Here is a 113,185-nt window from a genome sequence, read left to right on the forward strand (position 1 = left end):
GGCGATGGGCACGCCGATCGGGGCGGTGACGAGGTCGGCGGTACGGACCCACAGTGCGGTCAGGGCGCTGACCGGCAGGAACAGCAGCCCGTAGACGACGGGAGAGCCGTCGAGGAGCAGCCGGTCGAGGAAGCCGAGCACCAGCATGACGGCGGAGGCGAAGAGCCCGGCGCCGAGGCCGGTGAGCCGGGGCGAGGGAAGCCGCCGGAGGGCGAGGACGACCGGAGGCACGGGCCGGCCGGCCGTCCGTCCGGCGGCCGGCCCCGTCGCCCCGGCGCGCTCGACGCGGGCACCGCCGGGACCCCGCCGGGCCCTGCCGGTCACGCGGTACACGGTCGCACCCTCCACGGGCGTGACGGGCGGCGCGACGGGCGGTGCGGCGGGCGGCGCGACGGGGGTTTGCGGCCGTCGGCGGCCTTGCGGCTGACTTGTCCTGTGCTGCTCCACCCCACCAACGTAGGTCGGGAGGGGGCGGGAACCGGGTCCGGGACACGCCCTTTGGGTGACCTTGCCCCCGAGAACGACCGAAGGTCGGCGTCACTGGCCGGTTCGGCCCGCCCGTAAACTGGGAGATCGGCCCCCCGTCCACACTTCAGGAAGTCGCCACCGTGTCGCTCACGATCGGAATCGTCGGTCTGCCGAATGTCGGCAAGTCGACCCTGTTCAACGCCCTGACCAAGAACGACGTGCTGGCGGCCAACTACCCGTTCGCCACGATCGAGCCCAACGTCGGCGTCGTCGGCGTCCCCGACGCCCGCCTCACCAAGCTCGCGGAGATCTTCAACTCCCAGCGCGTCCTCCCGGCGACGGTCGACTTCGTCGACATCGCGGGCATCGTGCGCGGCGCGAGCGAGGGAGAGGGCCTCGGCAACAAGTTCCTCGCGAACATCCGCGAGTCGGACGCGATCTGCCAGGTCATCCGCGCCTTCAAGGACGAGAACGTCGTCCACGTCGACGGCAAGGTCTCGCCGAAGGACGACATCGAGACGATCAACACGGAGCTGATCCTCGCGGACCTCCAGACGATCGAGAAGGTCCTGCCGCGCCTCCAGAAGGAGATGCGGATCAAGAAGGACACGGCGCCCAAGGTCGCGGCGGTCGAGGCCGCCCAGGCGATCCTGGAGAAGGGCGACACGCTCTTCTCGCAGGGCATCGTGCAGGGCTCGGAGAAGGCGGAGCTGCTCCACGACCTGCACCTGCTCACCACGAAGCCGTTCCTCTACGTGTTCAACGTGGACGAGGACGAGCTGACGGACGACGCCTTCAAGGCGGAGCAGAGCGCGCTGGTCGCCCCGGCGGAGGCGATCTTCCTCAACGCGAAGCTGGAGCAGGACCTCGCCGAGCTGGACGAGGAGGACGCCATGGAGCTCCTCCAGTCCGTCGGCGCCGACGAGCCCGGCCTGGCCACCCTCGCCCGCGTCGGCTTCGCCACCCTCGGCCTCCAGACCTACCTGACGGCCGGCCCCAAGGAATCCCGCGCCTGGACGATCAAGCAGGGCGCGACGGCCCCCGAGGCGGCCGGTGTCATCCACACCGACTTCCAGAAGGGCTTCATCAAGGCCGAGGTCATCTCCTTCGCCGACCTCGTGGAAACGGGCTCGGTGGCCGACGCCCGCGCGGCCGGCAAGGCCCGCATGGAGGGCAAGGAGTACGTCATGCAGGACGGCGACGTGGTGGAGTTCCGCTTCAACGTGTAGCGGGTGACGTGCAACCGCCTGGCTGACCTGGCGGACATCCAGGTCGGAAAGGGTCCGACTCCTCCGGGTCGGGCCCTTGTTTTTCGTCCCGGACCGGGGCGCGTCATCGTGGTCGGGCCACGGTCAGGCACGAGGCGACGAAATCCTCGACAACGGGGTTGTCGTCGGCGGCCGGGGGGCGGGCCACGGCGACGGTGCAGGGGGCGACGCCCGTGACGGGGCGCTGGGTGATGCCGGGGCGGGGGTAGTAACGGGCGGCCGACGATGGGGCGAGTGCGATGCCGTAGCCGTTGGCGATGGCGTTCAGCCAGTCGTCCGGGTGGCGCGCTTCGGCGCCGATGCGGGGCGGGTGGCCCTCGCGCGCGTCGGTCGCCAGCCACCAGTCGCGCCATTCGCCGGCCTCCGGCGGGGCGGCGACGAACGGCTCGTCCCAGAGCTCCCGGAAGGCGATCGACGCCCGGTCCGTCAGCCGGTGACCGGACGGCAGCAGCACGCAGCGAGGCTCGGTGAACAGCTCGGACACCCGCCAGCGTTCCTGGCCGGGGAAGGGCAGGTACAGCAGCGCGGCATCGACGTCGCCGTCGGCCAGCCCCGCCGTCGGCTCGGACCACACGCCCTGCCGCAGCTCCACCCGCCAGCCCGGTCGGCGGTCGCCGAAGGCCGCGATGATCCCGGGGGTCGCCTCGTTGGCCCCGCTGCCCATGATGCCGACCCGCAGAACCCGCTCCGCCCGGCTCGCGGCGTCCCTGGTCTCCCGTACCGCCTCGTGGAGTGCGCCGAGCAGGGCCGGCACACGATCGGCCAGTGCCCGACCCGGCCCGGTGAGGGTCATGCCGGCCCGGGAGCGGACGAAGAGCCGCACGCCCAGTTTCGTCTCCAGCTGCTTGATCTGCTTGGTCAGGGACGGTTGTGCCACGAACAGGCGTTCCGCGGCACGGGTGAGGTTGCCCTCGTCGGCCACGGTGGCGAAGTAGCGCAGCAGCCGGGTGTCCACATCCATGCCGTCAGGCTATGGATGCGGGTATTGGACCGCCACTGCGGGGGCCCGCGAGGGTGGAGGCGAGCCGGAAAGGACCCCCCCCCATGTACCCCGCGTATCTCATCCTGACCCTGCTGACCGCCACCGCGACGGGAGTCGGCGCCTACATGGACTTCACCCGACACCCCATGATCGTCGCCATCGCGGAGCGGCTCCAGGTGCCGGTGTCCTGGATGTACGCACTCGGCGCCTGTCTGGGCGCGGCCTCGCTGGGCCTGCTGGCCGGCCTGGTCGTACGGCCCTTCGGAGTCGCGGCGGCGGCCGGCCTGGTCCTGTACTTCGTCGGCGCGGTGATCACCCACCTGCGGGTGCGCGACCACCGGCTGGGCAGCGCCCTGCTGTTCCTGGTCCTGTCCGCGGCCACGCTCGCCACGGCCGTGACCGCGTCATGAGCATGCGGAGGGGCGGCACCGCCGGGCTTCCGGGAGAGGCGCGTGGCGTTCGGCGGGACGGGTGGGCGGCGGGCATAATTCCAGCCGAATCTTCGTGGTGGAGGGGTGAGGTCGTGAAGCTTGCCGAGGCGCTGGTGTTGCGGGCGGATGCCGCTCGGCGGGTGGAGCAGTTGCGGTCGCGGGTGGTCGGTAGTGCCCGGTACCAGGAGGGGGAGGAGCCGGCCGAGGACGCGGGTGCCCTGCTGGCCGAGGCCGGGGAGGTGCTCGGGGAGCTGGAGGGGCTGATCCGGCGGATCAACAGGACCAACGCCCGGGCCGTCGTCGAGGGCGGCGGGACGCTCACCGACGCGCTGGCCCGGCGGGACGTGCTGCGCCTGCGGCACTCCGTCGTCTCGGCGGCGGCCGACGCGGCCGCCGGACGGGACCAGTACGGGACGGTGCGGCAGCTGCGGTCCGAGCTGAAGATGCTGTCGGCGCTGCCGGTGGCGCGGCTCCGGGCCCAGGCCGACGTACTGGCCCGGGAGCTCCGTGAGGTCGACGTGCTGATCCAGCGGTCGAACTGGGAGGTCGATCTGCTGGACTGAGCCGGTTGCCCGGCGTGGAGCAGGTAGTCGTCCCGGAGGCGTGCACAAGCCGTGGACCGGCGGTCAATCCGGTCCTTCCTGGCGCGTGGAGAGCAGCGCGGGGGTTCGATTCCCCTTTTACACAGCCGCTCAGCACAGCGCACAGGTGACCGTGCACAGCGCACAGTTCATCACCATGTGCAGATTCGGACGACGAGGGCGGGATCGGGGATCTCCACGCACGGTCGACCCCTCCACCCCACGTATCCTCGACTGCTGGGGAAACGGGGGAGTGGGATCGCGGAGGTGTAATCAGGTGGAGTTCCGGCTGCTCGGCTCCGTCGCGCTGGTGACGGAGGACGGAGACGTAGCCCTGGGGCCCGCCAAGCGGTCCAGTCTCCTGGCCATGCTCCTGTTGCGACCCAACAGCGCGGTCAACGTCGGCCAGTTGATCGACGCCCTCTGGGAGGAGGAGCCGCCCACCCACGCCAAGACCGTGCTCCAGGGGCACGTCTCGCGGCTGCGGGCGCTGCTCGCCGAGCACGGGGCGGACGCGTACGGCGTCGAGCTGGCCACCCATGGTTCGGCGTACGTGCTGCGGATGCCCGAGTCGCTGGTGGACGTCCACCGCTTCGAGGAGCTCGTGGGGCTCGCCCAGGTGCAGCGGCAGCCCGCCGACGCGGTGCGGATGCTGCGGGAAGCGCTCTCGTACTGGCAGGGGCCCGCCCTCACCGGAACCGTGCACAGCCGTCCCCTCGAGGCGGCGGCCGGCGGCCTCGAAGAGCTGAGGCTCGCCTCGGTGGAGGCGCTTGCGGAGGCGTACGGGGAACTCGGCGAGCACGGCCGGGCCGCGGCCGTGCTCAGGACCGAGGCCGTCGCGCACCCGCTGCGGGAGTCCCTCGCGGCCGCGCTGATGCTGGCGCTCGGCCGTTCGGGGCGCCAGTCGGACGCGATCGACTGGTACCACAGGACCCGGCGGCTGCTCGCCGAGGAGCTGGGCGTCGATCCCGGCGAGACGCTCGGCGAGGCGTACGCGACGCTGCTCCGCTCCGCCGGGCCCGTCGTGCCCGTACCCCGCCCCGTCGCCCCGACCGAGGCCCCGGCGCCGGAGGTCCCCACGCCCGAGGGGCTGCCGCGGGCGCCGCGCGGGTTCACCGGCCGCGGCACCGAACTCGCCGCGCTCGACCGGGCCGTCGCCGACGGGGAGGGGCCCGTCTGTCTCGTCACCGGTCCGGCCGGCGTCGGCAAGACGGCCTTCGCCGTGCACTGGGCGTACGAGCGGCGCGCCGACTTCCCCGACGGGCGGCTCTTCGCCGACCTGCGCGGTTTCAGCGACACCCCGGCGCCCGAGACCGCCGCCGTCCTGCGCGAGTTCCTCCTTGCGCTCGGCGTGCCGCCGCAGCGGATCCCGGAGGCCGTGGAGGCGCGCGGCGCGCTGTTCCGTTCGCTGACCGGCGGCCGCCGACTGCTCGTCGTCCTCGACAACGCCCGCTCCTCCGAGCAGGTCCGGCCGCTGCTGCCCGGCGGCGACCACTGCACGACGCTCGTCACCAGCCGCGACCGGCTCGGCGGCCTCATCGCCTCTGACGCGGCCCGGCCGGTGCCGCTCGGACACCTTCCCCCTGCCGATTCGGCGGCCCTGCTCACCACCGTCCTCGGCGAGTCGCGGGTCGCCGCCGAGCCGGGTGCCGTGGCCCGGCTCGCCGGGCTCTGCGACGGCCTGCCGCTGGCGCTGCGCGTCACGGCGGCCCGGCTCGCCGAACGGCCGGGGTGGACGCTCGGCGCGATGGTCGGTGAACTCGCCGACGAGCAGGGCAGGCTGATGCTGCTCGACATCGAGGACCGGGGCGTCTCCGCCGCTCTGCGGCTCACCGTGCAGCAGCTGCCCGAGTCGGCGGCCCGGCTGTTCCGCGCGATCGGCCTGCACACCGGATCCGACCTCGACCGGTTCGCTGCGGGCGCGCTCGCCGGGACGTCTCCCGTACAGGCCTCCGCCGACCTGGACCGGCTCGCCGCCGCGCATCTGCTCACCGAGGCCGTCCCCGGCCGCTGGACACCGCACGACCTGGTACGGCTCTACGCCCGCCATCTCGCCCCGGAGGCCGACCCCGAGGGCCTGCCGCGCCTCCTCGACCACTACCTCTACACGGGCCTCGCGGCCGATGCCGCCGCCGAACCGGGCTCCCAGCCCTGCTACTCGCTGCCCGCCGACGCCCGGCGGCCCGCCGCGACGCGGGAGTTCGAGGACCGGACGGCGGCCCTCGACTGGTACGTGGCGGAACGCCCGGCCCTGGAGGGCGCGGTGGCCGCCGCGGCGGCCCTCGGCCTGCACGACCGGGCCTGGCGGCTCGCCCTGGTGCAGTGGCCGCTGATGCTCATGCGGATCGGGGACGGCTGGACGCCGCTCCTGGAGGCGGGGCTCGCCTCGGCCGAGTACGTGGGCGATCTCGACGCGCAGTCGCGGGCGCGGGCGCTGCTCGGCTGGATCCTGCACGAGGAGGGCCGGGACGCCGAGGCGCTCGTCCACCTGGAGAAGGCACCCGGCCTGGCCGCGCGGGCGGGCGACACGATCAGCGAGGCCATCGCCTACGTCAACTACGCCGCCGTCCTGGACGCCACCGGGGAACACGAGCGGGCCGGACTGCTCATGGTCCACGCGGTCTCGCTCGCCGACCGCACGGGCCACCCCTCCACGCAGGCGCTGACCCTCCAGCACCTGGCGGGGCACTGTCTGAAGGCGGAGGACTACGAGGCGGCGCTCGCCCACACCCTTCGCGCCGGGGAACTCGTCGCCCCCGACGCGGTGGTCGTCCGGGCGCAGCTGCAGATCGTCAGGGGCGAGGCGCTGGCCGGCTCCGGCCGCCTTGAGGAGGCGGCTGACCAGCTGGAACGCGCGATCGTCGCGTCCGAAGCGGCCGGTTTCCCGGAGGGTTCGGCGCGGGCGGCGGCCCGGCTCTCGCGCCTGTCAGCGGATCGTTAGCGGTACGCAAGCGGGACGGCAGCGCGGGGCGGGAGTCTGGTGTGAGCACGGAGTACGTGCATCGACCAACCGCGTTCCAGCGTTTCACGGGGGAGTACCACCATGCGTATCCAGAAGACCACCGTCCTGACCGTCGCCGCCGTCGCCGCCCTCTCACTGGGGCTGACCGCCTGCGGCGGCGCCGACGGCACCGGTGCGAAGGACGCGGGGAGCGCGAGCTCCTCGCAGCCGGCCGGCGGGACCGCGACCGGCGGAGCCACCGACAGCGCCGCCGCCGACGGCTCCGCGGAGGGGACCGCGGCCAAGGGCGGCTCGGGATCCACCGGCGGTTCGACCGGCGGCTCCACCACGGGTTCGGCGTCCGGCGGCAGCGGCACGGGCGGGTCCACGGGCGGGTCCACCGGGTCGGCGGACGGGGCGACGGCCGGCGGCGCCACCGGCGGCGGCGGGTCCTCCGCCGAGGCGCCCGCCTGTGCCTACGGCGACATCAAGGTCACGGCGGCGAAGGCCGACGAGGTCCCGACCGAGCACATCGTCCTCACCGCCACCAACGTCTCCGGCCGGTCCTGCACCCTGCTGAAGTACCCGCTGATCGCCTTCGGCCCGATCCAGACCGCCAAGGACGTCCCGGCCGTCGCGAAGAGCGAGCCGGCCGCCCCGATCGTCGTGAAGCCGGGCGCGCCCGCGTACGCCAACGTGCGGGTCTCGCTCGGCGGCGTCCACGAGGACAACAAGGTCGTGAAGGAGTTCCAGGTGAACCTCTTCGCCGCCGACGGCCCGGCCGAGGGCAGCATCGTCGTCAAGGCCCCGGCGGGCGGCCTGGCGGTCGACGAGGCCGTCGCGAAGACGGGCTACTGGACGTACGAGCTCCGCAACGGGGCCGACGAGTTCTGATCCGTACACGGGGTGCGGGGGCGGGGGCTCCGTACAGAGGGCGTGAGGGCGCGGGGCGGACTTCGGTGGCCGAGTCCCCATCCTTCACTGCCGCCTGATTGACTGTCAGGGCGGCAGACCGATGACGAGACGGAGTTCCCCATGTCCTACCCCGAGCCCCGCTACCACGGCGAGACGGGCGAGATCAGCGCCTCCTTCCGGCCTGCCGGAGCACCCGCCGACCTCACCGCGGAGAACGGCACCGAGACGCACTACCTGGCCACCACCGCCTCCACGGGCGGCGAGTTCGGGCTCTACCGCGTCGACATGACCCCGAAGGCGGGCGGGCCCGCCACCCACTTCCACCGGGGGATCTCGGAGACGTTCTTCGTCCTCGACGGGACCCTCCGGCTCTACGACGGGGACCGCTGGGTCGACGCGACCAAGGGCGACTTCCTGTACGTGCCCACCGGCGGCCTGCACGCCTTCCGCAACGACTCCGACGAGCCGACCTCGTTCCTGATCCTCTTCGCACCGGGGGCGCCCCGCGAGGAGTACTTCGAGAAGGTGTCGACCGTCGCGACGATGACGGACGAGGAGCGCACCGCCTTCTTCGTGAAGCACGACACCTACTGGACGGACTGAGGGCCGTGCGGTGCGGGGGCCAGGCCCGTCTTCGCCCCCGCGCCGCACAGCGGCACCACGGTGAGGCCGGGGCGCGGCGGCGCCTCCTGGACCGCCGCCCAGCAGGCCACGCCGGTGGACTCGACGAAGAGGCCGCGGCGGGCCAGGTCCCGCTGGGCCGCGCGGATCCGGTCCTCGGTCACCGTCAGGAACGTGCCGCCGGTCGCGCGTACCGCCCGCAGGATCTGGCGGGCGCGGGGCGGCGCCGGGATCGCGATGCCCTCGGCGAGGGTGGGCCGGGCGGGGACCGGCGCGCCGAGTTCCTCCGCGCCCGCGTGGAAGGCCGCGGCCAGCGGGGACACGGCCTCCGCCTGGACGGCGACGAGCGCGGGCCGGGTGCCGGTGAGCCCGTGGCGGTGGAGTTCGTCGAGGGCGAGGGCGGCGCCGAGGAGCAGGGTGCCGTTGCCGACGGGGACGACGATTGTGTCGGGGAGCCGGCCGCCGAGCTCCTCCCAGAGCTCGTACACGTAGGTCTTGGTGCCGTGCAGGAAGTACGGGTTGTACACGTGCGAGGCGTAGAAGGTGCCGGGCTCGTCGGCGGCCGCCCGTGCCGCGCGGGCCGTCGCCTCGCGGTCGCCCGGCACCTCGACGACCCGGGCCCCGTGCGCCCGGATCTGCTCCAGTTTCTTCGGTGACGTGCCCAGGGGTGCGTACACGAGGCAGTCGAGTCCGGCCCGCGCGCCGTACGCGGCGACGGCGGTGCCCGCGTTCCCGCTGCTGTCGGCGACGACCCGGTCGAGGCGGCCGGTCCGCGCGAGGCGGAGGGCGTGGGCGGCGAGCATCACCGCGCCACGGTCCTTGAAGGAGAGCGTCGGCATGAGGAAGTCGAGCTTGGCCGAAACCGATGCCGGACCTGGTGCCGGATCCGGTCCGGTGAGGGGTACGAGCGGCGTGCGGCCCTCCCCCAGCGTCACCTCCGGCGCGCACGGCATCGGCGGCAGTGCCTCCTCGTAACGCCACAATGAATTTCCACGTGACGCGAGTGACGGGAGGGAAACCGGCGCACTCGCGAACTTCAGGTCCCAGGGGCCGCGGCACCGCGGACAACACCAGGTGAGCGCGTCCGTGGGCGACTGGATCCGGCACCGGGGGCACACGTAGGCGGTCATGATCTCCAGCATGTCAGCCGTGTGGCGCGGTTGTTGCGGGGGCGGCACGACTCTTGTGGGATTCCTATGGATCCGCCAATCTTTCGCTCGGCAGCCGGATGTTCGAGACGGCGCGGAGCCTCGCGTCGCCTTGTCATGCTCCTGTCATACCCCCACAGCAGCGCACCACCAATGAGGAGGACCCCTCACATGTCAGTGATGCGTGACTCACGTCGCCGAGTCGCCACCGCCGCGGCCATAGCCGTCGCCGCCCTCGCCCTCGGCTCCCTCTCCACCCTCCCGGCCGTCGCCTCACCGGCCGCCCCGGAGGGCGTCATCGAGAACGCCGGAGCCGAAGGCACCATCGCGGGAAGCTACATCGTCACCCTCGAGGAGTCGGCGCCGGCCGAGACCGCGGAGGGCCGGGCGGTCGCCGCCGAGTACGGCGCGAAGATCAAGAAGACGTACACCTCGGCGCTCAACGGCTACAGCGTCGAACTCTCCGAGGCGCAGGCGAAGAAGCTCGCCGCCGACCCCGCGGTGAAGTCCGTCGCGCAGAACCGCGTCTTCAAGATCAACGGCACCCAGCCCTCCCCGCCGTCCTGGGGCCTGGACCGGATCGACCAGCGGGGCCTCCCGCTGAACCAGAGCTACACCTACCCGGACACCGCCGGCACGGGCGTCACGGCGTACATCATCGACACCGGTGTGCGGATCTCCCACAGCGACTTCGGCGGCCGCGCCTTCAACGGCTTCGACGCCGTCGACAACGACAACGTCGCGCAGGACGGCAACGGCCACGGCACCCACGTCGCCGGCACCGTCGCGGGCACCGCCCACGGTGTCGCCAAGAAGGCCAAGATCGTCGGCGTCCGCGTGCTCGACAACAACGGCTCCGGCACCACCGCCGGCGTCGTCGCGGGCATCGACTGGGTGACCAGGAACGCCGTCAAGCCGGCCGTCGCCAACATGAGCCTCGGCGGAGGCGTCGACTCCACCCTCGACACGGCCGTCCGCAACTCCATCGCGTCCGGCGTCACCTACGCCGTCGCCGCCGGCAACAGCAACGCCAACGCGTCGAACTACTCCCCGGCCCGCGTGGCCGAGGCGATCACGGTCGGCTCCACGACCAACACCGACGCCCGCTCCAGCTTCTCGAACTACGGCAGCGTCGTGGACATCTTCGCCCCGGGCTCGTCCATCACCTCGGCGTGGAACACCGGCGACACCGCCACCAACTCGATCTCCGGCACGTCGATGGCGTCCCCGCACGTCGCCGGCGCGGCCGCGCTGTACCTCGGGAACAACCCGACGGCCACCCCGGCCCAGGTGGGCACCGCCCTGGTGAACGCCGCCACGCCGAACGTGGTGACCAACCCGGGCACCGGCTCCCCGAACCGCCTGCTGTACGTCGGTGACGGCGGCACCACCCCGCCGCCCACCGGCAAGAAGTTCGAGAACACCGCCGACTACGCCATCGCCGACAACGCGACCGTCGAGTCCCCGGTGACCGTCAGCGGCATCACGGGCAACGCTCCCGCCACCCTCCAGGTGCCGGTCGGCATCGTCCACACCTACATCGGTGACCTCCAGGTCCAGCTGATCGCCCCCGACGGCTCGGCGTACACCCTGAAGGCCTTCGGCACCGGTGGCAGCGCGGACAACATCAACACCACGTACACCGTGAACGCCTCCTCGGAGGTCGCCAACGGCACGTGGAAGCTGCGGGTCACGGACAACGCGAACTACGACACCGGCAAGATCGACACCTGGGCCCTGCAGTTCTGAGGCACTCGGAACGCTGAACCCGGCGGAACGTACTGACGTACCGCGGAACGTGTCGAGGGGCGGTCGCCTGCGGGCGGCCGCCCCTTCGTCCGTCGGCCCGCGCGCCGCCCCTTCCGTCCGTCGGCCCCGCCCGTCCGCCCCCGGGCCCCTCCACGTACGATGCGCGACCGATCGTTTGTTCGTGTCGCCCGCCCCGAACAGGAGCACCGTACCCGTGGAGCCGACCCAGCCGACCCCGCCGCTCTCGCCTCAAGGGGGCCCGCAGCAGGGGGGATGGCCCGCCCCGGGGCCGTACACCTCCCCGGGGATGCCGTACGCGGCCGGCCCCTACGCCGGCGCTCCGGGCGTTCCCGGCGCAGGGCCGTACGGCGGCCCGCCCCGGCGTACCACCAACGGTCTCGCCGTCGCCTCCCTCGTCTCCGGCATCGTCTGCTGCCTCCCGCCCCTCGGCCTTGTCCTCGGACTCGTCGCACTCCCGCAGATCAGGAAGAAGGACCAGGCGGGCAAGGGGCTCGCGGTCACCGGCATCGTGCTCTCCGTCGTCAGCTGCCTGCTGCTCGTGGTCGGCCTCGTCACCGGCGGCTTCAGCTCGGCCTGGAGCGGCTTCAAGGAGGGCGTGGACGAGGCGTCCCGCACGAAGTCGCCGTTCTCCCTGCGGACCGGACAGTGCTTCAGCGACCCCGGCAAGCTGGAGGAGTACGCGACGGACGTCACGATCGTCGACTGCGACCGCCCGCACGACGGCGAGGTCACCGGCGGCTTCAAGGTCACCGGCATCGACAAGTGGCCCGGTGAGGACGCGATCGACGAGATCGCGGAGAAGCGCTGCGAGACGGTCAACGCCGCGTACGCGATGGACACCTGGGCCGTGCCGCAGGACGTCTGGATCTACTACTACCTGCCGAGCAGCCAGAGCTGGCGCCTCGGCGACCGTACGGTGACCTGCGCGTTCGCCACCGAGAAGGAGCCGTACAGCGGCTCGGTGCGCTCCGACGAGACCACCCTCACCTACGACCAGGAGCACTTCCTGAGGTCCGTCAACCCGATCGAGACGGTCATGTACCACGAGCCGGAGGACGATCCGGACGAGGACTTCGAGGCCAACAAGGCGTGGTCGAAGGAGATGCTCGCGGCGATCGACACGGCACGCGCGGACCTCGGGAACCGCTCCTGGTCCGGCCTCCCCAAGGCTCCGGTCGAGGAGCTCCGCACGGGGCTCGGCGCGGCCTCGAAGCAGTGGCGCAAGCTGACGGCGGCGGCCGACGCGGACGCCTACTGGGAGGCGTACGACGCGGCCTGGGACGCCCTGCCCGACAGCGCGGACGCGCGGACCGCCCTCGGCCTGACGGGCACGCCGCCGGAGGAGAGGGCGGGGGACACCTCGGCCTGAGCCGTTGCCGTACCCGAAGACGTACGGGAACGGGGCCGGGCCTCCCGAGGAGGCCCGGCCCCGCCGGGTGCGGACCGGGGCGGTGGCCGGGGGAGCGGCGGCCCGTGACCGACCGCCGCTCCCGGCGACGCACCGCGAGCGGCGGGGCCGGTCCGCGGTTCCGGGGCCCCGGCCGCCGCGCGGGCGGCCGGGGCGGGGGTGTCAGCGCCGGGTCAGGCCCCGGTCGATGGCGGTGATCAGCTCACCGTCCGGTGTGTCCCCGTCGAGCGACCAGACCATCGCGCCGCCGAGTCCGTGCTGCCGGACGTAGGACGCCTTGGCGCGCAGCACGGTCGGGTCGTCGTACGTCCACAGGGTGGTGCCGTCGAAGAGCCAGGCGTGGCCGTCGCGGTGTCCCCGGTACAGCTTGTACGTCCCCGATCCGGCCAGCTTCTTCAGGTGCTTGTAGTCCTCCGAGCCGGCCGCCCAGGTCGCGGGGGCGGGCCCGGCCGCCGGCTGCCCGAGGCCGTCGCCGCCGCCGGTGACGCCGGTCCAGCCCTGGCCGTAGAACGGCATGCCCACCACGAGCTTGTGGGCGGGCGCTCCGCGCCGCAGCCAGGCCTTGACGGTCTGGTCGACGCTGAAGTCGTTCTTGGCGAAGAGCGCGGACTGCTGGGCGGTCGTCTTCTCGCCGGAGACGTGGAAGTCGTAGCCCTGGAGGTTCACGAAGTCGAAGTCCCGCATGATCCTGGCGACTTCGAAGCCCGCGTCGATCTTGGCGGGCGCGGTGGGCACGTACGCGCTGAGCTCGTAGTGCTTGCGCTTCGGCAGCGAGCGCCCGTAGGCGTCCAGCTGGGTGCGGAACTCCCGGACGAGCTTGGTGAAGTTGGGCTTGTCCTCGGGACGGACGACGTTCCCGGGGGCGCCGTCCGAACCCGGCCACTCCCAGTCCAGGTCGACGCCGTCGAAGACCCCGGCGGCGGCTCCGGCGCCGCCGCGGGCGCCGTCGACGGGCAGGTCGCCCTTGATGTACGTGTCGATGCAGGAGGCGACGAGCGCCTTGCGGCCGGCGTCGGTGCGCACCGCGTCGGAGAAGTGCGCGGAGCCGCTCCAGCCGCCCAGCGAGATCATGACCTTGAGGCCGGGGTTCTTCGCCTTGAGTTCGCGCAGCTCGTTGAAGTTTCCGGCCAGTCGCTGGTCGGCGGTGTCGCCGACCCCGTCCACCGAGGTGGCGGCGTCGACGGGGCGGACGTAGTCGGCCCAGGGGTCGGAGCCGGGGGCGTTGCCCATGAGGCACTTGCCGTCCGGACCGATCACGCCGAAGGCGTAGTTGACGTGGCTGAGCTTGGCCGCGGTGCCGCTCGTCTCCAGGTCCTTCACCTGGAAGTCGCGTCCGTAGACGCCCCATTGGGTGAAGTACCCGATGCGCTTCAGTTCGGGGCTGTGTCCGGCGGGCTGGTGCGCTCCGGCGGTGGGGGTCAGGGTGGCGAGGAGGCCGAGAGCGGCCGCGGCGGCCGCGCCGAAGGTCAGTCTGGTCATGGCTCTGGGACGCATGGGCTCGTTCCTGTGCGAGGCGGGATGGCGCGTGCGAGGTGGAGCGTGCGGGGTGGAACGTGCGGGTGGAGCGTGCGGGGCGTACGAAGGCGTGCACGCAGGAACGTATTGGTCTGGACCAATGCGGGTCAAGGGGTTCGACGTCACCTACTCGGGGTGACCGTGGGTAGCAAGGTTTGCCGACGAGTCGTCATCACTTCGAGTGAAACTTTGGCCCATGCTTGCGGATGGCGACCCTCGGTTGTCAGTCTGTAGCTGACAGTCAACCTGAGGGGAGTGTCCAGTGACGTTCGGTGAGCAGCCCGCCTATCTGCGCGTGGCGAGCGATCTGCGGGAGAAGATCGCCAACGGCTCGCTTCCGCCGCATACCCGTCTTCCCTCGCAGGCACGCATCCGCGAGGAGTACGGGGTGTCGGACACCGTCGCGCTGGAGGCCCGCAAGGTACTCATGGCCGAGGGGCTCGTGGAGGGGCGCTCGGGCTCGGGCACCTATGTGCGGGAGCGCCCGGTGCCGCGCCGGATCGCCCGCTCCGGCTACCGGCCGGCGGCCGGAGCCAGCCCCTTCCGGCAGGAGCAGGCGGCCGAAGACGCCCGTGGTACCTGGGAGTCGGGGAGCGAGCAGGAGCCGGCGGGCGCCGAGGTGGCCGAGCGGCTCGGGATCGAGCCGGGGGAGCGGGTGATGCGCACGCGGTACGTGTACCGGGACGGAGGCGAGCCCATGATGGTCGCCACCTCCTGGGAGCCGCTCGCGGTCACCGGCCGGACGCCGGTCATGCTGCCCGAGGAGGGGCCGCTGGGCGGCTGCGGTGTCGTCGAGCGGATGGCGGCCATCGACGTGGTCGTGGACAACGTGGTGGAGCAGGTGGGGGCCCGGCCGGGCCTCGCCGAGGAACTCCTGACGCTCGGCGGGGTGCCGGGCCATGTGGTGATGGTCGTGGAGCGCACGTACTACGCCTCGGGGCGGGCCGTCGAGACCGCGGACGTCGTGATCCCGGCCGACCGCTACCGCCTCTCGTACCACCTGCCGGTGCGATGAGCCTTTGGCGGTGAGGGGAAGGACCGACCGGGAGGCGGGGCTCGCTCCCGCCCTGTCCCGCGTGCCTCCCGTGGCCGTTTCCCACGCTCGCTCCCGCCCCCCGACCGTTCAGCGGGGCATGCCGTCCGGGTGGTGTGACGACGAGTTAACAGGGCGTCAGTTCGCGTAACCGCGCGGCAACCGCGTACGGCAGTCCGCCGTCACGACAGGCTCCTACCTTCCTCGTCCGTACCCGCGAACCGGTCGGACGACAGGAACCTCATGACGGACACGGTCACCATCCCCACCCCGGAGCCGGATGGGGGCACCTCCCGGGCCACCGGGACACCGGGGGAGGCCGCGCCGCCCCCCGGCCCCCGCCGCAGCTACGCCAAGCTGGCCGCCGACGAGAGCCGCGAGGACTACTCGCTGCGCTACGCCCCCCACTCCTTCCGGCGCTGGTCGCCCGCTACCGTCGCCGGGACCGCCCTCGGCGGCATCGCCTACCTCGCCGACTTCGCGATCGGCGCCTCGATCGTCTTCACCTACGGCTTCGGCAGCGGACTCGCCTCGATCCTCACCGCCGCCACCCTCATCTTCCTCACCGGTATCCCCATCGCCCGGGCCTGTGCGAAGTACGGCCTGGACATGGACCTGATCACGCGCGGCGCCGGCTTCGGCTACTTCGGCTCCACCCTCACCTCGCTCATCTACGCCTCCTTCACCTTCATCTTCTTCGCGCTCGAAGGCTCGATCATGGCCCAGGCCATGCACCAGGCCGTCGGTCTGCCGGTCGAGATCGGCTATCTGGTCACGACCCTGATCGTCATCCCGATCGTCTTCCGCGGCATGGGCGCCCTGGCCAAGGTCCAGGCCTGGACCCAGCCGATCTGGATCATCGGCATGGTGCTGCCCTTCGTCGTCCTGGCCTTCGAGGCCCCCGACGCCTGGGGCGCCTTCGCCTCCTTCGGTGGTACGGAGGGCGCCGGTGCGGGGTTCTCGTGGATCGGCTTCGGCCTCGGCACGGGCGTCGCGCTCTCCCTGATCGCCCAGATCGGCGAACAGGCCGACTACCTGCGCTTCATGCCCGCGAAGACGGCGACGAACAAGCGGCGGTGGAACCTGGCCGTGCTCGCCGCCGGACCCGGCTGGGTGGTCATCGGGGCCGCCAAGCAGCTCGGCGGCGCCTTCCTCGCCTTCGTCGCCCTGGAGGCCGTCGGCAAGACCCACGCCCTGGAGCCGATCGCCCCGCAGATAGAGGCGCTCAAGCCCTGGCTCGGGACGCTCGCCCTGCCCGCCGCCGCGCTCTTCGTGATCGTCTCCCAGGTCAAGATCAACGTCACCAACGCCTACAGCGGCTCGCTGTCCTGGTCCAACTTCTTCTCCCGCGTCACCCACCGACACCCCGGGCGCGTCTGGTACATCTTCCTCAACCTCGCCATCGCGCTGACGCTGATGGAGATGAACATGTTCGCGGCCCTGAACAAGCTGCTCGGCTTCTACTCCAACGTCGGCATCGCCTGGATCGCGGCGGTCGCCGCCGACCTCGTCATCAACAAGCGGGCCGGCTGGAGCCCCCCGTACATCGAGTTCAAGCGGGCCTATCTGTACGCGGTGAACCCGGCGGGCTTCGGTGCCATGGTCATCGCCTCCGTCGTCTCGATCCTCGCCTTCTTCGGTGTCTTCGGCACGTACGCCCAGGCCTTCTCCACCTTCATCGCCGCCGGACTCGCCGTCGTCCTCTGCCCGCTGATCGCCTGGGCGACCAAGGGCCGCTACTACCTGGCCCGGCCGAACACGGTGAACGGTCCGGCCGCCGCCGTCGCCGACGAGCGGGCCACCCACCTCTGCGCGGAGTGCGAGACGGCCTACGAGCTGCCCGACATCGCCGACTGCCCGGTGCGGTCCGGTCCCGTCTGCTCCCTCTGCTGCTCGCTCGACGCCGCGTGCGGGGACGCCTGCCGCAAGGAACCCGGAGCGGCGGGCGGGCCCGTCCTGATGCCGGTGCCGACCGTGCCCGGGGCGGCTCCCGGAGTGTGACCTTCGGCCTCCCGCCGTCGGTTCCCGGCCGATCCGTATCTCTTTGTGCAATTCCGTATCCGCTGTGTGAAGGTCAGGCGTAAGCTCCGGCATATGCGGATTGCGGTTTCCCGGAGATCCTTTACGACGTCCGGACCGGCGGAGGGAGAAGCCTGATGACCGAGAGCGGCCCCGTTCTCGCCTGGCTCGTCATTCGGCAGGACGACAACGGCAACCGCTACCGGGTGGGGCGGTACGCGACCAAGGACGAAGCGCAGAAGATCGCGGACAGCCTCGACGACCGCGGCCACAAGCAGCTCTACTGGGTCGAGCGCATCGGCAGCCCCGTCCTCTGAGCGCGACGGGTGCCGACCGGGCCGGGCTACGCTCACGCCCATGACGGAACGCACCATCGACCCCGCCGCGCCCCCTGTGGTCGTCGTCGCGGGCGCCCTGTACGACCAGGGACGTCTGCTCGCCGCGCGCCGCAGCGCCCCCGCCGAGCTCGCCGGCCGCTGGGAGCTGCCCGGCGGCAAGCTCGAACCGGGCGAGAGCCCCGAAGAGGCCCTGGTCCGCGAACTCCGCGAGGAACTCGGCATCGAGGTCGAGCCGGACGAGCGCATCCCGGGCGAGTGGCCGCTGAAGCCCGGATACGTCCTCCGGGTGTGGGCCGTCCGGCTGCTCTCCGGCGAACCGCGCCCGCTGGAGGACCATGACGCGCTGCGCTGGCTCTCCCTGTCCGAACTCGACTCGGTCGACTGGCTCGACCAGGACCGCCCCGCGGTCGCCGAGGCCGCGCTGAGGCTCCCGGCGGTGCCGGGCGCCGGAGCGCGAGGCTGACTCCCTACGCCGTTCGTGCCACCGTGCGCCCGCTGCTGCGCCCAGCGCGATATCACACCCCAAATATCGGGTATGTCCTGATTGACCCGCTGGAAGAGGACGTGGGCCTTCCTGCTGACGCACGGCTGGGGAAGTGATCGGGTGTGATCGACACCGACGGCGACCGCGCCGAGTGGAACTTCCCGGCGGAGGCCAACGCCGTGCGCACGGCCCGCCACGCCGTACGCGAGACCCTGCGGGCCTGGGAGCTCGACACGGCCGTCGGTGATGTGACCGTCCTGCTGGTCAGCGAGCTGGTGACCAACTCCCTGCGGTACGCCTCCGGCCCGATCGGGGTCCGTCTGGTCCGCCCCCGCCCCGACGGCACCGACCCCGCCCACCCGCCCGCGCTGCTCGTGGAGGTTTCCGATCCGCTTCCGGATCCGCCGACCGAGCGGGCCCCCGGACCCGAGGACGAGGGGGGTCGCGGCCTCGGTCTCGTGGCCTGTTCCGCACGCCGCTGGGGAACCCGTAAGGGAAGGACCGGCAAAACCGTATGGTTCGAGCTGGCTCTCCCTGGTGAGTAAACAGGGTGGGACAACGATCACCTGTACTCGGCGCGAGGCGAACGAGACCACCCTGTGATCGTGAACGTCGTGCCGTCGGGGCCTGCCGTATTGAATACTGCGGGCATGGCCGGTACGGTGCGGTGAGCTGGAGGGGACGGTCGCGTGAGCGAGATACCTGAGCAGGCGAGCGGCGGCGTCGTGTGGCAGAGCAGCCCGCCCGGATCCATCTATGACTACATCCGGGTGGCCTCCTTCTCGATCGGGCCCGACGGCCTCGTCGAGCAGTGGAGCCGACGCGCCGTGGACCTCTTCGGAGTAACCGCCGAGGAAGCCATGGGCAAGGACCCCGTCGAGGCCTTCATGCCCTCCGACCTGCGCGAGCGAGGTCACCGGAAGGTCAGGGAGATCCTCGACGGCAAGGAGTGGACGGGCCTCGTCCCCTTCCGGATTCCCGGCGAGGACCAGCCCCACGGCATCGCCGAGATGTACGTCATGCCGAGCGAGACCCAGTCCGGGGAACGGGCCGCGCTCTGCATCGTCGTCGACGTCCGCGCCCTGCGCCGCATCGAGACCGACCTTGCCGCCTCCCAGGCGATATTCGGCCAATCCCCCTTCGGGTTTCTCCTCTTCGGCACCGACCTCACCGTGAAGCGGGCCAACCGGCGCTTCGCCACCGTCTTCGGCGGCTCCGCCGACGACCACCGAGGCCGGACCGTCCACGACTACCTCAACCGGGCCGAGGCCGACCGGATGACCACCGCCCTCCGCGGCGTCCTGGAGACCGGCGAGTCCGTCACCGACTTCGAGATCGTCGGCGCCGCACCCGGCGCGAGGGACCGCCGCCACTGGTCCATCAACCTCTACCGGGTGCACAGCGGCTCCGGCCGCCCGATCGGCGTCGCGGGCCTCGGCATCGACGTCACCCGCCGCCACAACGCCGCCAGGGAAGCGGCCAGCGCCCGCCGCAACCTGGCACTCCTCAACGAGGCCGGCGCCCGCATCGGCAACTCCCTCGACCTGGAGGCCACCGCCAGGGAACTCCTCGACGTCGCCGTCCCCGGCTTCTGCGACCTGGCGTCCGTCGACCTCTACCAGGGCCTCCTGACCGGCGACGAGGCACCGCCCGGCCGGTGGGGAAGCTCCCACGACGTCGGCTACGGCGGCAGCGCCGAACTCCGCAGGGTCGCCGTCGCCAGCGCCGTCTCCGACACCCCCCTCAGAACCGACGCGGGACACGGAGCGGGCAGCGGCTGTTGCGGACCCGAACCGATCGAGCTCGGGGCCGTCCACCGCTACCCCTTCAACTCGCCCTGCGCGGGTGCCCTGCGCACCGGCCGCCTCCGGACCGTACCGGGCGCCGACGGCGACCTCGTCCAGACCACCCTCGTCGTCCCGATGGTCGCCCACGACACCGTCGTCGGCCTCGTCCAGTTCTCCCGCGCCAAGGGCAGCGAGTCCTTCGGAGAACGCGACCGCGCCCTCGCCGTCGAACTCGCCGCCCGCGCCGCCGTCTGCATCGACAACGCACGCCTCTACCGCCGCGAGCACGAGCGGGCCCTGATCCTCCAGCGCAGCCTGCTCCCGCCCGGCGACCCCGAGGCGGCCGGACTCGACATCGCCTGCCGCTACCTCCCCGGCACCGCCGCCACCGAGGTCGGCGGCGACTGGTTCGACGTCATCGAACTCCCCGGCCACCGCACCGCCCTCGTCATCGGGGACGTCATGGGCCGGGGCCTGCGCGCCGCCGTCGCCATGGGCGAACTGCGCACCGCCGTCCGCACCCTCGCCCAGCTCGACCTCGAACCCGCCGAGGTGCTCTCCCACCTCGACGAGATCGCCCGCGGCCTCGGCGCCCCCATCGGCGCCCAGCAGTCCCGCGGCCACAAGTCCCGGGGCCCCGAACTCTCCGAGGTCTACCTCGCCACCTGCGTCTACGCCGTCTACGATCCGGTCACCCGCCGCTGCACCTTCGCCAACGCCGGGCACCTGCCGCCGGTGCTCGTCGCACCGGGCGAGGGAGCCCAGCTGCTCGACGTACCCCCCGGGATGCCACTCGGAGTCGGCGGCGAACCCTTCGAGGAGGTCGAGGTCGAACTGCCGGAAGGCGCCCTCCTCGCCCTCTACACCGACGGACTCGTCGAGTCCCGCGACCACCCCCTCGACGAGGGCCTGAGCGCCTTCCAGCGCGCCCTCACCGACCCGGCCCGCCCCCTGGAGGACGTCTGCGACCGCGTCCTGAACAGCCTGGAGACCGGACACGGCGAGGACGACATCGCCCTGCTCATGGCCAGGATCCAGGGACTGCCCGGCGAGGCCGTCGGCGACTGGCGGCTGCCCAGGGAACCCCGCTCGGTCGGCCGGGCACGGGAACTCGCCCGCGCCCAGCTCAAGGCCTGGGACCTCGAACCGCTCGTCGACACCGTCGAACTCCTCGTCAGCGAGCTCGTCACCAACGCCCTGCGCTACGGCGAGGGGGAGATCCGGCTGCGGCTGCTCCGCGACCGGACCCTCGTCTGCGAGGTCTGGGACGCCGGCCTGGTCCAGCCACGCCGCCGCCGGGCCAAGGACACCGACGAGGGTGGCCGGGGCCTCCAGCTGGTCGGGCTGCTCAGCTCCTCCTGGGGCTCGCGGCGCACCCCGCGAGGCAAGACCGTCTGGTTCGAACTGGCCCTGCCGGACGGCGAGGGGGCGGCCGAACCCACGGTGGAACAGCTCCTCAGCATGTTCTGACCGTCGCCGGCCCCCGCCGAGCGCCCCCGCGGCCCGCCGCCACCCGCCGGCCGCACGGCGGAGCCACGTACCGATCAGTCCTTGAGCGCGGGTCAGCCCTTGAGCATGGATCAGCCCTTGAGCGCGGCGAGCCGGGCCTCGATCTCCGCGCTGTCGCCCAGCGCGTCCAGCTGCTCGAACTGGGCGTCCAGGGAGGAGGCGGCGAGCTCCTGCTCGCCCATCGCCCGCGCCTCCTCCCGGCGCACCTTTTCCTCGAAGCGGCTCAGCTCGCTCGTCGGATCGAGCACGTCGATGTTCTTCACGGCGTCCATCATCCGGTTCTGCGCCCGCGCCGACGTGGCACGGGCCACCAGCTCGTCGCGCTTCGCCTGCAGCTCGCCCAGCTTGGCCTTCATCTGGTCCAGGCCCGTCCTGAGCTTCGCCACCACCTCGGTCTGCGCGGCGATCGTCGGCTCCGCCGTCCTCGCCTCCTTCTCCGACTGGAGCTGGCGGCCCAGCGCCACCTTCGCCAGGTTGTCGAAGCGGTCCGCCTCCGCCGTCTGCCCGCCGCTCCGCAGCTCGTCGCCCTTCCGGCTGGCGGCGAGCGCCTTGCCGCCCCACTCCTTCGCCGCCGCCAGATCCTCCTGGTGGTCCTGCTCCATCAGCCGGAGGTTGCCGATGGTCGCGGCCACCGCCTCCTCCGCCTCCGCGATGTTGTTCGAGTAGTCGCGGATCAGCTGGTCCAGCATCTTCTGCGGATCCTCCGCCTGGTCCAGCAGCGCGTTGATGTTCGCCTTCGCCAGCTGGGTGACCCGGCCGAGAACGGTCTGCTTGGTCATCGCTCTTCTCCTTGAGAGGGTCCTTGTGATCAGAAGCGGCCGCCGCCCCCCAGCCGGCCGCGCGTGCCGCTGCCGCCGAAGCTGCCGGGCCCGCCGCCGAAGCCTCCGCCCCCGAACCCCCCGCCCGAACCTCCACCGAACCCCCCATGTCCGCCTCCCCTTCCACCGCCGAACAGTCCGCCGAGGATGATGCCGCCGAGCACGGCCCCGCCGAGCCCGCCGCCACCGCTTCCTCCCACTCCTGTTACACCGCCCAGGCCGTTCGGGTTCCCATAGGTCCGCACGTCCTGCTCGGCGAGGTCCTGGGCCCGCCGGGCCAGGGCGTCCGCCTGCTGTGCCTCCACGAGGGCGGTCTGCGGGTCGTCGGCGTCGGCCAGCGCACGCGCTTTCTCCCAGCGGCGCCGGGCCTCGGCCAGGCGGGTGCGGGCCTCGCTGCCCACCGCGCCCCGATGGGTGGTGACGTAGTCCGAGGCCGCTCCGATCGCCGCGCGGGCCGTCAGCATCGCCTGATCGAGGAGCGCGCGGGCGCGCCGCGTACCCGATTCGCGCTCCCGTGCGCCCTCAAGGGCCTCGTCGAGCGCCGCGTCGGCCTCCTCGACCCGGCGCAGGGCGTCGAGCGGGTCGTACCGCCCGGTGTCCACGAGGCGCCGCACCTCCGCGACCACCGATCGGGCCCGGGCGATCCGGCCCTGGAGATCGGCCGTGGACACCCCTGCGGCGGTCCCCTCCAGCAGCCCCTGGGCGTCGGCCAGGTCCGCGTCCGTCTCCGACAGCGCGCCCGGCAGCCTGCCGACCGCCTCGGCCAGCTCCTGCGCCCGCCGGTCCACGGCCTCGATCAGCCGGGCCGCCTGGTCCACGGCGCCCTCGGCGGCCCGGATGTGCACGGCGGCCCCGCCGTTGTCCCCCGCGTCGATCTGCTGACGAGCCCGGTTGACGTGGGCCGTCGCGAACACGAGCCGGTCCTTGGCCTGTTCCGCATGGCCCGCGACGGGCGCGGCGGCCGTCTCGGCGTACCGCTCGCGCATCGCGGCGAGCGCCGCCTCGGCCATGCCCGTCCTGCCGGCCTGCTCCCGGAAGGCGGCCTCGACCGAGTCGAGTGCCTGGGGCGCGGTCCGCTCCAGGGCGCGGAGCCGGTCGAAGTCCTCGCTCTCGGCGTCGAGGCGCGCGTTCGCCTCCGCGCAGCGGCGCAGGATCTCGTCCAGCATGGCCCGGCGGGTCGAGTCGTCCTCGGGGAAGGCGTCGTCGAGTTTCTGCCGCAGCCGGAACGAGGCCGTCAGCTGCTCCTCGGCGAAGGCGACCGCCTCGGTGAAGGGCCGCACCGCCTCCTCGCCGAACTGGGCGGTCGCGAAGCCGAGTTCCTCCTGACTGGTGCGGACGGCGTCGTCCGTGTCGACGAGCGTCCTGCGGGCCTGCCCGTCGAGCTCGTCGAGGGACGGCGGCGCGGGCTCCTTCGGGGCGCCCCAGCCCTGGCCGCCCTGTGGCGTGGTGCGGGTCTCGGTCCGCCGGCGCCGTCTGGCGTACGCGTACGCCCCCACGGCCCCGGCGCCGCCGACGAGGACCAGCGGCAGGAGCAGATCGGTCCCCGAAGTCCCGCCGTCGGCGCCGCCGCCGGGGTCGGCGGGCCCGGGAGTGACGGCCGGTGCGGGGACGGGCTGCCCGGCGAGTACGGCGGCGTATCCGTCGGCGGCGCCGATCGCGGCGCCCGCCCAGTCGTTCTGCCGCAGCGCGGGTTCGATCGCCGTCTGCGCCACCTCGTCGAGCTGGTCCTGGGTGAAGCGCGAGTCCGGGTCGGCCGAGTAGCCGTACCGGCGGTCGTGGGTGGCGACGGCGAGCAGGACGTCGTCGAGGCCGAGGCCGTTGCGCTCCGCCGTGGCGTCGGCCCAGCTCTGGCCGGAACGGCCGGAGAAGTCCCGCACGTAGACGACGAAGAGCTGGATCCGCCGCTCGTCGTAGAGCCGGTCGAGGGCCTGGGCCACGGCCGTGCGGCGGTCGCCGAGGGCGCCCACCCGGTCGGTGATCTGGCCGTCCCGGGACAGGACGACGGGGTCGTCGGCGTGGGCACCGTGAACGGCGGGCACGAGGAGCCACCACGCCGCCACCAGTACCGCGAGAAGGGTTCGGGTGGCTATTCGCGTCACAGAAGGGAGGCTATGTCCGCGTATGTCGCTTCGCGAGCGGACCAGGGCCGGACGGAAACCATTCTGCACAGCGCTGCGCCGCCGGACGGAAACCGTTCTGCACAGCCCTGCGTCACTGTCGGTAGCCGCCGCTACGGTGTGAAGCGGTGGTACGGACGACACGACGGCTCTGGGGGACTCGGGTGACTGGACGGCTGAGGAGTATGTGGCGACGGGGGCGCTGGTTCGCGCTCGGCCTGGCCCTGGTCCTCGTGGTGCCCCCGCTGTTCAGCGCGCTGGCCCTGCGCGTCAGCTACACGGGCGACCTCAGGGAGGACGCGCGGACCCGCGGCAAGGACGCCATCTGGCTCGGACACGCCTGGGTCGACGGACGGAAGAAGGACGCCGACCTCGCCGCGTTCGCCGAGCGGATCAAGGGCACGGGCATACGCGACCTGTACGTCCACGCCGGCCCCCTGGAGCACGACGGCACCCTGCCCGCCGCCAGGTACCCCCGCGCGAAGTGGTTCATCGACGCCGTGCACCGCACGATGCCCGGGATACGGGTGCAGGCCTGGCTCGGCGACGTCCTGGCCACCGAGGGGCCCGACGGACTGCACCTGGAGAAGGCCGGTTCGCGGGCCGCCGTGGTCACCTCGGCCCGTCAGATCCTGGACACCGGCTTCGACGGGGTCCACTTCGACCTGGAACCGCTGCTCTCCGACGACGCCCACTACCTCTCCCTCCTCGACGACCTCGGGAAGCTGACCCGGGCGCGGAAGGCCCCGCTCTCGGTCGCCGCCCACCAGATCGACCCTCTGCCCGGCCTGCACTCGGTGAACGGCGTGGTCAGCGGCAGCGAGAAGTGGTGGTCGCAGGAGTTCTTCGGAGAGGTCGCCCGGCGCGTCGACCAGATCGCCGTCATGTCGTACGACACCTGGATGCCGCTGGAGGGCCTCTACGGCGGGTACGTCGCCCAGCAGACCAGCCTCGCCCTCGAAGTGACCCCCGAGTCGACCGACCTGCTGATGGGGCTCCCCTTCTTCCACGAGGACGACCTCGGGCACCACGAGAACGCGGAGACCGTCGAGGCGGCCGTCCGGGGCACCAGACTCGGCCTCGGGCGCACCGACCCCGACCGCGAGCGGTTCGGCGTCGCGCTGTACGTCGACTTCGCCGCGGAGGAGGGCGACTGGGCGGCCTACCGCGCCGGCTGGCACTGAGCGCGCGACGAGCGACGAGCGACGAGCGACCTCGCGACGGGCGACCCCGCGCGCCCCGGGGAATCCGGGCGGAGGAGGATGGTCGTGCCGACGCGACCGCGTCGCCGCGCAGAGGTTGTCGCGCAGAGGGGGAGTACGCCGTGACCAGTCGTCTCTTGATGCCCTTCCGGCCCGCCGGGGCGGGGCCCGCCCGCTCGGCGGAGCCCACCGGCTCGACCCGGCCCACACCGATCCTGGACCTGGCGCACCCCCGGGTCACCGCGCTCGTGGCGCGGGTGCGGCGGGCGGCGGACGAGCGGGACGCGGTGACGGACCGGGACCGGCTCAAGGCCGCCCACGGGATCATCGCCGCCACCGTGCGGCCGGTGTACTCCGTGGAGGACCTGCGCCGGGTGTCGCGGACGCTCCGGCTCGGCCGCGGTTCCTGCAGTCAGCGCATGGCGGTCCTGGAGGCGGTGGCCCGGTCGCTCGGCGTGCCCACCCGGGTGCGGGGCCTGCTGGTCGACGGCGCGTTCTGGTACCCGCGCTTCCCGAGGCTGCGCCCCTTCGTGCCCGAGGAGGTACTGCTCGCCTGGCCGGAGTTCCTGCTCGACGGCGCCTGGGTACCGGTCGCGGAACTCTTCGCCGACCAGCAGGCCCCGACGGCCGAGGCTCCGGAGGGGCCGGGCGGGTTCACCAACTCCGGCCCCGAGACCCTCTTCGAGGCCGTCGCCCGGACCACCGTCGACTGGGACGCCCCGGCGGCCTGTGCCGGTTCGGCCCCCTGCGACCTGTCCGCCCACCTCCGGACGGACCTCGGCCGCTTCGCCTCGCGCGACGAGCTGTTCGCCCGGCACGGCCAGACCCTCTGCCTCCCGGCCCGCACCCTCGCCGAGCCGGTCCTCGGCCGCTGGGGCGCAGGTGCGGGAGCGGGCACCGGCGCGGACACGGGACCTACGGCGTCCTCCGCCGCCTGATGGTGTCGCCGAGCCACACGAGCGGGTCGAACTTCCGGTCCACGACCCGCTCCTTCAGCGGAATCAGGGCGTTGTCGGTGATGCGGATGGACTCCGGACACACCTCCGTACAGCACTTGGTGATGTTGCAGTAGCCGAGCCCGTGTTCTTCCTGCGCCGTCCGCCGCCGGTCGGTCCCGGCCTCCTCCGCCGCGTCCAGCGGGTGCATGTCGAGCTCCGCGATCCGCATGAGGAAGCGGGGCCCGGCGAAGGCCTCCTTGTTCTCCTCGTGGTCGCGCACCACGTGGCAGGTGTCCTGGCACAGGAAGCACTCGATGCACTTCCTGAACTCCTGCGAGCGTTCCACGTCCTCCTGCCGCATCCGGTACTCGCCGGGGCCCACCCCGGAGGGCGGGACGAACGCCGGGATCTCCCTGGCCTTCGCGTAGTTGAAGGACACGTCCGTGACCAGGTCGCGCACGACGGGGAAGGCGCGCATCGGGGTCACGGTGATCACCTCGTCCCGCGCGAACACCGACATCCGCGTCATGCAGAGCAGCCGCGGCCTGCCGTTGATCTCGGCCGAGCACGAACCGCACTTGCCGGCCTTGCAGTTCCAGCGCACCGCGAGGTCCGGCGTCTGGGTGGCCTGCAGGCGGTGGACGACGTCGAGGACGACCTCGCCGTCGTGCACCTCCACCGTGTAGTCGGTCAGCCCGCCGCCGCCGGCGTCGCCCCGCCAGATCCGGAACCTCGCGTCGTACGTCGTCATGACCCCAGCTCCTCCTCGGCGAGGTACTTGGCCAGCTCCTCCGACTCGAAGAGGGCGAGCAGGTCGGGGCGGATCGGCTCGGTGCGGACCCGTTCGAGCCCGATGCCGTCCCCCTCGATGTGGCACAGCAGGTTCACCTGCCGCCAGGCGCGGTCCATCGCCGGGTAGTCCTCCCGGGTGTGCCCGCCCCGGGACTCGGTGCGTTCCAGGGCGGCGCGGGCCACGCACTCGCCGACGAGCAGCATGTTCCGCAGGTCGAGGGCGAGGTGCCAGCCGGGGTTGAACTGCCGGTGGCCCTCGACCGAGATCCGCCGGGCCCGCGCCCGCAGGGCGGCGATCCGCTCCAGGGCCTCGGTCATCTCGCCCTCCCGCCGGATGATCCCGACGAGGTCGTTCATCGTCTGCTGGAGCTCCTGGTGGAGCGTGTACGGGTTCTCGGGAGCGTGTCCGTCGGGCCCGGCGAACGGAGCCAGTGCCTCCGCCGCCGCGGCCTCGACGTCCGCCGGCACGACCCCGCCGGAGGCGCCCGACAGCGCGTACTGCGCCGCGTACAGACCGGCCCGCCGTCCGAAGACGAGCAGGTCGGAGAGGGAGTTGCCGCCGAGCCGGTTGGAGCCGTGCATGCCGCCCGCGACCTCCCCTGCCGCGAAGAGCCCCGGCACCCCGGCCGTCGCGGCCGTCTCCGAGTCGACGGCGACCCCGCCCATCACGTAGTGGCAGGTCGGCCCGACCTCCATGGCCTCCGCCGTGATGTCGACGTCGGCCAGCTCCTTGAACTGGTGGTACATCGAGGGCAGCCGGCGGCGGATCGCCTCGGCCGTCATCCGGGTCGACACGTCGAGGAACACCCCGCCGTGCGGGGAGCCGCGCCCGGCCTTCACCTCGGAGTTGATGGCCCGGGCCACCTCGTCGCGCGGCAGCAGCTCGGGCGGGCGCCGGTTGCGGTCGGGGTCCTCGTACCAGCGGTCGCCCTCCTCCTCCGTCTCGGCGTACTTCTCCTTGAAGACGTCGGGGACGTAGTCGAACATGAAGCGCCGGCCTTCGGAGTTCCGGAGCACCCCGCCGTCACCGCGTACGGACTCGGTGACGAGGATGCCCTTCACCGACGGCGGCCAGACCATGCCGGTCGGATGGAACTGCACGAACTCCATGTTCACCAGGGGCGCCCCGGCGAGCAGCGCGAGCGCGTGCCCGTCGCCCGTGTACTCCCACGAGTTCGACGTCACCTTGAAGGACTTGCCGATGCCGCCGGTGGCGAGGACGACCGAGGGCGCCTCCAGGACGAGGAAGCGCCCGCTCTCCCGCTCGTAACAGAAGACCCCGGCGACCCTCCCGCCTTCGTCCTTGAGGACGCGGGTGACGGTGAACTCCTGGAAGACCTTCAGGCGCGCCTCGTGGTCGCCGGTCTCGCGGTGGTCCTCCTGCTGGAGCGCCACGGTCTTCTGCTGGAGGGTGCGGAGCAGTTCCAGGCCGGTCCGGTCGCCGACGTGCGCGAGCCTCGGGTACTCGTGGCCGCCGAAGTTGCGCTGCGAGATCCGGCCGTCCGGTGTGCGGTCGAAGAGCGCGCCCCAGGTCTCCAGCTCCCAGACCCGCTCGGGGGCCTCCTGGGCGTGCAGTTCGGCCATCCGCCACTGGTTGAGGAACTTCCCGCCGCGCATGGTGTCGCGGAAGTGCGTCTTCCAGTCGTCCTGCGGGTGGACGTTCGCCATGGATGCGGCGATGCCGCCCTCGGCCATCACGGTGTGCGCCTTGCCGAAGAGGGATTTGCAGATCACCGCCGTGCGGGCGCCCGCACGGCGTGCCTCGATCGCGGCCCGCAGCCCCGCGCCGCCCGCGCCGACCACGACCACGTCCCACTGCTCTCGCTCGACGTGCGTCATCTCAGAAGAACCTCGGGTCGTCGAAGGTGCCGGTGGCGAGCAGGTACACGTACAGGTCGCAGAGGGCGACGCTGAGCAGGGAGGACCAGGCGAGCAGCATGTGGCGGGCGTTGAGCCGGCCGACCCAGGTCCAGAGCCGGTAACGGACGGGATGCTTCGAGAAGTGCCGCAGCCGGCCGCCGACGATGTGCCGGCAGGAGTGGCAGGAGAGGGTGTACGCCCAGATGAGGGCGATGTTGACGAGGAAGAGGACGGTCCCGAGCCCGGCGTGGCCCCAGGCGTAGTCGGCGTTCCGGAAGGTCAGCACGGTGTCGTACGTGAGGATTCCGGCCACCGGCAGCGCCGCGTAGAAGAAGTACCGGTGGAGGTTCTGGAGGAGCAGCGGGAAGCGGGTCTCACCGGTGTACGCGCGGTGGGGTTCGGCCACCGCACAGGCCGGGGGAGCCGCCCAGAAGCCCCGGTAGTAGGCCTTCCGGTAGTAGTAGCAGGTCAGCCGGAAGCCGAGCGGGAAGACCAGGATCAGCAGGGCGGGGGAGAGCCCCCACCAGCTGCCGAAGACCTCCCAGTTCGGCCCGCCCTTCATGGGGACGCAGTTCTCCGCCAGACACGGCGAGTAGAACGGCGAGACGTAGGGGGCGGCGTAGTAGTCGGCGTTGGCGAAGGCCCGCCAGGTCGAGTACACGACGAAGGCGAGGAGTCCGGCGGCGGTGGCCGCGGGGGAGAGCCACCACCGGTCGGTGCGCAGATGGCGGGCGGCGATGGCGGCGCGGCCGGGGGAGCGCACCCCCGTCGCCGCGCCGGGGGGTTCCGTACCTGTGGCCAACAGGCCCTCCTACGGTCGGTTGCCGGTACGTCCTGGGCGCCGGTCCTGCGCGGCGCCCGTGCGTCCTGGGGCGCCGCTACGTCCTACGGCGCGTGGCGGTCACGTGCTCCGAGCCCCTCGTCGTCCGTGTCCGTCCACAGCCCGCTGTCGTACGGGGCGTCGGGGATGGTCACCCGGCCTTCGGCGCGTCCGGAAGCCGGGGCCGGGGACGCGCCCTGATCCGCCGCCATGACGGAGCGCTCCAGCTGTCCGACCGTGCGGACCAGGTCTTCGAGGCAGCGCCTGACGGCCGCCAGATCGTCCTGAACGGACATGGTTCGCCCTCACTTCCGCGAGCGGCTTCGGCAGGAGTGTCGCGCGTCACATCCCGCATGGGAAGCCATGTGCACCGGATTCCACTCGTCCGGAGCGTCCGGTCCTCGGGGGATTGGGCCGCACGGGTGGCGTTTTCCGGACTGCCGTCGTGTCGCCGTGGCCGGATCTACTCCGTCCTTTTCAGTGTATGAGCAATAGGTGTGATCATCTCCAAATGGAATGAATCTGGACGAAGGGGTACAAGTCATGTCCCAGATCGGCGCCCCTCGCGGGAGGACATGCTCCAGGAGCCCCCGCTCCCGCACGCTCCGCTCCGTCGCCACCCTGACCAGCGCCGTCCTCGCCGTCACCGTGCTCGCCGGATGCAGCTCCGACGACGGGAACGACGGCGCCCCGGTCGCGGCCCAGGACAACGCGCCCGCGGCACGCGACGAGGTCGCCGACGGAGGCACGCTGCGCTGGGCCGTCGACGCGCTGCCCGCCACGTTCAACACCTTCCAGGCCGACGCCGACGGCACCACCTCCCGTATCGCGGGGGCCGTGCTCCCCTCCCTCTACACGCTCGACGAGCGGGGCAGGCCGCAGCGGAACGCCGACTACCTGGAGTCCGCGGAGGTCGCCGAGACGGAGCCCAAGCAGGTCGTCCTCTACAAGCTCAACCAGCAGGCGGTGTGGAGCGACGGACGCGAGATCGGGGCGCCCGACTTCGTGGCCCAGTGGCGGGCGCTGAGCGGCCGCGACACCGCGTACTGGACCGCCCGCAACGCCGGCTACGAGCGGATCGAGAAGATCGAGCGGGGCAAGAGCGACCTGGAGGTACGGGTCACCTTCTCCAAGCCCTACGCCGACTGGCAGTCCCTCTTCACCCCGCTGTACCCGAAGGAGGTGATGGGCTCTCCCGACTCCTTCAACGACGGGGCCCGCACCACCCTCAAGGCCACTGCAGGACCGTTCCTGCTGAAGGCGACCGACCGCAAGAACGGCGATGTCACCCTCACCCGCAACCCCCGCTGGTGGGGCCGGCCCGCCAAGCTCGACAGCATCGTCCTCAGGGCCGTCCCCCGCGCCGAGCGCGCCGCCGCCCTCGCCGCCGGCACCCTCGACCTGGCCGAGATCGACCGGTCCACCGCCGAGCGGATCGCCCTCGCGCTCCGCGACGCCCGCGCCGGACGCGGCGGCGCGCAGGCGGCGCTCGCCCACGGCCCCGGGTCCTCGATCACCCCCTCCAAGGCCCTGGAGTCCTGGGCGCTCGCCCACGGGTCCGACGAGGAGAAGGCGGCGGAGGTCCGGGCCGCCCGTGAGCAGAACCAGCAGGCCGTCGCCCGGTACGCGAGTACGCAGGACACCCTGGCGAAGTACGTGGTCCGCAAGTCCCTGGAGCCCGCCTACACCCAGCTCTCGCTGAACGGCGAGTCCGGCCCGCTCGCCGACGAGCGGGTACGGCGTGCGGTGGCCCGTGCCATCAACCGCCAGGAGCTGGCCGAATCCGTACTGAAGCCGCTCGGCCTCCCGGCGCATCCTCCCGGCAGTCACCTGGCCCTCGCCGGGCAGGCGGCGTACGCCGACAGCAGCGACGCGCTCGGCGAGCAGGACACCGAGGAGGCGCGGGCGCTCCTCGCCGACGCGGGCTGGGTCCCGGGCGGCGCGGCCAGGAAGCCGGCGGACGCGGGCACCAAGGCGGGCAGCGAGGCCGAGAAGAAGGCAGGGGAGAAGGAAGAGAAGAAGGCCGGCGAGAAGGCCTCCCCGAAGGCAGCGGCGGACAAGAAGGCGGCGGCGGACGAGAAGGGCAGCGACACCGCCTCCGACGAGGGCCTCTACATCGTCGGCGACGACAAGCCGGGCGAGCGCCGAGCCGCCCCCGCCGCCGTCCCGGCCCCCGCCGTCGTCCCCGCTCCCGCCGTCCCCGCCGTCGTCCCCGCCCCGGCCGTCCCCGCCGCCGGCCCCGAGAACGGCACCCGCGTCCTCGCCCCGGCCCCCGCCGCCGCCCGCCAGAGCGCCGCGCTCCTCGCCCGGGCCGAGGCCCTCGACACCGGCACGGCCGCCGCCCGTGCCGCCCACCCGGCCGACAAGGGCGTCGCCGGGGCCTACGCCCCGCGCGGCACCGCCGCCCCCGCGGCCGTGCCCGAGGCCGCCAAGGCCCTCGGCAAGGACGGCAAGGCGCTCAGCCTCCGCTTCGTCCTGCCCTCAGGCCCCGGCTCCGAGTCGCTGCGCGCGGTCGGCGACCGGATCGTCCGGATGCTCGACGCGGTCGGCATCCGCACCGAGGTCACCAAGGTCTCCGACGACAGCTTCTTCAAGGACCACGTGGCCTCGGGCGACTACGACCTGGCCCTCTACTCCTGGCCGGCCTCCGCCTTCCCGGCGACCGACGCCCGGCCGATCTTCGCCAAGCCCGAGCCCGCGTCGGATGGCTCGCTCCTGGTCGAGCAGAACTACTCGCGGGTCGGCACCGATCGTATCGACCAGTTGTTCGACCAAGCGGCGGGGACGCTCGACGAGGAGGAGGCCCGGGAGCTCGTGCGCCAGGCCGACGCCCGTATCTGGGCCGCCGCCGGCTCCATCCCCCTCTACCAGCGGCCCCAGCTCGTCGCCGCCAAGGCCGATCTGGTGAACGCCGGGGCCTGGGGTTTCGCCGCTCCCCGCTACCAGGACATCGGCTACAAGAAGGCCGAATCCTCCAAGGGCGCGGAACGAAACCGCTGAAAGCTCTGAAAGTGCAGGTCACAACCTCAGAAGCAGCTCAATTTCCTTGCCCGCCGGTGATCCCGGCGGGCAGGATCGCGTCGGCCGCTTGACCCGGCCCGTCCACTGTCACTTCGCAGGCCCCCCTCGCACGTGCACCGCCGTCGTACCTCTGTCGTACCTCCGTCGCGCCGCACCCCGGGCGCGGCGGCGAACCCCCCAGTAGACCCTCTCGGATCCGGGCGGGGAAGCCCCTTGCGCGGCAGCCCCGTACCATAGGAGGTAGCCGTGGCGCGTCCGCCCGGCGGGCGTACGAGGAACTGACGCCGCATCCCACGATCCGAGAGAAGCGCAAGCACCCATGCCCACGCGCCACGACATCCGTAACGTCGCCATCGTCGCCCACGTCGACCACGGCAAGACGACCATCGTCGACGCCATGCTCAAGCAGGCCGGTGCCTTCGCCGCCCACCAGCAGCTCGACGACCGCATGATGGACTCGAACGACCTGGAGCGTGAGAAGGGCATCACGATCCTCGCCAAGAACACGGCGGTGAAGTATCACCCCAAGGACGGCGGGGCCCCGATCACGATCAACATCATCGACACCCCCGGCCACGCCGACTTCGGTGGCGAGGTCGAGCGCGGTCTCTCGATGGTGGACGCGGTCGTCCTCCTCGTGGACGCCTCCGAGGGTCCGCTCCCGCAGACCCGCTTCGTGCTGCGCAAGGCCCTCCAGCAGCGCAAGCCCGTCATCCTCTGCATCAACAAGACGGACCGCCCGGACTCCCGGATCGACGAGGTCGTCAACGAGACCTACGACCTCTTCCTGGACCTGGACGCGGACGAGGACCAGATCGAGTTCCCGATCGTCTACGCCTGCGGCCGTGACGGCATCGCCTCGCTGACCAAGCCGGAGAACGGCACGGTCCCGCAGGACTCCGACAGCCTGGAGCCGTTCTTCTCCACCATCCTGGAGCACGTCCCGGCCCCGGTGTACGACGAGGAGGCCCCGCTCCAGGCCCACGTCACCAACCTCGACGCCGACAACTTCCTCGGCCGCATCGCGCTGCTCCGCGTCGAGCAGGGCGAGCTGCGCAAGGGCCAGACGGTCGCGTGGATCAAGCGGGACGGCACGATCTCCAACGTCCGCATCACCGAGCTGATGATGACCGAGGCGCTCACCCGCAAGCCGGCGGAGGTCGCCGGCCCCGGTGACATCTGCGCCGTCGCCGGTATCCCGGACATCATGATCGGCGAGACGCTGGCCGACCCGGAGAACCCGATCGCGCTGCCGCTGATCACGGTCGACCAGCCGGCCATCTCCATGACCATCGGTACGAACACCTCGCCGCTCGTCGGCCGCGGTGGCACGGGCAAGGGCGCGGACGCCAAGTCCGCGGTCAAGCAGCGCAAGGTCACCGCCCGCCAGGTCAAGGACCGCCTGGACCGCGAGCTCATCGGCAACGTCTCGCTCCGCGTCCTCGACACCGAGCGTCCCGACGCCTGGGAGGTCCAGGGCCGTGGTGAGCTCGCGCTCGCCATCCTGGTCGAGCAGATGCGCCGCGAGGGCTTCGAGCTGACCATCGGCAAGCCGCAGGTCGTCACGAAGCTCGTCGACGGCAAGGTGCACGAGCCCGTCGAGCGCCTCACGGTCGACGTGCCCGAGGAGCACATGGGCGCGGTCACGCAGCTCATGGGTGTCCGCAAGGGCCGCATGGACAACATGTCGAACCACGGCTCCGGCTGGGTCCGCATGGAGTTCGTCGTTCCGTCCCGTGGCCTCATCGGCTTCCGTACGGAGTTCCTCACCAACACCCGCGGTACGGGCATCGCCCACTCGATCCACGAGGGCCACGAGCCGTGGTTCGGCACGCTGACGACCCGTAACAACGGTTCGCTGGTCGCCGACCGCGCCGGCGCCGTCACCGCCTTCGCGATGACGAACCTCCAGGAGCGCGGCGTCCTGTTCACCGACCCCGGCACCGAGGTGTACGAGGGCATGATCGTCGGCGAGAACTCGCGCTCCGACGACATGGACGTGAACATCACCAAGGAGAAGAAGCTCACCAACATGCGCTCCTCCTCGGCCGACTCCTTCGAGGCGATCGTGCCGCCGCGCAAGCTCTCCCTGGAGCAGTCCCTGGAGTTCTGCCGCGACGACGAGTGCGTCGAGGTGACCCCGGAGGCCGTGCGCATCCGCAAGGTGATCCTCGACCAGAACGCGCGCGGTCGTGCGACTTCCCGCGCCAAGAACAGCTGAGTAAGGTCGCATACGGCCGAGCGCGGCTGGGTAGGTCGTCGACCTGTGATCTTCGCCGCTCTCCGCTGACATGACGTCAGCACCGGAGCCCGGACCCCCACAGACACCTGTGGGGGTCCGGGCTTTTCGTCAAGTTCGGTCAACTCCATTTCGGAGGCCGGGTGTCCGCATATCGACCATCGCTCTCCGGTACGTGTGTTAACAGTCCGTTTCGCGGGTGTCTGTCTGTGCTCAGTTTGTCCGGATTTCGGTATCTGGGTGCCTGGTGATGTTGTCAAAACGAGACCACTTAAGTGTGGTTTACAGCCCGGACGTACTTAATAGTTGGCTCCATTGAGCTCGGGTCAATGGGTCACGCACTGTGGGGAGTGCCGACTCACGAGCACACTCGGGGTACTTGGGTGCAACGCCGTCAGGGGTGTCGGCGAACTCGGAGTGCCCCTCTTGTAGTGACAAAAGTGGACTCATGAGGAGGAACCCATGCGCGGTGCCAAGAGCGCCAAGTGGGTAACGGGCGCGATCATCGTTGCCCTTGCTGCGACCGCCTGTGGCGGGGGTAAGAGCGACGGCGGCGACGCCAAGGGCGCTGTTGACCCGAACGGGATTTTCTCCGTGGAGCTGGGCGAGCCTGAGAAGCCCCTGCTCACCGGTGACACGATGGAGTCCAACGGCTCCGCCGTGATGGCCGGCCTGTTCTCGACCCTGGTCGACTACAAGGCCGACGGCTCCCTGGAGATGATCAACGCCGAGTCGGTCACCACGACGGACTCGAAGACCTGGACCGTCAAGCTCAAGCCGGGCTGGACCTTCCACGACGGCACCCCGGTGACCTCGAAGTCCTACGTGGACGCGTGGAACTGGAACGCCAGCCTGAAGAACGCCCAGGGCCTCGCGTCCTGGTTCGCGGACATCAAGGGCTTCGAGAAGGTCCACCCCGACGCCGAGGGTGCGAAGCAGACCGCCGAGAAGCTCGATGGTCTGACCGTCGTCGACGAGACCACCTTCAAGATCGAGCTCTCGAAGGCCGTCCCGTACTTCGGTCACAAGCTCGCCTACATCGTCTTCGCCCCGCTCCCCGAGTCCTTCTACAAGGACCCGGCCGCGGGTGGCCAGAAGCCGGTCGGCAACGGTCCCTACAAGTTCAAGAGCTGGGACCACAAGAAGAAGATCGAGATCGTCCGCTACGACGACTACAAGGGCCCGAACAAGGCGAAGAACGGCGGTGTGGTCTTCAAGAACTACACCACCCTCGAGGCCGCGTACGAGGACCTGAAGTCCGGCAACGTCGACGTCCTGCGTCAGATCGCGCCGAAGGACCTCCCGGTCTACCGCCAGGACCTCGGCGACCGCGCCGTGGACCAGCCGTACTCCGCGATCCAGACGATGGCCATCGCCTTCTACGCCGACCAGTGGAAGAAGCCGAAGCAGGTCGACCCGAAGGTCATCCAGGGTCTGTCCATGGCGATCGACCGTGCCACCATCACCAAGACGGTGCTGCAGGGTACGCGTGAGCCCGCGACCGGCTGGGTCGCCAAGGGCGTCCTGGGCTTCCAGGAGGACGGTGGCGCCGGCGTCACCAAGTTCGACCCGGCGAAGGCCAAGGAGCTCATCAAGGCCGGCGGCGGCGTCCCCGGCAACAAGATCTCCATCCAGTTCAACGCCGACGGTGGCCACAAGGAGTGGGTGGACGCTGTCTGCAACTCCATCACCCAGGCCACGTCCGTCCAGTGTGTCGGCGACGGCAAGCCGGACTTCCAGGCCGACCTGAACGCCCGTAAGACCAAGCAGGTCAAGTCGATCTACCGCTCCGGCTGGGTGCTCGACTACCCGGTGAACGCCAACTTCATCTCGGACCTGTTCCGCACGGGTGCGGCGGGCAACCAGGGCGACTTCTCGAACAAGGCGCTGGACGCGAAGATCGCCAAGGCCGACTCGGCTCCGACGCTCGACGAGTCTGTGAAGCAGTTCCAGGCGATCGAGAAGGAGCTGGTCAACTACATGCCGTCGATCCCGCTCTGGTACTACAAGGTCAACGCGGGCTACTCCGAGAAGGTTTCGGGCGTGGCTTACGGTCAGGACGGCGACCCGATCCTGACCGGCGTCGAGGTCACGAAGTAATCACCCAAGCGTAGTCCGCACGCCGTCTCGGGACTGACGGATCGTCAGTCCCGTCTCGGTGCCTTACGCAGCGGCTGGGGGGCCCTTCCACGACATCGCCATGCCCGTAAGCAGGGCAGGGCTGTCGGGGGAGGGCCCTCGGCTGCGGCCGTCACATCTCAACGGAGGCATGATGGGGCGCTATGTCGCACGACGACTGCTCCAGATGATCCCGGTGTTTTTCGGGACAACCCTGCTGATCTTCCTCATGGTCTACAGCCTGCCCGGCGACCCCGTGGCCGGACTGTTCGGTGACAAGGGCGCGTCCCCCACCACCATCGCGGAGATCAGACACAAGCTCGGTCTCGACCAGCACATCCTGAAGCAGTACTGGGATTACATCACCGGGATCCTCTTCCACTTCGACTTCGGGACGCAGCTCCGCAACGACCGTCCCGTCACCGAGGTGCTGGGCGACGCGTTCCCCGTCACGCTGCAGCTCGCAGCGCTCGCCTTCGCCGTCGAGCTCATCTTCGGCATCGGCCTCGGCGTCATCGCCGGTCTCCGCGCCGGCCGCCTGGCCGACAACGCCATCCTGATCTTCACGCTGCTGATCATCTCGATCCCGGTCTTCGTGCTCGGCTTCATCATCAAGATGGTGTTCGCCTTCGAGCTCGGATGGATCGCACCGAACGTCAGCAACGACCAGTTGCTCTCCGAGATGATCGCTCCGGCCATCGTCCTCGGCGGTCTCTCCCTTGCCTATGTGGCACGGCTCACCCGCACCTCCATGGCGGAGAACCTCCGCGCGGACTACATGCGCACGGCCGTCGCCAAGGGCCTGCCGAAGAGCCGCGTCATCGGCGTCCACCTGATGCGCAACTCGCTGATCCCGGTCGTCACCTTCCTCGGTACCGACATCGGCGCCCTCATGGGCGGCGCGGTCGTCACCGAAGGCATCTTCAACGTCAAGGGTGTCGGTGGTCTGATCTACGAGTCGATCACCCGGCGCGAGGGCACCACCCTCGTCGGCCTCGTCACGATCCTGGTCGTCGTCTACCTCATCACCAGCCTGCTCATCGACCTGCTGTACGCGGTCCTGGACCCGAGGATCCGGTATGCCTGACGTGACCAAGACCGCGACCGCGGCCGCCACCGGGGACGCCGTCACCACCCCCTCGGTGGACGTGGCCGACATCAAGGGCGAGAAGGCGCGCAGCCTCTGGGGCGACGCCTGGAGCGACCTGCGCCGCAACCCGTACTTCATCGTGTCGTCGGTGCTGATCTTCTTCCTGCTGCTGATCTCCGCCTTCCCGAGCCTGTTCACCAGCGCCTCGCCCACCACGGGTGACCTCGTCCGGCACTACGTGGGCAAGCCCGATCTCGGCAACATCGGCTCGGAGGGCTGGCTCGGCTACGACATCCAGGGCCGCTCCGTCTACGCCCGACTGATCTACGGCACCCGTGCCTCGATCATCGTCGGCATCTGCGTCACCGCGATCGTCACCGTCGTCGGCGGCATCACGGGCATGATCGCCGGCTACTTCGGCGGCTGGATCGACGCGCTCATGTCCCGGATCACCGACATCTTCTTCGGCATCCCGTTCCTGCTCGGCGCCATGGTCGTCCTGCAGGCGTTCGTCGACCGCACCGTCTGGGTCGTCGTCTTCGCCCTCGCCTTCCTCGGCTGGACGCAGATGGCCCGCGTCATGCGCGGTGCCGTGATCACGGTCAAGCACGCCGACTACGTCCACGCGGCGAAGGCCCTCGGCGCCGGCACGACCCGGATCCTCTTCCGGCACATCCTGCCCAACGCCATGGCCCCCGTGATCGTCGTCGCGACCATCGCGCTCGGCGGCTACATCTCGGCCGAGGCCACCCTGTCCTACCTGGGCCTGGGCCTTGCCTCCCCGACCGTCTCGTGGGGTGTCGACATCTCCGCGGGTGTTCAGGCGATCCGTACGTCGCAGCACATCCTGCTGTACCCGTCGATCATGCTGAGCCTCACCGTTCTGGCGTTCATCATGCTCGGCGAAGCCGTCCGCAACGCCCTCGACCCCAAGCTGCGCTGAGGAGGGCGTAAAAGATGAGCATCATCGACAAGACCGCGGCCGTCCCGGCGCCGCGCGACGGCGCCGACCACAACGGTCCGCTGCTCGAAGTCCGCGACCTGCACGTCGAGTTCCACACCCGTGACGGTGTGGCCAAGGCGGTCAACGGTGTCAACTACTCGGTGAACGCCGGCGAGACCCTCGCCGTCCTCGGCGAGTCCGGCTCCGGCAAGTCCGTCACCGCGCAGGCCATCATGGGCATCCTCGACATGCCGCCCGGCAAGATCCCGCAGGGCGAGATCCTGTTCCGCGGCCAGGACATGCTGAAGATGTCCGAGGAGGAGCGCCGGAAGATCCGCGGCCGGAAGATCGCGATGATCTTCCAGGACGCGCTGTCCTCCCTCAACCCGGTCCTCAGCGTCGGCTACCAGCTCGGCGAGATGTTCCGGGTGCACCAGGGCCTGTCCAAGAAGGACGCCAAGGTCAAGGCCATCGAGCTGATGGACAAGGTCAAGATCCCCGCCGCCGCGGCGCGGGTCTCCGACTACCCCCACCAGTTCTCCGGCGGCATGCGCCAGCGCATCATGATCGCCATGGCGCTCGCGCTGGAGCCGGACCTGATCATCGCCGACGAGCCCACCACGGCTCTCGACGTGACCGTCCAGGCCCAGGTCATGGACCTCCTCGCGGAGCTCCAGCGGGAATACAACATGGGCCTGATCCTGATCACCCACGACCTCGGCGTCGTCGCCGACGTCGCGGACAAGATCGCCGTGATGTACGCCGGCCGGATCGTCGAGCAGGCGCCGGTGCACGAGCTGTACGGCCGCCCCGCGCACCCGTACACCCGGGGCCTCCTGGACTCGATCCCGCGCCTGGACCAGAAGGGCCAGGAGCTGTACGCGATCAAGGGCCTGCCGCCCAACCTGCTCCGCGTGCCCTCCGGTTGCGCCTTCAACCCGCGCTGCCCCAAGGCCGACGACATCTGCCGTACGGAGATCCCGGCCCTGACGCCGGTCACCGAGCAGGACGGCGCGGATCTCCCGGGCCGTAAGAGCGCCTGCCACTTCTGGAAGGAGACGATCCATGGCTGACCTCAGCAAGAACGACGAGGCCGTGGCCGCATCCGAGGCGGAGGCCGTAGCCGCCATCGAGGCGCCCGTGGGCCGCGGTGAGCCGATCCTCCAGGTGCGTGGCCTGAAGAAGCACTTCCCGCTGACGCAGGGCATCCTCTTCAAGAAGCAGGTCGGCGCGGTCAAGGCCGTGGACGGGGTCTCCTTCGACCTCTACCAGGGCGAGACCCTCGGCATCGTGGGCGAGTCCGGCTGTGGCAAGTCCACGGTCGCCAAGCTCCTGATGAACCTGGAGCGGGCCACCGCCGGCGAGGTCTTCTACAAGGGCCAGGACATCACCAAGCTGTCCGGGCGCGCGCTGAAGGCCGTCCGCCGCAACATCCAGATGGTGTTCCAGGACCCGTACACCTCGCTCAACCCGCGCATGACGGTCGGCGACATCATCGGGGAGCCCTTCGACATCCACCCCGAGGTGGCCCCGAAGGGCGACCGGCGCCGCAAGGTGCAGGAGCTCCTCGACGTCGTCGGTCTCAACCCCGAGTACATCAACCGGTACCCGCACCAGTTCTCCGGCGGTCAGCGCCAGCGCATCGGCATCGCCCGCGGCCTCGCGCTCAACCCGGAGATCATCATCTGCGACGAGCCGGTGTCGGCCCTGGACGTCTCCGTCCAGGCGCAGGTCATCAACCTGATGGAGAAGCTCCAGGACGAGTTCAACCTCTCCTACCTCTTCATCGCGCACGACCTGTCGATCGTCCGGCACATCTCGGACCGCGTCGGCGTCATGTACCTCGGCAAGATGGCCGAGATCGGTACGGACGAGCAGATCTACGAGCACCCGACGCACCCGTACACGCAGGCGCTGCTCTCCGCGGTGCCGGTGCCGGACCCGGAGGCCCGCGCGCACCGCGAGCGGATCATCCTCACCGGTGACGTCCCCTCGCCGGCGAACCCGCCGTCGGGCTGCAGCTTCCGCACCCGCTGCTGGAAGGCGCAGGAGAAGTGCGCGCAGGAGACGCCGCTCCTCGCGGTCCCGCAGCGCTTCCAGGGCCAGGACACCCCGGCCGCGCACTTCTCGGCGTGCCACTTCGCCGAGGAGAAGCAGGTCGTCCCGGTGCACTGACGCACCGAAGTCCTGACGCGCTGGTTCACCGAGCGCGTCAGGACGAAGGGCGCCCCGATCCGTACGTACGGATCGGGGCGCCCTTCGTCGTGTCACGGAGAGCGGGGCGTCCATCCGGTCGTCGTAAAAGTGCACCCCCGTCAATATCGGGTGATATTGGGGCCTAAGTCACGCTTAGGACATTCGGGAGGCACTCCATGCGCGGAGCCACGCACGCCAAGTGGGCCGCTCTGGCCACCGCCGTCGCCCTCGCGGCGACCGCCTGCGGTGGCGGCGACAGCGGCGGTGGCGGCGGGGGTGCCGACGGCATCGTGAGTTCTTCGTGGGGCGACCCGCAGAACCCGCTGGAGCCCGCCAACACCAACGAGGTCCAGGGCGGCAAGGTCCTCTCCATGATCTTCCGCGGACTCAAGCAGTACGACCCGAAGACCGGCGAGGCCAAGGACATGCTCGCCGAGAAGATCGAGACCACCGACTCGACCAACTTCACCATCACGGTCAAGGACGGCTGGACCTTCTCCAACGGTGAGAAGGTCACCGCCCAGTCCTTCGTCGACGCCTGGAACTACGGCGCCCATCTGAAGAACAACCAGAAGAACGCCTACTTCTTCGGCCAGATCGAGGGCTACGACCAGGTCCACCCCGAGAAGGGCGAGCCGACCGCCGAGACCATGTCCGGCCTCAAGGTCACCGGCCCCCAGACCTTCACGGTCAAGCTCACCCAGAAGTTCTCCACCTGGCCCGTCACCCTGGGCTACGTCGCCTTCGCGCCGCTCCCCAAGGCCTTCTTCGACGACCACGCGGCCTGGCTCTCGAAGCCCGTCGGAAACGGCCCGTACACCGTCGACTCGTACTCCAAGGGCTCCCAGATGGCCCTGAAGCGCTGGGACGGCTACCCCGGGACCGACAAGGCGCAGAACGGCGGCGTGACCCTCAAGGTCTACACCGACAACAACACCGCCTACACCGACCTGACGGCCGGCAACCTCGACCTCGTCGACGACGTCCCCGCCTCCCAGCTCAAGAACGTCCAGGCCGACCTCGGAGACCGGTACATCAACGTCCCCGCCGGCATCATCCAGACCCTGTCCTTCCCGTTCTACGACCCGAACTGGAACAAGCCAGGACAGGAGAAGCTCCGCCAGGGCCTCTCCATGGCCATCGACCGCGCCCAGATCACCGAGACGATCTTCCAGAAGACCCGCACCCCCGCCGTCGACTGGACCTCCCCGGTCCTCGGCGAGGAGGGTGGCTACAAGGACATCTGCGGCGACTTCTGCAAGTACGACGCGGCCGAGGCGAAGAAGCTCGTCGCGGAGGGCGGCGGCATCCCCGGCGGCACCATGAAGATCTCGTACAACGCCGACACCGGCTCCCACAAGGAATGGGTCGACGCGGTCTGCAACTCCATCAACCGCGCCCTCGGCAACGACCGCGCCTGCGTCGGCAACCCCGTCGGCACCTTCGCCGACTACCGCAACCAGGTCACCACGCAGAAGCTCACCGGCCCCTTCCGCGCCGGCTGGCAGATGGACTACCCGCTCATCCAGAACTTCCTGCAGCCGCTCTACTACACCAACGCCTCGTCCAACGACGGCAAGTACACCGACCCCGAGTTCGACAAGCTCGTCAACCAGGCCAACGCCGAGGCGGACACCGCCAAGGCCGTCGGACTCTTCCAGCAGGCCGAGGAAGTCCTCCGCGACGACATGGGCGCCGTCCCGCTCTGGTACCAGAACGGCAGCGCCGGCTACTCGGACCGGGTCACCAACGTCTCCCTGAACCCCTTCAGCGTCCCGGTCTACGACCAGATCAAGGTCAACTGACGCCGTAGCAGGTCGGAGGCGTACGGCCCGGCCCGCGGACCCCCGCGCCGGGCCGTACGCCTTCCCGGTACCCCCCACCCGGAGCCAACCCCCGGAGCCCCCCATGGGTCGTTATGTGATCCGGCGACTGCTGCAGATGATCCCGGTCTTCTTCGGCGCCACGCTGCTGATCTTCCTGATGGTGAACGTGATGGGCGATCCCATCGCCGGACTGTGCGGCGACCGCCAGTGCGACCCGGCGACCGCGGCCCAGCTCGAGAAGGAGTTCGGCCTCGACAAGCCCGTCTGGCAGCAATACCTGACCTACATGGGCAACGTCTTCACCGGCGACTTCGGCACGGCCTTCAACGGCCAGGAGGTCACCGAGCTGATGGCGAACGCCTTCCCGGTCACCATCCGCCTCACCATCGTCGCCATCCTCTTCGAGATCGTCATCGGCATCAGCCTCGGCGTCCTCACCGGCCTCAAGCGCGGGCGTCCCGTCGACACCACCGTGCTGCTGCTGACCCTGGTCGTCATCTCCGTGCCGACCTTCGTCACCGGCCTGCTGCTCCAGCTCCTCCTCGGCGTGAAGTGGGGCTGGATCAAACCGGCCGTCTCCAGCGAGGCCACGTTCGGCGAGCTGATCGTCCCCGGACTCGTCCTCGCCTCGGTCTCCCTCGCGTACGTCACCCGGCTCACCCGGACCTCCATCGCCGAGAACAAACGAGCCGACTACGTCCGCACCGCCGTCGCCAAGGGTCTGCCCCGCCGCCGGGTCATCACCCGTCACCTGCTGCGCAACAGCCTCATCCCGGTGGTGACCTTCATCGGAACGGACATCGGCGCGCTCATGGGCGGAGCCATCGTCACCGAACGGATCTTCAACATCCACGGCGTCGGCTACCAGCTCTACCAGGGCATCCTGCGCCAGAACACCCAGACCGTGGTCGGCTTCGTGACCGTCCTCGTCCTGGTCTTCCTGGTGGCGAACCTGCTCGTCGACCTCCTGTACGCCGTCCTTGACCCGAGGATCCGCTATGCCTGAGCAGCCTCAGCCGTTCGACGACGGCCGCGCGATCAACCACACCGGAGCCGGAGGCGGGACCGACCTCGCGATGGACGAGGGCGAGACGCTGGAGAAGACCCCGGGCGGCCCCCAGGGCACCGGTGCCGACAAGAAGCCCCGCTCCCTCTGGTCCGACGCCTGGCACGACCTTCGCCGGAACCCGGTCTTCATCATCTCCGGGCTGATCATCGTCTTCCTGGTGGTCATCGCCATCTGGCCGCAGCTCATCGCCAGCGGCAACCCCCTGGACTGCGACCTCTCCAAGGCGCAGGAGGGCTCCCAGCCCGGTCACCCCTTCGGCTTCAACGGCCAGGGCTGCGACGTCTACACCCGTACGGTCTACGGAGCCAGGGCCTCCGTCCAGGTCGGCCTCTTCGCCACCCTCGGCGTGACCCTCCTCGGCTCCGTCCTCGGCGGCCTCGCCGGCTTCTACGGCGGCGCCTGGGACGGCTTCCTCTCCCGCATCACCGACGTCTTCTTCGCGATCCCCGTCATCCTCGGCGGCCTCGTCCTGCTCTCCGTCGTCAGCAACAACAGCGTCTGGCCCGTCATCGGCTTCATGGTGCTCCTCGGCTGGCCGCAGCTCTCCCGCATCGCCCGCGGCTCCGTCATCACCGTCAAGCAGAACGACTACGTGCAGGCCGCCCGCGCGCTCGGCGCCTCCAACTCGCGGATGATGCTCCGGCACATCACGCCCAACGCGCTCGCGCCCGTCATCGTCGTCGCGACCATCGCCCTCGGCACGTACATCTCGCTGGAAGCCACGCTCTCCTTCCTCGGCGTCGGCCTCAAGCCCCCCACCGTCTCCTGGGGCATCGACATCTCCTCGGCCGCCGCCTACGTGCGCAACGCCCCGCACATGCTGCTCTGGCCCTCCGGCGCGCTCGCCATCACCGTGCTCGCCTTCATCATGCTCGGCGACGCCGTCCGCGACGCCCTCGACCCCAAGCTGAGGTAGGGACCCATGCTGCTCGAAGTGCGCGACCTGCACGTGGAGTTCCACACCCGCGAGGGCGTCGCCAAGGCGGTCAACGGCGTCGACTACTCCGTCGACGCCGGCGAGACCCTCGCCGTCCTCGGCGAGTCCGGCTCCGGCAAGTCCGTCACCGCCCAGGCCGTCATGGGCATCCTCGACATCCCCCCGGGCAGGATCACCAAAGGCGAGATCCTCTTCCAGGGCCAGGACCTCCTGAAGCTCAAGGAGGAGGACCGGCGCAAGGTCCGCGGCGCCAAGATGGCGATGATCTTCCAGGACGCCCTGTCCTCCCTCAACCCCGTCATCAGCGTCGGCGACCAGCTCGGCGAGATGTTCCAGGTCCACCAGGGCATGTCCCGGAAGGACTCCAAGGCCAAGGCCGTCGAACTGATGGACCGGGTCCGCATCCCCGCCGCCAAGGAACGCGTCGGCCAGTACCCGCACCAGTTCTCCGGCGGCATGCGCCAGCGCATCATGATCGCGATGGCACTCGCCCTCGAACCCGAGCTGATCATCGCCGACGAGCCCACCACCGCCCTCGACGTCACCGTCCAGGCCCAGGTCATGGACCTGCTCGCCGAGCTCCAGCGCGAACTCCACATGGGCCTCATCCTCATCACCCACGACCTCGGGGTCGTCGCCGACGTCGCCGACAAGATCGCCGTCATGTACGCCGGCCGGATCGTCGAACGCGCCCCCGTCCACGAGATCTACAAGGCCCCCGCCCACCCCTACACCAAGGGCCTCCTCGAATCGATCCCGCGCCTGGACCAGAAGGGCCAGGAGCTGTACGCGATCAAGGGACTGCCGCCCAACCTGCTGAACATCCCGCCCGGCTGCGCCTTCAACCCCCGCTGCCCGCTGGCCAGGGACCGCTGCCGGACCGACGTACCCCCGCTGTACGAGGTGACCGAGTCCCCGGTACCGCGCACCAGCGCCTGCCACTTCTGGAAGGAGTGCCTCCATGGCTGAGACCGCTGAGGGGGCCGGGACGACCGGGGCGTCCGAGACGACCAGGACGCCCGAAGCGATCCTCGAAGTCCGGGGCCTCCACAAGCACTACCCGCTCACCCGGGGCGTCCTCTTCAAGAAGCAGGTCGGCGCCGTCAAGGCGGTCGACGGCGTCGACTTCGACCTCGCCGCAGGAGAGACCCTCGGCATCGTCGGCGAGTCCGGCTGCGGCAAGTCGACCGTGGCGAAGATGCTGGTCAACCTGGAACGGCCGACGTCCGGCTCGATCCGCTACAAGGGCGAGGACATCAGCACACTCTCCCCGCGCGCCCTCAAGGCCGTCCGCCGCAACATCCAGATGGTGTTCCAGGACCCGTACACCTCGCTCAACCCGCGCATGACGGTCGGCGACATCATCGGCGAGCCGTACGAGATCCACCCCGAGGTCGCCCCCAAGGGCTCCCGCCGGCAGAAGGTCCAGGACCTCCTCGACGTCGTCGGCCTCAACCCCGAGTACATCAACCGCTACCCGCACCAGTTCTCCGGCGGTCAGCGCCAGCGCATCGGCATCGCCCGCGGCCTCGCCCTCCAGCCCGAGATCATCGTCGCCGACGAACCGGTCTCCGCCCTCGACGTCTCCGTCCAGGCCCAGGTCGTCAACCTCCTGGACAACCTCCAGACCGAGTTCTCCCTGTCGTACGTCTTCATCGCCCACGACCTGTCGATCGTCCGGCACATCTCCGACCGCGTCGGCGTCATGTACCTCGGCCGGATCGTCGAGATCGGCACCGAGAACCAGATCTACGACCACCCCACCCACCCCTACACCCAGGCGCTGCTCTCCGCCGTCCCGGTCCCCGACCCCGAGGCGCGGGCCCACCGCGAACGCATCATCCTCACCGGCGACGTGCCCTCCCCGGCCAACATCCCCTCCGGCTGCCGCTTCCGCACCCGCTGCTGGAAGGCCCAGGAACGCTGCGCCCAGGAAGTCCCGCTCCTCGCCGTCCCCGCGGTCTTCCGCCTCACCGACAGCCCGGCGAGACACGACTCGGCCTGCCACTTCGCCGAGGAGAAGCAGGTCGTCCCGCCGGAGCACGACGCGAACGGACCCGAATCCCCTCCGGGTGACCGCTTCCGCAAGCCCGAAGCGCCTTAACGCGCGGGCAACGCGCCGGAAGCGGCTCCGATATACGGACACGACACACTCGACAACGTACGGCCGTGCGGGTGCCGTGAGCCGGCCGGGGGCGTCGACGACGCCCCCGGCCGGTGCCCCCTTTTTTGGCTCGGTTCGCCTCCGGGGCGCTCAAGCCGGGCTCACACGCCCGACCGTGCTCGCCCCCTCGTTCCTCGGAGGCTCCGCGCGCTCGGGCGTGTTCCCCCGGCCGCGCCCCTTCGGCTCACTCGCCGGTTCTCAGGAGCATCCCGGCCTGATGCGCGCGGGTTCCGCGGAACCGCTTGTTTCGGCGGGTGGCGACCGTGAGTATCGGGACCGTGACTGTGACACGACCGGCACGACTCACGGGCGCCGCGCTCTGCGCCGCGCTCGCCCTCATCGCCGCCGTGTGGATCCTCAAGGACCTCGCCGCGCTCGGCTCGCCCGCAGACCTCGCGTGGTACTGGGCGGGGGACCACCACTTCCTCATCCGGGGGCGGTCCGCCACCTCCCTCGTCGACCCGGTGCTCCTCGCCGCCTCCGTCGCCACCGTCGTCGCCGCCCTCCGCTCCCGCCACGCGGCCTCCGCGCTCGCCGCGACCGGCGCCGCCACCCTCGCCCTGCGGCTGCCCGGCCTCTGGGCGTCCGACAGCGGGGCCCTCGTCACCGCCTTCCTCGAACTGGCCCTCGCCACCGGTCTCGTCATCACCGCCGCCGTCGGCCGCCGCCCCGTCACCGCCGCGTACGAACAGCCCGCCACCCGTCCCCGCACCGGCCCCGCGGTCGCCGCCGGGATCCTGCTCGCCGTCGCCGCGCTCGTCGCGGTCCTGTGGGAGCTGTACTGGGCCACCGAACTGCCCCTGGAGATCACCGTCGACCGGTTCGTCGGCGGCCGGTCCGTCATCAAGGCGGCCCTCGCGCCCCCGCCCGGCTGGCTCTCCGTCGTCCTCGTCGCCCTGTACGGCACGGCCGCCGTCTCCGCCTTCGTACGGGCCCGCCACAGCCGGTCCTACGGGCTGCTCGCCGGCGTCTTCCTCACGGCCTACGGCATCGCCGAGGTCGCGCGGACCGCCCGGTACGAACTCGTCGGCCGCTTCGCGGACATCGCGACAGCCGACCGGATGGACGTCCTCAGCGCGTTCTTCGGACTGCTCGCCGGCGTCGCGGTGCTCGTCCTCCTCGCCGGACGCGGCGCCCCCGCCGCCGCGCCCGGCCCCTACCCGCCGGTCCGGATGCCGCCCCCGGCGCCGCCGTACCCGCCGCCGCCCGGCTGGTGACCCGGCGCCGGTGACTCGGGGCTGGTGTCGGGGATGGTGACTCAGCTCTCCTCCACGTCCTCCACGAGCCCCAAGGACCGCTTCAGGAAGTCCACCTGGAGCAGCAGCAGGTTCTCCGCGACCTGCTCCTGCGGCGTCATGTGGGTGACCCCGGTCAGCGGCAGCACCTCGTGCGGCCGGCCCGCCGCGAGCAGCGCGGAGGACAGCCGCAGCGCGTGCGCGACCACCACGTTGTCGTCCGCGAGACCGTGCACGATCATCATCGGCCGCACCGGGACCTCCGGCGACGAGAGGCCGTCGTCGGTGAGCAGCGACTGCGCCGCGTACACCTCCGGATCGTCCTGCGGAGTGCCGAGGTACCGCTCCGTGTAGTGGGTGTCGTACAGCCTCCAGTCCGCCACCGGCGCACCCGCGACGGCCGCGTGGAACACGTCCGGCCGCTGGAGCACCGCCCGTGCCGCCAGGTAACCGCCGTACGACCAGCCACGGATCGCGACCCGCTCCAGATCGAGCGGGAAGCGCCCGGCGAGCGCCCTGAGCGCCTCCACCTGGTCGTCGAGGGTCGGCGAGAAGTCCCGCGCGATCGCCTTCTCCCAGGCGGGGGAGCGGCCCGGCGTGCCCCGTCCGTCCGCCACGACCACCGCGAAGCCCTGGTCGGCGAACCACTGGGACGTCAGATGCGGGTTGTGGGCGGCGACCACCCGGGGCCCGTGCGGACCGCCGTACGGATCCATCAGGACCGGCAGTGGCCCGTCACCCTCCTCGTACCCGGAGGGCAGCAGCACCGCGCACGGGATCCGCCGCGCGCCCGCCTCCGTGAGCCGCACCCGGGCGGTGATCACCGGCTCCTTGGCGTACGAGCCCACCACCGCGACCTGTTCGCCGTCCCGGAGCACCCGCGCCACGCTCCCCGGCGCCTCGGGCCGCGCCGACACGAGGACGGTCACCGCCCCGGAGCGCACGGCGCCGTGCACCCCGACGCCCCCGGACAGCCGCTCGGCGCCCGCGCCGGTCACCCGGTACACATGGACCTCACCGGTCTCGGGGACGGCCGCGTCCGCGCCCGCCGACGCCGACACGAGGACGTCGCCGTCCCCGATGTCGAGCACGGCCCGGACGTGCAGCGAGGCCCCGGTGAGCGCCTTGTCCCCCACGGCCAGGGCCCGGGCGCCGCTCTCGTCCGTGACGCGCACGAGCCGCCCGTCCGGAGCCCACGCCGGCACCCCCGGCAGCAGCTCCAGCCACACCGGATCCGTCTCCTCCCGTACGGCCGTCGTCGCCCCGGACTCCGGGTCCACCGCCAGGAACAGCTGTCCGCGCTGGTCCCGCGCCTGGACGAGGAGCAGCGGAGCCCCGGCCGCCGACCAGTGGACCCGCGCCAGGTACGGGTACCGCTCCCGGTCCCACCGCACCTCCGTACGCCCCCCGTCGAGGCCCACGACGAACAGCCGGACCTCCGCGTTGTCCGTACCGGCCGCCGGATACGCCATCGACTGCGGCTCCCGGTCCGGATGCGCCGGGTCGGCGATCCACCAGCGCCGCACCGCCCGGTCGTCCGCCCGCGCGACGAGCAGCCGGTCCGAGCCGGGGGACCACCAGAAACCCCGCTCCCTGCCCATCTCCTCGGAGGCGATGAATTCGGCCAATCCGTAGGAGACGTGCCCGTCCTCCGGAACGGCCAGCTCCCGGTCCCCGGAGCCGTCCGCGCCCACCACCCGCAGCGCGCCCCCCGTCACGTACGCCACGAACCGCCCGTCCGGCGAGGGCCGGGGGTCGATCACCGGCCCCGGCACCGGCAGTTCCCGCGCCGTCCCCGCCCGCAGCTCCGCCGTGAACAGCCGCCCCGACAGGGTGAACGCCGCCAACTCCACCGCCCCGTCCACCGCGTAGGACACCACCCCGGCCGAGCCCTCCCGGCTCCGCTCCCGGCGCGCCCGCTCCTGCGGCGAGAGCTCCTCCTCCGCCCCCGCGAGCAGCACCTCGGGATCGGCCGCCACCCGTTCCCCGGGCGCGCCGCCGTCGCGGGGCAGGTCGAGGACCCAGAGCCGGTGCGAACGGTCGGTCCCCGACGCGGACCTGACGAACACCACGCGCTCCCCGTCCGGGGAGATCGAGAAGGCACGCGGGACCCCCAGGGTGAACCGCTGGGTCCTGGCGTGCTGGCGGGGGAAGGAGAGCCCGGCCGAGGGTGTGGCCGACTGCTGTCGAGACAAGGTCATGCGGCTGAAACTAGCGCCGTGCGCCCCCCTCGTGCCTCCGTCCGCCGATCGATGCGGCCGCACGGATAGTTATGATCCGTAGCGCTAGGTGGGTATGCATCCGATCGGCATGTCCCCTGGCACATGCTGATCGACCGAACCGCTCGAATATCCGACCGAAGAAGTGTGGAGGTGAACCGCCGTGGCACTCTCGATCTCCGTGGTGGTGCTGCTGGCGATCGTCGTCTTCCTTCTGATCCGGAAATCCGGATTGAAGGCGGGACATGCGGCGGTCTGCGCGCTCCTGGGCTTCTATCTGGCGAGCTCGTCCATCGCTCCGTCCATCAGCACCCTCACCACGAACGTGGCGAACATGGTCGGCGGCCTCAAGTTCTGACCCTCGCGTTCCGCGTACCCGCACGTACCGACCTGACACCCGGTCCGACCTCGTAGGGTGGGGAGCATGTCCGATCTCCCCGCCCGCCGTCTGCTGCTCGTGCACGCGCACCCGGACGACGAGTCGATCAACAACGGCGCCACCATGGCCAGGTACGCGGCCGAGGGCGCCCTCGTCACCCTGGTCACCTGCACGCTGGGCGAGGAGGGCGAGGTCATCCCGCCCGAGCTCGCCCACCTGGCCCCCGACCGGGAGGACCGGCTCGGCCCCCACCGCGTCGGCGAACTCGCCGCCGCGATGACCGAGCTGGGCGTCACCGACCACCGCTTCCTCGGTGGCCCCGGGCGCTTCCGCGACTCCGGAATGATGGGCGCCGAACAGAACAAGCGTGAGAACGCCTTCTGGAACACCGACGTCGACACCGCCGCCCCCCACCTCGTCGAGGTGATCAGGGAGACCCGCCCCCAGGTCCTCGTCACCTACGACCCCGACGGCGGATACGGCCACCCCGACCACATCCAGGCCCACCGGGTCGCCATGCGCGCCGCCGAACTGGCCGCGGACCCGGCCTACCGGCCCGACCTCGGCCTTGCCCACCCGATCGCCAAGATCTACTGGAACCGCGTCCCGCGCCCCGTCGCCGAGGCCGCCTTCGCCCGGCTCCACGCCGAGGGCTCCGCCTTCCCGGCCGTCGCCGCGATCGACGACGTCCCCGGCGTCGTCGACGAGGACCGGATCACCACCGAGATCGACGCGGGCCCGGAGCACGCCGCCCGCAAGAGCGCGGCGATGGCCGCGCACGCCACCCAAGTCGCCGTCGACGGTCCCTTCTTCGCGCTCTCCAACGACCTGGGCCAGCCGATCTTCACCACCGAGTACTACGAGCTGGTCCAGGGCGTCCCCGGCGCCCCCGCCGGGGAGCGCGAGACGGACCTCTTCGCGGGGGTGACCGCGTGAGCGCCCCCACTCCCGGCACGCCGCCCGCCTCCCGTAACGCCCGGTTCGTCTGGTACGCGGTGCTTGTCGTCCTCGGTGCCCTCGTCGGCACCGCCGGCTCCCTCGTCCAGGCCGCCTGGCTCCCCGGCGGCCTGTTCCTCGCACTCCTCGCGACCGCCGCCCTCTGCTACGGAGGACTGCGCGCCACCGGCACCCAGACCGGTGCCGTCACCGGTGCGGCCGGCTGGCTCCTCGCCGTCATCCTGCTCAGCCTCGGACGCCCCGAGGGCGACGGGGTGTTCGCCGGAGGCGTCGGCGAGCTGCTCTTCCTCTTCGGAGGCATGGCGGTCGCTGTGATGTGCGCCACGCTGTCCCGGTCGCCGCGACCGACCCCTTGAACAGGACGACTTGAGTCCGGGGACGTCCTGACTTCGGCCGGATTGCCCGTCGTCCGTCACCCGGGGGTCGGGTATATGACGGCGGCGGCCAGTATGGTGGTGCGCGCCGCCGAACCGCCCGGGTTACACGAGCATCAGCAAGAGCGGGCGGTGGAGCCAACCGGGAGATCCTGCTTTGAGTCGTGAAACTGGTCGAGAGACTGACAGTTCGTCCTCCGGCGCCCAGGGGCGCGGTGGAGCCGCGTACCCCTCGGGTACACCGCCGTACGGATCCCGCCAGTATCCGTCGCTCCACCCCTCGCAGGACGCGCCGGAGGAGACCGCCGCGCCCGCTCCGCCGGAGGAGCCCAAGACCGAGACGACGCTGACGACCCGGATCCGGATCAACATCCCGGGTTCGCGGCCGATCCCGCCGGTCGTCGTCCGCAAGACGGTCAACGAGACCTCCGCGCCGGAACCCGCGCCCGCGCCCGCCGTGGAGCCGGCCCCCGAGCCGGCACCGGCCCCCGAGCCGCCGCAGGCCGAGCAGGCGCCCAAGGCGAAGGAGACGAGCGACTGGTTCGCGCCCCGCAAGGCGGCGCCCCAGAGCCCGGCCCCCGCGCCCGCGCTGCCCCCGGCACCCGCCCCGACCCCGAAGCCGGCCCCCGCCGGGCCGGACGCCCCGGGCACGGGCTTCGCGGGCTCCGCGACCTCCGGCGTCCCGACGGTCGGCAACACCCCGTCGAGCCGCCCGGTCACGGCACAGCCGGCCAACGGCAATCCGCTGTACGACAGCGGCACACCGGCGGGCGGAACGCCGATGTACACGGGTACGCCGGCGGGCGGCACCCCCATGTACACGGGGACGCCGGCGGGCGGAACGCCGATGTACGACGGGACGCCCGCCTCGGGCACCCCCGGACACGACGGAACCCCGGCCGCGGGCACGCCGATGTACGACGGGACCCCGGGCTACGACGGCACTCCGGGCGCCGGAACCCCGATGTACGAGGGGACCCCCGCCGCCGGAACCCCCATGTACACGGGGACGCCGGCCGCCGGCACGCCCGCGTACCGGGGCCCGGCCGCGCCGACCGGCCCCACCACGGGCCCGGTCACCGGCACCGCCTCCCTGGGCGGCCCCGGCCAGGGCCAGCGGCCGGGTCAGGGCCAGGGCCCCGGCATGCGGCCCGGTCAGAGCCAGGGTCAGGGGCAAGGCCCCGGTACGCGTCCCGGTCAGGGCCAGGGCGCGGGCTCCCCGTTCCCTCCCGGCGGCGCCCCCCGCATGTCCGACGACACCGCGATCCTCACCCCGCAGGCACCCGCCCCCACCCCCGGACCCGGGACGGGCGCCGGCAACGGCCACGTCTCCGGGGACACGCTCACCAGCGGCATCCCCGTCGTCCCGCCGAACGCCGCCCGCCCGAACCTCACCCCCCGCGTCGAGGAGCAGGCGTCCCCCGCCCCGGCACCCGCACCGCGCCAGGCAACCGCCCCCAACCGCGCCCCCGCGAAGAAGGGCCGCTCCAAGTCGGTCCTCGCCGCCGTCGCGGTCCTCGGCCTCGCCGGCGTCGCCTACGGCGCCGGACTGCTCCTCAACCACTCCGACGTCCCCAAGGGCACCACGGTGCTCGGCGTGGACATCGGCGGCGGTACGAAGGAGGAGGCCGTCAACAAGCTGGAGGCGGCCCTCGGCAAGCGCGCCGCCACCCCGCTCCAGCTCGGCCTGGGCGGCCAGAAGGTCCAGCTGCCCCCCGAGAAGGCGGGCCTGGCGCTCGACAGCCAGGAGACCGTCCGCGCCGCCGCCGGCAGCGACTACAACCCGGTCTCGGTCATCGGCTCCCTCTTCGGCGGCGAGCGGATCGCCAAGCCCGTCTTCCCGGTCGACGAGGAGAAGCTCGCCGTCGCCCTGCGCGACCTCGCCGGCTCCTCCGCCTCGGTCACCGAGGGCACCATCCTGTTCGCCCCGAACAAGGTGACCCCCGTCGAGGGCAAGCCCGGCAAGGCCGTCGACCTCCAGCGCTCGATGATCTCCGTCAGGGACGCCTTCCGCGCCCAGGTGGAGACCGGTCAGAGCCGGCTGGTCGAGCTGCCGGTCACCACCCGCAGGCCGAGCGTCACCAAGGCGGAGCTGGACCGGGCGATGAAGGAGTTCGCGACGCCCGCCATGTCCGACCGCATCACCATCAGGGCGGGCGGCAAGGAGATCCAGTTCGGCCCGGCACGTTCGCTGCCGCAGATCCTCTCCATGAAGGCCGTCGACGGCCGCCTGGTGGAGGTCTACGACAAGAAGGCGATCGACCGGCTCCTCGACGGCGCCTTCGACGGCATCATGATCACCAAGGGCGACGGCACCAAGCACGAGGTCTCCGCCGACGACGTGGCCTTCGTGATGGGCGACGCCCTGCGCGGCAAGACCAAGGAAGAGCGCACGAAGACCATCGACCTCAACGGCGAGGGCTGACCGCCCCCGCCCCGGACTCCGAGCCCCCGTCCCCTTCCGGGACGGGGGCTCGTCCGCATCGCGGGCACGTACACGGCGGATACCGCAGCGCCGACCCGACCGGCACGACGCCGGGACGCGGGCGGTGGACACGGCGGGGCGACCAGGTACGGCCGCCGTCACGGGAGACGCGCAGGGAGATCACCACTCGCCCCCGTACTTCTGCTTCTTCGCCCGCAGCCAGGCCTGCATCTCCCGCGTCTCGGCGGACGTGGCCGCGCGCAGGTCGTCGGCCCGGATCGTCGCCACGAAGTGCGTGAACCGCACCCGCCGTTGATCGCCGTCCACGCCGATGACCTTGCCGGGCCCGTAGACGTCGGTACCGGTGTGGGCGACGAAGCTGCCCGTGTCGTGAGGGGTTCCCATCGCGAGCCTTTCGCTCTGTGTGTTGTTCCGGTCACACAGTGGCGTGACGGACGTTAGCCTCGACAGGGGGACACGCGTGACAACGCGATCAGCACGTCGAGGGCATGTGGGGAGGTCGCCGGTGGCGATCGAGGACAACCCGGAAACCCGCCGCAAGTACGGCGAGGAGCTGAAACGCCGCCGGGAGGCGACCGGCCTGACGCAGGAGCAGCTGAGCGAGCGTGCCGTCATCTCGCGCACGCACCTGGCCCACATCGAGGCGGGCAGACGCCGCCCGGCCCTGGACGACGCGAGACGCCTGGACCGGGAACTGGGAAGGGACGGCTTCTTCGAGAACTTCCTGCCGACGCTGGACGGGAAGGCGGTGGCGGAGCACTTCGCGGAGGCGCTGGAGTTCGAGGGGCAGGCGGTGATGATCCGGGAATACGCCCCGAAGCTGGTGCCGGGAATCCTGCAGACGCCTGCGTACGCGAGCGTGGTCCTCAGCTCCGGCTCGTCGCCGAAGAGCGACGGGGAGCGTGACAGGTTGCTCGGCACACGGCTGGAGCGGGCGCGGATCCTGGAGGACTTCGACTCGCCGGTCGTATGGATCATGCTCGACGAGGCCGTCCTGAGACGGCCTGTCGGCGGACCGGCGGTGATGTGCGAGCAACTGAGGCACATCGTCGAGCTCGGGGAGAGCCGCCGGATCCGGGTGCACGTCGTGCCGTTCGCGGTCGGCTACCACGCTCTGGTGGAGGGCGAGGTCAAGCTGATGTGGTTCGAGGACCAGCCGCCGATCGCGTACGTGGAAGGGCTCAAGTCCGGCCGGGTCTGGGAGGATCCGTCCGTGGTCCGGGAATGCCAGGTGGCCTACGATCATGCTCTGGGCGACGCGCTTTCGCACCGAGAGTCGCTGGCACTGATCAGGTCCGTAGCGGAGGAATACGCGCATGCAGCACGGAACGACGAGCATCCCTGACGCCTCGATCCTCCCGGCCTGGCGGAAGTCCTCGTACAGCGGCGGCAACAGCGGCGACTGCCTCGAAGTGAACGACGCCTGCACCGGTCACGTCCCCGTGCGTGACTCCAAGACCCCGAACGGCCCCGCCCTGGTCTTCGGCGCCGTCGCCTGGGAGCAGTTCGTCGACGGCCTGAAGTAGGCACCGTCCGCCCTCCGAGAGCCGCACCTCAGGGAAAGTCAGGGCCCGCCACCGGAGCCAACCGTGCTTCGGCAGCGGCCCGTACCTCAGGTGTCTCCATCGGGTCGTCGCGGAGCGCTCTGATCCGCTCCAGGGCTTGCGGCTGGTGGGGTGCCGAGGCGATGCCCAGCAACCGTGCGCGTTCCTCGCAGTCCCCGAGCGACTCGGTGTACGCATCCCCCAAGCCGGACGGGTCGATCGCGGCAAGCGCGCGCAGGTAGTCGGCCCGTTCGTACGAGTGGGGGGTGTGCAGCCAGTAGCGCCACAGGACGGGTGCGGCGTCGACGGCATCGGGACCGAAGCCGGCCAGTCTCTTCGCCGTCGTGTCGGGGCCGCACCAGGCGCGCGCCTCCCACTGTTCGGCGAGTTCGGCCACGAGCCCCGCCAGCGCCTCGGGCCCGGGGTGGTCGGCCAGGACGTCCGCTCCCAGCCGGGCCAGCCACTCCCGCTCGCCCACGGCCCACCCGCGTGCCGCCGGTACGGCGAGGGCTCCGAGGCGCTCGACCGCCCTCCGGAGCAGGGGCAGGGGCCTGCGGCCGTCCGGGGTTCCGAGTGTGGGGACGAGCGGGATCAGCCACTCGGCCGGCTCGCGGCCGGCGAGCGCACGCAGTGCGTCGACCTTCGTGTGGTGTTCCGTCCCGGCTGCTGCCAGCAGGGCGAGCAGCTCCTCGTCACTCAGCCCGCCAAGGGAAGGCCGTGGAGGGAATCGGCTGCCCGACACCTCGATCCCGAACCGGTTCCACGGCTCGGAAGCCCACGGAAGGTCCTCTTCCCCGCCGATCCGGGCGCGCGCGACATCGCCCAGGTCCTCCCACCATGGGGCAGGCCGGCAATTCGCGACCGACTCCCGTACGAGCACCCAGTGCTCGCCCTCCCGGATATACGCCCGGAGTCCCTCACGGGCCTCGTCCGAACCGGCGAGGGCGAGCGGTTCCAGCACGCCGACGGCCCGTGCACACTCCTCCTCGTCCCCCGGCAGCTGGTCGACGACCGGCGCCAGCGGCAGCTTCAGGTCCCGGAGCAGCCGCGCCTGGTAGAGGCGGCGGGTGTCGCTCTGGTAGTCCCACTTCCAGTCCCGGCGGATGCCGTCGTACGCGAACGGCGCGGCGGCCCTCGGGTCGCGCCGTGCACGCTCCGCGCCCAGCCCCCGGCCGCGCTGCAACAGCCCTTCCAGCGTGTCGTGGCGGGCGTAGGACATGGTGCGGGACGTCTCGTCGTGATAGCTCATCCCGCCGCACCCTGCCTGTCAGGAGGCGCGGTTGCCAGGCGTTATCGACCCGAGCCACCAGGCGCAGCCGGGCTCGGCTCGGCGGCTGCCGGCCGTCCGTCGGCGGGGACTCGGGCCCCGCTGGTCATTCCCGGTGGGCGGCCGGGCCTCAGTGGGAGACGAGGACGGCCGAGAGGGCGAGCGCGCCGGGCAGGGCCTGGGCGAAGAGGATGCGGCGGTTGGCGGTGGCGGCGCCGTAGATCCCGGCGATGACGACGCAGGACAGGAAGAAGACGCGGACGCGGAAGCCGGTGGGGTCGTCGGCGATGAGGCCCCAGACCAGGCCGGCGGCGAGGAAGCCGTTGTAGAGACCTTGGTTGGCGGCCATGGCGGCGGTGTCGCGGGCCATCCTGGCGTCGAAGCCGGAGAAGCGACGGCCGGTCGTCTTCTCCCAGAGGAACATCTCCATCACCAGGATGTAGGCGTGCAGCAGGGCGACGAGGGCGACGAGGATGTCGGCGGTCAGGGGCATGCCCGCATTCTGCCGCCGGGCGGGGCGGGAAGACGCGCGACGCGTGGGTGTCGCCGCTCGGCAGCCCAGGAGGACCTCACGCCGGCCAACCCGCCAGGCCGGCACGTTGCGGCCGCACCAGAAGCCCGCTCGAAACGCTCACCCGGTGCTCCGCTTCAATCGGGCCATGACTCACTCACTCGGCTCCCTCTCCGCGCCCTCCGGCGTTCTGGTCCTCGCCACGGCCGGGGCCGTCGACTGCTGGGCCGACACCGAGCGCCCGCTGTCCGTGCGGGGCCTCGACGCCGCCAGGGCCGGCGGTGGCCACCTGCACCTTCCCGACGACGACGCCCCCGACGCCTGGTACGGCGAGGCGGTCGCCGTTCCCGCCGCCACCGACCTGCCCCTTCCCGTGCGTGCCGAGACGGCCCCGTCCCCGTTCGACGGCGCGCCGACCGTCTCCGTCCTCGAGGTCGACCTCGGGCTTCCGTGGCCCGACGAGTGCGGCCCCGGCCCCGTACACCTCGGTGATCTGCCCGTGGACCGGTGCGGCATGGTCCTCGGTGACGCGCGGGCCCTCGACGGGTTCGTCGGTCTGGCAGGGGACTCCGTCGACGGGCTCGCGGACGTGACGTACTGGGGCCTGTACCAGGACGAGGCCCACGCCGAGTTCGGCGGCGAGCCCGTCGCCCACGGCGCGTACGGGCACCTCGACCTCCCCCTCGCCGAGGCCGAGGCGCTCGCCGCCCGTCTCTCCGCCTGGGTCGAACAGGGGCCCGGCAAGGGCCTGATGGTCTCCCTGGACCCGCACAGCCACTACCACCTGCTCCACCGCGCCGGCTGGGACCGCCCCCTCCTCGACTCCGTCCTGGACATCGCCGGCTGCCCCGTCCTCAGCCTCGACTGGGACCCGGGCGACCACTCCGTACGCCACGACGGCGAGCGCTCCTGGGGCAAGGTCTATCCGGTCTCCCTCGAGCCCCGGGACGGCGCCACGGTCCTCCGCTGGACCATCCCGCCCTACGAGGACGAGGAGTCGGCATGAGACGACGCCGGGAGAAGAGGCGGCGGCCACCGCCGCCCGCGAAGTGGGGGATCTCGTCCGGCGGTTCCACGGGGTCGAGGTCGACGTCGTGTGGGAGCCGCCCCACCGCGACCGGTCCTGGACCGCGCAGGTGCGGGTCCTGGAGCAGATCGAAAAGGACTCGCCGTCCTGACCGGCCTCCACGTAGAGTTTTCCGCAAGGGCGGGGTCGTAGCACAGAGGTAATGCGCCGCGATGACATCTCGGAGGACGCCGGTTCGAATCCGGTCGCCCCGCCCCCTTCTCTCCCTCTCGCTTCCGCTCAGGCGCGCGGCATCGCCTTCACCGCCGCCTCCGCGATGCTCTTGGCCTCCCCTTCGCACGTCTCGGCCGGATGGCGCTTGCCTCCCAGGGACGTGACCACGACGAGGTTTCCCTTGCGCACGTACAGCGTGCACGTCGTGCGCTCGTCGCTCGGGCCGCTCCAGAAGGCCTCGTCCGCGAACGCGATGCCGGTCTCCGGGCGTTCGCCCTCCGCGCTGTCCGCGAACTCGCTCTTCTGGCGCTCCGTCGCGTTCTCGCGCGTGCCCGCGCTGCGGCGCAGGTCCCAGCGGACCGTGGCGTGGGCGTAGTAGTTCCAGCCGTCCGACTGCGGTTCGTCCTTGTCGTTCCACGAGCAGCTGGTCTCGGCTCTGCCCGAGTACTCGGTGTACACGTCCTGGTCCGGGCGCCGCTCCGGGAGCGGCAGTTTCGGGGCAGCCTCCGCGCAGACCGGCATCGTGAGGTAGAGGTCCGGCGGCCCGGCGGCGCCCCCGTCCCGTACGTACCACCAGGCTCCGGCGCCGAGGACGCACAGGGCGACGGCGGCGGCGATGAGCGCTCCCCGGACCCGCCCCCGCCGTCGGGCAGGCGCGGTGGCCAGCTGCGTGGCCACGGCCGTCGGCGCGGCGGAGCTGCCTCCGGGCGGTACGACCACCGTGCGTTCGGGGTCGCCGCCGCCCCGGGCGAGGAGGTGGTCGACGGCCCGCTGCTGGTCGGTGACCATCGCGTGGACGGCGGGCGGCCACTGGCGGGCCACCGGGGCCGCCGGGCCGAGGGCGGCGAGCAGCTGGGCGGGGGTCGGCCGGGCCGCCGGGTCCTTGGCCAGGCACCACGTCAGGAGGCCGCGCAGTTCCTGGGGCACGGCGGAGAGTTCGGCTTCGGTGTGGACGACGTTGTAGAGCGACTGGAGCGTCGAGGCGGCGGCGAACGGGCTCGTGCCGGTCGCCGCGAGCGCCAGGACCGAGCCGAGCGAGAACACGTCGCTCGCGGGGGTGAGTTCCCTCCCCTCGGCCTGCTCGGGCGACATGAACGCCGGTGACCCGACGACCAGGCCCGTCCCCGTGAGTTCGGTGACGTTCCCCCCCTCGGCCGCCCGCGCGATGCCGAAGTCGATGACGCGGGCCCCGTCCTCCGACAGCAGGACGTTCTCGGGTTTCAGGTCGCGGTGGATGAGCCCCGCCCGGTGGATCTCCTCCAGGGCCGTCGCCAGCTGTACGGCGAGCCGCCGTACCGTCTCGACGGGCAGCGTGCCGCACCGCTCCACCGCCGAGCCGAGCGAGGGCCCGGCGACGAACACGGAGGCGAGCCACGGTGTGGGGGCGTCCGTGTCGGCGGCCATCACGGCCGCCGTGCAGGCGCCGGACACCCTCCGGGAGGCCTCGACCTCGCGCCGGAACCGGGCGCGGAAGTCCTCGTCGGCGGCGAACCTGGCGTGCACCTGCTTCACGGCGGCGAGCCGGCCGTCGGGTGCGGCGCCGAGGAAGACGCGGCCCATGCCGCCGCGCCCGAGCTCGGCGAGGAGCCGGTACGGGCCGGCCCCACGCGGGTCGGCGGGGCCGAGGGGCCGCGTCATCGGGCCCCCTTCGTCCTCATCGCCCCGACGGCCGCCATGGCCTGTCTCCCGAGGTCCTCGGTCAGGGGTTCACACGTCCCCAGGGGGTAGTGAGGGCCCTTCACCAGGACGAACAGCTCCATGTTCACGTCCCGGCCGTACAGCACGCAGTACCCGTCGGGCTTGTACCAGAGGGACTCCTCCACGAAGTCGAGCGTGGTGCCACGGCGGGTCTTGCCCCGCATGTACATGCCCTCGTAGTGCGACTTCGACAGCTCGGCGCCGGTGGGGCCGCCGGTCCGGCTCCGGTAATGGGTCCAGATGATGACGATCTCGTCACCGGAGCGGGTGTTCCAGGTGCACTGGTTGCTCTGCCCGTCGTCCGTGGTGTGCGGAGGGCCCCCGTCCTTGGACGGCCATGACCTGAACCCGGTGGGCAGCTTCACCGCGGTGTCCGCCTTCGCGCAGGACGGCAGCGTGCCCGTGTACGCGTCGGCCACCTGGCTCAGCGGCACGTTCCCCGGCGTCGGTACGGGCTCGTCGACGATCGTGTAGTACACGTCGCCGGCCCAGCCCGTCGCCGTGAACACCGCCCCGGTGACCGCGAGGACCCCGGCGGTGACGGCGGCGACCGTCCAGCGCCGGCGGCCCCGGTTCCGTATCCGGGGGAGGGGAGCGGGGGCCGCCGGGGGCTCGGGCACCGCGCTCACCAGCCGGTCGATCTCCGCCCGCTGTTCCGCGATCCGCCGGTGCACGCCGTCCGGCCACGGCCTCGCCGACGGCGTCACCGGCCCGATCAGGGCGAGCAGTTCCTGCGGGGAGGGGCGGAGGGCCGGATCCTTGGCGAGGCAGGCCGTCAGGAGGTCGCGCAGGCCGGGCGGTACGGCGTCGAGGTCGGGTTCCTCGTGGGCGATGCTGTACATCAGGCCGGGGGCGGAGGTGCCGGCGAACGGCGTCCTCCCCGTACAGGCCACGGCCAGGGTGGCGCCGAGCGCGAAGACGTCGGCGGCGGGGCCCGGGGCCTCGCCGCGGATCTGCTCGGGTGCCATGAAGGCGGGGGAGCCGATGAGCGCCCCGGTGTGCGTCAGCTTCGTCAGGTGGTCGGCGGCCCGGGCGATACCGAAGTCGATCACGCGGACGCCGTCGTCGGTGAGCATCACGTTCGACGGCTTCAGGTCCCGGTGCACGAGACCCACCCGGTGGATGTCGGCCAGTGCCTGGGCGAGGCCGGCGGCCACCTGCCGTACCGGCTCCTCGGGCAGGACGCCCGCCGCGAGCACCTCGCTCAGCGTGAGCCCGGGGAGGAAGAGGGAGGCGAGCCACGGTGCCGCCGCGTCCGGGTCGGCGTCGACGACGGGCGCCGTGTAGGCGCCGGAGACCCGGCGCGAGACGTCGACCTCGCGCCGGAAGCGGGACCGGAAGCCCTCGTCGTCGGCGAGGTCGGCGTGCACCTGTTTGACGGCGACCAGCCGTCCGTCGGCGGCCACGCCGAGCAGGACCCGGCCCATTCCGCCCTGCCCCAGCACCGCGACCGTACGGAACGGCCCCACCTGTGACGGATCGTTCGGCCCTGCTGTCCGCATGTCGTCGTCCTCCCCCGGAAACGCTGAAGGATCCTATGAGACGGCGCGTCGATGCTGCGGGTCCCGTGACGTGATCCACAAGACATTCACCGGAGGCCGCTCAGTTCAGCCGCGCCCGCGCCGCCTGGGCCCGCCGCCGGATCGTCGTCGCCGATTCCGGGTCGACCGCGTCCATCACGAGCGCGTACGCCTCCATCTCCTCCGCTCCGGTCAGGAAATCGGCCCGCTGGACGAGCAGCTCGGCGCGCTCGTAGCGGAGCCGGGCCGGGTGCGAGGGGAGCAACAGGGAGAGTTCCACCGCCCACAGGGCCACGTCGGAGCGTTCCGGCCGGGGCGCCGCCCAGGCGCGGATGTTGTTGAGGATGCGGAGCACGATCGCACCGGGCTCGGCGGGCCGGAGCATCGAGCGGTCGAGGGCCTCGCCCGTCGCGCTCGCCACCAGGAGTTCGGCGTCCGTGCCGGTCATGGGGCGTCCGCCGGCGAAGGGGTCGGCGAGGTTCAGGTCGGCGGGGTCGCCGAAGCCCACGACGAAGTGGCCGGGCAGCCCGAGCCCGTACACGGGGGCACCGGCCCGGCGGGCGACCTCCATCCAGACGACGGAGAGCAGGATGGGCAGGCCGCGGCGGCGCCGGAGCACCTCGTGCAGGAGTGAGGACTCCAGGCGCTGGTAGTCGGCGGGGACGCCCTCGAAGCCCTCGTGACGGCCGAGGAGCGCGGCGAGCTCGCCGGCCCAGTCGCCGGTGATCCGGGTCGCGTACGGGACGAGTCCGGCGAGGCGGTCGAGTTCGATCTCGGCCTCGTCGAGGACGTGCCGGGTGACGGTGGGGTCGGCCACCGCGCCGATGAGGAGGCAGAGCCGGGCGAGGTCGGGCCGTTCCGACCGGGCCTCCTCCGCGAACTCGCGCCGCCAGTCGACCGGCCCCGAGCCCTCGGAAGCACCCCCGGACGTGTCCCCGGCCCCGTCCCCGATCCCGCCCTCGGCTCCGTTCCCGGCTCCGTCCGGTGGTGGTGGTACGTCCTCCGTCACGCCTCGACCCATCGGTAGTGGTGGTAGTGGTGGTGGGGCGCGAAGCCCATGCCGTCGTACAGCGCCCGCGCGCCGTCGTTGTCGGCCTCCACCTGGAGCCAGGCCGCCGAGGCCCCCTCGTCGAGCGCCTGCCGGGCGAGTGCCGTCATGACGGTCGTCGCCAGGCCGCGGCGCCGGTGGGCCGGGTCGACCTCGACGGCCATGAAGCCGGCCCAGCGTCCGTCGACGACGCACCGCCCGATCGCCGCCGGTACCTCTCCCGTGCCCGCCACGGACGCGAACCACACACTCGGACCCGAGGTGAGGACCTTCTCCACTTCCGGGCCCGGTGTGCCGAAGCGCTGGTAGCGGCGCAGCCACGGCTCGTCGACGGTGCGGGAGAGGCGTACGGCGGAGACGTCGGAGTCCAGGTCGCCGATCGGGGCGAGCGCCGCGATCCGCACCTCGGCGGACACCTCGCGGTGCCAGCCGTGCCGTTCGAGCGCGGCGCACAGGAGCTCCTGGGTGCCTTCGGCGCCGGTGGCGGCCTGCACGTACGCGGGCAGCTCCCGGGCCGCGTACCACGCGCGTACGTGCGCCAGGGCGTCGGCGATCGGCAGCCCCGGATCACCGAGCGGGAGGACGGAGTTGGCCCGGCGGGTGAAGCCCACCCGTCGCCCGACCACCACCCCTCCAGGACCCCCTTCGGGCGGCGCCTCATGGAACGCGGCCCGCAGGGTCCACTCGCCGAGGGCCTCGCTCTCGACCGGCTGCCACGCGCGCGCGGTGGCCCGTGCCAGTTCGGGGAAGGTGGCCGAGGGACCGCGTCGGCGGGCGGGGGCGGCCGGGACGACCTTGCCCGCGACCAGCGAGGAGTCCGGGATCCGGACGCTCTCGCCGCTCTTTCGTGTGATCAGCAGCACAGAGTCGTCCCATGATGTGAGAACCCCTACCGCGTCGGTGAATCTGCCACCCGCCGCCGGTGTCTCCGTCACGTACCGAACGGAGACACGTTTTCCCACGTCAGCGCTGGTGATTCGGACCTCAAGGCGCCCTCCGCCGGTGAATTCCACAGCTTCTCCGCCCCTCCTGTTCGGATCGCCCTCAAGAACGGAGATACTAGGTGCGGGCATCGACGACGCCGCGCTCCCGCGCAGACCAGCCCTATCGAGGAGGAACGACAGCGTGACCTACGTCATCGCGCAGCCTTGTGTCGACGTGAAGGACAAGGCGTGCATCGAGGAGTGCCCCGTCGACTGCATCTACGAGGGCAAGCGGTCCTTGTACATCCACCCGGACGAATGCGTCGACTGCGGGGCCTGTGAGCCGGTCTGCCCGGTTGAGGCGATCTTCTACGAGGACGACACCCCGGAGGAGTGGAAGGACTACTACAAGGCGAACGTCGAGTTCTTCGACGAGCTCGGTTCGCCCGGTGGTGCCTCCAAGCTCGGCGAGATCGAGCGCGACCACCCCTTCATCGCCGCCCTGCCGCCGCAGAACGGCTGATCGAACCGATCGCATCCGGTCCCGTACGGCGTGGCCGCCGTGCGGGACCGAGGCGTTTCCCGACGCCTCTCCTGTGTACGTACGAGGAAGTGAGAGCCACCCGTGAGCGCAGTCTCTTCGCGCCTTCCCGTCTTCCCCTGGGACAAGCTGGAGCCGTACAAGAGGACGGCCCTCGCGCACCCCGACGGAATCGTGGACCTCTCGGTCGGCACGCCCGTCGACCCGGTCCCCGCGCTGATCCAGGAGGCCCTGGTCGCGGCGGCGGACTCGCCGGGCTATCCCACGGTCTGGGGGACGAAGGAGCTGCGGGACGCGCTCACCGGCTGGTGCGGGCGGCGCCTGGGCGCGGTGGACTTCGCGCACGAGAACGTGCTGCCGGTCGTGGGCTCCAAGGAGCTGGTGGCCTGGCTGCCGACGCAGCTGGGTCTCGGCGCCGGTGACGTGGTCGCCTACCCGCGGCTCGCGTACCCGACGTACGAGGTGGGGGCGCGGCTCTGCGGTGCGACCCCCGTCGTCTACGACGACCCGACCGAGCTGGACCCGGCGGGCCTGAAGCTGCTCTGGCTGAACTCCCCGTCCAACCCGACGGGCAAGGTCCTCGCCAAGGACGAGCTGACCCGGATCGTGGCCTGGGCGCGCGAGCACGGCGTGCTCGTCTTCTCCGACGAGTGCTACCTGGAGCTGGGCTGGGAGGCCGATCCGGTCTCGGTCCTGCACCCGGACGTCTGCGGCGGTTCGTACGAGGGGATCGTCGCCGTCCACTCGCTGTCCAAGCGTTCCAACCTGGCCGGCTACCGGGCCGCGTTCATCGCGGGCGACGCGGCGGTGCTCGGCGAGCTGCTCCAGATCCGCAAGCACGGCGGCATGATGACCGCCGCGCCGGTGCAGGCGGCGACGGTCGCGGCGCTCGGCGACGACGCGCACGTGGCCGAGCAGCGGGAGCGGTACGCGGCCCGGCGGGCGGCCCTGCGGGGGGCCCTGGAGGCACACGGCTTCCGGATCGAGCACAGCGAGGCGAGCCTGTACCTGTGGGCGACCCGGGACGAGCCGTGCTGGGAGACCGTGGCGTACCTCGCGGAGAAGGGCGTCCTGGTGGCGCCGGGCGACTTCTACGGCGAGGCGGGGGAGCGGTTCGTGCGGGTGGCGTTCACGGCGACGGACGAGCGCGTCGAGGCGGCGGTCAAGCGCCTCGGCTGACCGCCCGCCTCAGGCATGGGCGAGGGCCCGGGGAGCAGGTGCTCCCCGGGCCCTCCGTCGTTCCCGTGCGGGTCGGCCGTTCCCGTGCGGGGTCAGCCGATCGGCAGGCCGCCCAGCGTCTGGCCGGTGGGCAGGTTGCCGAGGCCGCCGCCCAGGGCGCCGCCGGTCGGGCCCTCGGCGCTCTCGGCCGCGGAGCCCGCGGTCTTGCCGACGACCTCGCCCGCGCTGTCGGCGGTGTCACCGGCGACCTTCTGGGCGACCGGGGTGGCGGTCTTGCCGGCCGAGCCGACGGTCTTGCCCGCGGCGGGGACGGCGGTGCCGACGGCCTGGCTGCCGGCGGAGCCGACGACGCCGGTGGCGGTCTGCGAGGCGCTGTCGACGGCGGTGCCCGCACCGGCGGCGTCCAGGGCGGTGACGCCGCCGAGGGCGCCGGTCGGCGCGAGGTTGTGGTCCAGGGCGCTCGCGGAGCCGGCCGCACCGACCACGGGGGCTGCTCCGGCCGCGATGAGGAGGGCGGCGCGGGCGATCCGACGGGTCAGGGGGAGGGACATGGTGCTCCTTCGACGAGGTGCGAGGTGTGGTTCGGACGCAGTGACAACCGGCTCCGGGGAGGGAGAGGTTGCGGCGGTCGAAGGTAAAGAGTTGGTAATGCGTCGTATTGTCGGGTGGGGAGGAAAACGGACGAACACGTCATTGCGTAGAGCTTTGCCGAACCGTCACTTCCCTTGCCCCGCAAGGGGAAGAGGGGCATGGGGCGCGCTACGGAAAAGACGGCTCGGAAAGGTGGTGAATTTCTCCGCCCGGAACCGGCGCCGCGCCACGACCGAGTGAAGGATCGTACGCGTGCTCGGCTACCGGGCGAGCCGTATGAGGACGGTCCGCCCGTCCCCGGCGGGCGTGCCCGAGGACGCCGTCCAGCCGCCGAGGGCCTCGCCGGCCCGCCAGACCCGGCCCCCGTACGTGACCTCCGTGATGCGCAGCGCCTCCGCGCGCGCCACCGCCCACTGCGCCAGCTCCCAGCCGCGCCGCTCGTCCGCGCCGGCCCCCCGCGCCGTCCCGGCCGCCGCCCGTACCGGCACCACGAGCACCGGCGGCTCCGCCGCCGACCGGCCCGCGCTCGGTCCGCCCGTCACCGCCCGCGGCGCCGCCTTCTCGCCGAAGGCCCGTACCAGCTCGTCACGCACCCGCTTCGGATCGCCCGGCCGGCCCGCCACCTCGTTCGACGTGCAGGAGAGCGCCGCCGGCGTCCGGCCCGTCAGCGCCGCCGAGAGCAGCGTGGCGTCCGGCTCGTGCTTCGCGTACGCCTGCGGGAACCCGCTCTTCTGCACCTTCTGCGCCGCCACCGTCAGCGGCAGCCGCGAATACCCCCGGACCTTCTCCAGGCCCTCGTAGAACTTCCCCGCCGAGTACACCGGGTCCATGATCTGCTCCGGCGTCCCCCACCCCATCGACGGCCGCTGCTGGAACAGGCCGAGCGAGTCCCGGTCGCCGTGCTCGATGTTCCGCAGCGCCGACTCCTGGAGCGCGGTCGCGAGCGCGATCGTCACCGCGCGCTCCGGCAGCCCCCGGGTGGTGCCCACGGCCGAGATCGTCGCCGCGTTCGACGCCTGCTCCGGGGTGAACTCGTACCGGTTCTCGCCACTGCCCACACTGCACCGTGGCGTGCCCTTGCTCCCTGTCGTCTGGTGCACGGCCACGTACGAGGCGAGGCCGAGGAGCACGGCGAAGGCGACCGCGGAGCGGGCGAGGCGGCCGCGACGGGCGGGGCGGGTGGGCTCGGACACGGGGCCCACCGTACTGGAGGCCGCGTTAGGGTCGGCACATGGCTGACATCACCCCGTTCGACGCGCCCCTCGACCTGTCCCAGGACGGGGCCGCGCTCACCGCCGCCCTCGTCGACTTCCCGTCCGTCAGCGGGACCGAGCAGCCGCTCGCGGACGCCATCGAGCAGGCACTTCGTGGCCTGCCGCACCTCACCGTCGACCGCTACGGCAACAACGTCGTCGCCCGCACCCACCTCGGTCGGGGCGAGCGGGTCGTCCTCGCCGGACACATCGACACCGTGCCGATCGCCGACAACGTGCCCTCCCGGCTCGACGAGGACGGCATCCTGTGGGGCTGCGGCACCTCCGACATGAAGTCCGGGGTCGCCGTCCAGCTGCGGATCGCCGCCACCGTTCCCGAGCCCAACCGCGACCTCACCTTCGTCTTCTACGACAACGAGGAGGTCGCCGCCGACCTCAACGGCCTCGGGAAGATCGCCGCCGCGCACCCGGACTGGCTGGAAGGCGACTTCGCCGTCCTCCTCGAACCCTCCGACGCCCAGGTCGAGGGCGGCTGCCAGGGCACCCTGCGCGTCATCCTGCACACGGCCGGCGAGCGCGCCCACTCCGCGCGCTCCTGGATGGGTTCCAACGCCATCCACACCGCCGCCCCGATCCTCGCCCGCCTCGCCGCCTACGAGCCGCGCAAGCCGGTCATCGACGGCCTGGAGTACCACGAGGGCCTCAACGCCGTCGCGATCCAGGGCGGCGTCGCCACCAACGTCATCCCCGACGCCTGCACGGTCACCGTGAACTACCGGTACGCCCCCGACCGCTCCCCGGCCGAGGCCCTGGCCCACGTCCGCGAGGTCTTCGCCGACTGCGACATCGCCGAGCTCGTCGTCGACGACGAGAGCCCCGGCGCGCTGCCCGGCCTCTCCCACCCGGCCGCGGAGGCCTTCATGAAGGCCGTCGGCGGCAGCGCCCAGCCCAAGTTCGGCTGGACCGACGTCTCCCGTTTCAGCGCTCTCGGCGTGCCCGCCGTCAACTACGGACCCGGCGACCCGATCTACGCCCACAAGCGCGACGAGCACGTCCCCGTCGAGCGGATCCACCACTGCGAGGCACGCCTCCGCGACTGGCTGACTGCCTGACTTCCGTAATTTCGCGTTTCGTCACCTCTGTGGTCCTACGCTGACCGGACCAGAAGATCAGTTGGCGGTCGAAGAGGACCGCCGATCGGCGGAGGGAGCAGGCCATGGGCATTCCCGAGGGAATGGCGAAGCCCGAGGAACAGCGACTCGGTCCGGTGCTCAGGCGGCGGGACCAGATCCAGCCGGGCACCACGGACCAGCGGCTGCTCGACACCGAGGGCGACTCGGAGTGGGTGCACACCGACCCCTGGCGGGTCATGCGCATCCAGTCCGAGTTCGTCGAGGGCTTCGGCGCCCTCGCCGAACTGCCGAGCGCGATCAGTGTCTTCGGTTCGGCCCGCACGAAGCCGGACTCGCCCGAGTACGAGGCGGGCGTACGGATCGGCCGGGCGCTCGTCGAGGCCGGCTTCGCGGTCATCACGGGCGGCGGCCCCGGCGCCATGGAGGCGGCCAACAAGGGGGCCAGGGAGGCCAAGGGCGTCTCGGTGGGCCTCGGCATCGAGCTCCCCTTCGAGCAGGGGCTCAACCCGCACGTCGACATCGGCGTGAACTTCCGCTACTTCTTCGTCCGCAAGACGATGTTCGTGAAGTACGCGCAGGGCTTCGTCGTTCTGCCCGGCGGCCTCGGCACCCTCGACGAGCTCTTCGAGGCGCTGACCCTGGTCCAGACCCGCAAGGTCACCCGCTTCCCGATCGTCCTCTTCGGCACGGAGTACTGGAAGGGCCTCGTCGACTGGCTCCGCGACTCGGTCGTCGCGGGCGGCAAGGCCTCGGAGCGCGACCTGCTGCTCTTCCACGTCACGGACGACGTGGAGGAGGCGGTCGCGCTGGTGACGAAGGAGACCGGCAAGTAGGTCCCCGGGGGCGCCTGCCACGGCGCCCCCTTCCGTCATCCACCGCTCTACGCAAGCCCCCGCCGGGCCACCGCCGGAGGCCGGTGCCCGGCGATGGACGCCACCATGTCCAGGACCTGGCGCGTCTCCGCCACCTCGTGCACCCGGTACACCTGGGCCCCGAGCCACGCCGACACCGCCGTCGTCGCCAGAGTCCCCAGCACCCGCTCCTTGACCGGCCGGTCGAGCGTCTCCCCGACGAAGTCCTTGTTCGACAGGGACACCAGCACCGGCCACCCCGTCTCCGCCATCTCCCCGAGCCGCCGCGTCGCCTCCAGGCTGTGCCGGGTGTTCTTCCCGAAGTCGTGCCCCGGGTCGATCATGATCGCGTCCCGGCGCACCCCGAGGGCCACCGCCCGCTCCGCGAGCCCCACCGTCACCCGCAGGATGTCGGCCATCACGTCCTCGTACGCGGTCCGGTGCGGCCGGGTCCGCGGCTCGGCGCCACCCGCGTGCGTGCACACGAGCCCCGCGCCGTACTTCGCGGCCACCACGGCGAGTCCCGGATCGACCCCGCCCCACGCGTCGTTGAGGACGTCCGCCCCCGCCTCGCAGACCGCCGCGCCGACGTCCGCCCGCCAGGTGTCCACGCTGATGACCACGTCGGGATGGCGCCTGCGGACCTCCGAGACGAAACCGACCGTGCGCCGTGCCTCCTCCTCGGCCGTCACCTCCTCGCCGGGGCCCGCCTTCACCCCGCCGATGTCGATGATCGCCGCCCCCTCGGCCACGGCCTGCTCGACCCGGGCGAGCGCCGGCTCGTCGCGGAAGGTCGCGCCCTGGTCGTAGAAGGAGTCCGGGGTCCGGTTCACGATCGCCATGATCACCGGCTCGTGCGGCCCGAATTCACGCCGTCCCAAGCGCAGCATCCCTTTTGTCCTCCCTCGCGTACGTTCGCCTGCGACCCTAACTGTCGGTGGCACATGGCACGATCGGCACGGGACGATTTCCACTCCGGGAAGAGGCGCGCAGGTGTTCTGGTTTCTGCTCATCACGATGGTCGTGGTCGTGGCCGCGGTGACCCTGGCCGTGGTCGGCGGCGGCGACGGCGAGGTGCTGCCCGAGGTGGCGCCCGAGCAGCTCGTCGACCCGCTCCCGGCCGAGCGTCCGGTCGACCGCGCCGACGTCGAGGCGCTCCGCCTCCCCGTCGCGGTCCGCGGCTACCGGATGGAGGACGTCGACGACGTCCTCGTCCGTCTCGGCGCCGAACTCGCCGAGCGGGACGCCCGGATCGCCGACCTCGAGGACGCGCTCGCGGCAGCGGCCGCCGAGGGCCACGGAGAGGACGACCGGGCATGACGGCCGGAGGAGCGGTCCCGGGGCCGGACGGCCGCCCGCGCTGCCCCTGGGGCCTGTCGGCCGAGGACTACGTGGCGTACCACGACGAGGAGTGGGGCCGCCCGGTCCACGGCGACGACGCGCTCTTCGAGCGGCTCTGCCTGGAGGCCTTCCAGTCGGGCCTGTCCTGGATCACGATCCTGCGCCGCCGCGAGGGCTTCCGCCGGGCCTTCGCCGGATTCGAGATCGCCTCCGTCGCGGAGTTCGGCGAGGCGGACCGCGAACGGCTCCTCGCCGACGAGGGCATCATCCGCAACCGCGCCAAGATCGACGCGACCCTCGCCAACGCGAAGCTGCTCGCCACCTGGTCCCCCGGCGAACTCGACACGCTGATCTGGTCGTACGCCCCCGCCCCGGCCGGCCGCCCCGCCCCGCGTACGGTCTCCGACGTCCCGGCGGTCACGGACGAGTCCACGGCCCTCTCGAAGGCCCTCAAGAAGCGCGGCCTCCGCTTCATCGGCCCCACCACGGCGTACGCCCTGATGCAGGCGTGCGGCCTGGTCGACGACCACGTGGCGGACTGCGTGGCCCGGGGCGGACGGTAGGCCGACCGCCCCGCGACCGACCCGCGGCCGCTCAGCGGCCCAGGTACTTCGGCTTCTCCTTGGCGATGAAGGCGCGGACCGCGATCGTGTGGTCCTCCGAGGAGCCTGCCAGGGACTGCAGCTCCTCCTCCTTGTCCAGGGCCTCGGCGAGCGAGTGGTCGGCGCCGTACGCGAGGGACTCCTTGAGGGCCGCGTACGCCACCGTCGGGCCCTCGGCGAGGGCACGGGCCACCTTCTCGGCCTCGGCGGCCAGGTCGGCGGCCGGGACCAGACGGTTCACGATGCCGAGCTCGTACGCCTCCTGGGCGCTGATCGAACGTGGGAAGAGCAGCAGGTCGGACGCCCGGCTCGCGCCGATCAGCCGGGGCAGCGTCCAGGACACGCCGGAGTCGGCGGTGAGCGCGACGCCCGCGAACGAGGTGTTGAACGAGGCCGTGTCGGCGACCACCCGGTAGTCCGCCGCGAGCGCGAAGCCGAAGCCGGCCCCCGCCGCGACGCCGTTCACGCCCGCCACCACCGGCTTGCGCATCCCCGCGAGCGCCTTGGTGATCGGGTTGTAGTGGTCGCGGACCGTGTTCATGGTCGCGCGCGTGCCGTTCTCCTGGTCCGCCATCAGCAGACCGACGTGCTCCTTCAGGTCCTGGCCGACGCAGAACGCCCGCTCGCCGGCCGCCGTGAGCAGTACGGCCCGCACGGCGGGGTCCGCCGCGGCCGTCTCCGCCGCGTCCCTGAGGGCCACCTTCGCCGCCACGTTCATGGCGTTCATGGCCTCGGGCCGGTTGAGCGTGATGGTGGCGAGTCTGTCGCTCACCTCGTACAGGACCGTGTCGGCCATCGGGTTCCCTTCGCCTCTTCGCGTGGTGGACGAGCCCAGCATGGCGGACATCACCCGCACCGCACATGTGAGCTGCGTCAAAGACCCAGGGGTTCCAGGAGGACGCCGAGCGGCGAAGTATCGCAGCCCGATCGCCGAAATGTGGGGTTTTGAGAGAGCGCGTTGCGCAAGCGATGCCAATCGATGTTGGTCATCGGGTCCTGCCATGCGGGATAATGACCTGGAAGCAATGTGTTCGAAGCCGGTGACGCGTGCTCCACATCATGGAGCTGCCCGGCTGACAAAGAGCTGGTTTCAGGAAGGGGAACAAGCATGGCGGCCATGAAGCCGCGGACGGGTGACGGCCCGCTCGAGGTGACCAAGGAGGGGCGGGGCATCGTCATGCGCGTTCCGCTCGAAGGCGGCGGTCGGCTTGTCGTCGAGCTGACCCCGGACGAGGCCCAGGCACTGGGCGACGCTCTGAAGCAGGTCGTCGGCTGACCCTCTTCTCCACGATTTCCCACCGCTGCCCCGGTACGGCCCGCCCGTACCGGGGCAGCGGTGCGTCGGGGGTCGTACGGGGCGGGGGCGTACGGGCGGCGGTGTGAGGCCGGGGTGGGAGACGTACGGGCGGCGGCGGGGCCGTCAGCCCCGGCGTACCGCGCAGAGCAGGCCGTCGCCCACCGGCAGCAGGGAGGGGACGAGCTCCTGGCTCTCCCGGACCGCGCGCAGCAGCTCACGGACCCGCTGGACCTCCGCGGGCTGCGCACCCGAGTCGACCGTACGGCCGTCCGCGAAGACGCCTTCGAAGCAGACGAGGCCCCCGGGCCGCAGCAGGCGCAACGATTCAGCGAGGTAGTCCAGGTACTCGAGCCGGTCCCCGTCGCAGAACACGAGGTCGTACCCGCCGTCCGCGAGGCGCGGCAGGACGTCGAGGGCACGGCCCGGGATGAACCGGGCCCGGTTGCCCGCGAAGCCGGCTGCGCGGAACGCCGTCTTCGCCAGCTGCTGGCGCTCCGGCTGGAGGTCCACCGTGGTCAGGACGCCGTCCGGCCGCATCCCGAGCAGCAGATAGATGCCCGACACGCCCGTGCCGGTTCCGATTTCCGCCACCGCCTTGGCGTCCGCCGTCGCGGCGAGCAGGCGCAGCGCGCCACCGGTCCCCGGCGACACCGAGGGCTGCCCTGCCTCCCTGGCCCGCTCCCGGGCCCAGCGCAGAGCGTCGTCCTCGGCGACAAAGGCGTCGGCGAACGACCAGCTCGTCTGCCGGTTGGCGGTAATGGCCCTCTCCTGTCCCCGTAGTTGACGCAACGGTGACTGTATCCGCTGTCAGCGGGAACCCGCTGATGGGACCGTGCGTTCACCAGGGGTGGGAAGCGACAGGGGACAGCCGGGCGACCGGACCCCAAATTCGCGTAAAGATTCTTATCCGGAGCTAACGGGCGGGGTGGCTATGGTAGGGGCTCCACTGGACACCACCAGAGCCGACAGGGGAGGTGCGGCTGCGCCTGTGGATCGGGGAGGAGTGCTTCGGCGTCTTCTCAGGTCGGCGGGTGAGCCGAAATCCGTGACCGACACCGCTGAGCGTTTCCGCACCACCGACTCCGCTCCCACCACCGCGACCTTCGCATCGGATGCGGAATCGCAGGCGTGGACTCCGCCCACCTGGGAGGAGATCGTCAGCACGCACAGTGGCCGGGTCTACCGCCTCGCCTACCGCCTCACGGGCAACCAGCACGACGCCGAGGACCTCACGCAGGAGGTCTTCGTCCGTGTCTTCCGCTCGCTGTCGACGTACACGCCGGGCACCTTCGAGGGCTGGCTCCACCGCATCACCACCAACCTCTTCCTCGACATGGTCCGCCGCAAGCAGCGCATCCGCTTCGACGCGCTCGCCGACGACGCCGCCGAGCGACTGCCCAGCCGCGAGCCCTCGCCGCAGCAGGTCTTCAACGACACGCACTTCGACGCCGACGTGCAGCAGGCCCTCGACACCCTCGCGCCCGAGTTCCGCGCCGCGGTCGTCCTCTGCGACATCGAAGGACTGTCGTACGAGGAGATCGCCGCGACCCTCGGCGTGAAGCTCGGCACCGTCCGCAGCCGGATCCACCGCGGGCGCTCCCACCTCCGCAAGGCGCTCAAGCACCGCTCGCCCGAGGCACGGGCGGAGCGTGCCCTGGCCTCCGTCGGATGGGAGGCAGGGACAGCGTGAGCGGCACACGTCCCTCGTCACCGACCCCCGCGGAACAGCACCTCGGGGACCGGCTGGCCGCGCTCGTCGACGGCGAACTCGGCCATGACGCCCGCGAGCGGGTCCTCGCCCACCTCGCGACCTGCGCCCGCTGCAAGGCCGAGGCCGACGCCCAGCGCACCCTCAAGAGCGTCTTCGCCTCCGCCGCACCCCCACCGCCGTCGGAGGGCTTCCTCGCCCGGCTGCAGGGCCTCCCGGGAGGCCCTGGCGACCCGGGCGCCCCAGGAGGGCCCAGAGGCCCTCTGGAACAGCTGCTCGGCCCGGGCGGAGTGAAGTCCGACGGCTTCGCCACGGCGGCGGTCGTCACCCCGCACCCCCCGCACACCGGATTCCGCATCCACGCGGTCGGTGACCGCGCCTCGGGAACCTCCGGGCGCGGCAGGCGCTTCGCCTTCGCGGCGGCCAGCGCGGTCTCCTTCGCGGCGATCGCCCTCGGCGGCACCCTGCCCCTCGAAGCCTCGGTGAACGCGAGCGGGCGCGGCGGTCAGGGCACGGGCAGCGCGGTCACCCCGCTGCGCACCGCCTCCACGGGTCCCGGCGGCGGCTCGGCCGTGGCCAGGGGCACGCGCTCCGGGGAGCGCGGCGCCCAGGCCGTCGACGAGGGCAGGGCCGTTCCGGCCGCTCCGCTGTCCTCGGCGGCTCCGGCGGCGGTGCCGCACGGGCCGGTGGTCCCGCACGGGCCGGTGGCGGCGGGCCACCAGGGCACGGTCCCGGCCGGCGCGGTCCCGCCGGACGCGGTGCGCTCCGTGGCGGCTCCGCTGTCGGCGGTGGCGCTCCAGAGGCCCGCCCCGCAGTCGCTCCTCGCCCTGTCGCCGTTCGTACGGCCGACGGGTCCGGCCCTCCGACTGGCCTTCGCCCCCGGCCCCAGTCCGGCGCCGAGTCCGACGACCGCACCGCTCGGCTCCCACCGCTGACCCGCGACCTGGTTCAATCCAGGGACACGGGCGCCCGAACCAGGGGCGCGGACGGGTCTGCGGGGTGCGGGGAGAGCATGAACAACGGGAAGCCGAACTGGTGGAGCCGTCCTTCGAGCACACCGGAGGTGGCGCGGATATCCTCGCCGCCTCCGACCGGGGACGTGGCTGATGTGGTCGACGTGACCGACGACGGCGACTTTCCCCTGCCCGCGCCCCAGCCGCCGGCCGGGGGCACGGCCGCGGCGCCGGACGCCCCCGCCGTCGCGGATGTGACGGACATCGCCGCGGAGACGGGCGGGACGGATACGGCGGATGCGGTGGGCACGGCGGATGCGACGGCGGCCCCCGAGGCCGCGCCCGTCGTTCTCCTGACCAAGAGCGAGCCGCCCGCCCCGGCCGTCGACGCCCCCGTCGACCTCCCTCCGGTGGACCTCCCGGCGGCCGAGGCCCAGGTCCCCGCGCCCGACGCCCCGGTGGCACCCGCGCAGCCCGCGCCGCAGCCCCTGCACGCGCCCGACGAGTACCGGACGCCGCCGTACGGGGAGCCGGGCCCCTGGGCCCCCGCACCGCCCGTACAGCGCCCTCCGGCACCCGTACCGCCGCAGGCGCACCCCCACCTCCAGCCGCATCCCCAGCCGCACCCGCAGGCCGGCGCGCCCTGGGTGCAGTACGACCCCTGGACGGCCGGTGGCGCCGGGCTCCCGCCCGCGCCCGCGAAGAAGTCCCGCAAGGGGCTCGCCGTGGCGGGAGCGCTGGTCTTCGCGCTCGTCACCGGTGTCATCGGCGGCGGGATCGGCGCGTACGTCGAGCGGAACGGCGGCCTCACCACCGTCGAACTGCCCCAGGCGGACGCCGGGGACACCGGCCGCGCCCCCGACAGCGTGGCCGGGATCGCGGCCAGCGCCCTGCCCGGCGTCGTCACCCTGCACGTCAGGGGCGGCGGTTCGTCCGGCACCGGCACCGGCTTCGTCCTCGACACCAAGGGCCACATCCTCACCAACAACCACGTCGTCGACGCGGCACGGTCCTCCGAGGACATCTCGGTGACCTTCTCCAGCGGCGAGACCGCCCGCGCCAAGATCGTCGGCAAGGACACCGGCTACGACCTGGCCGTCGTCCAGGTCACCGGCGTCTCCGGTCTCAAGCCGCTGCCGCTCGGCAACTCCGACAACGTCCGCGTCGGCGACCCCGTCGTCGCCATCGGCGCCCCCTTCGACCTCTCCAACACGGTCACCTCCGGGATCATCAGCGCCAAGGAGCGCCCGATCACCGCGGGCGGAGAGAAGGGCGACGGCAGCGACATCAGCTACGTCGACGCGCTCCAGACCGACGCCCCCATCAACCCCGGCAACTCCGGCGGCCCGCTCCTCGACTCCAAGGCCCGGGTCATCGGCATCAACAGCGCGATCCGCGCCGCCGGGGGCGGCTCCGGCGAGGGCGACGGCGACAGTGCCTCCCAGCCCGGCTCCATCGGCCTGGGCTTCGCCATACCGATCAACCAGGGCAAGCGTGTCGCCGAGGAGCTCATCAACACCGGCAAGGCCACCCACCCCGTCATCGGTGTGAGCCTCGACATGCAGTTCAACGGCGACGGCGCCCGGGTCGGAGAGAAGGGCAAGGACGGCTCCGCGTCCGTCACGCCCGGCGGCCCGGCGGCCACGGCGGGGCTCCGTCCCGGCGACGTCATCATCAAGGTCGACGGCCAGCGGGTGCACAACGGCGAGGAGCTGATCGTGAAGATCCGCGCCCACCGCCCCGGCGACCGGCTGGAGCTCACCCTGACCCGCGACGGCAAAGAGCTGACAAAGACACTGACGCTCGGTTCCTCCCAGGGCACCTGAGTGCCATGTGGCGGCCACCGGGAGGTACCCGTCCGGCGGTTTCGGCGGGTACCTTGGATCCGGTCCTTGACCGGCATGAAGGAGCTACTACGTGTTCAGCGACATAGGCGCACTCGAGCTGGTGGCGCTCGTGGTCCTCGCCGTACTCGTCTTCGGGCCGGAGAAGCTCCCGAAGGTCATCCAGGACGTCTCGCGCTTCATCCGGAAGGTCCGTGAGTTCTCGGACAGCGCGAAGGAGGACATCCGCAGCGAGCTGGGCCCGGACTTCAAGGACTTCGAGTTCGAGGACCTCAACCCCAAGACGTTCCTGCGCAAGCAGATGGAGCAGAACGAGGACCTCAGGGAGCTGAAGGAGCTGCGCGGCACCTTCGACCTCAAGAAGGAGATCAACGAGGTCGCCGACGCGGTCCACAGCCGTGAGCCGCAGCCCTCGGCCGCTGTCAACGGCTCCCCGGCCATCGCCTCCCCGGCCGACGGACCCGCCGCAGGCACCCCGGACCTGCTCAAGAAGCAGGACAAGCCGGACACCGGCGAGCGCCCGCCGTACGACTCCGACGCGACCTGACGACGGGCTGTCACCGCCCCGGCGCGTTCCGGTGGCTATCCTCGCCTCTGTTGACGGAACGAGGAGGCGGCCGAGATGGAGACCACGAGTCGGGTGGAGGGCGTACCCACGGCCCGGCGGACCGCCGAGGGCTATCTGCGCGCGCCCTTCGCCTGGTACGGCCTCGACGAGGCGTTCACCGGGCCCCGCTGGCTGATGCAGGTCGGTACGGCGGCGGACGGCACCGTGCAGCACGGGTCGACCGGGCACGGTGACACGCCGTCCATAAAGTCGGACGCGAGCGCCACGGAGAAGGAACGGTTCGCGGTCGTCGTGACGGTCGCGGCGAGCCCGGTGCGGCGGACCGGCGACGGGACCGGCGTCCTCGACGCCACCACCGTCTCCTCGGCCGCCTGGCTGGCCGGTTCGGGACTGCTCGTGCACACCTGGCCCGGCTCGCTCGACCACGCGACGCGGGACAACTGGCTGGACCAGCAGACCGAGACGGCGTTCGAGCTCGCCGACGACCTCGACGGTCCGGAGTGGTCGACGCTGTCGCTGCCGGTGGACGGCGTACCGGTGCCGTTCCACTACCGGGAGTCGGAGTTCGGCTGGGTCCTCGCGGGCTCCGCGGCGGACGTCCACATCGGGGCGTACGGGCGGGGGATGAGCGCGTACGGGCTCGGGTTCTCGCAGATCAAGGACCTCGACGCGTACGCGTAGAACGCTCACGCGCGGCACGGGAAAGGGGCACCCCGCACGGGGTGCCCCTTCACGCTGTGCGGCCACCGCGGGCCGGCGACGAGGTGTGCCCACCCGTTCCGCCCCGCGGAACGATTGCCCACACCGAGGCCGCTAGAACTTGTTGCGCGGCGTGATGCCCAGGCTCATGCCCGAGAGGCCGCGTGCGCGGCCGCCCAGCTTGCCGGCGATGGCGCGGAGCGCCGCGCCCGCCGGGGAGTCCGGGTCGGACAGGACGACCGGCTTGCCCTCGTCGCCGCCCTCGCGGAGCCGTACGTCGATCGGGATCGAGCCGAGGACCGGGACGGTCGCGCCCGTGGTCCGCGTCAGACCGTCCGCGACCCGCTGGCCGCCGCCCGTGCCGAACACGTCGACCATCTCGTCGCAGTGCGGGCACGGCAGGCCCGCCATGTTCTCGACGACGCCGACGATCTTCTGGTGGGTCTGGACGGCGATCGAACCGGCCCGCTCGGCGACCTCGGCCGCCGCCTGCTGCGGGGTCGTGACGACCAGGATCTCCGCGTTGGGGACGAGCTGCGCGACCGAGATCGCGATGTCGCCGGTGCCCGGGGGCAGGTCGAGCAGGAGGACGTCGAGGTCGCCCCAGTACACGTCCGCGAGGAACTGCTGGAGCGCGCGGTGCAGCATCGGGCCGCGCCACACCACCGGGGCGTTGCCCGGGGTGAACATGCCGATGGAGATGACCTTCACGCCGTGCGCCGACGGCGGCATGATCATGTTCTCGACCTGGGTCGGACGTCCGTCCGCGCCCAGCATCCGCGGCACGCTGTGACCGTAGATGTCGGCGTCGACGACACCGACCTTCAGCCCGTCGGCGGCCATCGCCGCGGCCAGGTTCACGGTCACGGAGGACTTGCCGACACCGCCCTTGCCGGAGGCCACCGCGTACACCCGGGTCAGCGAGCCGGGCTTCGCGAACGGCACCTCGCGCTCGGCGCCCGTGCCGCGCAGCGCCGCCGCCAACTCCTTGCGCTGCTCGTCGCTCATCACGTCCAGCGAGACGTCGACGCCGGTGACGCCCTCGACCCGGGAGACGGCCTCGGTCACGCGCTGCGTGATGGTGTCCCGCATGGGGCACCCGGAGACGGTCAGGTAGACCGTGACGGCGACCCTGCCGTCCGGTTCGATCTCCACCGACTTGACCATGCCGAGCTCAGTGATCGGTTTGTTGATCTCGGGGTCGTTCACCGTCGCCAGTGCTTCGAGCACCGCGTCTTCCATAGCCATACCGACGATGGTACGGCGCCGACCACCTGCCCATGAAAGGCCTGTCAACGGTCGGGTACGTCACTTCCCCGGGTGTCGCCGGACGGGAATAGATCCCGGCGCTCCTCCAGCTCCCTGACGAGGTCCTGGAGCTCCGAGCGGATCCAGTCGCGGGTGGCGACCTCGCCGAGGCCCATCCGGAGCGCCGCGATCTCCCGGGTCAGGTACTCGGTGTCGGCGATCGACCGCTCGTTCTGCTTCCTGTCCTGCTCGAGATTGACCCGGTCCCGGTCGTCCTGCCGGTTCTGGGCGAGCAGGATCAGCGGCGCCGCGTACGAGGCCTGGAGGGACAGCGCGAGGGTCAGGAAGATGAACGGGTACTCGTCGAACTTGAGCGACCCGGGCGCGAAGATGTTCCACGCGACCCAGACGATGATCGTCAGGGTCATCCAGACGAGGAACCTGCCGGTCCCCAGGAACCGGGCGATCCGCTCCGAGAGGCGACCGAAGGCCTCCGGGTCGTACTCGGGAAGGAGCCTGGCCCGTCGCTCGCGCGGCAGGTCGAGCCGGATGCGGGGACCCGACCGTTCGCGCTCCCGGTCCCGGTCCCGCTCGCGCTCCCGGTCCTGTGTGCGCTCAGCCGGCATGCCCGACCTCCTCCTCGTGGAACTCGGTCTCCCGCCAGTCCTCCGGCAGCAGATGGTCGAGCACGTCGTCGACGGTGACCGCGCCGAGCAGCGAACCGCTCTCGTCCACCACGGGCGCCGCGACCATGTTGTACGCGGCGAGGTAGCTGGTGACGGCGGACAGCGGGGTGTCCGGGCCGAGCGGCGGCAGATCGCTGTCCACGAGCGAGCTGACAAGGGTGAACGGCGGATCGCGAAGCAGCCGCTGGAAGTGCACCATCCCCAGGTACTTGCCCGTGGGCGTCTCGTCCGGCGGCCGGCACACGTACACCTGCGCGGCGAGCGCCGGGGACAGGTCCTGCTGCCGGACCCGGGCGAGCGCGTCCGCGACCGTGGCGTCCGGCCGCAGCACGATCGGCTCGGTCGTCATCAGACCGCCCGCCGTGCGCTCCTCGTACGCCAGGAGCCGGCGCACGTCGGCCGCGTCGTCCGGTTGCATCAGGGTGAGGAGCCGCTCCTTGTCCTCCTCGGGCAGCTCGGACAGCAGGTCGGCCGCGTCGTCCGGGTCCATCGCCTCCAGGACGTCGGCCGCGCGCTCCTCCTTCAGCTTGCCGAGGATCTCGATCTGGTCGTCCTCCGGCAGCTCTTCGAGGACGTCGGCGAGCCGGTCGTCGTCGAGCGCGGCGGCCACCTCGGCGCGCCGCTTGGGGGAGAGGTGGTGCAGCGCGTTGGCGAGGTCGGCGGGGCGCAGCTTCTCGAAGGTGGCGAGCAGGCTCTCGGCGCCCTGGCCGTGCTCCTCCAGGGAGAAGCCGGTGACGGCCGACCACTCGACGGTCAGCGTCTCGCCCTTGCGGCTCAGCACTCCGCCCTTCCCCTTGCGGACGAAGACCTTGTCGATCTCCCAGTCGCGCCGGGCGGGCAGTTGCCGGATGGAGACGTCGAGGACGGTGACCTCCTCGCCCTCCTCCCCGCCGGGACCCACGAGCCGGACCCGCCGGTCGAGGAGTTCGCCGAGGACGAGCCGCTCGGTGGGGCGCCGTTCGAAGCGGCGCATGTTGACGACGCCGGTGGTGATGACCTGGCCGGACTCGACGCCGGTGATCCGGGTCATCGGCACGAACACCCGGCGGCGGCTGAGGACCTCCACGACCATGCCGAGCAGCCGCGGCGGCCTGCGGCCGACCCGGAGCATGGCCACCAGGTCGCTGACCCGGCCGACCTGGTCGCCCACGGGGTCGAAGACGGGGACCCCCGCGAGGTGGGAGACGAAGATCCGGGGGGCGCCTGCCGCCATGCCACGCGCCTCCTCGGTGCCGGACGATTCGATTCCACGCAGATCGACGCGGAGAGCTCTGCCGGGTTCAGGCTAGCCCGTACCGTTCCGCCCCGCCCCGGCAGCGCCTCCGTACGGCTGCCGCCGGGTCCGTCACCCGGTCCGGGTACGCTGCGGTCTGCCGTTCCCCCACCTATCGGCTCCGAGACCGGACCCGGCGCTTCCGCCGGTCCGGGAGCGCGGTAGTCTCCCCGGCCCGGCAGTCCGCACGGACCACGGCCCTTCGCCCCCCATGAACACGAGAGGCAGCGCAGATGACCGTTCGCACCCCGTCATCGCGTATCCGCAGGGCGGTCGCGCCCCTGGTGCTCTGCGCCGGACTGACGGTGGGACTCACGGCCTGCGCCGCCGACCCGGACGAGGGGACCAACGGGGTCGGGAAGCTCTCCGCGCCCGAGATCGAGGGCGAGGCGCGGTCGGCGGCGGACACGGCGAGGGCGGTACGGCTCGCCGGAACCCTGGTCAGCAAGGGCGACACGTTCAAGCTGAACATGCGGCTCAAGCAGGACGGCGCCACCGGTTCGGTGACGACGAAGAACAGCACCTTCGAACTGCTGCGGATCGGCGACGCGCTCTACCTGAAGGCCGACGCGGGCTTCTGGGCGCACGACGCCGAGGGCGGCGGCGGGCCGACGGAGGCGGACGAGCAGGCCGCCGACAAGCTGGACGACATGTACGTGAAGGTGCCGCAGGGCGACCCCTCGTACAAGCAGCTGCGCGGCTTCACCGACATGCGCCTGCTCCTCGGCGGGCTGATCGGCCTGCACGGCGAGAAGGTCAAGGGCGACCGGGACCGGATAGGCGGGATCCGTACGGTCAAGGTCAAGGGCGGCGAGGGCGGCGAGGGCGGCACGCTCGACGTGGCCCTCGACGGCTCCCCGTACCCGCTGCGGTTCGCGCGGGGCGGGGGAGCGGGCGTGGTGGTGCTCTCCGAGTGGAACAAGGAGTTCCCGCTCGTCGCGCCGTCGAAGGAGGAGACCCTCGACTACGGCAAGCAGCTGCCCCGGACCTGAGCCCCGACCCGGTGATCAGCGCTTGCGGCGCTTGCGCAGCAGTTTCGGGAGACCGGCCGGCACCGGGTCGCGGGTCGTGGCCCCGGAGGGCAGCGGTACGGCGGCCAGGGAGCCGTCCGGGAGCTCCGTGGTCGCCCCGCGCGGTTCGAGCCGCAGCACCCGGCACTCGCGCGCCCAGCGCCCCGTCATGGCCTCGCCGTCGGGCGCGTTGAGCCGCTTGCCCTTGAGCTCGGCGACCGCCGCGTCCCACTCCTCGGTGCCGTGGGCGAGTTCGCGTACGGCGGCCGTCCAGGCGACGAGCCGGCCGCCCTTGTCCTTGCTGCGGACCGTGACCTCGGCCGTGCCGCCGTCCGGCAGGCCGGGCAGCGGCTGCTCGCCGGGGCCGTCGCCGACGACGAACGCGGCGCCGTCGGACCAGACGTGCCAGAGCGCGCGGGCGGGGCCGGTGCCGCGCACCCAGAGGAGGCCGGACTTCTTGGTGGCCTCCTCGACGAGGAAGAGCTCTTCGGTCATGGCCCGAAGCCTAACGGCAGCCGCCTACAGCCAGCCGTTGCGCTTGAGGGTGCGGTGGATGGTGAAGCAGATGGCCACGATGCCGGTCAGCACCATCGGGTAGCCGTACTTCCAGTGCAGCTCGGGCATGTGGTCGAAGTTCATGCCGTACACGCCGCAGACCGCCGTGGGGACGGCGACGATCGCCGCCCACGAGGTGATCTTGCGCATGTCCTCGTTCTGCGCGACGGTCGCCTGCGCCAGGTTGGCCTGGAGGATCGAGTTGAGGAGCTCGTCGAAGCCGACGACCTGCTCCTGGACGCGGGCGAGGTGGTCGGCGACGTCCCGGAAGTACTTCTGGATGTCGGGGTCGACGAGCCGCATCGGCCGCTCGCTGAGCAGCTGCATCGGGCGGAGCAGCGGCGTGACGGCCCGCTTGAACTCCAGCACCTCGCGCTTGAGCTGGTAGATCCGGCCGGTGTCCGTACCGCGCGTGGAGCCCTTCGCGGCCGGCGAGAAGACGTCGATCTCCAGCTGGTCGATGTCGAGTTCGACGGCGTCGGCGACCGCGATGTAGCCGTCGACGACGTGGTCGGCGATGGCGTGCAGCACGGCCGAGGGGCCTTTGGCGAGCAGCTCGGGCTCGCCCTGGAGGCGGTGCCGGAGGTTGCGCAGGGAGCCCTGGCCGCCGTGCCGGACGGTGATGACGAAGTCGGGCCCTGTGAAGCACATCACCTCGCCGGTCTCCACGACCTCGCTGGTCGCGGTGAGTTCGGCGTGCTCCACGTAGTGGATGGTCTTGAAGACGGTGAAGAGGGTGTCGTCGTACCGCTCCAGCTTGGGTCGCTGGTGGGCGTGGACGGCGTCCTCGACGGCGAGCGGGTGCAGCCCGAACTCGGCGGCGATACCGGCGAATTCGGCTTCGGTGGGCTCGTGGAGCCCGATCCAGGTGAAGCCGCCGCTCTCCCGCACCTGGCGCATCGCGCCCCGCGGGGTGAGGCACTCGCTGTCGTCGATGCGGCTCCCGTCGCGGTAGACGGCGCAGTCGACGACGGCGCTGGAGGCCGAGTGGTCGCGGGTGGGGTCGTACGAGGTGTACGTGGTGGGGGTCTTGCGCAGGGGGTGCCGCAGGCTCGGGCGGACGGCTGCGCGCAGGTCACGGATCATCGACATGGGCGTGCTCCTTCACGGAGAGGCCGTCGGCGAGCGTGGCACAGCCCGGAATGGGGACGTGGAGTTACGTCGTCCACAAAGCGGGCGGCACCGAGGGATCGCGGTGACGGCGTTCGCTACAGACAGGCAAAGGCGAGATGCTCTTCCGTCGTGCGAGATGCCGGGGAGCGGAGTCCGTACGGAGAGGTACGGGCCGGAATCACCGGAGAGTCGTACGCACCGGGTTCGGGTGCGGGGCGGAAGAGCGGCTGGTACTGCCCGACCGACTTCGGTCCATCGCAGCCCCACCTCCTCCGGCCGGTCCCTCGTGAGGGATGACGTGTGACGAGTAGTCAGGAGTTCGGGACTCCCGACCAGCGGCCAAGACTATCAGCCGACAGAGGGTCAATCCCTGACTTTGCCCGTTCCATACGCGCTTTATGCTCAGCCCATGGGAGAAGTTCTTGCTCTGGTCGAGGCCAGGTTGCGTACGGCGCTCGGAGAACCGGACGCGCGGGCCGCGGTGACGTTCCTCGGCACGGACCGGATCGAGGTGCTCCGCTTCATCGACGGCGACCTCGTGCGGTACGCGACCCTCGGCATGTCGGCCCAGCCGATGGCCGACCCGACGGCCGCGCTCGCCGATCCGGTGAAGGGCCCGCGCGCGGAGCTCGTCCTGACGGTACGGGCCGGACTCGCCGACACCGACAAGGTGCTGCGCCCGCTCGCCGTCCTCGCCGCCACCCCCCAGGTCGAAGGGGTGATCGTGGCCCCCGGCGCCTCGCTCGACGTCGGCGAGCCGCTCTGGCCGGGCGCCGCCTTCAGCTCGGTCCTCGTCGCCGAGTCCGGCGGCCTGGTCGAGGACCTGGAGCTCGACGCCCCGATGGACCCGGTGCGCTTCCTGCCGCTGCTCCCGATGACCCCGAACGAGGCCGCGTGGAAGCGGGTGCACGGGGCGCAGGCCCTGGAGGAACGCTGGCTGGCGCAGGGCACGGACCTGCGCGACCCGCTGCGCAGGTCCGTGAACCTGGACTGAGCACGGCGGTCGGCGGTCGGCGGTCCGGACGCGGCGGGCGCGTTCGTGAACCCGGGCGGGGCGCCGGGGGCCGGCCCGTGAACCCGGGGCGGGAGCGGGGGGCCGGCCCGGCGACCGAGGGTGAACGGCACGGGCCGGACGGGTGATCGTTGGTGACCGTCCTTGACGCCGGGCCCCGGGGGTAGGACCGTTGAGCCCTATGAGGGGCGAACCCAGTTGTCCGAAGTGTGGTGGCCGGGTCAGGGCGCCGGGGCTGTTCGCCGACTCCTGGCAGTGCGACGTGCACGGTTCGGTGCACCCGCTCCAGCCCGTGATCCCGCCCAGTGTCGAGGCGCTCGGCGTCGTGGTGCACCGGTCCCAGGTGCCGGTGTGGATGCCGTGGCCCCTTCCCGTCGGCTGGCTCTTCACCGGAGTCGCGTACGCCGGTGACGACCGCGGCGGGGGACGGGCGACCGCCGTCGCCTGCTCCGGACCGGGTCCGCTCGGCGGACTCGGCGAGCTGCTGCTGATCGCGGAGGAACTCGGAGTCGGCCTCGGCGCGCGGTACGCGGGCATCGACGGCCCCGATCCCGGCCCCGGCATGGCCATCGACAAACCCCCGCAGACGAAGGTGCTCGCCGCAGGACGGCCCACCCCGCTCTGGCACGTCAACGGCGCGCCCCACGACCGCGCGGTCTTCGCGGGGGAGGCGCGCGGCCTCTGGCTGTGGGCGATCGTCTGGCCCGAGCAGTCCGGCCTCCTGATGTACGACGAGCTGGTCCTGACGGACCTGCGGGACGCGGGCGCCGAGGTCGAGCTGCTCCCGTGCGGGGCGCTGACGCCGAGACTGCTCGGCTAGCGCCCTGACGGGCGCGCGGGAGTCGGGAGTACGGGCGCACGGGGGTGTGAGCGTGCGGGAGCACGGGCGCGCGGGCGTGCGTGGCGCTCACGTCCGGGCGCCCGGCGGATCCGTACAAGCGTGTTCGATTCGCCCGTTATGCTGGAGCGTCCCTCGTCCGTCCCGAGCCCCCGGAGTACCGCGTCGTGCGCATCGACCTGCACACCCACTCCACGGCCTCCGACGGAACGGACTCCCCGGCCGACCTCGTGCGGAACGCGGCCGCGGCCGGTCTCGACGTCGTCGCGCTCACGGACCACGACACCACCCGCGGCCACGCCGAGGCGATCGAGGCGCTCCCCGAGGGCCTGACCCTCGTCACCGGTGCCGAGCTGTCCTGCCGGGTCGACGGCATCGGCCTGCACATGCTCGCGTACCTCTTCGACCCCCTGGAGCCCGCGCTCCTCGCCGAGCGCGAGCTCGTCAGGGACGACCGCGTGCCGCGCGCGCGGGCCATGGTCGGCAAGCTGCGGGAACTGGGCGTGCCCGTCACCTGGGAGCAGGTCGCCCGGATCGCGGGCGACGGCTCCGTCGGCCGCCCGCACGTCGCCGAGGCGCTCGTCGAGCTCGGCGTCGTACCGGACGTGTCCGGGGCGTTCACGCCCGAGTGGCTCGCCGACGGCGGCCGGGCGTACGTCGGGAAGCACGAGCTGGACCCGGTCGAGGCGATCCGCCTGGTCAAGGCGGCCGGCGGGGTCACCGTCTTCGCGCACCCCCTCGCCGTCAAGCGCGGCCAGGTGCTGCCCGAGGCCTCGATAGCCCGGCTCGCCGAGGCCGGACTCGACGGCATCGAGGTCGACCACATGGACCACGACGAGGCGACGCGCGCCCGGCTGCGCGGGCTCGCGAAGGAGCTCGGTCTGCTGACCACGGGCTCCAGCGACTACCACGGCAGCCGCAAGACCTGCCGCCTCGGCGAGTACACGACCGACCCCGAGATCTACGGCGAGATCACCCGCCGTGCGGCGGGGGCCTTCCCGGTCCCCGGCGCCGGGGGAACCCCCGCCTAGTTCCGGGCAGGGCCCTCGCCCGATTCCCGCCGTCCCACCGCTCCGGCGGCAGGCCACCGTGCCCGCCGCCGCCCGTGCGACGCGCGCCCGCCCACTCCGCGCACTCCTTCACGCGCCCGCGTGCGGCTTCCTGCCGTACCGCGGCGGCGCTCACCCCGCCCTGTCGGCGGAATCCCACATTCCGGCGCCTGGGCGACACCCCGCCGTTCCACCTCTCCCGCAAGGCACCCCACCGTGTTCGACGTCGCCGTCTTCGGCTCGCTGTTCCTGACCCTCTTCGTGATCATGGATCCCCCCGGTATCACGCCGATCTTCCTCGCCCTCACCTCCGGCCGCGCGGCCAAGGTGCAGCGCCGGATGGCCTGGCAGGCCGTCGCCGTGGCCTTCGGCGTCATCACCGTCTTCGGCATCCTGGGTCAGCAGATCCTCGACTACCTGCACGTCTCCGTCCCCGCGCTGATGATCGCGGGCGGTCTCCTGCTGCTGCTCATCGCGCTCGACCTGCTCACCGGCAAGACCGACGAGCCCCAGCAGACCAAGGACGTGAACGTCGCCCTCGTCCCGCTGGGCATGCCGCTGCTCGCCGGTCCCGGCGCCATCGTCTCGGTCATCCTCGCCGTGCAGAACGCCGACGGCGCCGCCGCGCAGGTCTCCGTCTGGGCCGCCATCGTCGCCATGCACCTCGTGCTCTGGCTGACCATGCGGTACTCGCTGGTGATCATCCGGGTCATCAAGGACGGCGGAGTGGTCCTGGTGACCCGCCTCGCCGGCATGATGCTCTCCGCCATCGCGGTGCAGCAGATCATCAACGGCGTCACCCAGGTGATCCAGAACTCCTGAGTCCCGTGTCCGGGCTCGGGGGCCGGGTCTCCCGGACACCACTGCGCCCCCGTACGGATTCCGCTCTGGCGGAGTCCGTGCGGGGGCGCGGTGCGTGGGGTGGACCCGACCTGTTACGAGGCCGAGGTCTCGGCGGGGCGGATCCAGATGCGCTGGCCGATCGAGGCGGCCTGCTGCACGATCCGGTTGACGGAGGCGGCGTCCACGACGGTCCGGTCGACGGGCGTGCCGTCGATGTCGTCGAGTCGCAGGATTTCGAAGCGCACAGGCTTCTCCCTTCGTCTGAGTTGATCCTCCTGGTGGAGAACTGCGTTACGTATGGGTTCAACGGGATGCATCCTGCAAACATTCCTTACGCTAAGGAAAATTTTCGAATGCCTAACTACTGGCGGGTAGGAGGGTGTGGCGGCGGCCCCCGGGGGAGCGGACAATGAGCCCCGTATGAACGACGCAGACACCACTCAGGTGACCGAGACCGACGCCCGCCTGCGCGCACTCGACACGCGCCTGGAGCGCACCAACGAGCTCCTCCAGCGGATGCTGGCCGAGGTCGCCAGGACCCCCTCCACCCATGCCATCTTCGTCGACGCGGGTTACGTCCATGCTGCGGCCGGGTTGCTGGTGGCGGGCACCGAGGACCGCCGCTCCTTCGACCTCGACGCGGAAGGCCTCATCGAGGCCTTCATCGACAAGGCCCGCACGATCTTCGCCGACAGCAGACTGCTCCGCGTCTACTGGTACGACGGGGCCAGACGCCGTATCCACACCCCCGAGCAGCAGGCCATCGCCGAGCTCCCCGACGTCAAGGTCCGCCTCGGCAACCTCAACGCCAACAACCAGCAGAAGGGCGTCGACTCCCTGATCCGTACCGATCTGGAGTCCCTCGCCCGCCACCGCGCCATCAGCGACGCCGCCCTCGTCGGCGGCGACGAGGACCTCGTCTCGGCCGTCGAGGCGGCCCAGGGCTACGGCGCCCGCGTCCACCTCTGGGGCATCGAGGCCGCCGAGGGCCGCAACCAGGCGGAGGCGCTCCTCTGGGAGGTCGACAGCCAGCGCACCTTCGAGCTGGACTTCTGCCGCCCCTACGTCACCCGCCGCCCCGTCACCACGTACGAGAACGACGGCGAGCCGCCGCCCTCCCGCGAGGAGGTGCGGTTCGTCGGCGCCCAGATCGCGGCGACCTGGCTCGGCGAGCGCGGCCGGGACCGGCTGGCCGAACTCCTGCCGGGCGCGCCCTACCTGCCGGGGCCCGTCGACCAGGACCTGCTCGTCGAGGCGGAACGCCTGCTCAGCCGTTCCCTGCGCGGCTACGCCGCTCTCCGGCGCGCCCTGCGGGACGGCTTCTGGCAGCACCTCAAGGCGCAGTTCTGACCCGGGTCTTCCGACACGGTGCCGCCCTCGGGAGCTCCGTACGGTACGGGTCCGGCCCCGGGCTCACGGTGCGGTGCCGACCTCGGGGCTCGCGGCGCGGGTCCGGCCCGGGTCTTACGGCGCCGTCCTGAGTTCGGTGGGGGCGGCCGTCCGCTCCCAGAAGCCGGTGAGCCGGTCGGTCAGCTCCTGAGGGTGCGAGACGTTGGGGGAGTGGCCCGCGCCCTTCAGCACCGTGTGGTGCGCGCCGGTGCGGACCGCCGCCGCGGCGAGGTCCCCGACGGGCCACACCATCTCGTCCGTCCCGTACGCGATGTGCAGGGGGATCCGCAGCGCGGCCAGCTCCGCCGTACCGTCCCGACGGCTGAGCAGCAGCCGCCCCGCGCCCGACAGCTGAGTGATCCGGGTCCGCATCCAGCGCCGCCGCAGGAAGCCCGCGAGCTCCGGGGCGTCGGTCGTGTCCGGCTCCTCGCCCCGGCTGTCCAGCCAGCACATCACCTGCCACACCCGCTCCTTCGGCAGCAGCGCGAGCCCGACGCGCAGCACCCGGATCCGGGTCCGCTGGGACCCGACGACCCGGCCGGGGCCCGAGGAGAGCAGGGTGAGGGAGCGGAAGGCCGCCGGGGCGAGCGACGCGGCCCCCCGGGCCACCAGGCCGCCGAACGAGTGGCCGAGCAGATGAACGGGACCGTCCCCGAGGGCCGAGGCCTGCGCCACCGCGTCGAGCGCGAGCGCCCTGCGGCGGTAGGCGGCCCGGCCCCGGGGGCCCCGGGACTCGTACTGGCCGCGCCCGTCCACCGCCACGGCCCGGTACCCGGCCTCGCTCAGCGGCCCGAGCAGGCCGAGGAAGTCCTCCTTGCTGCCGGTGTACCCGGGCAGCAGCAGCACCGTCCCGCGCCGCCGGCCCAGCGGCTCCGTGTCGAGCACGGCGAAGTCGCCGCGCGCGGTCACCAGCGGGCGGGCGCGGGTCCGGGGCGGCAGCAGGAGGGAACGGGGCTTGCTCATATCCGGACTGTAACCGGAGGGGCGCGCGCCGGGCCTGCCGGTGGACGCCGCTGCGGCCCGGCCCCTGGGGAGGGACCGGGCCGCAGCGGCGAGGAGGGACGGGATCAGCTCTCCGGCTGAGCCGCCGCCTTCTTGGTGGTGCGGCGGCGGGGGGCCTTCTTCGGCTCCTCCGCCGGGGCCTCGGCGACCGGCTCGGCGACCGGTTCGGCAGCGGCCTTCTTCGTCGTACGGCGACGCGTCGGCGTCTTCGGCTCGGAGGCGTCGGGAGCCTCGGCCGCGACCGCCTTCTTCGTCGTACGGCGACGGGGAGCCTTGGGGGCCTCCTCGGCGGCCGGCGCCGACGCGGCGGCGGTCTCGGTGACCTCGGCGACCGGCTCCGCGACGGCCTTCTTGGCCGTGCGGCGGCGGGGGGCCTTCTTCGGCTCCTCCGCCGGGGCCTCGGCGACGGCGGCCGGGGTGGTCTCGGCCACCGGAGCCGCCTCGACCACCGGGGCGGTCTCGGCCACCGGGGTCTCGATGATGATCGTGCCGACGGCCGGGGTGGAGACGGCCGGCGAACCGGCGGCCTTGCGGACCACCCGGCGACGGGTCGTCTTCTTCGGCTCCTCCTCGACGACCGGCGCGGGCGCGGCCTCGACGATCACCGTCTCGGCCGGGGCGGCGACGACCGGCGAGCCGGCGGCCTTCCGGACCACCCGGCGACGGCGCGGCGCGGGAACCTCGGCCTTGACCTCGGCGACGGGCGCGGCGGGCTCGGCGACGACCACGGGGGCGGCGACGGGCTCGGCGACCACCGGGGCGGCGGTGACGGTCTCGGCGACCGGCTCCGCGACGGCCTTCTTGGCCGTGCGGCGGTGGGGAGCCCTCTTCGGCTCCTCCACCGGGGCCTCGGCGACGGCGACCGGGGTGGTCTCGGCCACCGGGGCGACCGACGCGGCGCGCAGCGCGGCCGCGGCCGTCTCGACCGTCTGGAACGAACCGGTGTCCTCGACCGGACGGGCCACGCGCGGCCGGCGGCGACGCGGGGCCGGGGCCGGCTCCTGGGTCACCGGGGCCGGGGAGACGGGCGCGGCCTTCACGGCCTCCGGACGGGCGGCGGTACGGCTGCGACGGCGGGGGGCCTTCGGCTCGGCCGCCGGGGTCTCGGCGACGGCGGCCGGAGCGGCCTCGACGACCGGGGCCACCGGAGCGGCCTCGACGACCGGGGCGGCCTCGACGACCGGAGCGACGAAGGCGACCGGAGCCACCTTGGCCGGCTGCGCGACCGGAGCGGCCGACGCGACCGGAGCCGCCTGGGCGACCGGGACGCCCTGCGGCATCGGCGCGGATCCCGGAGCACCGACGCGGGTGCGACGGCGGCGGCGCGGGGTGCGCGGACCGGACTCGGTCCCCGCCTCGTCCTGCGCCGTCTCGACGGCCGGAGCCGCCGACACCGGGGCGTCGGACTCGCCGCCACCACGGGTACGGCGGCGCTGACGCGGGGTGCGCGTCCGCTCGGGGCGCTCCTCGGTCCGCTCGGGCCTGTCGCTCTTCGGGCCGCGGGCGCGGCGTCCGCCGGGCTCGCCCAGGTCCTCCAGCTCCTCCGCGCCCAGACCCGCACGGGTCCGCTCGGCGCGGGGCAGGACGCCCTTGGTGCCCGCCGGGATGTCCAGTTCCTCGAACAGGTGCGGAGAGCTGGAGTACGTCTCGACCGGGTCGTGGAAGTCGAGGCCGAGCGCCTTGTTGATGAGCTGCCAGCGCGGGATGTCGTCCCAGTCGACCAGCGTCACGGCGGTGCCCTTGTTGCCCGCGCGGCCGGTGCGGCCCACACGGTGGAGGAACGTCTTCTCGTCCTCCGGGGACTGGTAGTTGATGACGTGGGTGACGCCCTCGACGTCGATGCCGCGGGCGGCGACGTCGGTGCAGACGAGCACGTCGACCTTGCCGTTGCGGAAGGCGCGCAGCGCCTGCTCGCGGGCCCCCTGGCCGAGGTCGCCGTGGACGGCGCCGGAGGCGAAGCCGCGACGCTCGAGCTGCTCGGCGATGTCGGCCGCGGTGCGCTTGGTGCGGCAGAAGATCATCGCGAGCCCGCGGCCGTTGGCCTGCAGGATGCGGGAGACCAGCTCCGGCTTGTCCATGTTGTGCGCGCGGAACACGTGCTGCTTGATGTTCGCGACGGTCACGCCCTCGCCGTCGGGCGAGGTGGCGCGGATGTGCGTCGGCTGCGACATGTAGCGGCGGGCCAGACCGATGACCGCGCCCGGCATGGTGGCCGAGAACAGCATGGTCTGACGCTTCGCCGGAAGCATGTTCATGATCTTCTCGACGTCGGGCAGGAAGCCCAGGTCGAGCATCTCGTCGGCCTCGTCCAGGACGAGGACCTTGACGTGGGAGAGGTCGAGCTTGCGCTGGCCGGCCAGGTCGAGCAGGCGGCCGGGGGTGCCGACGACGACGTCGACGCCCTTCTTCAGCGCCTCGACCTGGGGCTCGTACGCCCGGCCGCCGTAGATGGCGAGCACACGGACGTTGCGCACCTTGCCGGCGGTCAGGAGGTCGTTGGTGACCTGCTGGCACAGCTCGCGGGTGGGAACCACCACGAGGGCCTGCGGGGCGTCGGTCAGCTGCTCGGGCTTCGCCCGGCCGGCCTCGACGTCCATGGGGACGGTCACGCGCTCCAGGATCGGCAGACCGAAACCGAGGGTCTTGCCGGTGCCGGTCTTGGCCTGGCCGATGACGTCGGTGCCGGTGAGGGCGACCGGAAGGGTCATCTCCTGGATGGGGAAGGGGTTGACGATGCCGACGGCCTCAAGGGCCTCGGCCGTCTCGGGAAGGATTCCGAGGTCTCGGAAAGTCGTAGTCAGGGTGCTGCCTCTTCTGTGAGACGCGGTGCGAGGCGAACGAAGGGGGTCGTACCGTGCCGTGGACACTTCCGGTGGGATCGTGGAGATCACTGCCGGGTGGCACGGGACCACTGCCGTCGCTCGAGCGTCGTACCGCTGAGGGTGACCCTTCCGCGGGTCCGCCGGAAGGGCTGTCGGGCCGGAGCCGATCGGGCCACCGACCGGGCATCCTCATTCATGAGTCGGCCCACCGAACACGTCCGAACGTGCGAAAGCATGTCCGCATACTCAGCAGGCACCTTATCACTGTACCCCGGAATCGCGCATGTGTGTTGGGGGAAATGGTGATGAGGGCACGGTCACACTGGCTGACCAGCGCCTTCCGGGGAGTCCGAGCGGGCTATTGTGCGGTCCATGCAGACGCCTGACAACGCCACGCCCACCGGGATCGCCGCCAAGGACTGGGCGGCGGCATCCGCCGAGCCGCAGTACCGCGCCGCCGTGATCGACCTCCTCGGCGCCCTCGCCTACGGAGAGCTCGCGGCCTTCGAACGGCTCGCCGAGGACGCCAAGCTGGCGCCGACCCTCGCGGACAAGGCGGAGCTGGCGAAGATGGCCTCGGCCGAGTTCCACCACTTCGAGCGGCTGCGGGACCGCCTCGCCGCAGTGGACGCCGAGCCGACCGCCGCCATGGAGCCCTTCGCCAAGGCGCTCGACGACTTCCACCGCCAGACCGCGCCGTCGGACTGGCTGGAGGGCCTGGTCAAGGCGTACGTCGGCGACTCGATCGCCAGTGACTTCTACCGGGAGGTCGCGGCCCGCCTCGACTCGGACACGCGGGGGCTCGTCCTCGCCGTGCTCGACGACACCGGCCACGGCAACTTCGCCGTCGAGAAGGTCCGCGCGGCGATCGACGCGGACCCGCGGGTCGGCGGACGGCTCGCTCTGTGGGCCCGCCGCCTGATGGGCGAGGCGCTCTCGCAGGCCCAGCGCGTGGTCGCCGAGCGCGACGCGCTCTCGACCATGCTGGTCGGCGGTGTCGCGGACGGCTTCGACCTCGCGGAGGTCGGCCGGATGTTCTCCCGGATCACCGAGGCGCACACCAAGCGCATGGCCGCGCTCGGCCTGGCGGCCTGAGGTTCACCGGGTCCACTCGCGCCGGACCGGCCCGCAGCGGGTCGGTCCGGCAGGGACCCGGCCCGCAGGAAGTCGGCCGACAGGGACTCGGCCGACAGGCAGTGCGTGCGTACGGAGCGGGCGGGCGGTGTCGCTCACACCGTCGCTGATCGGCGCAGCCGGCGGCGCGACGCCGGGCGGATCAGCAGCGAGATCAGCACCGCCGCCACCGCCACCGCGCCGATCAGGGTGGCGAGGAAGTGACCGGGGCCGAGCGCCCCGTGGGTGACGAGCGCGCCGAAGACGCCGCCCAGCGCGCCGGTGGTGAGGACGATCACCCGGACGGGGAGGCGGTCGGGCAGCCGGTGCACGGCGGCCCAGGCCAGGGCGAAACCGAGCAGGGCGGAACCGAGGGCTTCCAGGAACACGGCTGATCACCTCGCGGGGGGGTGCGGGGCGGGTGGTGCGGTCGAACCCCTCCTACCCCCGGCGCCCGGAACGCAATCCTCCCGTACGCCCCGACGTGGCACTTCCGGACATACGAAGGGCCCGGTGGACCGAGACGGTCCACCGGGCCCTTCCCACAGATCCTGGGCTCAGAGCGCGCCGAAACCCACGCGACGCACGGCGGGCTCGCCGAGCTCCACGTACGCGATCTTCTCGGCCGGGATGAGGACCTTGCGGCCCTTCTCGTCCGAGAGGCTGAGCAGCTGCGCCTTGCCGGCCAGCGCGTCGGCCACGGCGCGCTCCACCTCCTCGGCGGACTGCCCGCTCTCCAGAACGATCTCCCGGGGTGCGTGCTGCACGCCGATCTTGACCTCCACGGCTATGTCCCTCCGAACGGTCAGCGTTGCGCGATTATCCGCGCCGTACGCTGCACACATTAGCCCGGTGAGGGGACCCGCACGGGTCAGTGGCGGCACGCCAGGAGCGAACAGCCGGTGGGAATGTTCAGTGGCCCTCGGCGCTCAGCTGGCCGTCCACCGGGTGCAGCGGGAAGCCGGCGATGCCGCGCCAGGCGAGCGAGGTGAGCAGTCCGACCGCCTTGTCCCGGGGGATGGCGGACCCGCTCGACAGCCAGTAGCGCGCGACGACCTGGGAGACGCCGCCGAGACCCACGGCGAGCAGCATCGACTCGTCCTTGGACAGGCCGGTGTCCTCGGCGATCACGTCCGAGATCGCCTCGGCGCACTGCAGGCTCACCCGGTCCACGCGCTCGCGCACGGCCGGTTCGTTGGTCAGGTCGGACTCGAAGACCAGCCGGAAGGCGCCGCCCTCGTCCTCGACGTAGGCGAAGTAGGCGTCCATCGTGGCCGCGACCCGCAGCTTGTTGTCGGTGGTGGAGGCCAGGGCCGTGCGCACCGCCAGGAGGAGGGACTCGCAGTGCTGGTCGAGGAGGGCCAGGTAGAGCTCCAGCTTCCCGGGGAAGTGCTGGTAGAGCACCGGCTTGCTGACGCCCGCCCGCTCGGCGATGTCGTCCATCGCGGCCGAGTGGTACCCCTGGGCGACGAAGACCTCCTGGGCCGCGCCGAGGAGCTGGTTCCGTCGGGCACGTCGCGGCAGGCGCGTGCCCCGAGGGCGTGCTGCCTCTGTCTGCTCGATGGCGCTCACGCGGCCTCCCACAAATCGATCCATGCGCGCTGTCGCACGCGTCGCCATCGTACTTTTGGGTAACCCGGCTGTGCGCGGTGCGAACGCAGAATTTCACGGACCGGACGCCCGGGTCGACAGTCGATTCAAGATTAAACCGAACAAAACAGCGGGAGTCGCCTTCTCGGCGGTCACCGCTCTCGTGTCAGCGGTCGCTGTTCCGTCCCGGGGGTCGCCGTTCTTCTCCCGGCGGCCGCCGTTCCGTCCCGGCGGTCGTCGTTCTTCTTCTCAGCGGTAGTCGTCCTCGTCCAGAGCGACCACCCTGGCCTGCTCGGACGAGTCGGCCTCGTTGGCCGAGTCGCGCTCGACGTGCGTGAGCGGCTCGTCCTCGCGCTGCTGCAGTTCGGTGTGCTGCTCGGCGGCGTCCGCCTCAGGGGTCTCCTCGTCCAGCACGGCGACCTCTTCCTCGGCGAACGTCTCCGGCTCGGTCGGATCGACAGTCATGCGGTTCCTTCCGGCATGCGGATCGCGGTCCTCTCGATGGCCCTCTCCCCCGAGCCTAGGAGTACATGCGTCCCGCCGCACACGCACCTGTGACCGCACCCACACACCTCGGTGCGTGATCGTCTCGTAATATTGCGGCCATGTCGTCGACCGAGCTGCCGGAAACCCGGACCGCCGCACCGTCCGAGCCGCGCGTCACCCGCGTCGTACGGGTCGCCGACGGCGAGGAGCTCCGCTCCGTGTCGCTGCCCGGACTCACCCTCACCGTGCGTTCCCGGCCCGGCGCCGAGCCCGGACTGCCGCCCGCGCTGTACGTCCACGGCCTCGGCGGTTCCTCACAGAACTGGTCCGCCCTCATGCCGCTGCTCGCGGACCTCGTCGACGGCGAGGCCGTCGACCTCCCCGGCTTCGGCGACTCGCCGCCGCCCGACGACGGCAACTACTCGGTCACCGGGCACGCCCGCGCCGTCATCCGGCTCCTGGACTCCACCGGGCGCGGACCGGTCCACCTCTTCGGCAACTCGCTCGGCGGCGCCGTCGCCACCCGCGTCGCCGCCGTCCGGCCCGACCTGGTCCGCACCCTCACCCTGGTCTCACCGGCCCTGCCCGATCTGCGGGCCCAGCGCACGGCCTGGCCCACGGCGCTGCTCGCGGTGCCGGGCGTCGCGTCGTTCTTCGCGAGGCTCACCAGGGACTGGACGGCGGAGCAGCGGGTCCGCGGCGTCCTCTCGCTCTGTTACGGAGACCCCGGCCGGGTCACCGACGAGGGCCTGCGGCACGCCGTCGAGGAGATGGAACGGCGCCTGGAGCTCCCGTACTTCTGGGACGCGATGGCCCGCTCCTCGCGCGGCATCGTCGACGCGTACACGCTCGGCGGCCAGCACGGACTGTGGCGGCAGGCCGAACGGGTCCTCGCGCCCACGCTGCTGATCTACGGCGGACGCGACCAGCTCGTCGCGTTCCGGACGGCCCGGAAGGCCGCCGCGGCCTTCCGGGGTTCGCGCCTGCTGACCCTTCCCGAGGCGGGGCACGTGGCGATGATGGAGTACCCCGAGACGGTCGCCCAGGCCGCCCGGGACCTGATCGTCGATCACGGCGGGAGCTGATCCGGGGCGTGGGACGACATAGTCGCAAGGGCTCCGCGCCCTCGGTGGCGGACACCGGGCAGCAGCAGGCGGCCGCACGGCCGGCGGGGACTCCCGGCACGGCGCCGGGACAGGCGGGACCGGTGGGATCGCCGGGGCCGGTGGCCGGGCGCGCGCCGGGGACCGGCCGCCGCCGCAGGCCCACGGGCAACGGCCAGGAGGTGGCCGGGCCCCCGGCGTACGGAACTCCGGCACACGGCGGTCCGGCGTACCGGGCTCCCGCGCAGGGCGGTCCGCCGTACGGAGGCTCCGCGCACGGCGCTCCCGCGTACGGCGGCGGGGTCCACGACACCCCCGCCCACGGGACCCCCGGCACTCCCGCGCACGGCGTCCCCGTCTACGGGACCCCCGTACGGGGTGGGCATCCGCAGCACGACGAGGGTTCCGCGCCCCCGCAGCCCCGGCGGTACGGCTCCTGGCACGGTTCCCCCCGCACCGCCGAGCCCGAACAGGACGCTCCCCAGGGGCCGTTCATCCCCGGCCCTCGTCACGAGGACGTGGCCGAGGACGGCGAGCCGACCGGCCGGAGCGGTCTCGGCCGCACCCTGACCGGAGTCGCGGCCGCCGCCGTCGCCACCGTCCTCGCCGTCGTCGTCGCGGGTCAGGTCACCGACGAGGAGAAGGCCCCGACGGCCCTCCGCGCCGCCGAGCAGCCGGCCGAGCGGACGGTGGACGACAGCTCCGCCTCCCGCTCCGACGAGCGGATCACCCCGTCGAGCCCGGCGCCCGTCACTCTCCCGAAGCCGACGTACGAGCAGCTGATCACCCGCCAGTACCCGATCGACCCGAAGCTGAAGGGTTCCGGCGAGTTCAAGGCCGTGCCCGGCCTGCAGAAGGCGCCGGGCAAGGGGAGTCTGGTCCGCTACCGGATCGACGTCGAGGAGGGGCTCGGCCTCGACCCGGACCTCTTCGCCACGACCGTGTTCAGGACGCTCAACGACCCCCGCAGCTGGGCCGGCCGGGGTGCGATGACCTTCGAGCGCGTCTCCAGCGGGGAGCCCGATTTCGTCATCACGCTCGCCAGCCCCGGTACCACCGCCGTCTGGTGCGCGAAGTCCGGGCTCGACACCACGGTCGACAACGTGTCGTGCGACTCGGCCTCCACGGACCGCGTGATGATCAACGCGTTCCGCTGGGCGCAGGGGTCGGCGACCTTCGGCCCCAAGGCGATGTACGCCTATCGCCAGATGCTCATCAACCACGAGGTGGGGCACCGGCTCGGACACGGCCACGTGAGCTGCGACACCCCCGGGGCGCTCGCCCCCGTGATGCAGCAGCAGACGAAGTCCCTGAACGTGCGCGGAATCAAGTGCCGTCCCAACCCTTGGGTTTATCCGGGTAGTTGATGCCCCGTTCGCGCCGCTTCCACCGCGACGCCGACGCCTTTCCGCACCCGGGTGTTTCCCGGGTGCGGCTGTTTTCCGTTCCGTCTTTCTCCGGGCCCGGTCATTCGCCCGCATTCCCCCGGAAGTCATCGCCCACCGTTTGCCGCCCGGAATTCCCTTTCTCGTAAAGGGAGTTGGCGTCAAGATCTTTCCGGCGCGCCGGGAGCCGGACAGGAGCTGGCCGGTGCATGACTCTCCGTGACCGTTCTGGAGCGTAGCGCGACGGAACGCGACCGGGGTGGGAAAGTTACGTGCATTCACCCCTTCCGGTGGTGGGGGGGGGGGGGGCGCCGCCCCCCCCCCCCCGGCGGCGCGGGGCCCCCCGCCGCCGTGTCGTCGAGCGGGTGGGGATCAGACCGCCGGGGCCGGGAAGGTCGGGTACTCCACGCCGGAGACGTGCTGGACGACCCGGATGACCTGGCACGAGTAGCCGAACTCGTTGTCGTACCACAGGTAGAGGATCGCGTTGTCGCCGTCGACCTTGGTCGCGCCGGCGTCGACGATCGACGCGTGACGCGAGCCGACGAAGTCCATGGAGACGGCGTCGGGGGCCGTGGTGAAGTCGATCTGACGCTTCAGCGGCGAGTGCAGCGAGACGTCGCGGAGGTACTCGAGGACCTCGTCGCGGGTGGTCTCGCGGCCCAGGCGCAGGCTCAGGATCGCGATCGAGACGTCCGGGACGGGGACGCGGATCGAGCTGCCGGTGATCGGGGCCTTGAGCTCCGGCAGCGCCTTGGCGACGGCCGAGGCGGCACCGGTCTCGGTGATCACCATGTTGAGCGGCGCGGACCGGCCGCGGCGGTCGGCCTTGTGGTAGTTGTCCAGGAGGTTCTGGTCGTTCGTGAACGAGTGGACCGTCTCCACGTGGCCGCGCAGCACGCCGTACTCGTCGTCCATGGCCTTCAGCGGCGGGACGATCGCGTTGGTGGTGCAGGAGGCGCAGGACAGGACCTTCTCGTCCGGCTTGATCGTGTCGTGGTTGACGCCGTGCACGATGTTCGGCACGTCACCCTTGCCGGGCGCGGTCAGGACGACCTTGTCGATGCCGGGGCGCAGGTGCTTGGAGAGGCCCTCGCGGTCGCGCCACTTGCCGGTGTTGTCGATCAGGATGGCGTTCTCGATGCCGTACGCCGTGTAGTCGACCTCGGAGGGGTCGTTGGCGTAGATCACCTTGATCGTGTTGCCGTTGGCGACGATGGTGCTGTTCGCCTCGTCGACCGTGATCGTGCCCTGGAACTGGCCGTGGATGGAGTCGCGGCGCAGCAGCGAGGCGCGCTTCACCAGGTCCTGCTCGCCACCGCCGCGGACGACGATCGCGCGCAGGCGCAGACCGTTGCCCGAACCGGCCTTCTCGATGAGGAGGCGGGCGACGAGACGGCCGATGCGGCCGAAGCCGTAGAGGACGACGTCACGGCCGTCACGGCGCTCGATCTTGTTCTCGCCGGTGGCACCGGCGACGGCCTCGGCGGTGAACTCCGCCACCGACAGACCGCGGTCGTCGGTCTTGTACTCGGCGGCCAGCATGCCGATGTCGATCTGCGACGGGCCGAGGTCGAGGGTGGTGAGCGTCTGGAGGAAGGGAAGCGTCTCGGTGACCGACAGCTCCTCGCCGGCGATCTGCCGGGCGAAGCGGTGGGTCTTGAGGATGCTGACCACCGACTTGTTCACCAGGGAGCGGCTGTGGAGGAGGACGGTGACGTCCTGCTCCCGGTGCAGCTTCCCGATGATCGGGATCATCGACTCCGCGATCTCCTCGCGGTTCTTCCAGCTGGTGAACGAGTCGTCATTGACAGTCACAAGTTTATCTTTCGAGCTAGGCGGCGCTCATATGGTAACCCCCTGGTCGTACAGTCCTTCAAGGGGTGCCGAACTGGCGCGGCCACGGGCCCGTCACGCGAAGGCGAGGGCCCGGAAGACGTCCCTGACGCGGGCCAGCGGACCGGGTTCACGGGTGAGGCGGAGCCGGTTGGTGAGCAGGACCGCCCAGCGGCCGCGGGCCGGTGACACCCACATGCCCGTGCCGGTGAAGCCGAAGTGCGCCCAGACGTCGTCCGCAGGTGCCGTGCCGGGCGCCGGATGCCAGAACAGGCCGCGCGGCGGGTCGAGCCGGCCGGTGTGGACACGGAGCGAGGCTGCCGTCCACTCCGCGGAGAAGGCGCCGGGCACCGGGGCGAGGAGATGGCGCAGGAAGCGGCCGACGTCGGCGGCGGTCGTGAAGACCCCCGCGATCCCGCAGGCGCCGCCGAGCAGCCGGGCCGAGAAGTCGTGGACGGTGCCCCGGAGAGGGGCGCCGCTCTCCTCGTCGTACTCGGTGGGCGCGCACCGCTCCCTGACCGCGGCCGGCAGCGGACCGTACCGGGTCTCCGTCATGGCGAGCGGGCTCCAGACCCGGTCCTCCGCGAGCCGGGCCAGCGGCCGGCGGGTGAGGTGCTCGGCCAGGTAGCCGAGGACGAGCGCGGCCCGGTCGGTGTACGCGACGGCGTCCCCCGGCCGGTGCCGGAGCGGCTCGGCGAGGACGCCGTCCCTGACGTCCTGCGGGTCGGAGCCGTACAGGTGCCGGAGGTTGGCGCGGAGCGGCAGCCCCGCCGTGTGCGTGAGCAGGTGGTGCGGCGTGACCCCGGCGAGGGGCCGCCCCGCCGCCTCCGGCCAGAAGGAGCCGAGCGGGGCGGTCAGATCGAGCTTCCCGGCGTCGACGAGGGTGCCGGTCACCGCCCAGACGGCGAGGATCTTGGTGAGGCTGGCGACGTCGAAGAGCGTGTCGAGGCGCATGGGGTCATCGGGGTACGCCGGGTCGAGCACTCCGGCGGCCCCCTCCGACACGGTGGTACGGGCGTCACCCACCGCCCAGACGGCGCCGGGCAGGACGCCCGCGCGCGCCGCGTCGTCGAGGAGCCGCTCGAAGGGGTCGCTGCGCTGTGCCAAGGCGTGCCTCCGACGGGCTCCGACGGGTAGCGGGCGGCCCTGGCCTGGTGGGCCGTGCTCCGGAGTCATGCCCCGGTCGTACGGGAAGACACCCTTCCGTCAGCGCGTGTGCCCGCCGGTCACGCGCGGGTCACTCGCAGGTCACCTCGTCGCGCGGGGTGTAGTGGGTCTTGAAGGTCTCCCGCTTGACCTCGGCGCCGTCGTTCTTGAACACCCGGTCCACGGAGATGTCGAAGCCCTCCAGGGGCGGCTGCGGCACACAGGCCTCGCCGGTGTCCTCGCGCTTCGCGGGCTCCTCGAGGTTGGTGCGCGGACCGGCGACGGCCTCCACCGAGTCGTACTTCTTCGTCCCGAGGAAGCTCACGGTGACGGAGGAGTCCGTCGCGTCCGCCTTGATGTAGATCGGCTTCCCGGAGTCGTTGCGGAACTTCAGGTCGAGCGAGCCCCAGGCGACGGTCGCCTCGCGGCCGGCCGGGTAGCGCTCGATGTAGAAGGAGTGGGCGCCGTACTCGACGGGCTTGACCCCGGCGAAGAACATGGCGTTGTAGACGGTGGTGGCCATGGCCGACACACCGCCGCCGGGCGCGGACCGGTACTGGCCGTCGAGGATCATCGTGCCGTCGACGAAGCCGTTGTCCGGGGTGCGCTCGCCGACCGTCCTGTTGAAGCTCCACACCTCGCCCGGCTGCACGAGCGAGCCGTCGATGAGCTCGGCGGCCCGGCCGATGTTGGTCGTGCGGTACGGCGCGGTCGGGAAGTCCACCGTGAACGTCGACATCTGCTCGGTGATGCCGAGGCGGGCCAAGGAGTCGGCGGTCAGGTCGGGCTGGGTGACCTTGGTGGCCACCGGAGCGGTACGGGCCGCCTCGCCGGACCTGGTGAGCAGCGGGCGGACGGCGTCGCCGAGGGCCTTCGCGGTCACCTCGTGGCCCGGCCGGCCCTCGGTCTCCACCACGGCCCTGCCGTCCCGCACCCCGAGGGTGGCCTCGACGGGCGCGTTCGTCAGGGAGGCGACCGGCCGGGCCACGTCCGGGTCCCGGAGCAGCGCCTCGGAATCGAGCGCGGCGGTGAGCCGGCCGTTCTCGGCCTTCACGGTGAGGTGGTCCCCGAGCGTGGCGGGGGAGATCCGCAGCCGCTCGGTGCCCGCCGTGAGCGTCACAGGGCCGGAGACCGCCGGCTTCGCGTACGTGTCGAGGAACCGGGTCACCTCGGCCGCGGGAAGCTTCGGCTCGGTCAGGGTGACCGGAAGGGTCACGGGCGCGGCGCCCGTGGCGGCGGGATAGGCGGCGCGCAGGGCCTCGGCGGCCCGTCCGGTGTCCAGCTTCCGGCCCGTCACCGACTGGGTCGCGACGGCCTCGCCCGCCCGGAAGGCGACGGACCCCTCGCGCACCGGGCGGTCGTTCTTCCTGGCCAGCTCGGCCACCGCCGCCCGCGTCTTCTCCGCGTCGTACGCGAGGACCGGGGTGATCTCCCGCTCGCCGGGCGAGAAGAGCCGCCCGATGACGGTGACGGGGTCACGGGACGGGTCGGCGGCCAGGTCGGTGGTCTTCGCCAGGTCGACGGTCATACCGGCGGAGGCCGGCTCCACGGACGCGGTGCGGTCGGCGACCCGGACGGGTATCGGCGCGGTCCACGCGGCCGGGGCCTCGGCCGCGAGCTTGGCGCGGGCCTCGGCGCGGCTCATGCCGCCTATGTCGACGCCGCCGACCCGGGTGCCGGCGGATATGTCGTCACCGGTCGCGAGCAGCCCCGCCACGTACAGCCCGCCCGCGGCGACGGCGACCACAGCTGTCGCGATCGCCGCCGTCCGGAGATGCGGACGCCGCTCCCGGGGCGTCGGGGCATGGTCGGTCCTGGAGCGGGGCACACGCTCTCCCGTGGCGTCGAAGGATGGGGAATCCACACGACGGTACGCCGAAAGTGTGTCTTATGCACATAAGGGTGGCTTGACCTGCGGGGATACGGAGGGCGTCGAGGCCGCCACGGAGCGTTTCCGCACTCCGATCAGGCCATCCGCGCGCCGGACGCCCAGTCTTCGTGCGCCGTGCCCTCCAGCCTCGTACGCCATGCCCTCCGGCCTTCGTCCGCCGCGTCCCCGGCCTCCGGCCACCGTGCGGCCCCGACCCCTCCGCGCCCCGCCCTAAGCTGGAGCGATGCCTCACACCCCGGGTCCCGGGCCCCAGTCCGTCGACCGGGCCCTCGCCGTCCTCGACGCCGTCGCCGACGCCGGCCGGCCCGTCGGCGCCAAAGCACTGGCGCGGCGGCTCGGCTGCGCCCTCTCGACCGTCTACCACGTCACCGGCCCCCTGCTCGCCCGCGGCTACCTCGTCCGTACCGCCGACGGATACGCGCCCGGACCCCGCGTTCCCGCCCTGCACCGCTCCCACCAGCGACACCACGGCCTCGGCGCCGGCACCGGGGAGCTCCTCGGCAGGCTGCGGCGGGCCACCGGCGCGGAGGCGTACCACACGGCCTACCGCGACGGCCTGATCACCGTCGTCGACACCACCGCCCCCGTCACCGACGCCGCCCACCCCTTCGTGCCGGGCCCCGAGGACCGTGCCCACGCGACCGCCCACGGCAAGGCTCTGCTCGCCGCCCTCCCGCGCCCGCTGCGCCGCCGCTACCTGGCCGAGCACGGCATGGCCCGCTTCACCGAGCGGACGATCACCAGCGCCGAACGCTTCGAGGCCGAGGTCGGCCGGGTGCGCGACCAGGGCTTCGCCGTGTCGGTGGGCGAGGCCGACCTCGCGTACACCTGTCTCGCCGTGGCGGTGCCCGAGCGGGGCGACGGCATCGTGCACGCCCTCTCCGTGTCGCTGCCGACCGCCGGCTTCGGGCGGCGCCAGGGGGAGATCCGGGCCGCGCTCACCCGCGCCGTACCGGAGTTTCCGACCCTGCCGGAATCCTGAAGGGACTCACCGCCCGCGCCCGCGAACGTGCCGCAGGCTTGACGCATGATCTTCATCGCCGTCCGTTTCACCGCCCGCTCCGACCACGCCGACCGCTGGCTCGACCTGGTCGCCGATTTCACCCGCGCCACCCGCGAGGAGCCCGGCAACCTGTTCTTCGACTGGTCCCGCGGTGTCGACGACCCGAACGTCTTCGTCCTCCTGGAGGCCTTCACCGACGCCGAGGCGGGCGCCGCCCACGTCGCCTCCCCGCACTTCGCGGCCGGTCTCGCGGCCATGGCCGGAGCCATCGCCACCACCCCCGAGATCATCAACGTCGAGGTCCCGCAGCAGGGCTGGGGAGCCATGGCCGAGCTCGCCCCGACCGGCGCCTGAACCGGCCCCGACACCCCGGGACCGCGCCGCCCCGCCTGATAGGTTCGCGTGCACACGCAGGCGGGGCGGCGGCCCGAGGGGAGAGCGGCAGATGGCGGTGAGCGGGCGACAGACCGGCAGGCCCACCCTGGAAGAGGTCGCGGCGAGGGCCGGAGTCGGCCGCGGCACGGTCTCCCGGGTCATCAACGGCTCGCCCCGGGTGAGCGAGCAGGCCAAGGCCGCCGTCGAACGGGCCGTCGCCGAACTCGGCTACGTCCCCAACCGGGCCGCCCGCGCCCTCGCCGGAAGCCGGACCGACGCCGTCGCCCTGGTGATCCCCGAGACCGAGGCCCGGCTCTTCGCGGAGCCGTACTTCCTCGACATCATCCGCGGCGTCAGCAGTGAACTCGCCGACGCCGACAAGCAGTTGCTGCTCACCCTGATCCGCAGCGAACAGGAGCGGCAGCGCTTCGAGCAGTACCTCGCCGCCCAGCGCGTCGACGGCGTCCTCCTCGTCTCCGTGCACGCCGCCGACCCGCTGCCCGACCAGGTCCGCACGCTCGGCCTGCCCGCCGTCCTCAACGGCCGCCGCACCGAGGACGAACGCGTGGCCTTCGTCGACTCCGACAACACCGGCGCAGGCCGGACGGCCGTCGCCCATCTCGCCGCACGCGGCCGGCGCGGGATCGCCACCATCACCGGCCCCCTCGACATGTACGTGGCCCGCTGCCGACTCGACGGCTACCGCGAGGGCCTTGCGGACGCCGGACTCGCCCCCGACGAGGCGCTCGTGGCCAACGGCGACTTCACCGAGGAGGGCGGCCGGCGCGCCATGCGGGAACTCCTGGACCGCAGGCCGGACCTCGACGCCGTCTTCGCCGCCTCCGACGTCATGGCCGCGGGCGCGCGGGGCGCGCTGCGCGAGGCGGGCCGCCGCGTCCCCGAGGACGTCGCCCTCGTCGGCGTCGACGACTCGGCCGTGGCCCGGCACATGGACCCGCCGCTGACGAGCGTCCGCCAGCCCATCGAGGAGATGGGCCGCACCATGGCCCGCCTGCTCCTCCAGGAGATCGCCGCACCCAGCGACCCGGACGAGCAGCCCCGGCAGATGCTTCCGACGGAACTCGTGGTCCGCGCGTCCTCCTGACGGCGGGCCGCTCCGCCGGGCCGGCGCGCGCACGACGCCGAGATGCAGCAGCCCCTGGGGCCCCGGAGAATGGACACGGTACGGGGTCCGTATCCGCGACCAGGGCGCTCCCGACGGCGTCCGACCCGGCAAGGGGGCGGTCGACCATGTCGCTGCGCCAGCCGAACCGGCCGCTCGCCGCGACCGGAAGACTGCGCCGATGGGTCCTGCTGTACCTCCTGACCGTGGCTCTCCTCACGGTCGCCTACCTGAAGTTCCCCGCCCGGCACACCATCCTGTGGGCGCTCATCGGCCTCGTCGGCGTCGTCGCCATCCTGGTCGGAGTCCGTCTGCACCGGCCCGCACGGCGCTGGCCCTGGCTGGTGCTCGCCGCGGCCAACCTGACCTTCGTGGGCGGCGACACCGCCTACAACGCGCTGGAGGCCTTCTACGGCCAGACCAGACCCTTCCCGTCCGTCGCGGACGCCCTGTACCTGGCTACCTACCCGCTGTTCGCCATCGGTCTGTTCGGCTTCATCCGCTACCGGGCCACGGGCCGCGACCTCGGCGTCGTCCTCGACGCGCTGATCCTCACCTCGGGCCTCGCACTGCTCTCCTGGGTCAACCTCATCACCCCGCTGGCCAGGAGCGAGGACATGAGCTGGATCCAGAAGGCCATCTCCATCGCGTACCCCCTCGGTGACGTGCTGATGCTGGCCATGCTCGCCCGGCTCCTCGTCCCCGGCGGCCTGAGATCCCGGTCCGTGCAGCTCCTCGCCCTCGGCACCTGCGGCATCCTCGCCTCCGACGTCATCTACGGCACCCTCCAGCTCAAGGGCACCTGGCAGGTCGGCACCCCCTGGGACCTGGGCTGGGTCGTCTTCTTCACCGCCTGGGGCCTCGCCGCCCTCCACCCCTCCATGAGGGGCCTCACCGAACGCGCCCCCGAACCGCCCCCGCGCGTCGCCGAACGTCGGCTCGCGCTGCTCGCCGGTGCCTCGCTCGTCGCCCCCGCGCTGCTCCTGTTCCAGTCGCTGCGCCAGGACCGGGCGCAGGACATCGCCGTCATCGCGATCTTCTCGGCCCTGATGTTCCTGCTGGTCCTCGCCCGGCTCTGGGGCATGATGAACGACCACGGCAAGGCCGAGGCGCGCGAGCACAGCCTCAGGAACGCCGCCGCCTCCCTCGTCGCGGCCCTGAGCCCCCGTGAGGTGGCCGGAGCCGTGGAGACGGCGTCCGCGACGCTCTTCGGGCCCGGCACCGGGCACCGGGCCCTGCTTCTCATCCGGGACCGCCGGGGCGGCCTCAGCGCCGTGGCCACCGCCGGACACCCCTGGAGCTGCCGCACCGACGTGCTGGCCCGGCCCACGACCGGCAGGTGGAGCCGCCCCCCGACCGAGGGGCCGCCCCCGTCCCCGGTCTCTCACCAGGTCCGGTCCCCGACCTCTCACCAGACTCAGCCTCCGGCCTCTCACCAGGCCCGGCCCCCGGCCGACGGGCCGCCCCGGCCCCAGGACCCCGCCGGGACCCGGCCACCGACGGCCGTGCCGGCCCCGCCGGACGCGATCTGGCCCGAGTCGGTCGCCGACGGCACCCGGCTCCTCCCCGTGGACCGGCTCGACCCCGCCGTCGCCGCGGAACTCGCACCCGAGCCGTTCGCCCTCCTCTGCCCCCTGGAACTCCAGGCCCCGGCGGGCTCCGAACCGCTCCTCGGCGTCCTGATCCTCGCGGGCCCCGAGAAGAAGCTCGCCGAGATCTCGGCTTCCGCCCAGTCCCTCGCCTCCCAGGCGGCCCTGGCCATCGAACGCTTCGACCTCAGCGAGGAGGTCAACCGCCGCACCAGCGAGGCCTACTTCCGCACCCTCGTCCACAACACCTCGGACGTCATCCTGATCGTCGACGACGACGACACCGTCCGCTACGCCAGCCCCTCCGCCGAGACGATGTTCGGCCGCTCGCTCCTCCCCGGCACGCCCCTCACCGACCTCGTCGCCCCCGCCGACACGGCCGCCGCCCGGCGCCTCCTCGCCGACACGCGGTCCAGTACCTCCGTCGACATCAGGGACGACTGGAAACTCGTCCACGGCGGCTCCGCCGACCTGGAGGCCGAGGTCCGCTGCAGCAACCTCCGCGACGAGCGCACCGTGCACGGCCTCGTCCTCACCCTCCGTGACGTGACCGAGCAGCGGAAACTGGAACGGGAACTGACCCACCGGGCGTTCCACGACTCCCTCACCGGGCTCCCCAACCGCGTACTCCTCCTCGAACGGGTCGAGCGCGCGCTGCTCCGGGGCCGCCGCGAATCCACGCTGAGCTGCATGCTCTTCGTCGACCTCGACGACTTCAAGGTCGTCAACGACACCATGGGGCACTCCGTCGGCGACGAACTCCTGGTCGCCGTCGCCCGCCGCCTCACCTCCGTCCTGCGGCTCAGCGACACGGCGGCCCGGCTCGGCGGCGACGAGTTCGCCGTCCTCATCGAGGGCGCACGGGAACCCCGCGACGCCGAGACCCTGGCTGCGGAGATCGTGCACGCCCTGAGCCAGCCCTTCCACCTCACCGACGGAGCCGTGTCCGTCTCGACCAGCGTCGGCATCGCGACCGTCCTCGACAGCGCCCACGCCGAGGAACTCCTCGGCCACGCCGACCTCGCCCTGTACGCGGCCAAGGCGGCCGGGAAGAAGAGATGGCGCCTCTTCCACCCCGACTTCCACTCCCGCCTCGTCGCCCGGCACGAACTCCAGGCCGGTATGGACACGGCCATCGCCGACCACTCGTTCGCCCTGCGCTACCAGCCGATCGTCGAGGTGCGCGACGGTGCGCCGGCCGGGCTCGAAGCGCTCGTCCGCTGGTCGCACGCCCGCCGCGGCATGGTCCCGCCGGACCAGTTCATCGCCCTCGCCGAGGAGAGCGGCCACATCATGCCGCTCGGCTCCTGGGTCCTCGAACACGCCGCGCTCGACATCGCCCGCTGGCAGCGCGCCCGCCCCGGGCGGGCCCCCCTGTACGCCAGCGTCAACGTGTCCGCCCGCCAGTTCCGCGACCCCGGGTTCCTCGACGGCGTACGGCGCACCCTCCACTCCTCGGGGCTCGCCCCCGGGTCCCTCGTCCTGGAGCTCACCGAGACCGTCCTCATGCGCAGGGACGCCCAGATCAAGACCACCATGGCCGCCCTCAAGGACCTGGGCGTCTCCATCGCCATCGACGACTTCGGCACCGGCTTCTCCTCGCTCAGCTACCTCCGCGAGTTCCCCATCGACGTCCTCAAGGTCGACAAGTCCTTCATCGACGACATCGCGACCGATCCGCAGCAGGTGGCGCTCGTGGAGGGCATCGTGCGCATCGCCGACGTCCTCGGCCTCCAGGTCGTCGCCGAGGGCATCGAGAACGAGCAGCAGCGGGCGCTCCTCGCCGAGATGGGCTGTACGTACGGCCAGGGCTATCTGTTCGCCCGCCCCATGACCGTCCATCAGGCCGAGTCCTATCTGCACCGCGCCCCGTCCTCGGCCGGGCGGCCCGCCACCCGATTGGCCCCCCGGCCCACCGTCCGCCCCGCTTCCCCGGCGGGGCACCCGCCGCGCGCGGCCCGCTGGCGCGACCTCGAACACCTCCAGCGGACCAGCCGCATGTGCGACGCCGTCATCGACGAGATCGACGGCCGCCGCATCCGTGTCGGCGAGGACTGGCTCATCGACTTCGCCTCCTGCAACTACCTGGGCCTCGACCTCGACCCGGAGGTCATCGACGCGATCGAGCCGGAGGTCAGGAGGTGGGGCACCCATCCCAGCTGGTCCCGGCTCCTCGGCAGCCCCCGGCTCTACCCCTGGATCGAGGAGCGGCTGACCGAACTCCTCGGCGCGCCCGACACCCTGCTGCTGCCCACCATCACCCTCATCCACCAGTCGGTGATCCCGATCCTCGCCGGCACCGGGCAGATCTTCGTCGAGGCACAGGCCCACCGCACCGTGTACGACGGCTGCGTCGCCGCCCGCTGCCAGGGCGCCGAGATCCACCGCTTCCACGCCGAACGGCCCGACGAACTGGCGGCGCTGCTGCGCGGCGCGCCCGCCGACGCGAGCCGGCTCGTCTGCATGGACGGCGTCAACAGCATGACCGGCAACTTCCCCGACCTGTCCGCCCTGACCCGGATCTGCCGGGAGAACGGCGCCCTCCTGTACATCGACGACGCCCACGGCTTCGGCGTCATCGGTGAGCGCCGCCCGGGCGAGAGCAGCCCGTACGGCTCGCGCGGCAACAGCATCGTCCGGCACCTCGGGGAGACCTACGAGGACCTGGTCCTGGTCGGGGGCTTCTCCAAGGCGTTCTCCTCGCTGCTCGCCTTCCTCGCCGTCCCCAAGTGGCTCAAGGACCACCTCAAGGTGGCGGCGGCCCCCTACCTGTACTCCGGACCGTCGCCGACGGCCTCGCTCGCCACCGCTCTCGCCGGTCTCGACGTCAACGACGAGCGGGGGGACGAGATCCGGGCCGCCCTCTACCGCAAGACGGCCCGCGTCCTCGGCCATGTGCGCGCCCTGGGCATCGCCACGCCCAACACGGACGGGCTGCCGATCGTCGAGGTGCCCCTCGCCCGTGCCGAGGACCTCGACGCCGTCGCCTCCTTCCTCTGGGACCACGGAATCTACGTGACGCTCGCCTCCTATCCGCTGGTCCCGCGCGACCGGGTCGGCTTCCGCGTCCAGATCACCGCGGCGAACACGGACGAGGAGATCGAGGAGCTGTGCGGGGTCCTCACCGAACTCGCCGGCCGCTTCTCCCTGCAGGCCGTCCCCGCCGTCCGCCCCGGCAGCGTCGGGGCCGGCCGGGCACCGGAGAAGTGATGGTCCGGCGGACGCGGGGGAGCGCAGCGGACCCTCCGGGGACGTTCCGGGTACGCCGCAACCGGGACGCCGACTGGAACATCTGGCCCGTCGCCGACTACCTCGCCGAGAACTACCGCCAGCTCCACCCCTGCGACATCGGCGTCATCCGCCACCACGCCGCCGTCTACCGGCGCCGTGCCCCCGGCAGCCTGGCCCGCACCCTCGAACTCGGCGCGGGCCCCAACCTCTACCCGCTGATGCTGGCCGGTGCCGCCAGCCGCCGCATCGACGCCCTCGAACCCAGCGACGCCGGCGTCCGCTATCTCCGCCGCCAGCTCGACACGGGCCCCGACGACAGCTGGGAGCCCTTCTACCGGCTGTGCCGCTCCCTCGACCCCGCCCTCCCCGCGAGCTGCGCGGAGGCGCTCCGCCCGGTACGGGTCGTGCGGGGCACGGCCGAGGACCTCGCACCCGGCACCTATGACCTGGCCTCGATGAACTTCGTCGCCGAGAGCGTCACCGAGGACTTCGACGAGTTCACCGCCATCTGCACCGCCTTCGTCCGGGCCGTCCGCCCCGGCGGCCTGCTCCTCGCCGCCTTCATGGAGCGCATGCCGAGCTACCGCATCGGCGCGGGACCGGTCTGGCCCGCCTGCCCGGTCGACGAGACCGACCTGCGCACCGTGTTCACGCCCCTCACCGCCGGCCTGCGCGTCGCCCGGCTCGCGAAGGACCGCACCCTGCCCGAGTACGGGGACACCGGCATCCTGCTCCTGACGGCCCGACGGTGGGACACGGCGGGTCCGCGGCCTCAGCGATGACGCCGGATCGTCTCCGCGTACTCCGCGAGCGAGGAGCCCGGCGTCCCGTCGTACAACTGCCGGTCGAAGGCCCACATCATGCCTTCGAGCCCGCAGGACGCCATCTGCCGGTACGCCGTCTCCGTCACACCGGGACGGTACGGGGCCACCTGAGGACCCGCGCTCTCCCCGGTCAGCCGGTTGAAGCCGGCGCTCCGGGCCACTGCCACCACCCAGCGCGCCGAGGACCAGTCGCGCACCACCGCGTCGTCCGGATCGGACAGGTCCGTCCCGGCGTCGGCCGGCGCGCAGCCGTTGTCGTCGGGGTCGCCCGTGCCGTCCACCAGGGCGGTGGTGACGATCCGCACCGTCTCCCGGTGCTCGACCCGGGGGAGGGTCACGAAGAACCCGGCGCCGCGCGCGACGAGCCGGATCGACGGCGAGTCGACGAGCCGGGCGTCGA

Annotated in this window: 102 protein-coding genes and 1 tRNA gene (2 of these 103 running past the window's edge); 64 read left to right on the plus strand and 39 right to left on the minus strand. The window is 72.0% G+C overall.

Annotated elements, in window-relative coordinates:
• Positions 1–447, minus strand: partial view of a DUF6542 domain-containing protein gene (locus tag ACFWUY_RS06040; RefSeq protein ID WP_384102526.1) — the 5' portion only. Its footprint begins 300 nt before the window's first position; the window shows 447 of its 747 coding nt (coding positions 1–447); its start codon is at positions 445–447; its stop codon lies off the left edge, out of view.
• 161 nt (positions 448–608) lie between these two features.
• On the opposite strand from ACFWUY_RS06040, the gene ychF reads away from it, so the two are divergent.
• Positions 609–1,697 carry a redox-regulated ATPase YchF gene (gene ychF / locus ACFWUY_RS06045; protein WP_073809180.1) on the plus strand — a complete coding sequence of 363 codons (1,089 nt, stop codon included), beginning with the start codon at positions 609–611 and terminating at the stop codon, positions 1,695–1,697.
• A 103-nt stretch (positions 1,698–1,800) separates the two neighbouring features.
• Here the strand turns inward: ychF and ACFWUY_RS06050 are convergent, their stop codons facing one another.
• Entirely contained in the window at positions 1,801–2,697 is an 897-nt protein-coding gene (locus ACFWUY_RS06050; protein WP_384102529.1) for a LysR family transcriptional regulator, read from the minus strand.
• Positions 2,698–2,780: 83 nt separating this feature from the next.
• Here ACFWUY_RS06050 and ACFWUY_RS06055 point away from each other — a divergent pair, with 83 nt between their 5' ends.
• The 5 genes from ACFWUY_RS06055 to ACFWUY_RS06075 all read left to right on the plus strand — a co-directional run bounded on the left by ACFWUY_RS06055 (position 2,781) and on the right by ACFWUY_RS06075 (position 8,189).
• Positions 2,781–3,128 carry a DoxX family protein gene (locus tag ACFWUY_RS06055; protein ID WP_384102531.1) on the plus strand — a complete coding sequence of 116 codons (348 nt, stop codon included), beginning with the start codon at positions 2,781–2,783 and terminating at the stop codon, positions 3,126–3,128.
• Positions 3,129–3,241: 113 nt separating this feature from the next.
• A complete protein-coding gene (locus ACFWUY_RS06060; RefSeq protein ID WP_384102533.1) occupies positions 3,242–3,712 on the plus strand; it encodes a DIP1984 family protein in 471 nt (156 codons plus the stop codon).
• Positions 3,713–4,007: 295 nt separating this feature from the next.
• Positions 4,008–6,671, plus strand: coding sequence for a BTAD domain-containing putative transcriptional regulator (locus ACFWUY_RS06065; protein ID WP_384102535.1), 2,664 nt, complete (start codon positions 4,008–4,010; stop codon positions 6,669–6,671).
• Between the two features lie 102 nt (positions 6,672–6,773).
• Positions 6,774–7,565 (plus strand): DUF4232 domain-containing protein, encoded by a 792-nt coding sequence (locus ACFWUY_RS06070; protein ID WP_384102537.1) that lies wholly within the window; start codon positions 6,774–6,776, stop codon positions 7,563–7,565.
• Positions 7,566–7,706: 141 nt separating this feature from the next.
• Positions 7,707–8,189: a cupin domain-containing protein gene (locus ACFWUY_RS06075; protein WP_384102539.1), complete on the plus strand. Its 483-nt coding sequence runs from the start codon at positions 7,707–7,709 to the stop codon at positions 8,187–8,189.
• Here ACFWUY_RS06075 and ACFWUY_RS06080 read toward each other — a convergent pair.
• A complete protein-coding gene (locus tag ACFWUY_RS06080; RefSeq protein WP_384102541.1) occupies positions 8,174–9,349 on the minus strand; it encodes a threonine synthase in 1,176 nt (391 codons plus the stop codon). The genes ACFWUY_RS06075 and ACFWUY_RS06080 overlap by 16 nt on opposite strands.
• A 177-nt stretch (positions 9,350–9,526) precedes the next feature.
• Here ACFWUY_RS06080 and ACFWUY_RS06085 point away from each other — a divergent pair, with 177 nt between their 5' ends.
• Both ACFWUY_RS06085 and ACFWUY_RS06090 read left to right on the plus strand, forming a co-directional pair.
• Positions 9,527–11,104: a S8 family serine peptidase gene (locus ACFWUY_RS06085; RefSeq protein ID WP_384102543.1), complete on the plus strand. Its 1,578-nt coding sequence runs from the start codon at positions 9,527–9,529 to the stop codon at positions 11,102–11,104.
• A 214-nt stretch (positions 11,105–11,318) separates the two neighbouring features.
• Positions 11,319–12,494 carry a DUF4190 domain-containing protein gene (locus ACFWUY_RS06090; RefSeq protein WP_384102545.1) on the plus strand — a complete coding sequence of 392 codons (1,176 nt, stop codon included), beginning with the start codon at positions 11,319–11,321 and terminating at the stop codon, positions 12,492–12,494.
• A gap of 201 nt (positions 12,495–12,695) precedes the next feature.
• On the opposite strand, the gene ACFWUY_RS06095 is transcribed toward ACFWUY_RS06090, so the two are convergent.
• A complete protein-coding gene (locus ACFWUY_RS06095) occupies positions 12,696–14,027 on the minus strand; it encodes a glycoside hydrolase family 18 protein (protein WP_384102547.1) in 1,332 nt (443 codons plus the stop codon).
• A gap of 283 nt (positions 14,028–14,310) precedes the next feature.
• Here ACFWUY_RS06095 and ACFWUY_RS06100 point away from each other — a divergent pair, with 283 nt between their 5' ends.
• From ACFWUY_RS06100 to ACFWUY_RS06125, 6 genes are all read left to right on the plus strand, one after another.
• A complete protein-coding gene (locus tag ACFWUY_RS06100; protein WP_384102549.1) occupies positions 14,311–15,063 on the plus strand; it encodes a GntR family transcriptional regulator in 753 nt (250 codons plus the stop codon).
• 261 nt (positions 15,064–15,324) lie between these two features.
• Positions 15,325–17,082 (plus strand): purine-cytosine permease family protein, encoded by a 1,758-nt coding sequence (locus ACFWUY_RS06105; RefSeq protein WP_384102551.1) that lies wholly within the window; start codon positions 15,325–15,327, stop codon positions 17,080–17,082.
• Positions 17,083–17,237: 155 nt separating this feature from the next.
• Entirely contained in the window at positions 17,238–17,417 is a 180-nt protein-coding gene (locus ACFWUY_RS06110) for an SPOR domain-containing protein (protein ID WP_384102555.1), read from the plus strand.
• Between the two features lie 40 nt (positions 17,418–17,457).
• On the plus strand, positions 17,458–17,901 hold the full coding sequence (locus ACFWUY_RS06115; protein WP_384102557.1) for a (deoxy)nucleoside triphosphate pyrophosphohydrolase: 444 nt from the start codon (positions 17,458–17,460) through the stop codon (positions 17,899–17,901).
• A 143-nt stretch (positions 17,902–18,044) separates the two neighbouring features.
• Entirely contained in the window at positions 18,045–18,467 is a 423-nt protein-coding gene (locus tag ACFWUY_RS06120) for an ATP-binding protein (protein WP_384102559.1), read from the plus strand.
• Positions 18,468–18,611: 144 nt separating this feature from the next.
• A complete protein-coding gene (locus ACFWUY_RS06125; RefSeq protein ID WP_384102561.1) occupies positions 18,612–21,179 on the plus strand; it encodes a SpoIIE family protein phosphatase in 2,568 nt (855 codons plus the stop codon).
• Between the two features lie 110 nt (positions 21,180–21,289).
• Here the strand turns inward: ACFWUY_RS06125 and ACFWUY_RS06130 are convergent, their stop codons facing one another.
• Both ACFWUY_RS06130 and ACFWUY_RS06135 read right to left on the minus strand, forming a co-directional pair.
• Complete coding sequence (locus tag ACFWUY_RS06130) at positions 21,290–21,997, minus strand: PspA/IM30 family protein (protein ID WP_384102563.1); 708 nt, start codon at positions 21,995–21,997, stop codon at positions 21,290–21,292.
• A 29-nt stretch (positions 21,998–22,026) separates the two neighbouring features.
• On the minus strand, positions 22,027–24,135 hold the full coding sequence (locus ACFWUY_RS06135) for a TPM domain-containing protein (protein ID WP_384102565.1): 2,109 nt from the start codon (positions 24,133–24,135) through the stop codon (positions 22,027–22,029).
• Between the two features lie 146 nt (positions 24,136–24,281).
• On the opposite strand from ACFWUY_RS06135, the gene ACFWUY_RS06140 reads away from it, so the two are divergent.
• Together ACFWUY_RS06140 and ACFWUY_RS06145 are read left to right on the plus strand one after the other, a co-directional pair.
• Complete coding sequence (locus tag ACFWUY_RS06140; RefSeq protein WP_384102567.1) at positions 24,282–25,337, plus strand: hypothetical protein; 1,056 nt, start codon at positions 24,282–24,284, stop codon at positions 25,335–25,337.
• Between the two features lie 140 nt (positions 25,338–25,477).
• The gene (locus ACFWUY_RS06145; protein WP_384102569.1) at positions 25,478–26,293 is read left to right on the plus strand and encodes a transglutaminase domain-containing protein; all 816 of its coding nucleotides are present in this window, start codon (positions 25,478–25,480) and stop codon (positions 26,291–26,293) included.
• Here the strand turns inward: ACFWUY_RS06145 and ACFWUY_RS06150 are convergent.
• The 4 genes from ACFWUY_RS06150 to ACFWUY_RS06165 form a co-directional block, all read right to left on the minus strand.
• Positions 26,271–27,044, minus strand: coding sequence for a succinate dehydrogenase/fumarate reductase iron-sulfur subunit (locus ACFWUY_RS06150; protein ID WP_384102571.1), 774 nt, complete (start codon positions 27,042–27,044; stop codon positions 26,271–26,273). The genes ACFWUY_RS06145 and ACFWUY_RS06150 overlap by 23 nt on opposite strands.
• On the minus strand, positions 27,041–28,924 hold the full coding sequence (locus ACFWUY_RS06155) for a fumarate reductase/succinate dehydrogenase flavoprotein subunit (protein ID WP_384102573.1): 1,884 nt from the start codon (positions 28,922–28,924) through the stop codon (positions 27,041–27,043). The genes ACFWUY_RS06150 and ACFWUY_RS06155 overlap by 4 nt, the downstream gene beginning before the upstream one ends.
• Position 28,925: 1 nt before the next feature.
• Positions 28,926–29,747 (minus strand): hypothetical protein, encoded by an 822-nt coding sequence (locus tag ACFWUY_RS06160; RefSeq protein WP_384102575.1) that lies wholly within the window; start codon positions 29,745–29,747, stop codon positions 28,926–28,928.
• 83 nt (positions 29,748–29,830) lie between these two features.
• Entirely contained in the window at positions 29,831–30,061 is a 231-nt protein-coding gene (locus tag ACFWUY_RS06165; protein ID WP_384102577.1) for a hypothetical protein, read from the minus strand.
• A 247-nt stretch (positions 30,062–30,308) separates the two neighbouring features.
• Here ACFWUY_RS06165 and ACFWUY_RS06170 point away from each other — a divergent pair, with 247 nt between their 5' ends.
• The 13 genes from ACFWUY_RS06170 to ACFWUY_RS06230 all read left to right on the plus strand — a co-directional run bounded on the left by ACFWUY_RS06170 (position 30,309) and on the right by ACFWUY_RS06230 (position 48,585).
• Complete coding sequence (locus ACFWUY_RS06170) at positions 30,309–32,765, plus strand: ABC transporter family substrate-binding protein (RefSeq protein ID WP_384102579.1); 2,457 nt, start codon at positions 30,309–30,311, stop codon at positions 32,763–32,765.
• 340 nt (positions 32,766–33,105) lie between these two features.
• Positions 33,106–35,007, plus strand: coding sequence for a translational GTPase TypA (gene typA, locus ACFWUY_RS06175; RefSeq protein WP_384102581.1), 1,902 nt, complete (start codon positions 33,106–33,108; stop codon positions 35,005–35,007).
• Positions 35,008–35,487: 480 nt separating this feature from the next.
• Positions 35,488–37,125 carry an ABC transporter substrate-binding protein gene (locus ACFWUY_RS06180; RefSeq protein WP_384102583.1) on the plus strand — a complete coding sequence of 546 codons (1,638 nt, stop codon included), beginning with the start codon at positions 35,488–35,490 and terminating at the stop codon, positions 37,123–37,125.
• A gap of 172 nt (positions 37,126–37,297) precedes the next feature.
• Positions 37,298–38,230, plus strand: coding sequence for an ABC transporter permease (locus ACFWUY_RS06185; RefSeq protein WP_384102835.1), 933 nt, complete (start codon positions 37,298–37,300; stop codon positions 38,228–38,230).
• Entirely contained in the window at positions 38,223–39,176 is a 954-nt protein-coding gene (locus ACFWUY_RS06190) for an ABC transporter permease (protein WP_384102585.1), read from the plus strand. Before ACFWUY_RS06185 ends, ACFWUY_RS06190 begins: the two co-directional genes overlap by 8 nt.
• A gap of 14 nt (positions 39,177–39,190) precedes the next feature.
• Positions 39,191–40,249, plus strand: coding sequence for an ABC transporter ATP-binding protein (locus ACFWUY_RS06195; protein WP_384102587.1), 1,059 nt, complete (start codon positions 39,191–39,193; stop codon positions 40,247–40,249).
• On the plus strand, positions 40,242–41,351 hold the full coding sequence (locus ACFWUY_RS06200; RefSeq protein WP_384102589.1) for an ABC transporter ATP-binding protein: 1,110 nt from the start codon (positions 40,242–40,244) through the stop codon (positions 41,349–41,351). The genes ACFWUY_RS06195 and ACFWUY_RS06200 overlap by 8 nt, the downstream gene beginning before the upstream one ends.
• A gap of 197 nt (positions 41,352–41,548) precedes the next feature.
• A complete protein-coding gene (locus ACFWUY_RS06205; protein WP_384102591.1) occupies positions 41,549–43,177 on the plus strand; it encodes an ABC transporter substrate-binding protein in 1,629 nt (542 codons plus the stop codon).
• Positions 43,178–43,280: 103 nt separating this feature from the next.
• Entirely contained in the window at positions 43,281–44,204 is a 924-nt protein-coding gene (locus ACFWUY_RS06210; protein WP_384102594.1) for an ABC transporter permease, read from the plus strand.
• A complete protein-coding gene (locus tag ACFWUY_RS06215; protein ID WP_384102596.1) occupies positions 44,197–45,183 on the plus strand; it encodes an ABC transporter permease in 987 nt (328 codons plus the stop codon). Before ACFWUY_RS06210 ends, ACFWUY_RS06215 begins: the two co-directional genes overlap by 8 nt.
• A 6-nt stretch (positions 45,184–45,189) precedes the next feature.
• Entirely contained in the window at positions 45,190–46,173 is a 984-nt protein-coding gene (locus ACFWUY_RS06220) for an ABC transporter ATP-binding protein (RefSeq protein ID WP_384102598.1), read from the plus strand.
• Positions 46,166–47,308 (plus strand): ABC transporter ATP-binding protein, encoded by a 1,143-nt coding sequence (locus ACFWUY_RS06225; RefSeq protein ID WP_384102600.1) that lies wholly within the window; start codon positions 46,166–46,168, stop codon positions 47,306–47,308. Before ACFWUY_RS06220 ends, ACFWUY_RS06225 begins: the two co-directional genes overlap by 8 nt.
• Positions 47,309–47,646: 338 nt before the next feature.
• Positions 47,647–48,585: a hypothetical protein gene (locus tag ACFWUY_RS06230; protein ID WP_384102604.1), complete on the plus strand. Its 939-nt coding sequence runs from the start codon at positions 47,647–47,649 to the stop codon at positions 48,583–48,585.
• A 41-nt stretch (positions 48,586–48,626) separates the two neighbouring features.
• On the opposite strand, the gene ACFWUY_RS06235 is transcribed toward ACFWUY_RS06230, so the two are convergent.
• Complete coding sequence (locus tag ACFWUY_RS06235) at positions 48,627–50,804, minus strand: alpha/beta fold hydrolase (RefSeq protein WP_384102606.1); 2,178 nt, start codon at positions 50,802–50,804, stop codon at positions 48,627–48,629.
• Between the two features lie 181 nt (positions 50,805–50,985).
• Between ACFWUY_RS06235 and ACFWUY_RS06240 the strand changes: the two genes are divergently transcribed.
• From ACFWUY_RS06240 to ACFWUY_RS06255, 4 genes are all read left to right on the plus strand, one after another.
• Positions 50,986–51,180 (plus strand): hypothetical protein, encoded by a 195-nt coding sequence (locus ACFWUY_RS06240; RefSeq protein WP_030207665.1) that lies wholly within the window; start codon positions 50,986–50,988, stop codon positions 51,178–51,180.
• 66 nt (positions 51,181–51,246) lie between these two features.
• Positions 51,247–52,137: an N-acetyl-1-D-myo-inositol-2-amino-2-deoxy-alpha-D-glucopyranoside deacetylase gene (gene mshB, locus ACFWUY_RS06245; protein ID WP_384102608.1), complete on the plus strand. Its 891-nt coding sequence runs from the start codon at positions 51,247–51,249 to the stop codon at positions 52,135–52,137.
• Entirely contained in the window at positions 52,134–52,514 is a 381-nt protein-coding gene (locus ACFWUY_RS06250) for a DUF6113 family protein (protein ID WP_384102610.1), read from the plus strand. Before mshB ends, ACFWUY_RS06250 begins: the two co-directional genes overlap by 4 nt.
• A 175-nt stretch (positions 52,515–52,689) precedes the next feature.
• Complete coding sequence (locus ACFWUY_RS06255; protein WP_384102612.1) at positions 52,690–54,957, plus strand: hypothetical protein; 2,268 nt, start codon at positions 52,690–52,692, stop codon at positions 54,955–54,957.
• A gap of 180 nt (positions 54,958–55,137) precedes the next feature.
• On the opposite strand, the gene ACFWUY_RS06260 is transcribed toward ACFWUY_RS06255, so the two are convergent.
• A complete protein-coding gene (locus ACFWUY_RS06260; protein WP_384102614.1) occupies positions 55,138–55,362 on the minus strand; it encodes a hypothetical protein in 225 nt (74 codons plus the stop codon).
• 121 nt (positions 55,363–55,483) lie between these two features.
• On the opposite strand from ACFWUY_RS06260, the gene ACFWUY_RS06265 reads away from it, so the two are divergent.
• Together ACFWUY_RS06265 and ACFWUY_RS06270 are read left to right on the plus strand one after the other, a co-directional pair.
• Positions 55,484–56,323 (plus strand): Scr1 family TA system antitoxin-like transcriptional regulator, encoded by an 840-nt coding sequence (locus ACFWUY_RS06265; RefSeq protein ID WP_384102616.1) that lies wholly within the window; start codon positions 55,484–55,486, stop codon positions 56,321–56,323.
• Positions 56,295–56,504 carry a DUF397 domain-containing protein gene (locus ACFWUY_RS06270; RefSeq protein WP_384102618.1) on the plus strand — a complete coding sequence of 70 codons (210 nt, stop codon included), beginning with the start codon at positions 56,295–56,297 and terminating at the stop codon, positions 56,502–56,504. Before ACFWUY_RS06265 ends, ACFWUY_RS06270 begins: the two co-directional genes overlap by 29 nt.
• A 28-nt stretch (positions 56,505–56,532) precedes the next feature.
• On the opposite strand, the gene ACFWUY_RS06275 is transcribed toward ACFWUY_RS06270, so the two are convergent.
• The gene (locus tag ACFWUY_RS06275) at positions 56,533–57,771 is read right to left on the minus strand and encodes a hypothetical protein (protein ID WP_384102621.1); all 1,239 of its coding nucleotides are present in this window, start codon (positions 57,769–57,771) and stop codon (positions 56,533–56,535) included.
• A gap of 148 nt (positions 57,772–57,919) precedes the next feature.
• The gene (locus ACFWUY_RS06280; protein ID WP_384102623.1) at positions 57,920–58,282 is read right to left on the minus strand and encodes a DUF1304 domain-containing protein; all 363 of its coding nucleotides are present in this window, start codon (positions 58,280–58,282) and stop codon (positions 57,920–57,922) included.
• A gap of 166 nt (positions 58,283–58,448) precedes the next feature.
• On the opposite strand from ACFWUY_RS06280, the gene ACFWUY_RS06285 reads away from it, so the two are divergent.
• From ACFWUY_RS06285 to ACFWUY_RS06295, 3 genes are all read left to right on the plus strand, one after another.
• Positions 58,449–59,306 (plus strand): hypothetical protein, encoded by an 858-nt coding sequence (locus ACFWUY_RS06285; RefSeq protein ID WP_384102626.1) that lies wholly within the window; start codon positions 58,449–58,451, stop codon positions 59,304–59,306.
• Between the two features lie 43 nt (positions 59,307–59,349).
• Positions 59,350–59,478, plus strand: a complete 129-nt coding sequence (locus ACFWUY_RS06290; protein WP_384102629.1) for a hypothetical protein — start codon at positions 59,350–59,352, stop codon at positions 59,476–59,478.
• 29 nt (positions 59,479–59,507) lie between these two features.
• A tRNA-Val gene (locus ACFWUY_RS06295) sits at positions 59,508–59,582 on the plus strand.
• A gap of 24 nt (positions 59,583–59,606) precedes the next feature.
• Here ACFWUY_RS06295 and ACFWUY_RS06300 read toward each other — a convergent pair.
• The 4 genes from ACFWUY_RS06300 to ACFWUY_RS06315 all read right to left on the minus strand — a co-directional run bounded on the left by ACFWUY_RS06300 (position 59,607) and on the right by ACFWUY_RS06315 (position 64,819).
• Entirely contained in the window at positions 59,607–61,178 is a 1,572-nt protein-coding gene (locus ACFWUY_RS06300; protein ID WP_384102631.1) for a serine/threonine-protein kinase, read from the minus strand.
• Entirely contained in the window at positions 61,175–62,740 is a 1,566-nt protein-coding gene (locus ACFWUY_RS06305; protein ID WP_384102633.1) for a serine/threonine-protein kinase, read from the minus strand. Before ACFWUY_RS06305 ends, ACFWUY_RS06300 begins: the two co-directional genes overlap by 4 nt.
• 100 nt (positions 62,741–62,840) lie before the next feature.
• Positions 62,841–63,767, minus strand: coding sequence for a tetratricopeptide repeat protein (locus ACFWUY_RS06310; RefSeq protein WP_384102635.1), 927 nt, complete (start codon positions 63,765–63,767; stop codon positions 62,841–62,843).
• The gene (locus ACFWUY_RS06315; RefSeq protein WP_384102637.1) at positions 63,764–64,819 is read right to left on the minus strand and encodes a GNAT family N-acetyltransferase; all 1,056 of its coding nucleotides are present in this window, start codon (positions 64,817–64,819) and stop codon (positions 63,764–63,766) included. Before ACFWUY_RS06315 ends, ACFWUY_RS06310 begins: the two co-directional genes overlap by 4 nt.
• A gap of 112 nt (positions 64,820–64,931) precedes the next feature.
• Here ACFWUY_RS06315 and fdxA point away from each other — a divergent pair, with 112 nt between their 5' ends.
• Together fdxA and ACFWUY_RS06325 are read left to right on the plus strand one after the other, a co-directional pair.
• Positions 64,932–65,252 carry a ferredoxin gene (gene fdxA / locus ACFWUY_RS06320; protein WP_015035968.1) on the plus strand — a complete coding sequence of 107 codons (321 nt, stop codon included), beginning with the start codon at positions 64,932–64,934 and terminating at the stop codon, positions 65,250–65,252.
• A 102-nt stretch (positions 65,253–65,354) separates the two neighbouring features.
• On the plus strand, positions 65,355–66,449 hold the full coding sequence (locus tag ACFWUY_RS06325; RefSeq protein ID WP_384102639.1) for a bifunctional succinyldiaminopimelate transaminase/glutamate-prephenate aminotransferase: 1,095 nt from the start codon (positions 65,355–65,357) through the stop codon (positions 66,447–66,449).
• Between the two features lie 92 nt (positions 66,450–66,541).
• On the opposite strand, the gene ACFWUY_RS06330 is transcribed toward ACFWUY_RS06325, so the two are convergent.
• Together ACFWUY_RS06330 and ACFWUY_RS06335 are read right to left on the minus strand one after the other, a co-directional pair.
• Complete coding sequence (locus ACFWUY_RS06330; protein ID WP_384102641.1) at positions 66,542–67,000, minus strand: ATP-binding protein; 459 nt, start codon at positions 66,998–67,000, stop codon at positions 66,542–66,544.
• A gap of 300 nt (positions 67,001–67,300) precedes the next feature.
• Positions 67,301–68,242: a hypothetical protein gene (locus ACFWUY_RS06335; protein WP_384102643.1), complete on the minus strand. Its 942-nt coding sequence runs from the start codon at positions 68,240–68,242 to the stop codon at positions 67,301–67,303.
• Positions 68,243–68,271: 29 nt separating this feature from the next.
• Here ACFWUY_RS06335 and dapE point away from each other — a divergent pair, with 29 nt between their 5' ends.
• On the plus strand, positions 68,272–69,366 hold the full coding sequence (gene dapE / locus ACFWUY_RS06340) for a succinyl-diaminopimelate desuccinylase (protein WP_384102645.1): 1,095 nt from the start codon (positions 68,272–68,274) through the stop codon (positions 69,364–69,366).
• 104 nt (positions 69,367–69,470) lie between these two features.
• The gene (locus tag ACFWUY_RS06345; protein ID WP_384102647.1) at positions 69,471–70,220 is read left to right on the plus strand and encodes a TIGR00730 family Rossman fold protein; all 750 of its coding nucleotides are present in this window, start codon (positions 69,471–69,473) and stop codon (positions 70,218–70,220) included.
• A 47-nt stretch (positions 70,221–70,267) separates the two neighbouring features.
• On the opposite strand, the gene folP is transcribed toward ACFWUY_RS06345, so the two are convergent.
• Positions 70,268–71,128, minus strand: coding sequence for a dihydropteroate synthase (gene folP / locus ACFWUY_RS06350; protein WP_384102649.1), 861 nt, complete (start codon positions 71,126–71,128; stop codon positions 70,268–70,270).
• Positions 71,129–71,231: 103 nt separating this feature from the next.
• On the opposite strand from folP, the gene ACFWUY_RS06355 reads away from it, so the two are divergent.
• Together ACFWUY_RS06355 and ACFWUY_RS06360 are read left to right on the plus strand one after the other, a co-directional pair.
• The gene (locus ACFWUY_RS06355) at positions 71,232–71,558 is read left to right on the plus strand and encodes a hypothetical protein (RefSeq protein WP_384102651.1); all 327 of its coding nucleotides are present in this window, start codon (positions 71,232–71,234) and stop codon (positions 71,556–71,558) included.
• Complete coding sequence (locus ACFWUY_RS06360; RefSeq protein ID WP_384102653.1) at positions 71,555–72,142, plus strand: DNA-3-methyladenine glycosylase I; 588 nt, start codon at positions 71,555–71,557, stop codon at positions 72,140–72,142. The genes ACFWUY_RS06355 and ACFWUY_RS06360 overlap by 4 nt, the downstream gene beginning before the upstream one ends.
• 31 nt (positions 72,143–72,173) lie before the next feature.
• Here the strand turns inward: ACFWUY_RS06360 and ACFWUY_RS06365 are convergent, their stop codons facing one another.
• Positions 72,174–72,977: an enoyl-CoA hydratase/isomerase family protein gene (locus ACFWUY_RS06365; RefSeq protein ID WP_384102655.1), complete on the minus strand. Its 804-nt coding sequence runs from the start codon at positions 72,975–72,977 to the stop codon at positions 72,174–72,176.
• A 312-nt stretch (positions 72,978–73,289) separates the two neighbouring features.
• On the opposite strand from ACFWUY_RS06365, the gene ACFWUY_RS06370 reads away from it, so the two are divergent.
• Positions 73,290–73,457, plus strand: coding sequence for a DUF3117 domain-containing protein (locus tag ACFWUY_RS06370; protein ID WP_073809075.1), 168 nt, complete (start codon positions 73,290–73,292; stop codon positions 73,455–73,457).
• Positions 73,458–73,601: 144 nt separating this feature from the next.
• On the opposite strand, the gene ACFWUY_RS06375 is transcribed toward ACFWUY_RS06370, so the two are convergent.
• On the minus strand, positions 73,602–74,267 hold the full coding sequence (locus ACFWUY_RS06375; protein WP_351217075.1) for an O-methyltransferase: 666 nt from the start codon (positions 74,265–74,267) through the stop codon (positions 73,602–73,604).
• A gap of 142 nt (positions 74,268–74,409) precedes the next feature.
• Between ACFWUY_RS06375 and sigE the strand changes: the two genes are divergently transcribed.
• The 5 genes from sigE (at position 74,410) to ACFWUY_RS06400 (ending at position 79,232) form a co-directional block, all read left to right on the plus strand.
• Positions 74,410–75,168, plus strand: a complete 759-nt coding sequence (sigE, locus tag ACFWUY_RS06380; RefSeq protein WP_384102658.1) for an RNA polymerase sigma factor SigE — start codon at positions 74,410–74,412, stop codon at positions 75,166–75,168.
• Positions 75,165–76,121, plus strand: coding sequence for an anti-sigma factor family protein (locus ACFWUY_RS06385; protein ID WP_384102660.1), 957 nt, complete (start codon positions 75,165–75,167; stop codon positions 76,119–76,121). Before sigE ends, ACFWUY_RS06385 begins: the two co-directional genes overlap by 4 nt.
• A 77-nt stretch (positions 76,122–76,198) precedes the next feature.
• A complete protein-coding gene (locus ACFWUY_RS06390) occupies positions 76,199–77,965 on the plus strand; it encodes a trypsin-like peptidase domain-containing protein (protein ID WP_384102662.1) in 1,767 nt (588 codons plus the stop codon).
• Positions 77,966–78,056: 91 nt separating this feature from the next.
• Positions 78,057–78,530 carry a sec-independent translocase gene (locus ACFWUY_RS06395; RefSeq protein ID WP_384102664.1) on the plus strand — a complete coding sequence of 158 codons (474 nt, stop codon included), beginning with the start codon at positions 78,057–78,059 and terminating at the stop codon, positions 78,528–78,530.
• Positions 78,531–78,605: 75 nt separating this feature from the next.
• Entirely contained in the window at positions 78,606–79,232 is a 627-nt protein-coding gene (locus tag ACFWUY_RS06400; protein WP_384102666.1) for a hypothetical protein, read from the plus strand.
• Positions 79,233–79,364: 132 nt separating this feature from the next.
• Here the strand turns inward: ACFWUY_RS06400 and ACFWUY_RS06405 are convergent, their stop codons facing one another.
• From ACFWUY_RS06405 to ACFWUY_RS06415, 3 genes are read right to left on the minus strand one after another with little or no spacing between them, the layout of a single operon-like run.
• Entirely contained in the window at positions 79,365–80,498 is a 1,134-nt protein-coding gene (locus tag ACFWUY_RS06405) for an Mrp/NBP35 family ATP-binding protein (protein WP_384102668.1), read from the minus strand.
• 44 nt (positions 80,499–80,542) lie between these two features.
• Positions 80,543–81,124 carry a DUF1003 domain-containing protein gene (locus ACFWUY_RS06410; RefSeq protein WP_384102670.1) on the minus strand — a complete coding sequence of 194 codons (582 nt, stop codon included), beginning with the start codon at positions 81,122–81,124 and terminating at the stop codon, positions 80,543–80,545.
• Positions 81,114–82,397, minus strand: coding sequence for a magnesium transporter MgtE N-terminal domain-containing protein (locus tag ACFWUY_RS06415; RefSeq protein WP_384102672.1), 1,284 nt, complete (start codon positions 82,395–82,397; stop codon positions 81,114–81,116). The genes ACFWUY_RS06410 and ACFWUY_RS06415 overlap by 11 nt, the downstream gene beginning before the upstream one ends.
• Positions 82,398–82,690: 293 nt before the next feature.
• On the opposite strand from ACFWUY_RS06415, the gene ACFWUY_RS06420 reads away from it, so the two are divergent.
• Complete coding sequence (locus tag ACFWUY_RS06420) at positions 82,691–83,449, plus strand: hypothetical protein (RefSeq protein ID WP_384102674.1); 759 nt, start codon at positions 82,691–82,693, stop codon at positions 83,447–83,449.
• Positions 83,450–83,464: 15 nt separating this feature from the next.
• Here ACFWUY_RS06420 and ACFWUY_RS06425 read toward each other — a convergent pair whose 3' ends face one another.
• Together ACFWUY_RS06425 and ACFWUY_RS06430 are read right to left on the minus strand one after the other, a co-directional pair.
• Entirely contained in the window at positions 83,465–83,962 is a 498-nt protein-coding gene (locus tag ACFWUY_RS06425) for a hypothetical protein (RefSeq protein WP_384102676.1), read from the minus strand.
• Positions 83,963–83,986: 24 nt separating this feature from the next.
• On the minus strand, positions 83,987–85,114 hold the full coding sequence (locus ACFWUY_RS06430; RefSeq protein WP_384102678.1) for a magnesium and cobalt transport protein CorA: 1,128 nt from the start codon (positions 85,112–85,114) through the stop codon (positions 83,987–83,989).
• A 430-nt stretch (positions 85,115–85,544) separates the two neighbouring features.
• Between ACFWUY_RS06430 and ACFWUY_RS06435 the strand changes: the two genes are divergently transcribed.
• From ACFWUY_RS06435 to ACFWUY_RS06450, 4 genes are all read left to right on the plus strand, one after another.
• Positions 85,545–86,129: a suppressor of fused domain protein gene (locus ACFWUY_RS06435; protein ID WP_384102681.1), complete on the plus strand. Its 585-nt coding sequence runs from the start codon at positions 85,545–85,547 to the stop codon at positions 86,127–86,129.
• A 199-nt stretch (positions 86,130–86,328) separates the two neighbouring features.
• Positions 86,329–86,967: a DUF6758 family protein gene (locus ACFWUY_RS06440; protein WP_384102683.1), complete on the plus strand. Its 639-nt coding sequence runs from the start codon at positions 86,329–86,331 to the stop codon at positions 86,965–86,967.
• 185 nt (positions 86,968–87,152) lie between these two features.
• Positions 87,153–88,016 (plus strand): PHP domain-containing protein, encoded by an 864-nt coding sequence (locus ACFWUY_RS06445; protein ID WP_384102685.1) that lies wholly within the window; start codon positions 87,153–87,155, stop codon positions 88,014–88,016.
• Positions 88,017–88,250: 234 nt separating this feature from the next.
• A complete protein-coding gene (locus ACFWUY_RS06450) occupies positions 88,251–88,856 on the plus strand; it encodes a MarC family protein (RefSeq protein WP_384102687.1) in 606 nt (201 codons plus the stop codon).
• A gap of 113 nt (positions 88,857–88,969) precedes the next feature.
• On the opposite strand, the gene ACFWUY_RS06455 is transcribed toward ACFWUY_RS06450, so the two are convergent.
• The gene (locus ACFWUY_RS06455; protein WP_086024648.1) at positions 88,970–89,122 is read right to left on the minus strand and encodes a hypothetical protein; all 153 of its coding nucleotides are present in this window, start codon (positions 89,120–89,122) and stop codon (positions 88,970–88,972) included.
• Positions 89,123–89,297: 175 nt separating this feature from the next.
• On the opposite strand from ACFWUY_RS06455, the gene ACFWUY_RS06460 reads away from it, so the two are divergent.
• A complete protein-coding gene (locus ACFWUY_RS06460; protein WP_384102690.1) occupies positions 89,298–90,227 on the plus strand; it encodes an NYN domain-containing protein in 930 nt (309 codons plus the stop codon).
• 114 nt (positions 90,228–90,341) lie between these two features.
• Here ACFWUY_RS06460 and ACFWUY_RS06465 read toward each other — a convergent pair whose 3' ends face one another.
• Together ACFWUY_RS06465 and ACFWUY_RS06470 are read right to left on the minus strand one after the other, a co-directional pair.
• Entirely contained in the window at positions 90,342–91,229 is an 888-nt protein-coding gene (locus tag ACFWUY_RS06465; protein ID WP_384102692.1) for an alpha/beta fold hydrolase, read from the minus strand.
• 104 nt (positions 91,230–91,333) lie between these two features.
• The gene (locus ACFWUY_RS06470) at positions 91,334–93,976 is read right to left on the minus strand and encodes a DEAD/DEAH box helicase (protein WP_384102695.1); all 2,643 of its coding nucleotides are present in this window, start codon (positions 93,974–93,976) and stop codon (positions 91,334–91,336) included.
• Between the two features lie 486 nt (positions 93,977–94,462).
• On the opposite strand from ACFWUY_RS06470, the gene ACFWUY_RS06475 reads away from it, so the two are divergent.
• Positions 94,463–95,185, plus strand: coding sequence for a ferritin-like fold-containing protein (locus ACFWUY_RS06475; RefSeq protein ID WP_384102697.1), 723 nt, complete (start codon positions 94,463–94,465; stop codon positions 95,183–95,185).
• Between the two features lie 134 nt (positions 95,186–95,319).
• Here ACFWUY_RS06475 and ACFWUY_RS06480 read toward each other — a convergent pair whose 3' ends face one another.
• The 4 genes from ACFWUY_RS06480 to ACFWUY_RS06495 form a co-directional block, all read right to left on the minus strand.
• Positions 95,320–95,592 (minus strand): hypothetical protein, encoded by a 273-nt coding sequence (locus ACFWUY_RS06480; RefSeq protein ID WP_384102699.1) that lies wholly within the window; start codon positions 95,590–95,592, stop codon positions 95,320–95,322.
• A gap of 168 nt (positions 95,593–95,760) precedes the next feature.
• A complete protein-coding gene (locus tag ACFWUY_RS06485) occupies positions 95,761–95,988 on the minus strand; it encodes a DUF3107 domain-containing protein (protein WP_015036001.1) in 228 nt (75 codons plus the stop codon).
• 127 nt (positions 95,989–96,115) lie between these two features.
• Positions 96,116–96,775 (minus strand): TetR/AcrR family transcriptional regulator, encoded by a 660-nt coding sequence (locus ACFWUY_RS06490; RefSeq protein ID WP_148006064.1) that lies wholly within the window; start codon positions 96,773–96,775, stop codon positions 96,116–96,118.
• Between the two features lie 267 nt (positions 96,776–97,042).
• Complete coding sequence (locus ACFWUY_RS06495) at positions 97,043–97,258, minus strand: hypothetical protein (RefSeq protein WP_384102702.1); 216 nt, start codon at positions 97,256–97,258, stop codon at positions 97,043–97,045.
• A 140-nt stretch (positions 97,259–97,398) separates the two neighbouring features.
• Between ACFWUY_RS06495 and ACFWUY_RS06500 the strand changes: the two genes are divergently transcribed.
• On the plus strand, positions 97,399–98,364 hold the full coding sequence (locus ACFWUY_RS06500) for an alpha/beta fold hydrolase (RefSeq protein ID WP_384102704.1): 966 nt from the start codon (positions 97,399–97,401) through the stop codon (positions 98,362–98,364).
• A gap of 8 nt (positions 98,365–98,372) precedes the next feature.
• Complete coding sequence (locus ACFWUY_RS06505; protein WP_384102706.1) at positions 98,373–99,749, plus strand: DUF3152 domain-containing protein; 1,377 nt, start codon at positions 98,373–98,375, stop codon at positions 99,747–99,749.
• Positions 99,750–100,139: 390 nt separating this feature from the next.
• Here ACFWUY_RS06505 and ACFWUY_RS06510 read toward each other — a convergent pair whose 3' ends face one another.
• From ACFWUY_RS06510 to ACFWUY_RS06520, 3 genes are all read right to left on the minus strand, one after another.
• Positions 100,140–101,585 (minus strand): glyceraldehyde-3-phosphate dehydrogenase, encoded by a 1,446-nt coding sequence (locus tag ACFWUY_RS06510; RefSeq protein WP_384102707.1) that lies wholly within the window; start codon positions 101,583–101,585, stop codon positions 100,140–100,142.
• 93 nt (positions 101,586–101,678) lie between these two features.
• Complete coding sequence (locus tag ACFWUY_RS06515) at positions 101,679–102,710, minus strand: serine hydrolase domain-containing protein (RefSeq protein ID WP_384102709.1); 1,032 nt, start codon at positions 102,708–102,710, stop codon at positions 101,679–101,681.
• Between the two features lie 130 nt (positions 102,711–102,840).
• Complete coding sequence (locus tag ACFWUY_RS06520) at positions 102,841–104,577, minus strand: VanW family protein (protein WP_384102712.1); 1,737 nt, start codon at positions 104,575–104,577, stop codon at positions 102,841–102,843.
• Between the two features lie 286 nt (positions 104,578–104,863).
• Here ACFWUY_RS06520 and ACFWUY_RS06525 point away from each other — a divergent pair, with 286 nt between their 5' ends.
• The 5 genes from ACFWUY_RS06525 to ACFWUY_RS06545 all read left to right on the plus strand — a co-directional run bounded on the left by ACFWUY_RS06525 (position 104,864) and on the right by ACFWUY_RS06545 (position 112,743).
• Positions 104,864–105,622, plus strand: coding sequence for an IclR family transcriptional regulator (locus ACFWUY_RS06525; RefSeq protein WP_384102714.1), 759 nt, complete (start codon positions 104,864–104,866; stop codon positions 105,620–105,622).
• A 45-nt stretch (positions 105,623–105,667) separates the two neighbouring features.
• The gene (locus tag ACFWUY_RS06530; protein ID WP_384102716.1) at positions 105,668–105,997 is read left to right on the plus strand and encodes a putative quinol monooxygenase; all 330 of its coding nucleotides are present in this window, start codon (positions 105,668–105,670) and stop codon (positions 105,995–105,997) included.
• Positions 105,998–106,088: 91 nt separating this feature from the next.
• Positions 106,089–107,123 carry a LacI family DNA-binding transcriptional regulator gene (locus tag ACFWUY_RS06535; protein WP_384102718.1) on the plus strand — a complete coding sequence of 345 codons (1,035 nt, stop codon included), beginning with the start codon at positions 106,089–106,091 and terminating at the stop codon, positions 107,121–107,123.
• A 146-nt stretch (positions 107,124–107,269) separates the two neighbouring features.
• Positions 107,270–111,940, plus strand: a complete 4,671-nt coding sequence (locus ACFWUY_RS06540; RefSeq protein ID WP_384102720.1) for an aminotransferase class I/II-fold pyridoxal phosphate-dependent enzyme — start codon at positions 107,270–107,272, stop codon at positions 111,938–111,940.
• Positions 111,940–112,743: a class I SAM-dependent methyltransferase gene (locus ACFWUY_RS06545; protein ID WP_384102722.1), complete on the plus strand. Its 804-nt coding sequence runs from the start codon at positions 111,940–111,942 to the stop codon at positions 112,741–112,743. Before ACFWUY_RS06540 ends, ACFWUY_RS06545 begins: the two co-directional genes overlap by 1 nt.
• Here ACFWUY_RS06545 and ACFWUY_RS06550 read toward each other — a convergent pair.
• A protein-coding gene (locus tag ACFWUY_RS06550) for a beta-galactosidase (protein ID WP_384102724.1) crosses the window boundary here: on the minus strand, positions 112,734–113,185 show its end. The gene runs 829 nt beyond the window's last position; 452 of the gene's 1,281 nt are visible here — the last part of the coding sequence; the start codon falls outside the window, past its right edge — the gene reads right to left on this strand; the stop codon is at positions 112,734–112,736. The genes ACFWUY_RS06545 and ACFWUY_RS06550 overlap by 10 nt on opposite strands.

This window comes from Streptomyces sp. NPDC058664 (assembly GCF_042716635.1).
Lineage (GTDB): Bacteria > Actinomycetota > Actinomycetes > Streptomycetales > Streptomycetaceae > Streptomyces.

Excerpts from the sequence above, each read along its gene's own strand:
- ACFWUY_RS06440 (WP_384102683.1), top strand. The coding sequence starts at position 86,329 with ATGAGGGGCGAACCCAGTTGTCCGAAGTGTGGTGGCCGGGTCAGGGCG.
- ACFWUY_RS06525 (WP_384102714.1), top strand. The coding sequence starts at position 104,864 with ATGCCTCACACCCCGGGTCCCGGGCCCCAGTCCGTCGACCGGGCCCTC.
- ACFWUY_RS06465 (WP_384102692.1), bottom strand. The coding sequence starts at position 91,229 with ATGAGCAAGCCCCGTTCCCTCCTGCTGCCGCCCCGGACCCGCGCCCGC.
- ACFWUY_RS06170 (WP_384102579.1), top strand. The coding sequence starts at position 30,309 with ATGTCCCAGATCGGCGCCCCTCGCGGGAGGACATGCTCCAGGAGCCCC.
- ACFWUY_RS06195 (WP_384102587.1), top strand. The coding sequence starts at position 39,191 with ATGAGCATCATCGACAAGACCGCGGCCGTCCCGGCGCCGCGCGACGGC.
- dapE (WP_384102645.1), top strand. The coding sequence starts at position 68,272 with ATGGCTGACATCACCCCGTTCGACGCGCCCCTCGACCTGTCCCAGGAC.
- ACFWUY_RS06500 (WP_384102704.1), top strand. The coding sequence starts at position 97,399 with ATGTCGTCGACCGAGCTGCCGGAAACCCGGACCGCCGCACCGTCCGAG.
- ACFWUY_RS06545 (WP_384102722.1), top strand. The coding sequence starts at position 111,940 with ATGGTCCGGCGGACGCGGGGGAGCGCAGCGGACCCTCCGGGGACGTTC.
- ACFWUY_RS06130 (WP_384102563.1), bottom strand. The coding sequence starts at position 21,997 with ATGACCAAGCAGACCGTTCTCGGCCGGGTCACCCAGCTGGCGAAGGCG.
- ACFWUY_RS06110 (WP_384102555.1), top strand. The coding sequence starts at position 17,238 with ATGACCGAGAGCGGCCCCGTTCTCGCCTGGCTCGTCATTCGGCAGGAC.
- ACFWUY_RS06205 (WP_384102591.1), top strand. The coding sequence starts at position 41,549 with ATGCGCGGAGCCACGCACGCCAAGTGGGCCGCTCTGGCCACCGCCGTC.
- ACFWUY_RS06495 (WP_384102702.1), bottom strand. The coding sequence starts at position 97,258 with ATGACTGTCGATCCGACCGAGCCGGAGACGTTCGCCGAGGAAGAGGTC.
- ACFWUY_RS06475 (WP_384102697.1), top strand. The coding sequence starts at position 94,463 with ATGCAGACGCCTGACAACGCCACGCCCACCGGGATCGCCGCCAAGGAC.
- ACFWUY_RS06095 (WP_384102547.1), bottom strand. The coding sequence starts at position 14,027 with ATGCGTCCCAGAGCCATGACCAGACTGACCTTCGGCGCGGCCGCCGCG.
- ACFWUY_RS06390 (WP_384102662.1), top strand. The coding sequence starts at position 76,199 with ATGAACAACGGGAAGCCGAACTGGTGGAGCCGTCCTTCGAGCACACCG.
- ACFWUY_RS06150 (WP_384102571.1), bottom strand. The coding sequence starts at position 27,044 with ATGACGACGTACGACGCGAGGTTCCGGATCTGGCGGGGCGACGCCGGC.
- ACFWUY_RS06050 (WP_384102529.1), bottom strand. The coding sequence starts at position 2,697 with ATGGATGTGGACACCCGGCTGCTGCGCTACTTCGCCACCGTGGCCGAC.
- ACFWUY_RS06530 (WP_384102716.1), top strand. The coding sequence starts at position 105,668 with ATGATCTTCATCGCCGTCCGTTTCACCGCCCGCTCCGACCACGCCGAC.
- ACFWUY_RS06460 (WP_384102690.1), top strand. The coding sequence starts at position 89,298 with ATGAACGACGCAGACACCACTCAGGTGACCGAGACCGACGCCCGCCTG.
- ACFWUY_RS06470 (WP_384102695.1), bottom strand. The coding sequence starts at position 93,976 with ATGACCCTTCCGGTCGCCCTCACCGGCACCGACGTCATCGGCCAGGCC.
- ACFWUY_RS06185 (WP_384102835.1), top strand. The coding sequence starts at position 37,298 with ATGGGGCGCTATGTCGCACGACGACTGCTCCAGATGATCCCGGTGTTT.
- ACFWUY_RS06055 (WP_384102531.1), top strand. The coding sequence starts at position 2,781 with ATGTACCCCGCGTATCTCATCCTGACCCTGCTGACCGCCACCGCGACG.
- ACFWUY_RS06075 (WP_384102539.1), top strand. The coding sequence starts at position 7,707 with ATGTCCTACCCCGAGCCCCGCTACCACGGCGAGACGGGCGAGATCAGC.
- ACFWUY_RS06215 (WP_384102596.1), top strand. The coding sequence starts at position 44,197 with ATGCCTGAGCAGCCTCAGCCGTTCGACGACGGCCGCGCGATCAACCAC.
- ACFWUY_RS06410 (WP_384102670.1), bottom strand. The coding sequence starts at position 81,124 with ATGCCGGCTGAGCGCACACAGGACCGGGAGCGCGAGCGGGACCGGGAC.
- ACFWUY_RS06280 (WP_384102623.1), bottom strand. The coding sequence starts at position 58,282 with ATGCCCCTGACCGCCGACATCCTCGTCGCCCTCGTCGCCCTGCTGCAC.
- ACFWUY_RS06345 (WP_384102647.1), top strand. The coding sequence starts at position 69,471 with ATGGGCATTCCCGAGGGAATGGCGAAGCCCGAGGAACAGCGACTCGGT.
- ACFWUY_RS06085 (WP_384102543.1), top strand. The coding sequence starts at position 9,527 with ATGTCAGTGATGCGTGACTCACGTCGCCGAGTCGCCACCGCCGCGGCC.
- ACFWUY_RS06165 (WP_384102577.1), bottom strand. The coding sequence starts at position 30,061 with ATGTCCGTTCAGGACGATCTGGCGGCCGTCAGGCGCTGCCTCGAAGAC.
- ACFWUY_RS06190 (WP_384102585.1), top strand. The coding sequence starts at position 38,223 with ATGCCTGACGTGACCAAGACCGCGACCGCGGCCGCCACCGGGGACGCC.
- ACFWUY_RS06285 (WP_384102626.1), top strand. The coding sequence starts at position 58,449 with ATGACTCACTCACTCGGCTCCCTCTCCGCGCCCTCCGGCGTTCTGGTC.
- ACFWUY_RS06235 (WP_384102606.1), bottom strand. The coding sequence starts at position 50,804 with ATGACCTTGTCTCGACAGCAGTCGGCCACACCCTCGGCCGGGCTCTCC.
- ACFWUY_RS06210 (WP_384102594.1), top strand. The coding sequence starts at position 43,281 with ATGGGTCGTTATGTGATCCGGCGACTGCTGCAGATGATCCCGGTCTTC.
- ACFWUY_RS06430 (WP_384102678.1), bottom strand. The coding sequence starts at position 85,114 with ATGTCGATGATCCGTGACCTGCGCGCAGCCGTCCGCCCGAGCCTGCGG.
- ACFWUY_RS06275 (WP_384102621.1), bottom strand. The coding sequence starts at position 57,771 with ATGAGCTATCACGACGAGACGTCCCGCACCATGTCCTACGCCCGCCAC.
- sigE (WP_384102658.1), top strand. The coding sequence starts at position 74,410 with ATGGTAGGGGCTCCACTGGACACCACCAGAGCCGACAGGGGAGGTGCG.
- ACFWUY_RS06080 (WP_384102541.1), bottom strand. The coding sequence starts at position 9,349 with ATGCTGGAGATCATGACCGCCTACGTGTGCCCCCGGTGCCGGATCCAG.
- ACFWUY_RS06300 (WP_384102631.1), bottom strand. The coding sequence starts at position 61,178 with ATGACGCGGCCCCTCGGCCCCGCCGACCCGCGTGGGGCCGGCCCGTAC.
- ACFWUY_RS06365 (WP_384102655.1), bottom strand. The coding sequence starts at position 72,977 with ATGGCCGACACGGTCCTGTACGAGGTGAGCGACAGACTCGCCACCATC.
- mshB (WP_384102608.1), top strand. The coding sequence starts at position 51,247 with ATGTCCGATCTCCCCGCCCGCCGTCTGCTGCTCGTGCACGCGCACCCG.
- ACFWUY_RS06260 (WP_384102614.1), bottom strand. The coding sequence starts at position 55,362 with ATGGGAACCCCTCACGACACGGGCAGCTTCGTCGCCCACACCGGTACC.
- ACFWUY_RS06370 (WP_073809075.1), top strand. The coding sequence starts at position 73,290 with ATGGCGGCCATGAAGCCGCGGACGGGTGACGGCCCGCTCGAGGTGACC.
- ACFWUY_RS06420 (WP_384102674.1), top strand. The coding sequence starts at position 82,691 with ATGACCGTTCGCACCCCGTCATCGCGTATCCGCAGGGCGGTCGCGCCC.
- ACFWUY_RS06200 (WP_384102589.1), top strand. The coding sequence starts at position 40,242 with ATGGCTGACCTCAGCAAGAACGACGAGGCCGTGGCCGCATCCGAGGCG.
- ACFWUY_RS06270 (WP_384102618.1), top strand. The coding sequence starts at position 56,295 with ATGCAGCACGGAACGACGAGCATCCCTGACGCCTCGATCCTCCCGGCC.
- folP (WP_384102649.1), bottom strand. The coding sequence starts at position 71,128 with ATGCTGCGCTTGGGACGGCGTGAATTCGGGCCGCACGAGCCGGTGATC.
- ACFWUY_RS06105 (WP_384102551.1), top strand. The coding sequence starts at position 15,325 with ATGACGGACACGGTCACCATCCCCACCCCGGAGCCGGATGGGGGCACC.
- ACFWUY_RS06115 (WP_384102557.1), top strand. The coding sequence starts at position 17,458 with ATGACGGAACGCACCATCGACCCCGCCGCGCCCCCTGTGGTCGTCGTC.
- ACFWUY_RS06540 (WP_384102720.1), top strand. The coding sequence starts at position 107,270 with ATGTCGCTGCGCCAGCCGAACCGGCCGCTCGCCGCGACCGGAAGACTG.
- ACFWUY_RS06305 (WP_384102633.1), bottom strand. The coding sequence starts at position 62,740 with ATGCGGACAGCAGGGCCGAACGATCCGTCACAGGTGGGGCCGTTCCGT.
- ACFWUY_RS06425 (WP_384102676.1), bottom strand. The coding sequence starts at position 83,962 with ATGACCGAAGAGCTCTTCCTCGTCGAGGAGGCCACCAAGAAGTCCGGC.
- typA (WP_384102581.1), top strand. The coding sequence starts at position 33,106 with ATGCCCACGCGCCACGACATCCGTAACGTCGCCATCGTCGCCCACGTC.
- ACFWUY_RS06435 (WP_384102681.1), top strand. The coding sequence starts at position 85,545 with ATGGGAGAAGTTCTTGCTCTGGTCGAGGCCAGGTTGCGTACGGCGCTC.
- ACFWUY_RS06535 (WP_384102718.1), top strand. The coding sequence starts at position 106,089 with ATGGCGGTGAGCGGGCGACAGACCGGCAGGCCCACCCTGGAAGAGGTC.
- ACFWUY_RS06070 (WP_384102537.1), top strand. The coding sequence starts at position 6,774 with ATGCGTATCCAGAAGACCACCGTCCTGACCGTCGCCGCCGTCGCCGCC.
- ACFWUY_RS06360 (WP_384102653.1), top strand. The coding sequence starts at position 71,555 with ATGACGGCCGGAGGAGCGGTCCCGGGGCCGGACGGCCGCCCGCGCTGC.
- ACFWUY_RS06220 (WP_384102598.1), top strand. The coding sequence starts at position 45,190 with ATGCTGCTCGAAGTGCGCGACCTGCACGTGGAGTTCCACACCCGCGAG.
- ACFWUY_RS06330 (WP_384102641.1), bottom strand. The coding sequence starts at position 67,000 with ATGTCCCTCCCCCTGACCCGTCGGATCGCCCGCGCCGCCCTCCTCATC.
- ACFWUY_RS06405 (WP_384102668.1), bottom strand. The coding sequence starts at position 80,498 with ATGGCTATGGAAGACGCGGTGCTCGAAGCACTGGCGACGGTGAACGAC.
- ACFWUY_RS06415 (WP_384102672.1), bottom strand. The coding sequence starts at position 82,397 with ATGGCGGCAGGCGCCCCCCGGATCTTCGTCTCCCACCTCGCGGGGGTC.
- ACFWUY_RS06180 (WP_384102583.1), top strand. The coding sequence starts at position 35,488 with ATGCGCGGTGCCAAGAGCGCCAAGTGGGTAACGGGCGCGATCATCGTT.
- ACFWUY_RS06400 (WP_384102666.1), top strand. The coding sequence starts at position 78,606 with ATGGAGACCACGAGTCGGGTGGAGGGCGTACCCACGGCCCGGCGGACC.
- ACFWUY_RS06225 (WP_384102600.1), top strand. The coding sequence starts at position 46,166 with ATGGCTGAGACCGCTGAGGGGGCCGGGACGACCGGGGCGTCCGAGACG.
- ACFWUY_RS06155 (WP_384102573.1), bottom strand. The coding sequence starts at position 28,924 with ATGACGCACGTCGAGCGAGAGCAGTGGGACGTGGTCGTGGTCGGCGCG.